The organism is Hominiventricola sp., from assembly GCF_057604405.1.
The window spans coordinates 1-115343 of the sequence record NZ_DBLYVB010000004.1 but is presented as its reverse complement, the minus strand read 5'-3'; the positions used below and the strand labels follow the sequence as shown (position 1 = coordinate 115343).

The window sequence follows — 115343 nt, the reverse complement described above, 5'->3', positions numbered from 1 at the left end:
CTCCGTATTATACGGCAGGTATCTGGGTAGGATATGATAACAACGGATACAAGCATGAGCTGAGCAGTAAGGCCGGTGAGACAAGCTTTCATAAAAAGCTCTGGTCCAAGGTTATGAGCCGGGTTCATCAGGGACTGGAGAATAAAGATTTTACAAAACCTTCCGGTATTGTGCAAGCAACCATCTGTACAAAATCCGGTAAGCTGGCAATTCCGGGTGTCTGCGACAGTGACGGTCGTTCCGGTATTGTAGTGAATGAATATTTTGCAGAGGGTACACAGCCTACAGAGACCTGTGATAAACATGTACTGGTTAACATCTGTGCAGATACAGGACTTTTAGCAACCAGCATGTGCCCGAACCAGATTGTACAGTCCAAGGTATTGCTCCCGGCGATGCAGGATGGTGTGTCGGAGGCGGTGACACTGGATACTGCCTATGGAATCAGTGCAAACCTGCAGGCAGCGACCTGCACGGTTCATTCAGGAGGCGTCTATGTGCCGAGCCTTTATGAGCAGGCGGGGGCAGCGGCAGGTGCAGTAACGCCGACTGATCCCAATGCAGTGACGGATCCGGCAGCAGACCCGAATGCAGCGGCTGCAGCGGACCCGGCAGCTGGTGACGGAACAGCAGGTTCCGCAGGCGCAGGAGAATAAAAGGATATAAAAAGATCCCCGGTATGGGAAGCTGAATATTGGATCAGCCCTATGCCGGGGATTTTTGTATGTTTGGAATCCGCTTAATCATTCAGGGCTTTGGAGGTCAGTCCCTGATGAAGTTCGGTCATATAAGTGTTCCAGATCGCCAGCGGATAGGAAGCTCCGGAAAGAGCCTTGGCGCTTCTGGGAGAGTCAAATCCGACCCAGACACCGGTGGTATAATATCCAGTATAACCGACAAACCATCCGTCCAGATTATCGTTGGTGGTGCCGGTCTTTCCTGCACAGGGCATGCCGGGAATGGCATTTCCGTGGGCGGTACCGCGTGTCAGAACCCCTTCCAGAATATTGGTCATCTCATGAGCTGCGGATGACTGATAGATCTGTTTTTCTTCCTGTTCCGGCATAACGACGATATTGCCGTCCATGTCGGTGATCATGGTGATGCAGGTGGGCTGCCGGTAGACACCTTCATTTTCCAGAGTGGCATAGGCTGCGGTCATTTCCAGGGAGCTGGCTCCGGTAGTCAGTCCACCCAGGGCAGCAGCCGGTGTATAATCCGTATCTTTAATGGAAGAGAAATTCATATCCAGCAGATAGGAAAGCCCGACTTCCGGAGTGAGCTCTTTGAACAGCTTGTAAGCAACTGTGTTCTTGGACTGCTCCACAGCCGTGCGCAGAGAGATGGCACCGGCATACCGGTTGCCCGAGTTGGACGGTCCGTCCACCTCTTTGGAATCGATAACCGTACTGGAAGCAGAATAGCCGCGTTCCAGGGCGGGAGTATAGACAATCAGTGGCTTGATGGAACTTCCGGGCTGCCGGAAACTTAGATAGGCCCGGTTGTAATCCTGGGAAATATCATCCTGGGACCGCCCGCCTACGATGGCAGTAACCAGTCCGGTTTCATTGTCAATCGTTACAGCGGATGCCTGCAGGGCGTAGGTCCCGTTACTGTTCATGGTATTGTAGGCTTCCAGCTCCGTGTCTATCGTGCTCTGCAGCAGTTTCTGTGCATTCATGTCAATAGAGGTATAGACCCGGTAACCGCCGGTATAGAGCTTTTCGTGGCAGGTGTCATAATCTTCTCCAGTGGCCTGCATCAGCGCTCTGGTGGCGCATTCATAGATGTAGGTGTGAGCCCAGGTACGGGTAAACTGGGGAGAAGAATTATCCAGAGTGATCTCTTCACTGACAGCCTGGGTATAGTCATTGTCAGAGATGATGCCGTCCTTTAACATATTTTCCAGAATCAGGTCCCGCCGTTTTATCGTGTTTTCCTTGTGAGTCAGCGGGTCATAGAGGCTTGGACTGTTGGGAATGGCACAGAGAAATGCAGCCTGTGACAGGCTTAAGTCCGAAGCATCTTTGTTAAAATATCCCTGGCTTGCCGCTTGAATCCCATAATAGCCGTTGGAAAAATAAATATTGTTGATGTAGAATTCCAACAATTCCTCTTTAGAATATTTTTTTTCCAGCGCCATGGCGATGAAGATCTCTTCCACTTTACGTTCCCAGCGGACCGTATGGGTCAGGTAAATATTCCGGGCCAGCTGCTGGGTGATGGTACTTCCGCCCTGGGTAATGCTCTCGTTGGAGATGATGGATTTCGCCGCGCGGATGATTGCCAGCGGATCGAATCCATGGTGCTTGTAGAACCGTTTGTCCTCAATACTGACAAATGCCTCTTTTACCGTGTCCGGAATTTCATCTGAAGTAAGATAAATCAGGTTGCGGTCATTTTTCAGAAGGGCAATGAGGGTGCCGTCCTTATCATAGACTTCTCCCTGTTGGTCGGTCTGAAAATCGGCGGCCGTGGAGGTCTTCATAATCTGTTGGGCTTCCTGATGAAGCTGAAAGATCTTCTGAATATATCCGGTTTGGAAAATCACAAAACAGACACCGATGAAGATGCAGAGCATAGTCAGTTGGGTCAGGTTGAAGAAAAAGCTTCCCATGTCTTTTTTGCGTTTTTTCTTTCTGCGCTTTTTCTTTTTTACAGGTTCTTCTTTTTCCATATCATGAAACTCCTTTTGCATTTTTATAGATCACATGAGCTTTCCGGCTATTTATCCAAGAAACAGGCACCAGAGAGGAACGGTGATCATGGACAACAATGTAGAAAATACTACGCATTTGGTTGCAAATATTTCATCTGTCTGGTATTTGGCGGCCATGACGGCAGCGGTGCTGGCAGCCGGCATTCCGGAAAGTACGACACAGACACCAGTCACCAGAGACTCTGCATGACCGATCCGGCATCCAATGAGGACCAGAAGAGGAATGACAAAGAGCCGGATCAGGGAATAATAACAGGTATCTTTGGAAACCAGATCTTTTAACCGTACATCAGCCAGAATCGTTCCGACCAGAATCATCGCCAAAAAAGTGTTGGAATTGCCGATAGTCCGGATGGTGGAATTCAGAGGTTCTGGCGGCGTGATCTGAAAAATCATCAGGAATAGTCCGATAACCACAGCCAGAATACAGGGGTGTGTAGTAATCTTTTTCAACAGCGTCTTTTTGTCAGGTGCTTCCGTAAAATAGGTAAGGCCGACCGTCCACATGAAAATTCGCTGAGGAATGCAGTAGATGGCAGCATAGAGAAGTCCAAGGCTGCCAAATATGCCTTCTGCAATAGGGTTTCCAAGAATTCCTGCATTGGAACAGATGGTACAGTATTTTAACACCTTTTTGCGATTGCCCTGAAATCCAGGATACAGGAAGGAACTCAAAGCTGCCGTGCCTGCCTGAATCAGAAAAGCGGCAATACAGATGGCCATGCAGCTGATCAGAATTTCTTTATTAAATTCAATTTCAAAGGATTTGATGATGCTGGCGGGCAGTGTCACATCGATGACCAGGTTGCTTAACATGGTTTTGCCGCCGTCATTGATGATTCTTTTCTTTCGGAGGAACATGCCCAGCAGCATGATCAGAAATAACGTACCCTGCATTTCAAACAGGCCTGAAAAATCCATCATCAGGATGTCTCCTTTTTGAGTGATTTACAATATCTCTATTATACAGGCATTGCAGAAAGGGGACAAGCACAGAACAGACATTCGATTTTACTGTACTTTTTGAGACGAGAATGATATACTGATTTGGTAACATACTAAGAACGAAGTGATAACAATCAGGAGAAATCATGGATCATTTTAAGTTAGTATCTGAATATCAACCAACCGGAGACCAGCCCCAGGCAATCAAAGAGCTGGTGGAAGGTTTTAAAGAAGGCAACCAGTTCGAGACACTTCTTGGTGTTACCGGATCCGGCAAGACCTTTACCATGGCCAATGTGATTCAGCAGCTTAATAAGCCGACGCTGATCATTGCCCATAATAAAACGCTGGCCGCACAGCTTTACGGGGAGATGAAGGAATTCTTTCCGGAGAATGCAGTGGAATATTTTGTTTCCTATTATGACTATTACCAGCCAGAGGCTTATGTGCCCTCCAGTGATACTTATATTGCCAAAGATTCTGCGGTCAATGACGAGATTGATAAGCTGCGCCTGTCGGCAACGGCGGCCCTCATTGAGCGGCGGGACGTGATTATCGTCTCCAGTGTGTCCTGTATCTATGGTCTGGGTGAGCCGGAGAATTTTGAGAAAATGATGGTCTCTCTGCGTCCGGGTATGGAGAAGGACCGGGACGAGGTCATCCGGCAGCTCATCGACATCCAGTATGACCGGAACGAGATGGATTTTAAACGAGGTACCTTCCGGGTGCGCGGAGATGTGGTGGAGATTATTCCGGCCAATGAATCCGATACCGCTGTGCGGGTGGAATTTTTCGGAGATGAGATCGACCGGATTACCCAGATCGACGTGCTCACAGGAGAGATCAAGGGAGAGCTGGAGCATGTGGCTATTTTCCCGGCTTCTCACTATGTAGTACCTGCTGAGCAGATTAAGAAGGCAACAGCGGCGATTGAGCAGGAACTGGAAGAGCGGGTGCGCTATTTTAAAGGAGAAGACAAGCTTCTGGAAGCCCAGCGCATTGAGGAACGGACGAATTTTGATATCGAGATGCTCAAAGAAACGGGATTTTGCTCAGGAATCGAAAACTATTCGAGACATCTGGCAGGATTAAAGCCGGGGCAGCCTCCCCATACGCTGATGGATTATTTCCCGGATGATTCCCTGATTATTATCGATGAGTCCCATAAGACCGTACCCCAGATCCGGGGCATGTTCTTCGGCGATCAGAGCAGAAAAACCACGTTGGTGGATTATGGGTTCCGTCTTCCATCGGCAAAGGATAACCGGCCATTAAACTTTGAGGAGTTTGAAAGCAAGATCAATCAGCTGTTGTTTGTATCGGCGACACCGGGGGACTATGAAGCAGAACACGAGCTTCTAAGAGCGGAGCAGATTATCCGTCCTACCGGACTTTTGGATCCTGAGGTAGTGGTGCGTCCGGTGGAAGGGCAGATCGATGACCTGATCGGTGAGATTAATAAAGAAGTGGCAGCCCACCATAAGGTACTGATCACCACCCTGACCAAGCGTATGGCGGAAGATCTGACCAACTATATGAAGGAACTGGGTATCCGGGTCCGTTACCTGCATTCCGATGTGGATACGCTGGAGCGGACAGAGATTATCCGGGATATGCGTCTGGATGTATTCGACGTACTGGTGGGTATCAACCTGCTGCGAGAGGGACTGGATATTCCGGAGATTACGCTGGTGGCAATTCTGGATGCGGATAAGGAAGGATTCCTGAGATCCGAGACATCCCTCATTCAGACCATTGGCCGTGCTGCGCGAAACAGCGAAGGCCATGTCATCATGTATGCGGACAATATGACGGATTCCATGCGTCTGGCCATTGAAGAGACAGAGCGAAGACGTGAGATCCAGAAAGCATACAATGAGGAGCATGGAATCACCCCGCAGACCATCAAAAAGGCTGTGAGGGATTTGATCAGTATTTCCAAAGAAGTGGCTCAGAAAGATCTGCAGTTTGAGAAAGATCCGGAGTCTATGAGCGCAAAAGAACTGGAAAAGCTCATTGGAGAAGTACAGAAGAAAATGAAGAAGGCGGCAGCGGAGCTGGATTTCGAGACGGCGGCAATGCTGCGTGATCAGATGATCGGACTGAAGAAGCAGTTACAGGAGATTTCATAGAAGATGGCAGAAGAAAGAAGAAAATTTATTAAGATCAGAGGTGCCAATGAGCACAATCTGAAAAATATCAGTCTGGAGATTCCGAGAAATGAGCTGGTAGTGCTCACCGGACTTTCCGGATCAGGAAAAAGTTCCCTGGCATTTGATACAATCTATGCAGAGGGACAGAGACGCTATATGGAGTCCTTATCTTCCTATGCAAGACAGTTTTTGGGCCAGATGGAAAAGCCTGATGTGGAGAGCATAGAAGGCCTGTCCCCGGCTATTTCCATCGATCAGAAATCCACCAACCGGAATCCCAGATCCACTGTGGGTACGGTAACAGAGATTTATGACTATTTCCGCTTGCTCTATGCGAGAATCGGGATTCCCCACTGTCCCAAATGCGGCAGGGAAATTAAAAAGCAGAGCGTAGACCAGATGGTGGATCAGATTATGACATTGCCGGAGCGGACGAAGATTCAGCTGCTGGCACCGGTGGTAAAGGGACGGAAGGGCGAACATGTAAAGGTACTGGAGAAAGCCAGAAAGAGCGGTTTTGTCCGGGTGAAGATCGACGGCCATCTCTATGATCTGTCCGAGGAGATTAAGCTGGAGAAGAATAATAAGCATCTGATCGAGATTGTGGTAGACCGTCTGGTGGTGAAGCCGGGTATCGAGAAGCGTCTGACAGACTCGATTGAAACGGTCCTTGGATTATCCGACGGACTTCTGGTGGTGGAAGTGATTGATGGTGAGATCATGACCTTCAGCTCCAGTTATGCCTGCCCGGACTGCGGCATCAGCATCGAGGAAGTGGAACCGAGAAGCTTTTCCTTTAATAATCCCTTCGGTGCCTGCCCGGAGTGTTCCGGACTTGGCTATAAGATGGAGTTTGACGAGGATCTGATGATTCCAGACAAATCTCTGTCCATCGCAGAGGGTGCGATTCAGGTGATGGGATGGCAGTCCTGTACGGATCCGTCCAGCTTCACCTATGCGATCTTAAGAGCACTTTCTGAAGCTTATAGCTTTGATCTGAATACACCGTATCAGGATTTACCGGAAAATGTTCGCCATATGCTGATCCATGGCACCGATGGCATGGAAGTGATGGTGCATTACAAAGGACAGCGTGGGGAAGGTATCTATCCGGTAGCCTTTGAAGGCCTTATTAAGAACAGTGAGCGCCGTTACCGGGAGACTGGTTCCGATACGATGAAACAGGAATACGAATCTTTCATGCGGATTACCCCGTGCCGTGCCTGCCATGGACAGCGACTGAAAGCTACTTCTCTGGCAGTGACCATTTGCGATAAGAATATATATGATATGACAAATCAGTCCGTTCGTGATCTTCACTCATTCCTGGGGCAGATGACGCTGACAAAGCAGCAGCTTCTGATTGGCGATCAGATTTTAAAAGAGATTAAAGCGAGAATCCGTTTCCTGATGGATGTGGGACTCGACTATCTGTCCCTGACCCGTGCAACGGGAACCCTGTCCGGCGGCGAGGCACAGCGTATCCGTCTGGCAACCCAGATCGGTTCCGGACTGGTAGGTGTGGCCTATATTCTGGATGAACCAAGTATCGGACTTCATCAGAGGGACAACGATAAATTGCTGGCAACCTTATGTAAACTGCGTGATCTGGGCAATTCTGTGATCGTGGTGGAACATGATGAGGATACCATGCTGGCGGCGGATTATATTGTGGATATCGGTCCGGGAGCCGGAGAGCACGGTGGACAGGTGGTGGCCACCGGTACGGCAAAGGAACTGATGGAGAATCCTAATTCCATTACGGGAGCCTACTTAAGCGGCCGCATGAAGATTCCGGTACCGGAGACAAGACGGACACCCACCGGCTGGATGACGGTGAAAGGTGCCCAGGAAAATAACCTGAAAAATATCGATGTGAAATTTCCACTGGGAGTGCTTACCTGTGTGACAGGGGTATCGGGATCAGGAAAGAGTTCTTTGGTCAATGAGATTCTGTATAAAAGCCTGGCAAAGCAGCTGAACAGGGCAAGAACCATTCCGGGCAAACATAAATGCATCGAAGGAATGGAGCAGCTGGATAAGGTGATCTGCATCGACCAGTCTCCGATTGGAAGAACCCCCCGTTCCAATCCGGCTACCTACACAGGCGTGTTCGATATGATCCGTGATCTGTTTGCGGCAACCTCCGACGCCAAAGCAAAAGGTTATAAAAAAGGACGCTTCAGCTTTAACGTCAAAGGCGGACGCTGTGAGGCCTGCTCCGGTGACGGTATCTTGAAGATCGAGATGCATTTCCTGCCGGATGTGTATGTTCCCTGTGAGGTTTGTCAGGGAAAACGGTATAATCGGGAGACACTGGAAGTAAAATATAAAGGAAAGAGCATCTATGACGTGCTGGAAATGACGGTGGAGGAGGCACTGACATTTTTTGAAAATGTGCCCTTTGTACGCAGAAAGATTCAGGCCCTCTATGATGTAGGACTTTCCTATATCAAGCTGGGACAGCCATCTACGACCCTGTCTGGCGGCGAGGCACAGCGTATCAAGCTGGCAACGGAGCTGTCTCGCAGAAGTACGGGAAGGACTGTCTATATCCTGGATGAGCCAACTACCGGACTTCATTTTGCAGATGTGCATAAGCTGACAGAGATTCTTCAGCGCCTGGCAGAGGGCGGCAATACGGTCATCGTCATTGAACATAATCTGGATGTGATTAAGACCGCTGACTATATCATTGATATGGGACCGGAAGGCGGAGATGGCGGCGGAACCATGGTTGCCTGCGGTACCCCGGAGGAAATCGCGGAAGTACCGGAATCTTACACCGGATATTATGTGAAAAAGTATTTGAAGAAATAGGAAGATGACTTTTCAAAAACAGGAAAGTGTTGTATGATAAATATTTAGAGTTATGAGTAATCAGAGCAGGAGAAAAAAGATGCTGGAACAATTGCGAAAGCTGGTGGGCGAAGATCACGTATGGATCAATGAACCCATGAAAAATCATACGACATTCCGGACAGGAGGCTGTGCTGACTATCTGGTTGAGCCGGAGTCTGTGGATGCAGTCCGGGAAATTGTCCGTCTGTGCTGCCAGGAGAATATGCCCTATTATGTAGTTGGGAACGGAAGCAACCTTCTGGTCAGTGATAAAGGTTATCACGGAGTCATTCTCCATTTATATAAAAATATGTCTGATTTTGAGATCAGTGGAAATCACCTGAAAGCCAAGGCAGGAGCGCTGCTGGTTCGTGTGGCGAAGATGGCTGCAAAGGAAGGACTTTCCGGTCTGGAATTTGCATCGGGGATTCCGGGAACCATCGGAGGCGCCATGGTTATGAATGCAGGTGCCTACGGTGGAGAGATAAAGGATGTAGTCACAAAAGTCCGTGTACTTTTGCCGGATGGGACCATCCGGGATTATACGGGAGAAGAGATGGCATTTGGCTATCGGAGAAGCCGTGTGATCGAAGAACAGGGAATTGTTCTGGAAGCAGAGCTAGAGCTGAAGGCAGATGATCCGGAAACAATTGCTGCCAGAATGGAAGCATTAAGAGAAAAACGAGTGGCGAAACAGCCGCTGGAGTATGCCAGTGCGGGGAGCACTTTCAAACGTCCGGAAGGTTATTTCGCGGGAAAACTCATAGAGGATGCAGGATTGCGGGGATTTTCGGTGGGGGATGCACAGGTGTCAGAAAAGCACTGTGGTTTTGTGATCAACCGTGGAAATGCCACGGCATCCGAGATTATGGAATTGATACAGGAAGTACAGAAGCGGGTGTACGAACAGTCCGGTGTCCGTCTGGAACCGGAGGTAAAGCTTCTGGGTTTTTAAGGTAGAGAGGGAGATACAACATGAGACTGGTGATCGTGACTGGAATGTCCGGCGCGGGCAGAACGACGGCCTTGAAGGTACTGGAAGATGCGGGTTATTTTTGTGTGGATAATCTGCCGGTTCCTTTTATCGATAAATTTGCAGAGCTGACAGCGTCAGGAAACAGTGAGATCACAAAAGTAGCCATCGGAATCGATATCCGGAGCGGTAAATCACTGGGACAGCTGGAACAGGTGCTGGAACATATGACGATGGAAGGGATTTCCCATGAGATTCTCTTTCTGGATGCGTCAGATGAAGTCCTGGTGAAGCGTTATAAAGAGACCAGAAGAATGCATCCCCTCGCAGAGTCCGGCAGAGTGGAGCAGGGAATCACCCTGGAGCGGGAACGTCTGACATTTTTGAAAAAGCAGGCAGACTACATCATTGATACAAGCCAGCTTTTGACCCGGGAACTAAAACAGGAGCTGGATAAGATCTTTATCCAGAACCGGGAGTTTAAGAACCTGATGATCACGGTTCTGTCCTTCGGGTTCAAGTACGGAATCCCCAGTGATGCGGATCTGGTATTTGATGTACGATTCCTTCCGAATCCTTATTATTATGAGAATTTAAGAAAACTGACCGGAAACGATCAGGAGATTCAGGACTTTGTCATGGGTTATGATATGGCCCACGTATTTCTGGACAAACTGGAGGACATGTTGCTGTTCCTGGTGCCGAACTATGTGCTGGAAGGAAAGAATCAGCTGGTAGTAGCCATTGGCTGTACCGGAGGAAAGCACCGTTCCGTAACTCTGGCCAATAAGTTATATGAGCGGCTTCAGAAGCAGTCGGATTACGGCGTGCGTCTGGAACATCGGGATATCGGTAAAGACGCGGCCAGAGGAAAGTGAGGTTGAAATGTCTTTTTCCGGGGCAATTAAGGAAGAACTTTCGACACTGGTTCCGGCGGCTCATCACTGTCGTATTGCAGAAACTGCGGCAATTTTGCTGTTTTGCGGAAAAATTATTCTGACGGAGACCGATTCCTGCTGTGTAAAAATACAGACGGAAAACCTTCCGGTGGCAAGAAAGTACTTTACATTACTGAGAAAAACATTTAATATGAGAGCTGAGGTTTCTGTCCGAAAAAGCCGGGAAATAAGGTATTATTCCATAGTAATCCGGTGTGATAAGGATGCGAGAAGGCTTCTTGTCGGTACGCATCTGATGAGTCCGGATGGAAACATTGACGGAGATATCCGTCAGATACATAACAGTCTTCTGAAACAGAATTGCTGCAGGAGGGCTTTTATACGGGGAGCGTTTCTGGCAGCAGGATCTGTGAGTGATCCGGAGAAATCCTACCACTTTGAGATTGTCTGTAATGGGCAGGAAAAAGCAGAGGAACTCCGGAGTCTTTTGACTGCATATGAGATTGATGCAAAGATTGTTATGCGGAAAAAGCATTATGTGGTCTATGTAAAAGAAGGATCTCAGATTGTGGAACTGCTGGGACTGACTGGAGCACATGTATCGCTGATGCAGTTGGAAAATGTACGAATTGTGAAAGAAATGCGGAACTCAGTGAACCGTAAGGTGAACTGTGAGACTGCAAATCTGAACAAGACGGTTTCCGCAGCGGTTCGACAGGTGGAAGATATTCGTTTCATCCAACGGACAACAGGACTGCAGGACCTAAGCGAGAGTCTTGGAGAGATGGCCAGGCTCAGACTGGAGCATCCGGATGCCAGCTTAAAAGAGTTGGGAAATATGCTGGTTCCGCCAGTAGGAAAATCCGGGGTAAATCATCGCCTTCGCAAACTGAGCTTAATTGCTGAAAAATTGCGTGGGGGCAAAGAGGAGTATAAGGAGGAGTAAGCATGATTAGAAAACCAATGACTGTTCAGTTGGCAAGTGGATTAGAGGCCAGACCAGTAGCAGTACTGGTACAGGTAGCAAGTCAGTATGAGAGTAAGATTTATGTAGAGATCGATAATAAAAAAGTAAATGCAAAAAGTATTATGGGAATGATGACTCTCGGTCTGAGCACAGGGGAATCTGTAGTGGTAAGTGCGGAAGGAACCGATGAGGAAGCTGCCATTGAAAATATCGAAAAGTATCTGAGCAGTCATAACTAAGCGCGGATCATATAAAGAAAAAGGGGCTGTTTGCAGAACCACGGTTCGCAGCAGCCCTTTTGTCATCATATGGGAATTCCTGAAAAGGGATTTTTTGTTGGATAAAAAGCAGGAGAGAAAGAGCCTATGGAAGCATACACGGGATTTGCAGAAGTCTATGATCTGTTCATGGACAATATCCCCTATGAAGAATGGGGGGAATATGTAAAAGGACTGTTGAAAGAGTATGGAGTGGATGAAGGACTGGTGCTGGAATTAGGCTGCGGCACAGGTACCATGACGGAGATTCTGGCATCGGCAGGCTACGATATGATCGGTATTGACCAGTCAGAGGAGATGCTGGAGGAAGCATTGGAGAAAAAGCAGGAGTCGGGTCATGAGATTTTGTATCTTTGTCAGGACATGCGGGAATTTGAGCTTTATGGAACGGTGCGGGCAATTATCTGTATCTGCGATTCTATGAATTACATCCTGGAAGAGGAAGAGATACTTGGTATTTTAACCTCCGCAGCACATAATTATCTGGATTATGGTGGACTGTTTATTTTTGACCTGAACACGGAATACAAGTACCGGGAGCTTCTGGGTGAACAGACCATTGCAGAGAACCGGGAAGAAGGAAGCTTCATCTGGGAAAACTATTATGATGAAGAATCCATGATCAATGAATATGACCTGACCCTTTTTGTGAAGGAACCGTCAGGACTTTATAGAAAAGAAGAAGAAAATCATTTCCAGAGAGCTTATTCTCTGGGAACGATCCGGGAGCTGGTGAAGAGGTCAGGGCTTAACCTTCTTCATATTTATGACGCATTTACCCATGAACCGGCAAGAGAAGATTCGGAGCGGGTTTATGTGATCTGTCAGCGTCCAGAAGAAAAATGACGAAGAAAAAGGAGAAGAGACAGATGAAAGATTATATTGTAAGAGCAACAGCAGCAGAAGGCCAGATCCGTGCATTTGCCATTACTTCCAGAGAACTGGTGGAGACTGCGAGACAGGACCATAATACCAGTCCGGTGGCAACTGCAGCACTGGGGCGTCTCCTGAGTGCGGGGGCCATGATGGGCGTTATGATGAAAGGAGAAAAAGATGTGCTGACCCTGCAGATCCACTGCAATGGACCCATCGGAGGACTGACAGTCACCGCAGATGCCCACGGAAATGTAAAAGGATTTGTGGAGAATCCGGATGTGATGCTGCCTCCCAATGCCAAAGGAAAACTGGATGTGGGCGGAGCATTGGATCTTGGATTTTTAAGCGTCATCAAAGACCTTGGGCTCAAGGAACCCTATGTGGGACAGACAGAACTGAAAACAGGTGAGATTGCAGAAGATTTAACCTATTACTTTGCCAATTCTGAGCAGGTACCCTCTTCTGTAGGACTGGGTGTCCTCATGGAGAAGGATAACACCGTCCGTCAGGCAGGTGGATTCATCATTCAGCTGATGCCCTTCGTGGAGGACAGTGTGGTAGACCGTCTGGAGAAGAAACTGTCTTCCGTAGATTCTGTCACTTCTTATCTGGATAGAGGATTTACACCGGAGCAGCTGCTGGATGAATTTCTGGGAGAATTTGGTCTGGAGATTCTGGATAAACTGGACACCCGGTTCCGCTGCGACTGCAGCAGAGAAAAAGTAGAAAAAGCGTTGATCAGCGTTGGCAAAAAAGAGCTGAATGACATGGTACAGGAAGGAAAGCCGGTTGAGGTGAAATGCCATTTCTGCAATACCCCTTATGTGTTTAATGTGGAAGAACTGAAAAACCTGATCAGAAGGAGCAAATAAGATGAAATATGGATTTGTGAAGACAGCAGCGGTCTCTCCGAAGATCCGCGTGGCTGATACAGAGTACAATGCACAGGAAACCATCCGCCTGATGAGGGAAGCCTGGGAGAAGGGTGCCAGGATCATTGTATTTCCGGAGCTGGGCATTACCGGTTACACCTGCTCCGACCTGTTCCGCCAGGATATTCTGTTAAATGGTGCGAAAAAAGCGTTGCAGGAGATCGTAGCAGCAAGTAAAGGCATGGATGGTCTTTTCTTTGCAGGTCTTCCACTGGAAATAAACGGAAAACTCTACAATGTGGCAGCTGCTTATTCTGACGGATATTTGCTGGGACTGGTGCCGAAGACATATATTCCCAATTACAGTGAGTTCTATGAGGCGCGTCATTTTACGGCAGCACCGGTTGGATGCACTTCTGTTACATGGCAGGAGGGGACAACTGTTCCCTTTGGAACAGATCTTCTGTTTACGTGTAAAACCATGCCGGGCCTGAAGGTGGCAGCGGAGATCTGCGAAGATCTGTGGACGCCCAATCCGCCCAGCGTCTGCCACGCCATGCACGGTGCGACTGTGATCGTCAATTTGTCTGCCAGTGATGAGGTTACCGGCAAGGATTCCTATCGCCGGGATTTGGTGAAGATTCAGTCCGGCCGTCTGGTATGCGGCTATATCTACGCCAGCGCAGGCGAAGGAGAGTCCTCCACGGATCTGGTATTCGGTGGGCATCATCTGATCGCAGAGAACGGTTCCGTGCTGGCAGAGTCTGAGAGATTCACCAACGAGACTATCTATGGAGACCTGGATATTGAGCGTCTGGTGGGAGAGAGAAGACATTATACGACCTATGATGTAACTGCAGATGCAGACGGTTATATTGAAGTGGAATATGAGATGGCTTCAGCTGATGCGGCCTTTGACCGTTATGTGGATAAGGCGCCCTTTGTACCGGGACGGAAGGAGGAGCGCGAGAAACGCTGTGAGGAGATTCTTGCCATCCAGTCCATGGGTCTGAAGAAACGTATGGAGCATACTCATTGTAAGAGTGTAGTCATCGGTATTTCCGGAGGTCTTGATTCCACGCTGGCACTTCTGGTGGCAGCAAGAGCGGTGGATCGCCTGAACCTGCCGAGAACCTGTATTACCGCAGTGACCATGCCATGTTTTGGAACCACGGACCGTACTTACAATAATGCCTGTGAGCTGACCAGACGTCTTGGGGCACAGCTTCGGGAAGTGGATATTAAGGAAGCGGTCAACATTCATTTCCGTGATATCGGGCATGACAGCAGTGTCCATGATGTGACCTATGAGAATTCCCAGGCCAGAGAGCGTACCCAGATCCTGATGGATGTGGCAAATCAGACCTGCGGTATGGTCATCGGAACCGGAGACATGTCCGAGCTTGCCCTTGGCTGGGCGACCTATAACGGTGATCATATGTCCATGTACGGTGTCAATGTATCCGTGCCAAAGACCCTGGTGCGCCATCTGGTACGCTACTATGCGGATACCTGCGGGGATGAAGAGCTTTCTGCAATTCTGCTGGATATCCTTGATACACCGGTGAGTCCGGAACTTCTGCCACCGGAAAATGGAACCATCTCCCAGAAGACGGAAGATCTGGTAGGGCCTTATGAGCTTCATGATTTTTATCTTTATTATATGCTCCGCTTCGGTTTTGCACCGGATAAGATTTTCTATCTGGCAAAGCAGGCCTTTGCAGGGGAGTACGATGATGAGACCATTCTCAAATGGCTTAAAACCTTTATGCGCCGGTTCTTTGCACAGCAGTTCAAGCGTTCCTGTCTGCCGGATGGTCCGAAGGTCGGTACGGTAGCCGTGTCTCCGAGAGGAGATCTGCGTATGCCGAGTGACGCCTGCGCGAAGCTCTGGATGGACAGTCTGGAAAACCTTTAGACAAAACTGATGAACAGAGGATTCTTCTTTTGTGAAAAATGCACAAAGGAAAAAGAAGAATTTTTAAGAAAGACAGAAGAATATTCTATGTTTTTTTCATGGTTGTCCTGTTATATTGTCATTAGTAACAGAGAGTTACACGTGAACCAAAAAATGGGAGGTAGAAACAACATGAAAAGAAAAGTAGTAAGCGTAGTTCTGGCGCTGACAATGGTAGCTGGTATGGCAGTGGGATGCGGTAGCAGCAAACCGGCAGAGACCACCACAACGGATGATGCAGCAGCAGAGGAAACCACAGATGCAGCAGAGGAAACTGATGCAGCTGATACCGCAGATGCAGCAGCAGAAGCAGTAGACGGTGATCTGGCAGACAAAAAAGTCGGCGTTTGTATTTATCAGTTCTCCGACAACTTCATGACTCTGTTCCGTACCGAGCTTCAGTCTTATCTGGAGAGCAAAGGATTCAAAGCAGAGAACATTAAGATCGTAGATGGTGCAAATGATCAGGCTACCCAGTCCGGACAGATCGACAACTTCATCACTGAGGGCGTTGACGTTCTGATTGTCAACCCGGTTAACTCTTCTTCCGCAGCTACCATTACTGATAAAGTAGTAGATGCTGGAATTCCGCTGGTATACATCAACCGTGAGCCGGATGAGGCAGAGGAGCAGAGATGGGAAGACAATAACTGGGATGTTACCTATGTAGGCTGTGATGCTCGTCAGTCCGGTACTTTCCAGGGCGAGATCATTTCTGATCTTGGACTTGATGCACTTGACTTCAACGGAAACGGAAAAGTTGATTACATCATGGTAGAGGGTGACCCGGAGAACGTAGATGCTCAGTATCGTACCGAGTTCTCTGTAAAAGCTCTTGAGGATGCAGGTCTTGAGGTTAACTGCCTGACGGATCAGGTTGGTAACTGGCAGCAGGATCAGGCACAGCAGATCGTTGCTAATGCACTTGGACAGTTTGGAAACGATGTAGAAGTTGTATTCTGTAACAACGATGCAATGGCAATGGGTGCTCTGCAGGCAATCCAGTCCGCAGGACGTACCGTTGGAACTGACATTTATCTGGTAGGTGTAGACGCTCTGTCTGAGGCTCTTGAGTCTGTAATTGCAGGAACCATGACCGGTACTGTATTTAATGATCACTTCTCACAGTCTCACAGCGCTGCTGATGCTGCAATCAACTACCTGACCGGAGCTGGAAATGAGCACTACATTGGTTGTGACTACGTAAAAGTTACTCAGGATAATGCTCAGGAAGTTCTTGACATGGTAAAATAATTAATTCTGAACATGGTGCGGGCGTTGGACAACGGCGTCCGCATTTTTTAAGCTGATTGAAGAAGGAGAGCAAAATGGCTGAGTATAAACTGGAGTTGAAGGGCATCTGCAAGTCCTTTCCCGGCGTTAAGGCGCTTGACAATGTGCAGTTGTCAGTTCGTCCCGGCACAGTCCATGCGCTGATGGGAGAAAATGGTGCAGGTAAGTCCACTCTGATGAAATGTCTGTTTGGTATCTACAAGATGGATGCCGGAGAGATTTATCTGGATGGTGAAAAGATTGAAGTTAAGGATCCGGATGATGCCATGAACAAAGGTATTGCCATGGTACATCAGGAGCTGCAGCCGGTTCTGGCAAGAAGCGTAGGTGAGAACCTGTTCCTGGGAAGATTTCCTACGAAGAATTATGGTCCACTGAAAGTGATCGACCATAAAAAAATGTATGAAGATACGAAGATGTGGCTGGATGAGGTTGGTATGGATTTCGATCCGAAAGCCCAGCTTGGTTCCTTGTCCATCGGTCAGATGCAGTCTGTTGAGATTGCCAAGGCAGTTTCCCACCAGGCGAAAGTCGTGATCTTTGACGAGCCGACTTCCTCTCTGTCTGATAAAGAAGTAGATGCCCTGTTCCGGATCATGAACGATCTGAGAGATAAGGGTGTAGCTATGATTTACATCTCTCATAAGATGGATGAGATCAAACGAATCGCAGACGATATCACAGTCATGCGTGATGGCGGTTATGTAGGCACTTGGCCTGCAGCCGAGATGACAACAGATCAGATCATTGCCAAAATGGTTGGCCGTGAGCTGACAAATGTATATCCGCCGAAGAAAAATGAGATCGGTGATGTCATTCTGGAAGTAAAAGACCTGTGCTCTATCCATGAGAAATCATTCCAGCATATAAGCTTCAAGCTTCGTAAAGGAGAGATTCTTGGATTCGGAGGACTGGTAGGAGCCCAGAGAACCGAGCTGATGGAAGGTATCTTCGGAATCCGTGGAGTAGCATCTGGTGAGATCTATATTCACGGTAAGAAAGTGAATATTAAGCACCCAATTGATGCCATGAATGCGGGTATCGGACTGATTACCGAGGACCGTCGTGGAAATGGTATCTTCGGCTGCCTGTCCATCAAGGACAACGTAGGCGTGTCGGTGTATAACAAATATCTGAAAGCAGGATTTGTTCTGAACCACAAAGAAATTAATAAAGTTGTGGATGAGAGCATTGAGAAACTGAGAATTAAGACTCCCAGCATGAAAGAACATATCGCCAACCTGTCCGGTGGTAACCAGCAGAAAGTTATCGTATCCAGATGGCTGGCAAACGACCCGGATGTGCTGATCATGGATGAGCCGACCCGTGGTATCGACGTTGGAGCCAAGCATGAGATTTATGAAATTATGGCAGACCTGGCAAAACAGGGCAAGGCAATTATCATGATTTCCTCAGAGATGGCTGAGCTGCTTGGAATGTCTGACAGAGTATGTGTCATGTGTAACGGACGCCTGACCGGTGAGATCACGGAGAAGGATGAGATGACTCAGGCAAACGTTATGCAGTTTGCAACACGATTCTGATGCTGAAGGAGGAAAAATAAGAATGGAAAAGACAAAGCAGAAACAGATTACAGATTTTCTGATTAATAATGGTGTTATTATTGTTATGTTCATTCTGGTTATTGTAGCCGGAGTGACTACCCAGAACTTTTTTACACTGAATAACTTAACGAACCTGTTAAACAACATGAGTTTCCGTCTGGTAATCGCACTTGGTATTGCGGGCTGCGTTATTACCGCAGGATGTGACCTTTCCGCAGGACGTCTGATCGGTCTTGGCGGATGTATCTCCGGTGTACTGCTGCAGAGAATGGATTATTCCGGTAAATTTTTCCCGGATATGCAGCCGCTGAATGTGTTCCTCGCAGCACTGATCGCTATGGTGATCTGTGCAATTTTCGGTACGATTACCGGTTTCTTCATTGCTTACTTAAGTGTACCTCCGTTCATTGCAACGCTGGCAACCATGGAGATTGTATATGGTCTGAACATGCTGTTTACCAACGCAACTCCCCTTGGTGGCTTTACGACAGAGTACACCAACGTAGGAAGTGGTAAATTCCTGGGTCTTAGCTATCTGGTATGGATTGCTCTTGTAATAGCAGCAATTACCTGGTTTATTTTCAATATGACCCGTCATGGAAAATATATGTATGCAATCGGTGGAAACCCGCAGGCAGCAGAGGTTGCCGGTGTTCCGGTAAAACTGACTCTGATTCTCATCTACATGAAAGCAGCAGCTATGTATGGCCTGGCAGGTTTCATGCTGGGTGCAAAATCCGGTGGAGCATCTGTACAGCTTGGTTATGGTTACGAGATGGAGGCAATCGCTGCATGTACCATCGGTGGTGTATCCGTTACCGGTGGACGTGGTAAAGTATCTTCCGCATTTGTCGGTGTTGCAGTATTTGAGCTCTTGAAGATCGCTCTGCAGTACATGGGCGTTAATGCAAATGCACAGTACATTGCAATCGGTATCGTTATCTTCGTAGCAATCTCTCTGGATATCAGAAAGTATGTAGCAAAGAAATAAACAATATAGTATAATAAATAGCGGCAGGGTCGGTTCTGACCCCGCCGCCATTTTTTTATCATACAGGAAATTTTAAGAGGAATTATTTATGGACAACAGCGGAAATCGTTATTCAGTATTACTGGTGGATGATGAGGAAGACGTTATCCGGATTATCATGAAAAAACTGGACTGGGAAAGCATGGGACTCGTCATTATCGGACATGCAGCTAATGGAGTGGAGGCTCTGGAGATGGCAGAGGAACTGTCACCGGACATTGTGATGACGGATATTAAAATGCCTTATATGGATGGACTCACTTTATGCAAAAAGCTGAAAGAACTGTCCCGTACCATCCGGGTCATTATCTTTTCCGGATTCGATGAATTTGAATATGCCAAAGAAGCTATCAAAATGGAGGCGGCGGAATATCTTCTGAAGCCGGTGAATGCGGTGGAATTAAAAGAAGTATTTGAGCGGGTAAAAAATGATCTGGACCGGGAACTGGATGAAAAGCGTAATACAGATAAATTAAGAGCCTATTACATGGAAAGCCTGCCGGTTCTTCAGGAAAGTTTCTATATGGCGCTATTGGAAGGCAGAATTGCGCCGGAACAGATCGGACGTTATATGGATAGCTATCAGGTGCAGCTGCAGGGACCGTATTATGTGGTTGCTGTGCTGCACATCAGCCAGCAGTCTTTGGAAGAAGAGTCCCGGATGGATCCGTTCCTGCAGGCAGTTTCAGTCAGAAAGTTCGCAGAGGAACAGGTGGAAGACCGATGGAGAAGCCGTGTTGTCATTTATCTGGGGGACATTATTATGATTTCCCAGATGCACAGCAGAGAAGAAATGCTGGAATACACCAATGAGATGGACCGGCTCTGCCGGATGGCGAAGAAAGTATGCAATGCCAGAATTACAGCGGGCATTGGCTATCTTTGTGATAATCTGGAACAGCTGCCCTTATCCTATCAGGGAGCCAAGCAGGCAGTTTCCTACCGGGTGCTTTATGGAAATACCAGAGCTATCAGTATTTCCGAAGTGGAGCCTGCAGAACATGTGGAATTAAACTGGGAGGATGTATACAGCACTTATATACAGCAGATCATGAAGAAAGTGCGGGTCGGAGAGCAGGACGGACTGGAAAAAGCGATTTCTCAGTTCACAGAATGGCTTTCCGGGGAACAGATTTCGATGCAGAAATACCGGATTGTGATGATGGAGCTAGTAGCGGAGCTGTTTCGTTTTACTGCCTCCCATAACCTGAATCCGGAGAATGTATTTGGAGGAAACGGGGATGTTTACAGTCAGGTGCTGCAGATGGAATCGGCTGAGGTATTGGATCGGTGGCTTCGGAGAGTTTGTACCAATCTGCAGAATGCTGTGATGAATGAGCGTCAGGACAGCACCAAGTTTTTTGTGAAAAATGCAGAAGAATATGTAAAAGAGCATTTTGCAGATCAGGATCTGGGTGTGGATGAAGTCTGCCGGAAACTGAATGTGAGTGCAGCTTATTTCTCAACGATTTTCAAGAAAGAGACAGGAAAAACCTTTGTGCGTTATCTGACCGATTACCGGATGGAAAAAGCAGTGAACATGCTTATGACAGGAAATGAAAAGACCTACGTCATTGCAGAAAAAGTTGGATATGCAGAACCTAACTATTTCAGCTATGTATTTAAGAAACAGTTTGGAATGTCTCCGTCCAAATATAAGGCAGAAAGACTGGAGCAGAAGTGAAAAGAATCTCAGAATATGTGAAGAAAAAGACGCTGTCGGTGCAGGTGGGACTGGCGCTTTCTTTTACCGTTGTTTCGCTGTTCGCCATGGGCGTGTTCGGCATTACCATGTATCATCTGTTTGTGAACCGTATGGAAAGCATGATGTCGGAGAGCGCGGAGCAGTTGCTGGATCAGACAGCCATGAATTTGGAAAGTTATCTGAAAAGCATGCGGCGGATTTCCGATACCATGTACTACAGTGTCATTAAAGATAAAGATCTGGAAGAAGATACGATGGCTCCGGAGCTGGGGCTGCTCTATGAGGCAAATAAGGAGAATCTGGTTAGTATTGCCTGTTTTACGGGAGAGGGTGATCTGGTGGATGCGGCACCGGTATCCAAAAAAAAGACGAATCTTGATGTGACAAAAAAGGAATGGTTTACGGAGGCGGTCGGACAGATGGAAAACTTTCATTTTTCCACGCCCCATGTGCAGAATTTGTTTGATGACAGCAGCTATCAGTATTATTGGGTTATTTCTTTGAGCAGGGCAGTGGAGCTGACCACCAATGGAAGTTCCAGGCTGGGAGTGCTGCTGGTGGATATGAACTATTCCAGTATTGAGCAGCTGTTGGAAAAGGCTAACAAAGGAACTGTTTCGGAATATCTATACCTGATGGATGGAGATGGAGAGATCATCTATCATCCCAAGCAGAAGATGATTTATGCCAATCTCTATCAGGAAAACAATAGTGAGACAGCCGGATGGGAGGATGGAAGCCACAAGGATTACTATCAGGGGGAGAATCGTCTGGTGACAGTGAAAACCATCAGCTACACCGGATGGAAAATTGTCAGTGTGATTCCAATGAGTGCTTTTAATATGGGCATGTATGAGACCCGGCTGTTCTTTGTACTGTTGTTGATTCTGTCCATGCTTATGATTATTTTCCTGAATCAGATGGTATCTTCCAGTATTGCGAAACCACTGGAAAAACTGAATGATTCCGTGAAAGAATGGGAAGCAGGAAACATGCAGCCTGATATTTACATTGGCGGATTTACCGAGGTGGAACATCTGGGAAGAACGCTGAAGTCGACAGTAGAACAGATCCGGCGTCTGATGGATGATGTGCTGCTGGAACAGGAGGAGAAACGGAAGAGTGAGCTGGATGCACTGCAGTCCCAGATTAATCCGCATTTTCTTTATAATACGCTGGAATCCATTACCTGGATGATTGAAGGAGAGCGATATGATGATGCGGTCTTTATGATTTCCCAGTTGGCCAGTCTGTTCCGGATCAGTTTAAGCAAAGGCAAGACGATTATCCGGGTAGAAGATGAGATCAAGCATGCACAGAACTATATGAATATTCAGAAAATCCGTTACAAGAACCGGTTCCAGGTGGATTTTCAGATTGCAGATGAGATTAAGGACTGCTGCACCGTGAAGCTGATTGTGCAGCCCCTTCTGGAAAATGCCATTTACTATGGAGTTGAGGGCATGGATGACGAGGGGGAGATCCATGTGGTCGGCTACAGAGATGGGGACGACGTCTGTATTGAAGTGCGGGATAATGGTCTTGGCATGCCGGAAGAGATGATGGAGAAACTGCTCACGGAAAATGAACATGTGCCGAAACATGGTTCCGGCGTGGGCGTGATTAATGTACATAAGCGAATCCGGATTCGCTTTGGCGAGCAGTACGGACTGGAAATTGAGAGCGAACCGGATGAGGGAACCACCGTGCGGATCCGGATTCCCTATATTCCTTATACGCCGGATATGCAGGAATACCTGGATGGAAAACGTATGAAACCGCTGAAGGGAGAGACGGAAAATGGCAAAAAATAGAAAAATTTTTATGTTTTCCGTAGTGGCGCTCCTGATCTTGAGTGTTGCCATGGCATTTTCTATTCTGGATCAGGGAAATAGAGAGCGGAATTATACCGTATCTGTTATTGTAGATAACAGTAACAGCAGCCGATGGACCTCCTTAAAAGAAGGTCTGGATGCGGCAGCAAAAGACTATGGGATCCGGTTGAACTATGTATCAACCAGTGTTTTTTGGAGTAAAACCCAGGAACTTGATATAGTGGAGCGGGAACTGGAATCCGGAGCGGACGGAATTATCCTGCAGCTGTATGCCAGTGAAGGGGTCCATGAGCGTCTGGAGCAGATGGTGAGCAGGGACCGATGTGTGCTGCTGGAAACAGACATGACGCCGGAAGAATATTATCAGACAGTAGGACCGGATAACCGGAAGCTGGGAGGTGTGTTGGCAGGTGAATTGAAAGCGGATTTCGGAGAACGGCTGCGGGGGAAGAGGATCGGTATCCTGTGTGGAAATACAGGTCAGCTGGCGATCAGACAGCGGCTGGAAGGACTGAAAGAAGGATTAAAAAATACAGGGGCGGTAATTCAATGGAGGCTTGCAGAGATGGGAAGAACCCAGAATATGGATGCGGTCCGGTCCTGCTGGGCAAAGCAGGCAGATATTGTGATTGCCCTTGACAATACCGAGATGGAGCGGGCAGTCGATTATATGGAAGAAAATGGATTAAAAAGACGGGATTGCGCTCTTTATGGGATAGGAAATTCGGAAAAAGTAGTGTATTATTTAGACAGAGGACTGATCCAGACGCTGGTAGTGCCCAATGAATTTCATATGGGATATCAGAGCATGGAAGAGATCGCGTACAAACTGGGATATCAGGCATCCGGACGACTCAATGTACAGACCGGGTATTTGGTTGTTGATCAGACGAACTTGTATGATGAAACGAACCAGAAGATTTTATTTCCAATCGTTCAATAGGAGGGGAGAATGAGAAGAAAGAAATACATAGCTCTGCTGCTCTGTTGTTCCATGGCAGGCGGTATATTGACCGGATGTGGGGAAAGTAAAAAGAGTAGGAATGTGAATGAGGTAAAGATTGGTGTTACCGTGTACGACCAGTATGATACCTTTATTTCACGGTTGATGGATCAGTTTAACCAGTATGCTGCCAGAACCATGGAAGAGGCAGATTCTGATTTGTCCATTCAGATCGAAGTCTATAATGCAGGAAAGAGCCAGACTACCCAGAACAGTCAGGTGGAAAATATGATTGCCCAGGGCTGTGACGTGATCTGTGTTAATCTGGTAGACCGGACAGAGCCTGTTACGATTATTGATATGGCGGAGAAAGAAAAAATTCCCATTATCTTCTTTAACCGGGAATTGGTAGAGCAGGATCTGGAGCGTTGGGATCAGCTGTACTATGTAGGGGCTCCTGCACTGGAATCCGGAATTATGCAGGGAGAGATGGCGGCAGATCTGTTTCGAAAGAACCCGTCTGTGGATAAAAACGGAGATGGCATCTTCCAGTATGTGATTCTGGAAGGAGAGATGGATCATCAGGATGCGATCGTCCGCACGGAATATGCGGTGAGCACAATGATGGAAAAAGGTGTGGAAGCGGAAAAGCTTGGCTATGCCATTGCAAACTGGAATCGGGCGCAGGCCCAGACAAAGATGACGCAGCTGCTTAGTCAGTACGGAGATCAGATCGAACTGGTGCTGGCGAATAATGATGATATGGCACTGGGAGCTGTGGATGCCCTGAAAGAAGCGGAAATCCCGCAGGAGGAATGGCCCGCCATTTTTGGAATTGATGGAACTGATGTGGGGCAGACAGCACTCAGCAAGGGAGAGTTAAAGGGAACCGTCTACAATGATAAAGAAGGGCAGGCCCAGGCAATGTTAAGCCTGGCCATGCAGCTGGCAGCGGGAGGCTCCCTTGAGGATTTGAATTTACAGGATGGAAAATATATTCGGCTTCCCTATAAAAAGATGGAGAAGATCGAAGGAAAATAGGAGACGACGATATGGATGACAATACAAGAGAAAAACTAAGACCGGTGCTGTACATTGCAGCGGGAGCCTATCTCATTTATCTGGCAGTGCATATGCTGCAGGACCTGGGAGCAATGACGGGAACCGAACACACGATGATGCTGGCAGCATCCATCCTCTTCGGTATTGGTGGTGTTGCGATTCTGATTTTTGGACTGATCTGTGGAAAGAAGATTTTTCTGGATGCTCCGGCAGCGGATGTATCCGTGGATCCTGACAAAGAGAAGAAAGAAACATCGGAAGAGCAGGAATAAAACCGGAATTTCAGGAATCTATACAAGCCTCGTTCATATATTATAGAAAGCGGAGACGACATGAAATGCCTTCCGCAGTTATTCTATAGGAAACGAGGTTTTTTTATGCCGGAAAATGAAATGGAACCAACAAGAAGAGCACCGGTGTCTGCGGGAGAACTGAAAGTGTGGTTGGTGGAAGAGCGGACGCGCAAACCTATTCAGGGGGCACAGGTGCAGATTACTTATGAGGGGGATCCTCAGAGTGAAGTGAGAAATCTGACGACAGATGAGTCGGGAATGACGGAGCTTACAGCGCTTCCTGCGCCGGATCCGGCATACAGCCTGACTTTCTCGGAAGAACAGCCCTATGCGGAGTACACGGTACAGGTACGGGCAAATGGATATGAGAATGTGGAAGTAGCCGGAACGGAAATACTGCCGGGAGAAACAGCAGTGCAGGAAATCCGGATGAAGAGAGCGGTATCCCAGGAGCAATTTCAGCGGATTGTGATAATGCCACACACCCTGTTTGGTTCTTATCCGCCTAAAATTGCGGAAGCGGAGATTAAACCGGTAACTGAGACCGGAGAAATTGTATTGAGCAGAGTGGTGATTCCGGAGTATGTGATTGTCCATGATGGTGTGCCAACGGACAGCAGTGCAAAAAATTACTGGGTGCGTTACCGGGATTATATTAAAAATGTGGCATCAAGCGAAATCTATGCAACCTGGAGTGATGCAGCCATTCGTGCCAATGTACTGGCAATTATGTCCTTCACACTGAATCGGGTATATACGGAATGGTACCGGAATAAGGGATATGACTTTACCATCACTTCCTCCACCGCTTTTGATCAGAAGTGGATATATGGCAGAAATATTTTTCAGAATATTTCAGATGTGGTGGATGAGATGTTTGGAAATTATCTGTCCAGGCCTAATGTGAAGCAGCCGATCCTTACCCAGTATTGTGATGGACGGCAGGTATCCTGTCCCAACTGGATGACCCAGTGGGGATCCCAGAGTCTTGGGCAGCAGGGGTATTCCACCATTGAAATTCTGCGTTATTATTATGGAGAGAGTATCTATATAAATACCGCAGTGGAAATTGCAGGAGTACCCTCTTCGTGGCCGGGATATGAGCTGGTGGAGGGCTCCCGGGGAACAAAGGTGCGACAAATGCAGGAACAGCTGAATGTGATTGCGGGGTCCTATCCGGCGATTCCCACGATAACGGTAGATGGCGTTTACGGACCGGCCACGAAAGCAGCCGTGGAGAAATTTCAGTCCATCTTTGGACTTCCGGTAACAGGGATTGTAGATTACCGGACCTGGTACAAGATATCGGAAATCTATGTGGGTGTATCGAGAATTGCAGAGCTTTAGAAAATTATAAGAAATTCTGAAAAAGAAAGTCTTTGCTTTTTTGCTAAAGTTGGGTATAATGTAAGGTGCTAGCTTTGCGTAGACAAAGCCAGCACCTTAACAAGGAAAGTGCACAGCACTTTTTGAGCCTAAGGTCGTACAAGACAGGGGAAATAGGTCCCCTTGACAACAGAATGTATTCGATGCATCATTTGAAATAGAGGAAGGAACGAAAGGAGAACTTTTATGGCAGGAACAGACGTTGGAATTGATTTGGGAACAGCCAGCATCCTTGTGTATATTAAAGGTAAGGGAGTTGTATTAAAAGAGCCGTCCGTTGTGGCGTTTGACAGAGATACAAACAAGATTAAGGCAATTGGTGAGGAAGCAAGACTGATGCTTGGACGTACGCCGGGAAATATCGTGGCAGTCCGCCCGCTTCGTCAGGGTGTTATTTCTGACTTTACCGTTACGGAGAAGATGCTGGAGCATTTTATCCGCAAGGCAGTCGGAAAGAAAACCTTCCGGAAACCGAAGATTGCAGTCTGTGTACCCAGCGGTGTTACTGAGGTAGAGAAGAAAGCAGTAGAGGATGCTACTTATCAGGCAGGTGCAAGAGAAGTATTCATTATTGAGGAGCCGATCGCAGCAGCTATCGGTGCAGGTATTGATATCTCCAGACCTTGCGGAAACATGATCGTAGATATCGGTGGAGGTACGACAGATATTGCTGTTATCTCTCTTGGCGGAACAGTTGTCAGTACATCCATTAAGATTGCAGGAGATGATTTCGATGAGGCTATTGTACGTTTCATGAGAAAGAAGCATAATCTGCTCATCGGAGAGAGAACTGCAGAGGATATTAAGATCAAGGTAGGAAGCTGCTATCCAAGATCAGAGGTAGACAGCATTGATGTTCGTGGACGTAACCTGGTAACCGGTCTTCCGAAGACTGTTACCGTTACTTCTGAGGAGACCGAGGAAGCGCTGAAAGAGACCACTTCCCAGATCGTGGAAGCTGTTCACAGTGTACTGGAGCGCACACCACCAGAGCTGACTGCAGATATTGCAGAGCGGGGAATTGTACTGACCGGAGGCGGAGCATTGCTTCGTGGACTGGAAGAACTGCTGGAATCCAAGACGGGTATCAATACCATGACTGCTGAGGATCCGATGAAGTGTGTTGCAATCGGAACCGGTAAATTTGTAGAGTTCCTGTCCGGACATCGCGACGAGGAATAAAAAAAGAAAAAGAAGCGTGGGGCTGTTGTAAAAAAGGTGGGGAACCAGTCTTTTTTATGGCAGCCTTTTTATCGCATTTTGGCAATGGACAGAAAGGGGAAAAGCCGTGGAAATATGGAAAGGATATGTGGAACATATTGTATTTCGGAATACGGAAAATGGATATACGGTTTTTCAAATGGTGACAGATGAGGAAGAACTGACCTGCGTGGGAGTCTTTTCTGGCCTATCAGAAGGAGAACTGATTCAGGCGGCAGGAACCAGAAAGGAACATCCGCTGTACGGGGAACAGCTTCAGGTGGAACAGTACGAGATTCTGGCGCCGGAGGATGAGATGGCCATGGAACGTTACCTGGGAAGCGGAGCCATTAAGGGAATTGGTGCAGCCATGGCTGCGCGGATTGTGAGGCGTTTCAAAGGGGATACATTCCGGATCATCGAGGAGGAGCCGGAGCGACTGGCAGAAGTAAAAGGCATCAGCGAACGGAAAGCAATGGAAATCTCTGAGCAGATGATGGAGAAAAAGGAACTGCGTCAGGCTATGATGTTCCTCACCCAGTATGGGATTTCCATGCAGCTGGCAGTGAAGATTTATCAGGAATACGGCCCGAAAACCTATCAGGTGGTGCAGGAAAATCCCTACCGGATGGCAGATGACATCACTGGTGTGGGATTTAAGATGGCAGACGAGATTGCCAGCCGGGTTGGAATACACACGGGTTCTGATTACCGGATTCGAAGTGGACTTCTTTATATACTGCAGCAGGCTGCAGGAGAAGGGCATACGTGTCTTCCAAAAGAATTGCTGCTTCAACGGACCGCAGATCTTCTCCGGGTGGAGGAATCCGACATCGAAGTGCAGATGATGAATCTCTGCATGGACCGGAAACTGATTATAAAAGAAACAAAGGAACAGACACTGGTTTTTTATAGCCAGTATTATTATATGGAACTGAATGTTGCCAGAATGCTTCATGACCTGAATCTGGTATGCTCTATGGAGGAAGAGCAGATCTTAAAGAAGATTAGCCGGATTGAAGAGCAGGAGCAGATAGAACTGGATAAGATGCAGCGACAGGCCGTGGTGGAATCCGTGAAAAATGGTCTGCTCATTATTACCGGTGGTCCCGGTACGGGAAAAACGACCACCATTAATACCATTATCCACTATTTTGAGACGGAGGAAATGGAGATTCTGCTGGCAGCTCCTACGGGCCGTGCAGCAAAAAGGATGACGGAAGCAACCGGTTATGAGGCTGTGACCATTCATCGGCTTTTGGAACTGTCAGGTGCTCCGTCCGAAGAGCGGGGGCAGGCATCCTTTGAACGAAATGAAGAAAATCCGCTGGAGGCAGATGTGATTATCATTGATGAAATGTCCATGGTGGATATCTTTCTTATGCATGCGCTGCTCCGGGCGGTGAGTCCTGGAACCCGCCTGATTCTGGTAGGAGATATTAATCAGCTGCCAAGCGTGGGACCTGGATGCGTCCTGAAAGATATGATCCGGTCGGAGGCATTTCATGTGGTGATGCTGACCAAAATTTTCCGGCAGGCAAGCCAGAGTGATATTATCGTTAATGCCCATAAGATCAACCGCGGGGAGCAGGTTATTGTGGATAATAAGAGCAGGGATTTCTTCTTTCTGGAGCGGCAGGATCCCAATATCATTCTAAGGGTAGTGCTGGCGCTGGTGCAGGAAAAGATGCCCCGGTATGTGAATGCCCGGCCCTATGATATTCAGGTACTGACACCTATGCGTAAGGGGGTATTGGGAGTAGAGCATCTGAATGAAGTGCTGCAGAAATATCTGAATCCTGAATCTCCGGAGAAAGAGGAACATCAGACTGCCAGAGGTCTGTTCCGCGAAGGAGACAAGGTCATGCAGATCAAAAACAACTATCAGATTGAATGGGAAGCAAGAAATAAATATGGGATTGCCATCGACAAAGGAACCGGTGTATTTAACGGTGACATGGGAATGGTTACCAGAATTGACCCCCAGGCAGAGATTATGGAGGTGTTGTTTGATGACTATCGGACAGTATCCTACAGTTTTGAGAATCTGGAAGAACTGGAGCTGGCTTACGCCGTGACCATCCATAAATCCCAGGGAAGTGAGTATCCGGCGGTGGTCATTCCTCTGCTCACGGGTCCCCGTATGCTCATGAACCGGAATCTTCTCTATACGGCGGTTACCCGTGCCAGATCCTGCGTGACACTGGTGGGAAGTAAGGATACCTTTTCTATGATGATTGCCAATGTGAGGGAGCAGACCCGGTACAGCGGCCTGGAGGAGCGGATCCGGGAGGTGTTGCCGTGAAAATAGACTTTCCAGGACTTTTGTTTCCACGGCGCTGTCCCGTCTGCCACGAGATTGTGGAGGATCCGGGAGAACTGGCCTGTGATATCTGCAGGACCAGACTTCACCGGGTGCGTACGCCTTGGTGCCAGCGCTGCGGAAAACCTTTGGTTGCTCATGAGCAGGAGTATTGCGGAGACTGTAGCCGGAAGCAGCATGAATTTCACAAAGGTCGGGCAGCCTTTGTCTATGATGAAACCATGCGCCGGTCCATTGCAAAATTCAAATATGAAGGCAGACAGGAGTATGCCGCTTTTTATGCAGATGAGATTCTTAAGACCTGTGCCAGGGAGGTAATTGGCTGGAATGCAGAAGCATTCGTTCCCATTCCGCTTCATTCGGCAAGAAGGCGGAAAAGAGGATATAATCAGGCAGAGCTGCTGGCCCGGGAGCTCTCAGGAAGAAGCGGGATTCCTGTGGATAAGAGTCTTCTGATCAGAACAAAAAATACCCGTGCTCAGAAAGAATTAAGTGATCAGGAGCGCAAAGCAAATCTGAAACATGCTTTTTCTGTTCGGGAAAAGCGAATCCCTTATAAAAAAATAATTCTGGTGGATGATATCTACACAACTGGAAGTACCATGGATGAAGCAGCTGCAGTTCTGAAGGCCTGCGGGGCGGAAATGATATATTTTTTATGCATTTCTGTTGGAAGAGGCTCTTGAGTGTGTTATACTATGTAGTATTGAGGTGGAGACTGCTTATATGATAAATGAAGAAAAAGTAATCCTGATGACTCAGGCATCCCTTTATGAAAATAAGGAAAAGAAAAGAAATCTGAAAATTACCAGGTATTTCCGGCATGACTATATCAGCGTACAGCTCCTGGCAGGCTGGTTTTTCGTAACCTTATGTTTTCTGCTGGCTGCAGTGTTGTGGGGCGCATGCCACATGGAATATTTGATGGAGAATCTCCATAAAATGGATATACAGGGTTTTGGACTGCTTGTGTTGGCATTTTATGTGGTAACAGTGGTGGTTTATTTAAGTGTTTTATACGGGGTATCTTCCTACCGCTACAGCCGCGCTAAACGCAGTGTGAGTGAGTATATGCAGACATTGCAGAAGATTTCCGATATTTACGAAAAAGAGGATTCTGGCGAGACAACAGAGGATACGGACGGAGGAAAAGAATCATGACAGCACTATTGGAATTAAAACAGCGCATGAAAATGATTTATGCAAAATATGATATTTATCTGATTCCTGCAGCAAAATTTATCATTGCGCTGGCGGCGTTTCTGATGATAAACAGCCAGATTGGATTTATGGAAAAACTTGCAAGTCCGGTGGTAGCCATTCTGCTGGCGCTGCTCTGCTCGTTCCTTCCAGTGAATATGATTGTCCTGTTCGGTGCCCTTATGGTGTGTGTCCATGCATTTGCACTCTCTATGGAAGTGTTTGCTGTGGCAGCAGGTATCTTTTTTGTGATGTATGCAGTGTATTTCCGCGTGTGTCCGGGGCAGGGGTATGTACTGGTGCTGACTCCGCTTGCATTTGCTATGGGAATTCCCTATGCTATACCCTTGGTACTCGGGCTGGTGGGCGGACCGGTCTGCGCAGTTCCCATGGCTTTTGGAACCATTATTTATTATCTTATGTATTATATGAAAAATAATGAGACCATGATTACCAATTCCGAGACAGAGACTATGGCAACGAGAATGACGTTTCTGGTGGAAAATGTGCTGAATAATAAAGCAGTGATTATGACCATTCTGATTCTGGCTATCGTACTGATGGTGGTATATGCCATCCGGAGAATGAGTGCGGATTATGCCTGGTATATGGCCATCGGCTCCGGGGCGGTTTTGAATATTGTACTGTTTCTGACCGGCGGATTGGTCATGGAAGTACGGATTTCCGTCATTGGACTGGTGCTTGGAACGGCGGTTTCCTTTCTGCTTGCCATGATTGTGGAGTTTTTCATGTTCAGTGTGGATTACTCCCGAACAGAATATACGCAGTTTGAAGATGATGAATATTATTATTATGTAAAAGCAGTACCGAAAATGTCAATTTCCATTCCGGATAAGAAAGTAAAGAAGATTAATACCAGACGCAGGAACAGCCGGAAGAAACATTAGTGTGGAAATATAAAGGAGAAGGAAGTGAAGAATATGAATCTTGGACAGCTGTATCAGTATCTGTCGATTGATGCGCTGCATGTGACGTGGACAGACGTGGCAGAGATTATCATATTGTCAGTGATCATTTATCAGATCCTGATGTGGATTAAGTCCACCAGAGCATGGGCATTACTGAAAGGTTTTGCCGTGATTCTGGCGCTTCTTGTGGTGGCAGCATTTTTCCATATGAACACCATTTTATGGATTGCCAAAAACTTTTTCAGTCTTGGAATTATGGCGGTCATCGTGGTGTTTCAGCCGGAGATGCGGCGCGCGCTGGAACAGCTGGGTGAGAATAATATTTTGACTACCATCGTACCTTTTGACGCATCCAGAAAAGAGGAAACCAGTATTTCTGACCGAACGATTACGGAACTGGTGAAGGCAAGCTTTGAGATGGGAAAAGCCAGAACGGGAGCGTTGATGGTGTTGGAACAGACGGTCAGCCTGAAAGAATATGAGCGGACCGGAATCGAGATTGATTCCCAGGTATCCAGTCAGCTGATTTTAAATATTTTTGAAAAGAACACACCGCTTCATGATGGTGCGGTGATTCTGTCCGGTGACAGAATTCGTTCTGCTACCTGCTATCTTCCGTTGTCAGACAATATGACACTTAGTAAAGCGTTGGGAACAAGACATCGGGCAGCGGTAGGTGTCAGTGAGGTGACTGATTCCCTGACCATCGTGGTATCAGAAGAGACCGGTTCTGTATCAGTGGCGAAGAACGGACGCCTGCTCCGCAATCTGAATCAGGATCAGTTGAGAGAACAGCTGCAGACGCTGCAGGTAAAATCCGCGGAGAGAAACAAGAAGATCAGACTGTGGAGAGGACGTGGCCATAATGAAGACAAAACTGCTGAATAATCTGATGTGGAAAATCCTTTCCGTGCTGGCGGCTATTATGCTATGGCTGGTTGTGGTGAATATTGATGACACCATTGAATCAGAGTCTTTGAAAAACCTGCAGGTCAGTCTTCTGAATGCAGACGTGATTACTTCCCAGGATCAGACCTATCGGATTGATCCAGGAACAGATAAAGTAAATCTGACCGTTTATGCCAGGAGAACAGAGCTTGCGAAGGTGAAACCCTCTGATTTTGTGATTACGGCAGATATGAAAAAAGATCTGCGCTATGACAGTATGGTGAAAATAGAAGTAACTTATACCGGTAATGCCAAAATCGACAACATTGAACAGAGCCGGGAAAATGTTTTGGTCAGCATTGAGGAGAAGGTGACGGAACAGTTCAAGGTAACGGTAGATACCAACGGAACGCCAAGCGATGGACTGGAAAAAGGAACCGCCATTCCGGAGAAATCCATGATCGAGATCAGCGGACCAAAATCTGTGGTAGAACAGATCAAGAAAGTGGTGGCGAAGGTAAATATTACCGGAATTACCGGTACGGCAGCTCTGACTACCCGCCTGGAGCTGGTAGATGGAAATGGCGAAGACGTGGATGATTCCCAGCTGGAGTATCTGGGAAAAGATGCAGATTTCAATGTGACCGTAACTACGTTAAATACAAAGAAAGCAGGTATCAGCTTTGATATCAGCGAAGCGGCACCGGAAGGTTACAGTCTGTCCACCATTACGTATAAGCCGGAGACGGTAACCATTGCAGGTGCACTGTCTGATATTCGTTCGATTTATAATCTGAATATTCCGGCAGAGGCTTTGAATCCCGAGAGAAAGACTGGAAGAGTAGAACAGACGGTAGATATCAGTCAGTATCTTCCTGAGAATGTTATCATTCCGGAGGAGGATGAGCATGATATTGTAGTAACCATGGAAATTGTAGCCAATGAGACGGTGAATTACAGCTTTACACCGGATCAGATTGAATATGAGAATACCGCGGATGGCCTGCAGGTAGACCGTTCCAACAGCGAGACCGTCATTATGCCGGTCAGCGGACTGGCTTCTGCGCTGTCAGACCTCACGGCAGACTCCATTACAGTGACAGCAGACATGTCAGGAGTGAGCAAAACAGGAACCTATACGGTACCGGTGACGGTGACGCTTCCGGCTGGCTTCAGCTGCCCGCAGGATCTGGGAATGACCGTTCATGTGGTATCCTCGAAAGAGGAATAAGGAAATAAAGGAAAGACAGACCTGCGGGTCTGCCTTTCTGCGTCAGGAACAAATCTAAAATGCATGAAAGGGATACTCTGCATGAAGAATAGAAACAAATATCTGGTGGTCTGGGCGGTGATCTGCCTGCTGGTCGTCATAATCGGGATTGCGCTTCCGGTGACGAGAAACTGTTCGCTTGGACTGGAAGGTGCCAATCAGGCGAACTTACGAAAAGCAACAGAAGAACTGACCGAAGGAACCATACTGGAATTTACGGTAAATCCGCCGAAGCCAACGGCAAATCAGATCGGATTCTTTTTCACGGTAAATAAACATGAATTTGAAGAAGGTATTTTGCGGATTGCCGCATTTGACGGAGAAGAACTTATCGGCGGACAGGATTTTCCGCTGGAGGATTTGGATGAAGACCGTTTTCTGTTCATTTCGCTGGATCATTCACCGGAGGAACTGACCGTACGGATGACCTGTGATGCCAGAAGAAAGGGACCTTCTGTCTGGCTGAACGAAACAACCATAACACCCGGACATGCTTCCGTGAATGGCGTTCCACTGGAAAAAAGCCTGGTTTACAATCTGACTTATACGGAACAGACCCATCAGACAGGTCGGCCGATTCTGCTGGGCTTGATTTTATTTCTGGGAGGGTTGGGCGTCTGGCTGACAGGTGGTCTTCAGAAAGAAAAGCAGCAGAAACAGGCGGCACTGCCTATTGGCAGAGAGATGCCGGACAGACGGCAGCTTCTGGGTTTGGGCCTTGCCCTTGTCTGCGGAGCACTGTTGTTCTTCTATCTTTATGATACCAGAATCCGGATCGCACAGAATACGACGGAGAAAGTTGCAATTTTTCAGACTGACGGAAAGTCAATCCCAGTGACGAAAGAAAATGCCTCCTTGAGTCAGGTTGTGAAGCCTCTGCAGGATCAGATGACCGGATTTGGCGTGCGGTTCTGGCTGGAAGAAGGGGCAGTGCTTCATGAGGGAGCCATGCATGCAACAGTTACGGATCTTACATTGTCGGAAATACTCTGCGAGACGGATATCCAGGCAGGACAATTTATTTCCGGCGAGTATGTAGGGCTGCTTTTTGAAAATTCTCAGGTGGGAGTGAGGGACCACACCTATCGGATTGATCTGACATTTTCCCCGGAGCTCTGGAACAGTGGCCTGGAAGTACTGACCAGCGGGGATAATCTTTGTATAAATGCTTATTTATATTATAATATTTTTCTGAAGAAGTTTTTCTTCTTCATGTTTCTGGGTATGGAAGCATTTATTACCCTGTTCTGGTATCTGGTTTTTGTGAGAAAGACAAGAATCGAGACGGTTTTTCTGGTGACGGTACTGGGATTGGGATTGTTCTATAACGTGCTTCTCACACCCCAGATGGTACCTGATGAGGCAAAACATATTGATATGGCATACCGGTACAGCAATGAGCTGCTGGGGTATGAATCCTTGGGAGATACCAGCTGTCTTATGAGAGCAGACGATGTGGAGACCGAATTTACATCGTCACCGTCTTTTAGAAATTACCGCAATATATATTATGGACTGTTTTCACGGGTACAGGATGACCGGATGGTGGAAGCAGAGGTGAACAGCAATATTGAAGGAAGTCTTCTGTTCTATGCACCGGCTGTGCTTGGTATGAGCCTGGCGAGGATATTACATCTGGGAACAGTTCCTATGCTGCTCTTTGCCAGATATCTGAATCTGATCGCCTTTGCGCTGCTTACCTGGTTTGGCATGAAGCGCCTGCCCTTTGGGAAATTGACATTATTTTTAATCGCTGTTTTACCGATTAATTTGCAGCAGTGTACGTCTTTTTCCCATGATGCCATGGTGCATGGCATTTTATTCCTGTTCTGTTGTCTCTGCCTGAAAGCCATTTATGGAAAAAAGGAACTGACCGGATGGCAGATGCTCCTTTTGGAGCTTCTTGGAGTCATGGCTGTTTACTGTAAGAGCGGAAGCTATCTGCCGCTGATGCTGCTGATTCTTTTGATTCCGGTGGCTTCCTATGGAAGTCCGAAGAAGAAATGGGCGGCAACGGCATCTGTCTTTGGTATGCTGCTGCTGGTATTTGCGGCGAAAAATATGTCGATGGTGACCGGCATCGCCGCCACTACGGATGCCACCAGTGTGGTAAGCACCGGAGATGGGACGGCTTATGCCACCGGATATACTCTTAGCTATTTCCTTCATGATCCGCTGCAGCTCATTTATATGATTGTAAATACCATTCTCGATAAAGGTGGATTTTATGTGGAGTCTTTGATCGGATATAAGTTGGGATGGGTGGAGATTGAGACATCCACTATGATTGTGGTACTGTTCTTGTTCCTGCTGTTTTTGTCCAATTGCCAGACCAGGGAGGAATCTATATTTGTGACAGCCGGACAGCGTACGGTGATGATCTTTTCCTGCCTTGGCTGCACAGGGCTTATTGTACTTGGAATGCTGCTTTCCTGGACTCCTATGGGATATGTATCTGTAGAAGGTGTGCAAGGGCGTTATTTTCTGCCGTTTTTGCTAATTCTTCTGACTGCATGCAGAAATCGGATGATTTTCCTGCGTCAGAAGATGGATCGGGGCATTATGGCAGCGGCGGTGACAGGGCAGCTTCTGACGATTGTCTATGTGATTAAACAAGTAATGGCTGTGTAGGACAGCCTGGAGAGGAACGATTTTATGGATAAAAAAAGACTGGCCGTCAATATGGCGGCACAGCTTCTTGCATTTGCCGTCAATATGGGGATCAGTTTTCTCCTGGCACCGATTATCGAAGCCAAGATGGAAAATACCTATGGATTTGTCACGTTGGCCAACCAGTTTGTATTGTATGCCCAGATTGTTGTGTCTGCGTTAAATACAATGGCCAGCCGTTTCATCACAATCCACATCCACAGAGGGGAAGACCAGACGGCCAGTGAATATTTTTCATCGGTATTCTTTGGCAATGTGATGATGGCGGGGATATTTCTGCTGCCGGCGCTCGTCATTGTCATTTTCATGGGGAGTATGCCGTTTTTGAATGTACCGGCGGATGTGCTTCATGACGTGCAGCTTCTGTGGGCTTTTGTATTTGTAAACTTTTTCTTAAGTATTATTACGTCTGTATACGGAATTTCCACCTATGCGACGAACCGTCTGGACTTAACATCCATCCGTACTATGTACGGAGATATTATCCGGATTGTATTTTTATTTGGAACGTTTCTGATCTTTAAACCGACACTGTGGTTTATCGGAGCGGCATCCCTTTTAAGCACGGCGTATACAGCCTTCTGGAATCGCAGATTTACCCGGCAGCTTCTGCCCCAGGTGCAGATGAAGATATCCAATTTCCGTTGGAAAAAGGTGTGGGAGCTGGTGTCTCTGGGAGCCTGGAATTCCCTGACCCGTCTGGGACAGCAGCTGCTGGATGGTGTGGATATTCTGCTGTCAGGCGCACTGATTCTGGATGGAAATGCTTCTATGACCATGCTGTCCCTGGCAAAAATGGTGCCGACAGCGATTTCCAGTCTTATGGGAACGGTGGTAGGCGTGTTCAATCCACAGATCACCATTGCCTATGCAGAGGATAACACGGAAAATCTCGTGAAGATTATTAAGAGCTGCAACCGGATTCTCATTTTTATCATGAGTATCCCCATTGCATTTCTGACCGCTTACGGAAGAGATTTCTATGCCATGTGGCAGCCCACCAAGGATGCGGACATGCTGCAGAGACTGTCTCTGCTGGCGGTAGGGGTGCTCTATGTGAGCATGAGCATTCAGGTGCTCTATCATGTATTTATTATTACGAAAAAAGTAAAATGGAATTCTTTAGTTATCCTTGGTTCCGGAGTACTGTCTTCCTGTCTGTCACTGCTTTTGTTGAAGACAACGGATCTGGGAGTCATGGTATTTCCGCTGTCCAGTATGCTGACCGGACTTCTGCGAAATCTTATTTTTACTCCGATCTATGCGGCCAGATGCCTGAAGATCCGCTGGAACCGGTTCTATGGAGATATTCTGCTGGGTTGGATTTCTATTGGCAGTATTGTGATTCTGGGAAATCTGTCCCGGATGGTATTCCCGGTAGATTCCTGGATAAAACTGATTCTGACAGGCGTGGTCATGGGACCGCTGGCATTGGCCTTAAATTTCCTGATTATTCTTAGAAAAGAGGAGCGGGAAATGGTGATTGGCATGTTGAAGTCCAGGCTGAAAGGAGCAAAATAGAAAGATGTTCAGTATCGTCATTCCGGTCTATAATGCGAAAACGTCACTGGAGCGCTGTGTGGATTCCTGGCTTTGCCAGACGAGAAAGGATCTGGAAATCATTCTGGTGGATGATGGTTCTTCCGATGGAAGCAAAGAGCTTTGCGACGAGTTGGCTAAGAATCATTCTGGCACCTGTCTCCGGGTGATTCATCAGGCTAACAGCGGTGTATCCGCGGCACGAAATGCGGGAATCCGGGCAGCAGAAGGAGAATTCCTTCTTTTCACGGACAGTGATGACTATGTGGAGCCGGACTATCTGGAAAAGATGGCAGCTCTGCAGGAAAACAGTGATGCAGATCTGGTACTCTGCGGGTATCATCATCTCTATGATGGTGCAGATATTGTAAAAGTACCGGGAGAGACCCATGTGAGTACCATGGCAGAGTTCCAGCAGGAATTTCTGGAGCTCTATAAAAAGAGTGATCTTAATATGCCATGGAATAAACTATATCGGAAAGCATTGGTTGGTGTATTTGATACGTCTTTGAGCCTGGGGGAAGATCTCCTGTTTAATCTCGAATATTTATCAAAATGCCGGAGGGTTGCTGTTCTGGGAGAACCGCTGTGCTGGTATGTTCAGGACATGGGAAAGACGACCTTGTCTTCCGAAAAACGTCAGAACCGGATGGAACTGGCAGAACGCATCTGCAGGGAGACGGAAAATTTCTATGAGAAGACCTGGGGAAATCCTTGTAAGGACGGCAGTATTTTTCTTCGTTATATGAACGAAGTCATGGATGAATGTGAGAAACTTCCGGATGACAGAACGCTGGCTTATCGGGAAAAATTAGAAATTCTGCACGGCTATGCGAAAGATCCGCTGGTGAAAAATCGTGGATCCGAGGTGCGGTTTACGTATCCGGATTACCGGATTTTATGGATTTTTTTGAAGAGGGATATGGTACGGACGGTCTATGGTCTGTGCGTGGTACGCAGCCTTCTGGTGAAAGTGCTGCATGAAATACGGAGGAGCCGAAGATGACAACCCCATTAATCAGTGTAATTGTACCGGTATACCGGGTAGAAAAGTATCTGGAACGATGTGTGAAAAGTATTCTTTCCCAGACTTATAAAAACCTGGAGGTGATTCTGGTGGACGATGGGTCTCCGGATCAGTGCCCGGCCATCTGCGATGCCTGTGCAGAAAAAGATGCCAGGGTGAAAGTGATTCATCAGGAAAACAAAGGTCTTTCCGGGGCGAGAAATGCAGGGATCGATGCAGCCTCCGGAGAATATCTGGCATTTGTGGACAGTGATGATTATGTGAGTCCGCATTTTATCGAGGAACTGTATCAGCTTCTGCAGGACACCGGCTGCGCCATCGGACAGTGCCGTTTTTCCTATGTGAAAGGGGACGGGCTGGTGGAAGAAGGCGATTCTGCGTTCTGCATTTACCGGGGAGAGAGTCTGATGGAACAGCTCTATGGACCGGAGGAAAAAGCCACCTGTTTTGTAGTGGCCTGGAACAAGCTGTACCGGGCGGAACTTTTTAAAGAGACAGGAATCCGGTATCCGGAAGGGCGGATTCACGAGGATGAGGCGACCACGTATCGGTTGTTTCATGAGGCGAAGAAGCTGGCATTTCTTGACCGGGTGTTGTATGGATATTACACAGAAAATGGAGGCAGCATTACATCTGTTTTCTCTGCAAAGCGGCTGCAGTGGCTGACGGCTCATGAGGAACGGATTGCATTTTTTAAGAAAAATGGTTATGAGAAGCTTCTCCCGGCAGCTTACCGGAAGCTCTGTGATGCCTGCATTACTTTCTATTTCCGCTGCACGGAGCAGGTGAAAGATGCAGAAGAACTTAAGAAAGAGCTGCGGAAGCGGCTGGAAACTTACCGGGCAAACGGGGCTGCCTGGATCGCAGCGCTGCCTTTAAAAACCCGCATGGGATATGAATTATTTTCCATGAGTCCGGGACTTTATGCTAAAATGCTTCAGAAAATGCAGGAGACATCATGAACGAGAAAATCAGTGTCATAGTACCAATCTATAAAGTGGAACAGGTGCTGAAACGTTGTGTGGACAGCATCCTTTCCCAGACCTATGAGAATCTGGAGATCATCCTGGTGGATGACGGGTCACCGGATCAGTGTCCGGCCATCTGCGATGCTTATGCCAGGCAGGATGCCCGCATCAAAGTGGTACATAAGAAAAATGGCGGCCTTACTTCGGCATGGAAAGAGGGAGTCCGGCATGCTGAGGGCGAATGGCTTGGCTTTGTGGACAGCGACGACTGGATTGAGCCGGATATGTATGAGCGGCTGTATGAGCCGCTGAAAGCACAGCAGGCGGATATGTCCATGGCAGGTCTGGTCTTTGATTACGAAGATCCCAATTATCCGCCACGAAAAGAAGGCAACCGGCTGACGAAGGAATATTACAGTGCGAAAGAATGGCAGGAATTGTTCCCGGTACTGATCAATGATGGAAGCTTTATAGGAAGAACCATTCAGCCATCCCGGGTGACCAAACTGTTCCGGAGGGAACTGGTGGAGCAAAATCTTGACCTGTGGGACGACCGGGTGACAGTGGGAGAAGATCTGCAGATGGTCTTTGCGGCTGCAATAGATGCGAAGGGAGTCTGCATAGTGCCAGATTATTATCCCTATCATTACTGGTATAATACGGCGTCTATGACCGGACAGTATGATGCCCGCTATCTTGAAAAAATTAAATTGCTGCGGGAACGGATGGAGGCAATTTCGGACGCCAAAAAGGGATATGACTTCCGACCGCAGATACGAAATGATTTCCTGAGTCTTGCCATTATGGCAGTGAAAAATGAGATCTGGAGAAATCATCAGGATTCCTTCTTCACGGTACTTCAGAAAACAAAAGAAATGTGCCGGGACAAGGCAGTGCAGGAAGCGCTGAATAACCATACCATGGATCGTCTGGGACTGTCTGTGAAAGTTTATATTTTCATGATGAAACATGGGCTGGCATTTCCCTGTTATATAGTAACCAAGTTATTTTTTACCTTATATTATGGAGTTTTTTCACATGTACAATAAAAAAAGAAAAGCCATCTTCTTTGACATAGATGGAACTTTACTGGCCTCGGGGGAGGGAATTCATGAGAGCGTAAGGGAGGCGCTTAAGAAAGTAAGAAATCATGGGCATCAGATATTTATTGCTACCGGGCGTGCCTGGTGCTGTCTGCCGGAAGAACTGCAGGATGTGGAACTGGACGGGCTTATTGCCAGTGCAGGAAGTGATATCTGGTTTCACGGACAGAATGTGTACCGTCAGTCTCTTTCACCGGAACTGATTGAACATACTTGTCAGATCTTAAAAGAGATGGATGCAGTCTATCTGCTGGAAGGATTTGACCGGATCTATGTGTCCGAGAAAGCGCAGCGGATTCTTCTTGGGAAAGAGGTGCTGCCAAATGACAATCCGGAGCTGGTTCGCTGGAAAAAGTATTTTCGGCAGAAGCCAAACCTGTATCCGATCGAGGAATGGACACCGGATGGGGAGAAGGTGCCGAAGATTACCTTTATGTTATTTCAGAAGGAGCAGGTGGAGAAAGTAAAAGAGATCATGTCAGAACATTTTCATGTGGTCTTTTTCCCGGCGGCTTACGATGACTTCTGGAATGGTGAATTGATTTCCCGAAGGGCGGATAAGGGGACTGCCATTCAGAAAGCGGCAGAACTTCTTCATATAGGGATTGAGGACACCATCGCGTTCGGGGACAGCATGAATGATTATGAGATGATCGAGAAGGCTGGCTGCGGTGTGGTGATGGCAAACGGGGATGAATACCTGAAGACAATTGCAGACCGGATCTGTGAGTCCGTACAGGAAGACGGCGTGGTTCGGGAACTGGAACGGATGCATCTGATCTAGGGGTATAATCATCAAAAGACAGAAGGAAGCCGGGAGTTATGTTGCTGTCCCGGCTTCCTTTTTCGATTATAACAAACGCTATCTTTCCTCCACCACCTGGAAGATAAAAAACTTAAGATAATAACTTTCATCCGCGGCCCACAGGATCGGATGATCCGGAGCCTGAGTACGGAACTCTACCTGACGAAGTCGTTTGTGAGTAGCTTTGGCAGCTTCCTTTACGGTCTTTGCCAGCAGTTCCTGTGTCATAAAGTGAGAGCAGGAACAGGTGGCAAAATAACCACCGTCTTTTACCAGCTTCAGACCTTTCATATTGATTTCACGATAGCCCTTAATAGCATTTTTAGTGGCTTCTCTGGATTTTGTAAAAGCAGGCGGGTCAAGGATAACCACATCGTACTTTTCGCCGGCAGCAGCAAGCTTCGGTAATTCATCCAGTACATTGGCACAGCGGAAGTGAACGGTATTCTGCAGTCCGTTAAGGCGTGCGTTGGCTTCAGCCTGAGAGACTGCATATTCAGAGATATCAAGTCCGGTCACATCACTGGCACCTGCAATACCGGCATTCAGTGCGAAGGTTCCCATATGAGTAAAACAGTCCAGCACTTTTTTGCCTTTGCAGATGCGCTGCATGGCAAGTCGGTTATACTTCTGATCCAGGAAAAATCCAGTCTTCTGACCGTTTGCCACATCTACCAGATAGTGTACTCCGTTTTCAACGATTTCTACAGTGGTGTCAAATTCCTCTCCGATAAAGCCTTTTACTTTCGGCAGCCCTTCCTTGGTGCGCTCGTTGGCGTCGCTTCGCTCATAGACGCCGCGGACGGTGATGCCGTCTTTGGCCAGCAGTTCTCTTAAGATCATTACGATCTCTTCTTTGAAAGCTTCCATTCCGAGGGCTAGGCATTCCACAACCAGCACATCCTCATATTTATCGATGACCAGTCCGGGCAGAAAATCTGCCTCACCGAAAATAATCCGGCAGGAGGAAGTATCCACGGTAGTTTTTCGATAGTCCCATGCATTTTTCACCCGCATGGTAAGAAATGCGTGGTCGATTTCCTGATCGGCTTTTCTTGTCATCATACGGATGCGGATTTTTGAATTCTGGTTAATAAATCCGCTTCCCATAGGGTAGCCGTCAAAATCATGGACAGTTACTAAATCACCATTCTTGAATCGTCCGGTAATGGTATCTATCTCGTTATCAAAAATCCAGGCTCCACCGGACTTGATCGTGCGGCCCTCGCCTTTTTTCAATGTTACAATCGTATGATACATAGAATCCTCTTTCTGAGCTGTTTTCTTACAGCTTTTGTATTTATAACCTGTTTTTAGTTTAGCGGTTGAAAAAAGCAGTGTCAAGAGGTATAAGGCGTGGGAAACGGGCCATACTCTTTTTAAGTTATAGTTTCCTGAATCCAGCCGGGCGGAAGTGACACCCTGTGAAGAGGAACCGCTTGCGCTAAGTCCTCGATCCAGCGGTACTAACATTCGAACCTCGCTGAATGCTCGTTCTCATGAAGTACCGGGACTGCGGACGTTCCCTTCACAGGGTGTCACTTCCGCCCGGCTGGTAATCAGTGAATTATAATTAAAAACTAGCTGTTACAACGAAGGAGTAGCAGAAAGGAGTATCTATGGATTTTAACCAGTTAGAGGAAAGCGACCGGATGAAATATGAAATTGCAGAAGAACTGGGATTGTTGGAAAAGGTGCAGAAGGGTGGCTGGAAATCGTTATCGTCCAGAGAAACCGGAAAAATCGGTGGAATTTTAAGCACCAGACGAAGAGCACAGGCGAAAAAAGAAAAACCGGAGCAGGTGTAATACCTGCTCCGGCAGAAATTCAATAGAAATCCCCTTTGATCAGATGCGGATAGGAGACTGATAATCAGCGCCCAGCATCTGTTTTTTCTTTTCCTGAAATTCCCAAAAATAATTTTCTTCCACATCGGACCAGGAATGGGTAGCCCGGTCGTAAACCTGAAGAAATCCTTCCAGTTCCGGATGCTGGCGGACGGTATTATTTAAGTATTCTTCACCGGTCAGGGGATTGATCTCACCTGCCGGACGGACACGGCGGAATGCTTCTGGAATCTGGAAGGTGATGCGGTCCCCGTTCTCCAGGGTACGGTCAATCATGTCATCCGCACCAGATGAAGAATCCTGATCGGTATTCTTTTCAGAAAGCTTCGGGGATGGAGTCTGGGACATTGGAGGTACTGCAATACCAGTTTCATTCTCCATATCCGGAAGGGAAGAAGGCTGTGCCATATGAGGCGGCAGTTCTCTGGCGGCCTGCGGCCATGCATATTCGGACGCGATGCGGTCGGCAGGCTCCAGCCGTATGGAAACCCGGTATCCAAGAAGGCCGGCAATCGTGTACATATCCTGCTCCGGGAAATTATCCCGTTTTAGTCGCTGGGTCAGATTCTGTCGGGACATGGGCTGTCCGGTAGACTGGGTATAGAGATCTGCCAGATCTTTGATGGTCATATGTTTTCTGTTCAGCAGTATTTTGATCTGTTCGCCAAATGATAATTCCATAAGAGCCTCCTTCTTTCGGGTGTATATTCTGTAGATCTGATTATAATACAAATATCTTGTCATGTAAATTACAAAGTTTCTTATGATCTTTTATAAATGGGAGAATATAATAAAAGAAAAAGAATGGAACTATGAATAGTCAGAAAACAGGAAGTGATCTGAACCTGGCATTGGATGCCACGGAAGAGGAGCGGGAACGATCCTTGAATCTGAACGTGGGATACGACAGGGAAAATCGAATATGGGAATTGATTGTCAAATATTCCGGCAGCCTGGAGCGGATTGCTTCGGATGCCGTACAGGTGACAGAATTAACCAATGAATATGCAATTTTAAAAGTACGGGAGCCGCTGGTGGAAACACTGGCGGCTCTTCCTGAAATTGAATATATAGAGAAACCGCATCGCTTGTATTTTCAAAGGGAAAATGGAAAGAGAGTGTCCTGTGTGAATCCGGTGCAGAGAGCGCCCTTGTCACTAACAGGAAAAGGAGTGCTGGTGGCAGTGCTGGATTCCGGTGTGGATTATACCCATTCGGAATTTCGGAATGCGGACGGAACCACCCGGATTCTGGCATACTGGGACCAGACAGGGAGTGGAACATCACCGGAGGGATCGGTGCAGGCAGCAGGGGGGCCGCCCGTGGGATTTCATCAGGGCGTGGAATATACCAGGGCGCAGATGAATGAGGTGCTGACATCTGGAAACAGACTTCCTATTAGTGATGGCAGTGGACACGGGACAGGTGTGGCAGCCATCGCTGCAGGAAATGGAGGCGTTGCACCGGACAGCGAACTCCTGGTGGTAGAGCTTGGCATTCCCGGAGAGACCGGATTTCCTAGAACCACGGAACTCATGGAAGGGCTGGATTATGTGCTTCGTAAGGCGCTGGAATATCGGATGCCGGTGGCGGTGAATATCAGCTTTGGAAATACCTATGGATCTCACAGGGGGACCAGTCTTCTGGAAACTTATCTTGACGATATGAGCAGCCGCTGGAAAAATGTGATTTGTGTAGGCAGCGGAAATGAAGGAAACAGAGCCGGACACACGGCGGGAAATTTAACCGGGGTGAGGGAACAGCTGGTGGAACTGACAGTGGCTTCCTACGAACCGGCATTGAGCATACAAATATGGAAGAATTATGTGGATCGATTTCGGATCTATCTGACAGCACCGGATGGGACGACAGTCGGTCCTTTTTATGAACGGCCGCCAGCCCAGCGCTATCTGGCAGGCAGAACGGAACTTCTGGTTTATTATGGGGAACCGGGCCCCTATAGTGTTGACCAGGAAATTTTTATTGAGATGATCCCACTTAGTGGATATATAGATGCGGGAGTGTGGACGATCCGGCTGGTTTCGGAAAAAATTGTGGATGGAATCTGGCAGATGTGGCTTCCGGGAAGTGTGGTTCTGGGAACCGATACCCGTTTCTTACGTCCGGTAGAAGAGACAACGCTTACCATTCCCTCTACCGCATCCAAAGTGTTGACCGTGGGGGCTTATGATGCGCTGACCAACGCCTATGCAGACTTCTCTGGTCGGGGCGGCAGAAACGGAATCCAGAAGCCGGATCTTGTGGCACCAGGGGTAGAGATCCTGACTGCCGCGCCCGGCGGCGGATACCTCCGCAAGAACGGTACCTCCTTTGCTGTTCCCTTCGTCACCGGTGCTGCCGCACTTCTGATGCAATATGGAATTACGGATGGAAATGATCCCTATCTCTATGGAGAAAAAGTGAAGGCATATCTCCGCCGCGGTGCTGCTCCGCTGCCGGGGATTCGGGAGTATCCTGATGAACGGGTGGGGTATGGGGGCTTATGTGTAAATGATAGTTTACCTTCAAATTAAAAACAGATAACTTCTTACCAGTGCTGTTGACGGAGGATATATTAAAGTAATGGATCCGGATACTGCAACAAGATATAAAAAATATATTCCATATTGGGCATAATTTAAGTTTCGCTAAGTTTCACGAGCTTTCCGGCACACGCAGAAATGGCAGACACTTCCTTCACCGTCTTCTCTCATAGGACAGAAGTATAGCGTAGTATTGTCCTTTTGTATTGTCGTATAATGCACGGCTTCCTGGGGATGCAGCGGCAGCTGGCAGACAAAGCAGAGATAGATGCAGGGAAGGATAATCCATTTCCAGCTTTCCGGGTGATCGGTCATATAGGTTCCCAGATAGGCTTCCAGCGTATTTTTAAGTGCAGCGACCTGATCGGAATGAACTTCTCCTTCCAGGATATCGGTTCGGCCTATGATTTCCAACGTGGTGCGGCGGTTGTACTGGCTGATATGAGTAATGGTGTTATTTGTCAGGTTTTCATATTCTTCTGCGGTAATGGCAGCTTTTAACTGCTCTAATAAAGTGGATGTTTTCATAAATAATTCCTTGATATTCTATATAGTAAAGAAAATTATAGGTCTGCTGAGACTGACTGTAAAGCAGAGATTTAAGCTGTGGCTTCGATGTCAGGAATGCGTGGGTCTATAGTTCGTTAAACCCTGTGCCAGTTCCTGTTTCCACACATTTTAACAAGTTTTTTCAAGTGGAATGGGTCAGAATACCGGGGAGAGGAGAAAAAATTCCTTCCATTTTGAAAAGGGCAGGAATTTTTGAAAGCAAGTTGGGTGTGGAGACCCAGGTCCCGGTGTGATTATGCGAAAGTCAATGATCATCATGATCTGGTGGAGAGAATGCAGCTGTATTCTCTCTTTTTTTGCGCGTATTTTTATGTTACACTGACTGCAGAAGAAAATGCGGGAGTAGAAAAAGATGGCAAAGAAGAATCTGAAAAAAACAAAGAGTAAAATTGTGTCTGCGGCCTGGAAATTGTTTTATGAGCAGGGGTATGAGGATACGACCATCGAGGAAATTATTGAGGAATCCGGAACATCAAAGGGATCCTTTTATCATTATTTTGAAGGGAAGGATGCCCTTCTTAGTTCTCTGGCTTATATGATGGATGAAAAATATGAGGAGTTGGAGCCCGGGATCGGAGAAAATGAGAATAGTTATGAAGTGCTGCTGTACCTGAACCGGGAGCTTTTGACTATGATTGAAGAAACGATTAATATAGAGCTTCTTGCAAGGTTGTATTCTACCCAGCTGACGACTCACGGAGACCGGCCGCTTCTGGATCATGGAAGAACTTATTATAAACTTCTTCGGAAAATTATTTCCAGAGGACGTGAACGGAGAGAATTAAGACAGGATATGAGTGTCAGCGAGATGGTTCGCTATTATGCCATGTGCGAGCGGGCGCTGCTCTATGAATGGTGTTTGCGTAAAGGAGAATATTCCCTGTCAGAAGAAGCGGAACGCAAGTTTCCCATGATGATTCAAAGCTTAAAATAGACGAAATACTAGAATAGATTCTATACTAAACTCTGTATTGTATCCCATTCCTGATTGTGGTAGAATGCATGGAAAGTGTGAAAAATAAAGGTTTTTTCACAGACTAAAACCAGAACGAGAGGGAGAATGAAAAATGAATACAGTACAGATCCTCATGCTGGTGACCATTCTGGTCTATCTGGCAGCAATGATATGGATTGGTGCGATCCTGTCAGGAAAGAACCGGACCACTGATGATTTCTATCTGGGAGGCCGTAAATTAGGTCCATTTGTAACGGCTATGAGTGCAGAAGCATCTGACATGAGCAGTTGGCTCCTCATGGGACTTCCGGGCGTTGCTTATCTGACCGGAACAGCAGATGCGGCATGGACAGCCATCGGTCTAGCCATCGGAACCTATGTAAACTGGCTGGTAGTGGCACAGAGACTTCGCCATTATACCCATATTTGTGGAAATTCTACCACACTGCCCCTGTTCTTTTCCAACCGTTATCGTGACGAAAAGAGAATTCTTTCCGTTATTGCAGCTGTACTGATCATTATTTTCTTTGTGCCGTATACTGCATCCGGATTTGCAGCCTGTGGAAAACTGTTTTCCAACCTGTTTGGTGTCAGCTACCTTCCGGCTATGATTATCAGTGCGATTGTCATTGTGGCATATACTACCCTTGGTGGATTCCTCGCAGCAAGTACCACGGACTTTGTACAGAGTATCGTAATGACCTTAGCTATTGTTGTGGTGTTTGGATTCGGAATTGGCAAAGTAGGAAGCTTCGATGCTGTTATGGAAAATGCAAAATCCATGGCAGGTTACTTCAGCCTGACCCAGATTTATGATCCGGCAACCAATTCTGCAGCGCCTTATGGATTGTTAACGATTTTCTCCATGCTGGCATGGGGACTTGGTTACTTCGGAATGCCCCATGTACTGCTTCGCTTTATGGCGATTGAGGATGCGAAGAAACTGAAGCTTTCCAGAAAAGTAGCAACCATTTGGGTTGTCATTTCCATGGTAATTGCTGTATTTATTGGTGTCGTAGGAAATGCCATGTCAAAGGCAGGTGTGATTCCGGTACTGGATGATCCGGAGACCATTATTCTGGTAGTGGCAGATCTGATTTCCAGACATGGATTCCTGGCAGCCATTGTGGCAGGTCTGATTCTGGCAGGTATTCTGGCGGCAACCATGTCCACCGCAGATTCCCAGCTTCTGGCAGCATCCTCCAGTGCTTCCCAGAATATCCTGAAGGAAGTATTTGTAAAAGACATGAGCGAGAAGACCGGAATGGTGGTAGCACGTGTGACCGTACTGATCATTGCAGTCATTGCCATGTTTATTGCAAGAGATTCCAATAGTTCTGTATTCCAGATTGTATCCTTTGCATGGGCAGGCTTTGGTGCTTCCTTCGGACCGTTGGTATTGCTGGCATTGTTCTGGAAGCGTTCTACGTTGCAGGGAGCTTTAAGTGGAATGGTGTGTGGCGGCGCCATGGTATTTATCTGGAAATTCCTGGTTCGTCCCATGGGCGGCGTACTTGGCATCTATGAGCTTCTTCCGGCATTTGCTGTTGGTCTGGCAGTGAATGTGATTGTCAGCCTGCTGACACCGGAACCTTCCAAGGAAATTCAGGATGAGTTCGACAAAGTTGCAGCAATCAAATAAAAATCAATCTGTACACAAAGTAGAAAAAGGGAAGAGCCCGGATTCGCATGAATCCGGGCTCTTCCCGTATCTGGAAGTGATATCAGACAATATGGAATTTGGCAATGTATACTGGATAGGTATCTGTACCCTTCATTTCCTTTCCGGCTGTCACAATGACATTTTTGTCAGCAATCAGATACTCGATATCAGCACCTGCTTCCACAACGGTATCCTGCATGAGAATACAGTTTTTTACTTTAGCACCTTTGGCAATTTTAACGCCTCTGGAGAGAATACTGTTCTCTACTTCGCCCTCGATAAGGCAGCCGTCAGCAACCATTACATTGCGTACGGTAGCTCCTTCTACATAACGGGTCGGTGTATCATCACGCACCTTGGTGTAAATGGGAGACGGGGAGAAGAGGGCATTCAGATTGTAATCATCCAGAAGCTTCATATTCTCGTCAAAATAAGTTTTGATATTGGAAATGCATGCTACATAACCATCGTACTTATACCCGCGGATATTCAGCTTGTTCAGCTGCGGAATCAGCACGTCGCGCTCCAGCCACTCTTTGCCCAGAAGAGATGCCTCGGTAATCAGATCAATCAGAAGTTCTCTTTCCAACACGATGATATTGAGTGAGAAATTCTGGATTCCTTCCTCTTTGGAGTTTATATAAATTTTGGTGACTTTGTCGTCATCCAATCCGAGGGTGTAGTAATATCCCTTCGAATCATCGCGGACTTTGCGGAATCCTTCCGGAATCTCCTGCTCGCGATACACCATGGTAATGTCAGCACCGCTTTCGATATGGGAATTAACCAGTTTGTTAAAATCAAAGTTTGCTGCAATATGGCAGTCTGCCAGAATTACATATTTTTTCTTCTGGTCGTTTAAAAATCCCAGAATGTTGGCGAGTGCACCTGCACGTCCGCGGTATGGTTTGGAAGATTTATCCGCATAAGGGGGGAAAATCTTCAGTCCACCGTTTTTACGAACCAGATCCCAGGAACGGCCAGATCCCAGATGATCGATAACAGACTGATAATTGTTATTTACGATAGCGGCTACCGTATCAATACCACAGTTTGACATACTGGACAGCATAAAATCGATCATACGGTATCTGCTGGCAAAAGGAATGGAGCCCATCAGGCGGACATTTACCAAATCCGGGACAAAGGTATCATAGCTGTTTGGAAAGATAATTCCCAGAGTATTTAAATTAGCATTTACCATTCTTCTGCACCACCTTCTACATTTTTGCTTACCATAGCTTTCGGTCCAATCACGGCTCCTTCACCGATGGTTACACCGGAACCGATGGTGGCAACTCCCTTTTCATCACCTTCCGGCATAGCGCCGACAACGGCATTTTCACCGATGGTAACATTTTCTGCCACAATACAATGACGAACGACTGCACCGCTTGCGATGGTTGTGCCGCCCATAATCACGGCATCCTCCACAACAGCACCTTCGGCTACTTTTACACCGGAGAACAGAACAGAATGTTTTACTGTACCTTTGATACGGCATCCGTCGGTGATCATGGAATCATGCACATTGGCAGTAGCGCTGATCTTGTGACCGGTCATACCACTGTTTCGGCTATAAATCTTCCAGTTGTCATCAAAAAGGTTGATACCGCTGTGTTCCGGATCCAGAACTTCCATGTTAGCTTCCCATAGGGAAGAAATGGTTCCTACGTCTTTCCAGTAGCCGCTGAAATGATAAGCGTACATCTTGCGGTTATCTCTGAGTAGATTCGGGATAATATTGTTTCCAAAGTCATTTTCAGAGTTAGGATCCTGCTCGTCTTCTTCCAGATATTTGCGAAGAACATCCCAGTTGAAAATGTAGATACCCATGGAAGCCAGATTGGACTTCGGATTCTTCGGTTTCTCCTGGAATTCCAGAATACGGTCATCCTCATCGGCAACCATCAGACCGAAACGGGAAGCATCCTCCCATGGCACTTCCATAACAGCGACACTGAACTCAGCGCCCTTTTCTTTATGGAAGCGGAGAAAATCACTGTAGTCCTGCTTGCAGATCTGATCACCGGAAAGAATGATCACATACTGTGGATCATAAGACTCAATAAATGAAATATTCTGGTAAATAGCATTGGCTGTGCCCTTGTACCAGTCTGATCCGGATGCTTTCTGATAAGGCGGCAGTACATGTACGCCTCCGTAAAGTCTGTCCAGATCCCACGGCTGTCCGTTGCCGATGTATTCATTTAGTACCAATGGCTGATACTGGGTAAGGATACCAACAGTATCGATACCGGAATTGATACAGTTAGAAAGCGGAAAATCTATGATACGGTATTTCCCACCGAATGGAACCGCTGGTTTTGCAAGCTTCTGGGTCAGCGCATACAGTCTGGAACCCTGACCTCCAGCCAGAAGCATTGCAATCATTTCTTTTGCCATAACATTCCCTCCTGAAGAATTCTATATGATATATAATTTTACTATATTTTTTGCAAAAATGATAGGGTTTTTGTGCAAAATATTTGTAATATTTCTACAAAAACTCGACAAACAGGTGTTAATAACAGGTTAAGAAAAAGAGCAGTCGGTTAACAGAAGGTTAAGATCCGGTAAAAGCCATAGATACATCGGCAGGATTATGTTATGATGCCGACAAAATTAAATGAAAAAGAAAAGAGGATGGCATCATGCAAAATTTATTTAGTATGCTTCTTGTTGCATTTATGGTGGTACTGGGAGGAATTCCTTCTTTGTATATCCTGATCAGTCTTCCGGTGATTCTGGTGCAGAAGATTTACCGGAAAGCAAGATATGGAACATCCATATGGAATTAGACACTGGAGAAGGACTTTGGAAACAAAGTCCTTTTTTTGTATAGGAAACTTCATTGACACTTTCAGGGGGCTGGGCTATGATAACAACAGGACGAAAGAAAAATGGAATGGAGCGATGGAACGCTGTGTGGAAGAACATTTCGATTACGGCAGGAATTCTGGCGGCAGCCTCCGGATTTACCCTGCTGCTTAACTCATTTGTCAATTCTGACAGTCATGTGCCGCTGTTGTTTGTACTGGCAATTTTGTTTATTTCCCGTTTTACGGAAGGATATATTTACGGAATCGTGGCAGCGATTGCAGCGGTCATTGAGGTGAATTATATTTTCACCTATCCTTATTTTGAATTTAATTTCACCATTACCGGTTATCCGCTGACTTTTGTGGCGATGCTGGCAGTGTCTTTGAGCGTCAGTGCCCTGACCACTCAGATCAAGCAGCAGGAACAGATCCGGTTGGAAGTGGAAAAAGAGAAGATGCGGGCAAATCTCATGCGGGCGGTTTCCCATGATATTCGTACACCCCTCACTTCTATTATGGGATCTGCTTCCGGGATTATTGAAAATCATAAAGCGCTTTCGGAAGAAAAACAGCTGGAGCTCCTGTATGATATCAGGGAAGAAGCTCAATGGTTGATCCGGATTGTGGAAAACCTCCTGTCTGTTACCCGGATGAGTGGGGAAAATACAAAGCTGAACACGGAAGAAGAAGTAGCGGAGGAGGTTATCAGCAGTGCGGTGATGAAATTCCGCAAGCGTTTTCCGGATGAAAAAGTGGAAGTAAAGATGCCGGAGGAAATGCTGCTGGTTTCTATGGACGGTGTGCTGATTGAGCAGGTGTTGGTGAATCTTCTGGAAAATTCCGTGCTCCACGGGAAAACGGTGTCACTGATTCAAATTATTGTGACTCATGAACCGGGAAAAATGATCGTATCTGTGGAAGACGACGGACAGGGCATTAAGGAAAGTGTGCTTCCGGTCATGTTTGAAGGAAAGCTTTCCTCTGCAGATGGAGAAGAATATGATTCCAAGCGGAATATGGGAATAGGACTTTCCGTATGTAAAAGTATAGTGAGCGCCCATAAAGGTGAAATGAAGGCGGAAAACAGAAAAGAAGGTGGTGCCAGAGTCATGTTCTGGCTGCCAATGGAGGATGAAGTGGATGGATATTAAAGATCGTGTCCTGATTGTAGAAGATGATAAAAGTATTCGGAATTTTCTGAGGACAGTTCTGGAAGCTAATAATTTCGATGTGATTACAGCAGTAACAGGGGCTGAGGCCTACAGTATGGCTACGTCTCAGTGCCCGGACCTGGTGATTCTGGATCTGGGTCTGCCAGATATGGACGGCATGAAAATTCTGAAAGGGATCAGGGAATGGTCTGCTATGCCGATTCTTGTGGTCTCTGCCAGAAGTCATGAGCGGGATAAAGTGGAGGCTTTAGACGCAGGGGCAGACGATTACATCACAAAGCCCTTTGGAACATCGGAGCTGCTGGCCAGGGTACGTATGGCTATCCGGCATGCGAGAGCGGCTTTCCTGATGCCGGATGGCGGGAAGACTGGAATTTTTCGTTCCGGAGATCTGACGATAGATTATGACAAACACCGGGTTTATATCCGTGAGCAGGATGCCGGGCTTACCCAGAATGAATTCCGGATTGTAAGTCTTCTTGGGAAATATGCAGGAAAAGTGTTGACCTATGATTTCATAATTAAAGAGATCTGGGGACCGAATATGAAAAATGATAATCGGATTCTTCGGGTGAATATGGCAAATATTCGTCGGAAAATCGAAACCAATCCGGCGCAGCCTCAGTATATCTTTACAGAAGTAGGCGTGGGATACCGGATGGCAGATGCGGATTAAACAGGAGAAAGTATGGACGAACAGAAGAAAAAAGAACTGGCGCTGGAAATTATTGAGCGCCTACGAAAGGAATACCCGGATGCGGACTGCACGCTGGACTATGACGATGCCTGGAAGCTGCTGGTCAGCGTCCGGCTGGCTGCCCAGTGTACGGACGCCAGAGTGAACGTGGTAGTGGAAGATTTATATAAGAAATTTCCCGATGTGGATGCATTGGCAGCAGCGGAGGTGGACGAAATTGAAGAGATCGTCCGTCCTTGTGGGCTGGGAAAAAGTAAGGCAAGGGATATCAGTGCCTGCATGAAAATGCTGAAAGAAGTCTATGGCGGCAAGGTGCCGGATGATTTTAACAAACTGCTGGCACTTCCTGGAGTTGGAAGAAAGAGTGCAAATCTCATTATGGGAGATGTTTTTCACAAGCCGGCCATAGTTACGGATACCCACTGTATCCGGCTGGTGAATCGCATGGGATTGGTGGATGGCATTAAGGATCCGAAGAAAGTGGAGATGGCATTATGGAAACTGATCCCACCGGAAGAGGGCAGTGATTTCTGCCACCGTCTGGTCAATCATGGACGGGATGTCTGTACGGCAAGAACCAAACCTCATTGTGAAAAGTGCTGTCTTAACGACATTTGCGCGAAGGCAGGAGTGGAAAATTAGAGAAAATGAAGGGTCAGGCATTTAAAATGCTTGACCTTTTTTGTTTTTCGCGGCAGTATAGAAAGAAAAAATAGTTTGAGGAGCAAAATAATATGTTCGTATTGAGAAAAATATACTGTCGTGCATTTCAGCTGGCATTTCGTGCCGCGTTGCCATTTTTACCCTATCGGAATCCGGAAATTATTTCTTCTGATGCGGAGATTCCGGCGGTATTGAGAAAGCATGAACTTCAGAAAGTGATGATTGTGACGGATGCAGGTATCCGAAAGCTGGGACTTACTTCTTTTCTGGAGAAAACCTTGGCAGAAGAAGGAATTGGATACTGTATCTATGACCGGACGGTAGCAAATCCTACGATCTGGAATGTAGAAGAGGCAAAAGACCTGTATCTGAAGGAAGGGGCCCAGGCATTGATTGCATTTGGCGGCGGTTCTTCTATGGATTGCGCCAAGGCTGCAGGAGCCAGAATTGTAAAACCGCGCCAGAGCATCCGGCAGATGAAAGGCCTTCTGAAAGTACATAAAAAACTGCCTCTGCTCATTGCAATTCCCACCACAGCGGGGACCGGAAGTGAAACTACGCTGGCAGCGGTCATTACCGACAGCGAAAAGCATTATAAATATCCCATCAATGATTTTAGCCTGATTCCACGGTACGCGGTACTGGATTATCATGAAACAGTTGGCTTGCCAAAGAGCATTACCGCCACTACCGGAATGGATGCGCTGACCCATGCGGTGGAAGCTTATATTGGCGGCTCGACTACAAGAGAGACCCGGAAGATGGCAGAAAGAGCGGTTTATCTGGTGCATCAGTATCTGAAACGTGCCTATGATAATGGTCATGATAAGGAAGCAAGAAAAGGAATGCTGAAGGCAGCATACTATGCAGGGGTGGCATTTACGAAGTCCTATGTGGGATATGTCCATGCGGTGGCCCACTCTCTGGGAGGTCAGTATGGAACACCTCATGGTCTGGCCAATGCAGTGATTCTTCCGGTTGTGCTCCGTATGTACGGGGCGACCTGTGAGAAACGATTGGGCCGTCTGGCCCGGAGAACGGGAGTAGTAGAGAAGCATCTTAGCGACCATGAAGCTTCCCGGCAGTTTATCGACTGGATACAGGAAATGAATGATGCCATGGAGATTCCGCGGACATTGACGGAGATCCGGGAGCAGGATATCCCGGTTATGGCAAAGCATGCAGATAAAGAAGGAAATCCGCTGTATCCGGTTCCCATGCTCATGAATCGGAAAGAACTGGAAAATATTTATAAGAAGGTAAAAGGTCAGGAGACGTAAAATTAATGGAGAAGAACAATATTTATATAGAAGAAATAGTAAAAAAGCAGCGGATGTATTTTGCAGAAGGCAGAACTCTGGCGGTCGGGCAGAGAATGGAGGCATTAAAAAAACTTGAGCAGGGAATTTTAAACTGTGAGCAGGAGCTATATGCAGCACTGAAAAAGGATCTGGGAAAATCCAGAGCCGAAAGCTACATGTGCGAGGTGGGACTGACGCTCTCTGAACTTCGTTTTGCGAAAAAGCATGTGCAGAAATGGAGCCGGGAGAAACGGGTTCCTACCCCACTGGCACAGTTTCATGCCAGGAGCTTTACTGTACAGGAACCTTATGGCGTGGTGCTCGTCATGTCACCGTGGAATTATCCGGTGCTTCTTACGCTGGAACCTCTCATCGGTGCGCTGGCAGCAGGAAACTGCTGTGTACTGAAGCCGTCTGCTTACTCACCGGCAACATCTGCGGTGATGAAAAAGATGATTGCAGACGTATTTCCCGAGGAGTATGTAACGGTTATAGAAGGTGGTCGCGAGGAAAACCAGAACCTTCTTTCTCAGAAATTTGATTATATTTTCTTCACTGGCGGTGTGCAGGTGGGAAAGATGGTCATGGAAAAAGCAGCTGCAAATTTGACTCCTGTTACCCTGGAGCTGGGAGGAAAGAGTCCCTGTATCATTGATAAAAGCGCCAATCTGAAACTGACGGCGAAAAGGCTTGCTTTTGGAAAATATCTGAATTGCGGACAGACCTGTGTGGCACCGGATTATGTGCTGGTGCACGAAGCGGTGAAGGAGGAGTTCTTAAAGCTCCTGAAATCGGAAATCCGTGCCATGTACGGGGAAGATCCTCTGAAGAATCCGGACTATGGAAAGATGATCAACCGGAAACATTTTGACCGGGTATTGGGACTTATGAAAGAAGAAAAACTGATTCTGGGCGGAGAAAATGATACGGCGTCATTACGGATTGCCCCTGCTGTTATGGATCAGGTGACAGAGGATGACGCAGTCATGCAGGAAGAAATCTTTGGACCTCTTCTGCCGGTACTGACTGTTGGATCCATGGAAGAAGCTATTGCTTTTGTAAATCGCAGACCGAAACCGCTGGCACTGTATCTCTTTACAGAAAATCGGGAAACAGAGAAAAATGTACTGGAATATACTTCCTTTGGAGGCGGCTGCATCAATGATACCATTATTCATCTGGCTACATCCCAAATGGGATTTGGCGGCGTCGGAAACAGTGGAATGGGCTCTTATCATGGAAAGAAAAGTTTTGAGACCTTCAGCCATGAGAAAAGCATCGTGAAAAAATACACATGGATGGACCTGCCTATGCGTTATCAGCCTTATACCGGATGGAAAGAAAAACTGGTGCGGATGTTTGTGAAATAGAGGCTGCCATTGACAGACTGCCCCGACTGAGGGTATGATAAAAAAAGAGAAACTGGCACTGGGGGCGCCAACAGAAGGGGGATAAAAAATGCAGGTAACGATCAAAAAAGGAGTTCCGGAAAGACTGGAAGATTATGTGGATGTGATGCGTGACAGTGCGCTCTGGGATCATTATTATGTCCCGGATGAGAGCCTTTTGAGAGATACGCTGGCAGAAGGACTGAGAGATGGAACGGTATTTATTGCAGAGACCTCTTCCGGAGAGGCGGCAGGTCTGATGATTTGTGAATGGAAGGGAATGTTTGGACTGTGGCCCTATCTGGCACTTCTTGGCGTGAAGAAGAATTATCGGGGAATGGGCATCGGACATCAGTTCCTGGATACATTTGAAGCAATCGGAAGGGCAATGGGAGTCAGAAATCTCTTTATTTGTGTCAGTGGATTTAACCCAAGAGCCAAGGCTCTTTATATGTCAAAAGGTTATAAAAAGGTGGCTTTGATCTCAGATCTTTATAAAGATGGCGTAAATGAAAATGTGCTGATGAAAAAGATTGGCTCATCATAAATAATTCTTGACCTTTCGTTGAGAATAGGGCAGAATTGTAAAAGTATTTTAAGAGACTGGACATAAACGAAAGATAGGCTCTGCCCGGGGATAAATGCGGACAGAGCTTTTCAATGTCCGGCAAAGGAGATGATGGAATCAATGTTGAATCAGTTTTCAAGAACAGAACTTTTACTTGGAAAAGAGAATATGGAACGCCTGGCAGATGCCAGAGTAGCTGTTTTCGGTATCGGCGGCGTGGGTGGATATACCGTGGAGGCGCTGGCAAGAAGCGGTGTGGGCACCTTGGACCTTGTTGATGATGATAAAGTGTGTCTGACCAATATTAACCGCCAGATTATTGCAACCCGCAGTACCGTTGGAAAATACAAGGTGGATGTGGCAAAAGATCGCATTCTGGATATTAATCCCCATGCGGTGGTTCATACTTACAAGACGTTTTACATGCCGAACACGGCAGATCAGTTTGATTTCAGCCAGTATGATTATGTGGTGGATGCCATTGATACGGTGACTGGTAAAATTCAGCTGGTGGAGCAGGCGAATGCCTGCGGCGTACCGATTATCAGTTCCATGGGAGCCGGCAATAAGCTGGATCCGTCTGCTTTTGAGGTGGCTGACATTTACAAGACTTCTGTCTGCCCGCTGGCAAAGGTGATGCGCCGGGAGCTGAAGAAGAGAAGAATCCGCCACCTGAAAGTGGTATATTCCAAAGAACAGCCCTTAGAGCCCATCGACGATATGGCGATCAGCTGCCGAGAACATTGCATCTGCCCGCCGGGTGCTGTGAGAAAATGTACGGAGCGACGGGCAATTCCGGGAAGTACGGCATTTGTTCCGTCTGTCGTAGGTCTTATCATCGCCGGTGAAGTCGTCAAAGATCTGACCGTGAACCGGAAGGAAAAAGCACTAAAACAGCCGGAGGCCACGGTAACAGGAGGTCAGGAATGAAAGTAATTACCATAGAAGAGCTGGAAAAGCTGGCTCCCGGAGAGGCAACCATCGTGGATGTGCGTCCCGAAGAGGAATTCCGGAGAGGTACTTTTGAAGGAGCCATCAACATTCCCATGAAAGAATTTTCAGACCGGATGGATGAGATTCCAAAAGATAAACCGGTCTGGTTACTTTGTCATACCGGAGAGCGTAGTGTGGAATATGTGGAGCTTCTCTGCCTGTCTGGCTATGATGCAGGAAATGTGGAAGGGGGGTACCGTGCATTCTTGCGCCTTCAGCTGGGAAGATTTATTTCCGAAGAAGACATCATGAAGGAGAAAACCAAAGAAATCGAGCGGAGCCTCATTAAAAAGTTCAGAAAATCCATCTGGAGAGCTTTTACCAAAGCAGTACAGAAATACGATCTCATCCAGCCGGGGGACAAGATCGCAGTCTGCATTTCCGGCGGTAAGGATTCTATGCTTATGGCAAAGCTTTTACAGGAACTGCAGCGTCATGGAAAATATCCTTTTGAACTGGTATTTCTGGTCATGAATCCGGGATACAATGCGGATAACTGGAAGATTATTCAGGATAATGCGAAGGTTCTGGGCATTCCGCTGACTGTTTTTGAAAGTGATATTTTTAACATTGTAGCAGAAGTGGATAAAAATCCCTGCTATTTGTGCGCCAGAATGAGAAGAGGCTATCTTTATTCCCATGCGAAAGAACTGGGCTGCAACAAGATTGCTCTGGGACATCATTTTGACGACGTGATTGAAACCGTACTTATGGGGATGCTCTATAGCGGAAAAGTCGAGACGATGATGCCGAAGCTTCACAGTAAGAATTTTGAAGGTATGGAGCTGATCCGGCCTATGTATATGGTAAAAGAGGCGGATATCAAGGCATGGCGCGATTATCACCAGCTGCATTTCATTCAGTGTGCATGCCGTTTTACTGAGAACTGCGCCACCTGTGGAGGAGCAAAGGGCTCCAAACGGGATGAAATGAAAGAGTTGGTTGCAAAATTCCGTGAAACCAGTGACGTGATTGAGTATAATATTTTCAACAGTGTGCATAATGTCAACCTGCGGACCATTATCGGTTATCACAAGGATGACATGGAATATAATTTCCTGGATGACTATGACGATTGGGGGAAGACAGGTCATGGAGAAAATAGCACAGAAGTTTCTGGAGAATCAGAATCTTAATAAAGAAGAGTTCGTAAAGCTGATCCGGTGTGCCCATGATCCGGAGGTAAGAGAGCTTCTGGCAGAGCGTGCACTGGAGCTCCGAAAGAAATATTATGGGGATAAGGTCTATACCAGAGGTCTCATTGAGTTTACCAATTACTGTAAAAATGACTGCTATTACTGCGGTATTCGCAGGGGCAACCGGAATGCGAAACGCTACCGGCTGACAGAAGAGGAGATCCTTGCCTGCTGTGAAAATGGATATGAGCTGGGATTCCGGACCTTTGTACTGCAGGGAGGGGAAGATCCGTATTACAGCGACGAACGGATGGAACACATTATCCGAAGGATAAAAGAAAAATATCCGGAGTGTGCTGTGACCTTGTCCATAGGGGAACGTTCTATGGAGAGTTACCAAAGATTCCGTAAGGCCGGGGCAGACCGGTATCTTCTGCGTCATGAGACAGCGGATGAAACCCATTACCGGACGCTCCATCCGGAAGAAATGAGCCTTCAGAACCGTATGGAATGTCTTAAAAATCTGAAAATTCTTGGGTATCAGGTGGGGGCAGGATTTATGGTGGGTTCACCTAACCAGACCGAAGAATGTCTGGCAGAGGATCTTCTGTTTCTTAAGGAACTGGAGCCTCAGATGGTGGGCATTGGTCCCTTCATTCCTCACCACGATACAGCATTTGCAAAGGAACCGGCAGGGAGCGTGGAACTGACATTGTATCTTTTGTCTGTCATCCGGATTTTGCTGCCGAAGGTACTTCTTCCGGCAACGACGGCCCTTGGCACCATGGATCCTCGAGGAAGAGAAAAAGGGCTTGCCGTGGGAGCCAACGTGGTAATGCCGAATCTGTCTCCGGTGAAAAACCGGAAGCAGTATGAACTCTATGACAATAAAATCTGCACCGGGGAGGAAGCGGCAGAATGCCGCGGCTGCCTTTCCAGAAGAGTGGAAAGTGTAGGTCTTCATCTGGTCAGCGACCGCGGAGACGCAGTGGAATAACGATTCGCGTAAGCAGCGAAGCGAAAGGAGAATGCAATATGAAATTCACATATCCGGCAGTGATTGGAAAAGAAGAAAATGGTTCCTGGAAAGCAGTACTTCCGGATCTGGCCTGCTGTGAGGCGGAGGCAGAAACTCTGGAGGAAGTGATTGAGAAAGCCAATGCAGCCCTTTATGACTGGATTGAACTGGAACTTTCCGAGGATGAGGTGAATCTTCCCCCGATTTCGGATCCAAGAGATCTGGAACAGCATCTGAAGGAGGGGCAGCAGATCAGACAGATCTGCGTAAATATCCGTTTGTTTGATGGATGGGATGAGTAAAAATTATGAGACTATTGGTAGCGGAAGACGAACGGGATTTAAATGAGATTATCCTGCAGAAGCTAAAATCAGAGGGATACAGTGTGGATGCCTGCTATGACGGGGCAGAAGCCATGGATATTCTCTCTTATACAGAGTATGATGCAGTACTTCTGGATATTATGATGCCGAAAGCGGATGGATATCAGGTACTGGCGGCTCTGCGCGCGTCAGGAAAAGAGACTCCGGTTTTGTTTCTGACGGCGAGAGATGCCATTGAAGACCGGGTAAGAGGGTTGGACAGCGGAGCCTGCGATTATCTGGTAAAACCATTTTCACTGGAAGAACTGGCGGCAAGAGTCCGGGCGGCACTCCGCATTTCTCATGGAAAATCCACCAATCTGTTGACAATTGATGATCTGACGGTGGATTGTGGAGCCCATCGTGTGACCCGTGGTGGAAAACTCATCGAACTTTCCGCAAAAGAGTATGCACTTCTGGAATATCTCATGCTGAATCAGGGCATCGTGTTATCCAGAGAAAAGATAGAAAACCATATCTGGAATTTTGACTATGAAGGCGGAACCAATGTGGTAGACGTTTATATCAGCTATCTGAGAAAGAAAATCGATGGTGGACATGAAAAACGTCTGATTCACACCGTACGTGGCCGCGGCTACGTGCTCAGGGAGGAAGCATAGTGAAAAAATGGTCCATCCGTATGAAGATCACATTATGGTTTGCAGGGGCACTGGTTTTGATGGTGGCTCTGACTTATGGTGTTCTTTTATCGGTCAGTCATCAGGTGATTCAGAAGACCGTCAGGGACGGACTGATCGAGACGGTGGAAAATAATGTAGATGAAATTGAATTTTATGAGACTCTGGATGAAATGAATCTTGCCGGCGATGTAGATCAGTTTATGGCCTGGAAGGACGGATATCTGGAAGTAGATGACGACTTTCTGGATCAGGTGAACGGGATCTATACGGCATTGTATGACAGCAGCCAGAGTCTTCTTTATGGAGAAAATCCGATTGCCATGGAAAGTCTGGAAATACCGTTGGAAAATGCAGTAATCCGGAAATTGAAAGTGGAAGGTGTGCTGTATTATATCTTTGACCGGGAGCTTGAAGGAGAAGGTCTTGGCGGTCTCTGGCTCAGAGGCGTAGTATCCGAAGAGCAGACCCGTGCGGAAATGTCTTCAATTACCCGGCTTTCCCTGGTGCTTATGCCGCTTTTGCTGATATTGGCGGTCATTGGAGGCTACATAATTGCAGGAAGAATGCTGTGGCCCGTCCGGAAAATATCGGAGACTGCGGAAGAAATCTGCAATGGAAACGACCTGAAAAAGAGGATTGATGTGGGAGAAGGGCAGGATGAACTGCATCAGCTGGCAGCAGGATTCAATGGTATGTTTGAGCGGCTTGACCAGGCCTTTGAGATGGAAAAGCAGTTTACCTCAGATGCTTCCCATGAGCTCCGTACACCGGTGGCAGTGATACTTGCCCAGTGTGAACTGATGATGGGAGAAGAAAGAAGTCAGGAAGAATATCAGCACGCTTTGAACGTTATTGAGAGGCAGAGCCGGAAAATGTCAAAACTGATTCAGGATCTGCTCATGTATACCAGACTGGAACTGAAGACAGATAAATACAAAAAAGAACAGGTATCTCTATCAGAAATTGCAGAATCCGTATGCGAAGATATGGCGCTGATCCGTAAAAAGGGGATTACTCTTACCAGGCAGGTGCAGGAAGAAATTACCTGTTCCGGAAATCAGATGTTATTGACGCGGCTGCTTGTGAACCTTATTTCCAATGCCTATCGTTATGGAAAAGAAAATGGTCATATTTTGGTAAAGCTTGAAAAAAACATGGATGAGATCAGACTTTCCGTGGAAGATGACGGAATTGGAATTGCACCGGAAGAGCAGGAAAGAATTTTCAGAAGGTTTTATCAAACCGACAGTTCCAGAACCGGCGAAGGAACAGGTCTTGGACTTTCCATGGTGCGGCAGATTGCTGAATTTCATGGCGGAACGGTTCAGGTGGAAAGTGTTCCGGGAAAAGGAAGCATTTTTACGTTTCTAATGTTTCTCTAATCTTTGTATTGTATGCTGTACCCATAACAAAGAACAACTGTCAGGAAAGGGGATTACAGTATGAAGAAGAGAACCATTATGACTACCGCCTGTGCAGCTGCAGCATTGGCGCTGCTTGGAACAGGAACCGTATTTGCAGCGGGAAGTATTGCAGAAAAGTCATCCATAGGAGCGGGAAATGCCATTAATTTCGCATTTGCGGATGCCGGAATTGATCCGGTAAGCGCCACAGATGTGGAAGCAGACTTTGATTATGAGCAGGGACAGTTCATTTATGATGTAGAATTTACTGCCAATAACACAGAATATGATTATTGGATCAAAGCGTCCAGCGGTGCAGTGGTAAAGAAGGATGTAAAACTGCTTCCGGGAGCCCAGACTACGGCAAAGGAAGAGAAAAAAGAAGAGGCAAAACAGGAAACCGGCAGCAATGCAGTAAAAGCAGAGACAAAGCAGATTACGCTGGAAGAGGCGAAAAATAAAGCACTTGCAGATGCAGGACTGAAAGCAGCGGAAGTGACATTTACAAAAGAAAAGGCTGACACAGAAGACGGTGTGCCGGTTTATGAAGTAGAATTTCTTAAAGACAATACGGAATACGAATATGAAATTGACGCAGTGAGCGGCAGCATCAGAAGCAAGAGCAAAGAGACCGAGACAGTCGTGCAGAGCCAGCCACAGCAGTCCAGTCAGTCCAAGCAGGAAACGAAGACGGAAGTAAAGCAACAGCCAAAGCAGGAAACGAAGACGGAAGTAAAGCAACAGCCAAAGCAGGAAACAAAGACAGAAGTAAAAACGGCGGCTCAGCCGGCGGCATCGAGCACCATCAGCGTTGATAAAGCAAAAGAAACCGCTACCGGGCATGCAGGATTGAAAGTGGCAGACGTGACGTTCTCCAAGGCAAAGCTTGATAATGATGATGGAAGGCTGGAATATGAGATTGAGTTCTTCCGGGATGGAGTAGAGTACGATTACACCATTGATGCAGTGAACGGTTCTATTCTGGAATGTGATTCGGAATACCAGGATGCAGATGATGTCAATGATGATTTTGATGATGATGACCATGATGACGACTGGGACGATGATGATGATCATGACGATGATGATGATGACGATGATGATGACGATGATGATCACGACGATGATTGATAAAACAGAATATCAGAATGGAGAGGGCAGCCGGAATTTCCGGCTGCTTTTTTTAAAAAATGTAATAAAACATAGTTGACAAATAGGAAATATAGGGATATAATTGCATCATCAAATAAAACATAGTATGTGAATAGGAATTATAGGAGGAATAGAAAATGGCAAACATCTACAAGGGAACACTTGGACTGATTGGAAACACACCGCTGGTAGAAGTCGTAAATGTGGAAAAAGAGCTTGGCCTGGAAGCAAAGATTCTGGTAAAGCTTGAGTATTTTAATCCGGCCGGAAGCGTAAAGGACCGTATTGCGAAGGCCATGATCGAGGATGCTGAGGAGAAAGGAATTCTGAAAGAAGGCTCTGTCATCATCGAACCGACCTCCGGAAATACAGGTATCGGACTTGCATCCATCGCAGCAGCCAAAGGATACAGAATCATTCTTACCATGCCGGAAACCATGAGCGTGGAGAGAAGAAACATCCTGAAAGCTTACGGCGCTGAGCTGGTTCTGACCGAAGGAGCCAAAGGAATGAAGGGAGCCATTGCGAAAGCAGAAGAGCTTTCCAAAGAGATTCCCAACAGCTTCATCCCGGGACAGTTTGTAAACCCGGCTAACCCGGCAGCACACAAGAAGACAACCGGTCCGGAGATCTGGAACGATACCGACGGAAATGTAGACATCTTTGTAGCAGGTGTAGGCACCGGCGGAACACTTACCGGAGTTGGCGAGTATCTGAAATCCCAGAAATCGGATATAAAGATCGTGGCAGTTGAACCGGCAACTTCTCCGGTTCTCTCTGAAGGAAAGAGCGGTCCCCACAAGATTCAGGGTATCGGTGCAGGATTTGTGCCGGATGTACTGAACACCAAAGTATATGATGAAATTATTCCGATTGAGAATGATGACGCATTCGCAGGCGGAAAGCTCCTTGCAAAACATGAAGGCGTGCTGGTAGGTATTTCTTCCGGAGCAGCTCTTCAGGCAGCTATCCAGCTGGCGAAGAGACCGGAGAATAAAGGAAAGACCATCGTAGCACTGCTTCCGGACAACGGTGACAGATATTACTCCACTCCGCTGTTCGCAGAATAATTTACGAAATCCCATACGAACATAGAAAAGAAAGGTAATAAAACCAATGGCAGAGAAACTCAAAAGAGCAGATAGAAAGTTCAAATTTGAAACCTTACAGCTTCACGTAGGACAGGAAGCTCCCGATCCGGTAACTGACGCACGTGCAGTACCGATTTATCAGACTTCTTCTTATGTATTCCGCAACTGCGATCACGCAGCAGCAAGATTTGGTCTGGCAGATGCAGGTAATATTTACGGACGTCTGACCAACCCGACAGAGGATGTTTTCGAGCAGAGAATCGCAGCCCTGGAAGGTGGTGTTGCAGCCCTGGCAGTCGCATCTGGAGCAGCAGCAGTTACCTACACCATCGAGAACCTGGCACAGAGCGGTGACCATATCGTATCTGCAAAGAACATTTATGGTGGAACTTTCAATCTCCTGGAGCATACCCTTCCTGCATATGGTGTTGAGACTACTTTCGTAAATATTTTCGATCTGGATGAGGTAGAGGCAGCAATCAGAGAGAATACCAAGGCAGTTTACATCGAGACTCTTGGAAATCCGAACTCTGATGTCGTTGATATTGAAGCAATCGCAAAGATTGCTCATGCACATAAGATCCCACTGGTAGTAGACAGCACCTTCGCTACTCCATATCTGGTTCGTCCGATTGAGTATGGTGCAGATATTGTTGTTCATTCCGCAACCAAATTCATCGGCGGACATGGAACCACCATCGGCGGCGTGATCGTAGACAGTGGTAAATTTGACTGGGAGGCATCCGGAAAATTCCCGTCACTGACAGAGCCGAACCCGAGCTATCATGGCATCAGCTTTACCAAAGCAGTAGGACCGGCTGCATTCGTAACCAAGATCCGTGCCATCCTTCTGCGTGATACCGGAGCTACCATTTCTCCGATTCATTCCTGGATTTTCCTGCAGGGACTTGAGACTCTGTCTCTTCGTGTAGAGCGTCATGTGCAGAACGCACTGAAGGTGGTAGAGTATCTGAATAATCATCCGCAGGTAGAGGCGGTTCATCATCCGTCAGTATCCAAGGACCCGCAGCAGCAGGCTCTTTATAAGAAATATTTCCCGAACGGAGGCGGTTCTATCTTCACCTTCGAAATCAAGGGAGATGCACAGAAAGCAAAAGACTTCATCGATAACCTGGAGCTGTTCTCTCTGCTCGCTAACGTAGCAGATGTGAAATCTCTGGTCATCCACCCGGCGACCACCACACACAGCCAGTGTACAGAAGAAGAACTTCTGGATCAGGGAATCAAACCGAATACCATCCGTCTTTCCATTGGTACCGAGAATATCGACGATATTATTCAGGACCTGGATGAGGCATTCAAGGCAGTACAGTAAGGAATGAAATTTTCCAAAAAAAGCAGATACGGAGTGGCGGCTCTCATTGATCTGGCAGTCAATTCGAAAAATGGTCATGTGGCACTCGGAAGTATTGCTGAGAGAAATGAGATCTCTCCCCAGTATCTGGAGCAGGTGTTTGCCAGCCTGCGCCGGGCAGGGATTGTGAAGAGCGTCAAAGGCTCCCAGGGTGGATATCTGCTGAAATATCCGTCTTCCAGTATTACAGTGGCCTCCATCATACAGGCACTGGAAGGAACCTATTATCTGGATGACGAAGAGACAAAGACAGAAGAAAGCGCAGCCGGGATTGCGGAGACCATACAGGAAGACATTGTGGATAGAGTCAATCACGGGCTGGATCAGATTCTTCAAAACCTGACGCTGGCTGATCTGGAGGAAAGTTTTCAGGAGCGGCAGTCCGGCGGACAGGAAATGTATTATATTTAACCTATTCAGAACCATGCAAATGCCCACAAATATGTGACTCATGCTTGCATGAAGGAACATATTTTGGAGCATTTATATGGCGAGAAGCCATAAATGAGCAAAAGGAAAGCCTCGTAGAGGCGGTTTTGCGAATTGGTTCTGAATAGGCATAGAATATACAAGGCGGAGAGAATGCGCATGAAAAAACATGCCATAATCTCCGCCTCATTTTTTATAAAATCAGGAGGAAAGACAAATGAGCACAACGAAGAAAACAGTTCTGATTACAGGAGGAGCCAGCGGCATCAGCGTCTGATCAGATTGACAGGGGTATCGGAGTAGTCTTCTGTCAGGGCAAAATGATCTGCAAGTCCTTCTGTGATATAGACTTCTCCGGTATCTGTGACAAATACTGCTTCAAAATCATCGCTCTGTGCCCACAGCTCCGCTGCTTTTTCAAGTCCCATGACGAAGAGGGAAGTGGACAGACCGTCACAGGTCAGACCGTCATCCCCGATAATGGAGACAGACCGCAGGCCACTGTCAGCCGGATAGCCGGTGGTCGGATCCATGATATGCCAGTAGGTCCGGCCGTCCTGTTCAAAATAGCGTTCATACCCGCCGGAAGTGACGACTGCCTGATCATTAACAGAGACAACCATCATGGGTACATTTTCTTTCGGATCGCGGATCGCGATTTCCCAGAGGCTGCCGTCTGGTTTCGTGCCAATGGTCTGCACATTGCCGCCAAGATTCAGAAGGGCAGATGTGACACCCTTTTCCCGCAGGAGAGCAGCCACCTGCTGTCCGGCAAAGCCTTTTCCGGTACTTCCAAGATCTATTTCCATCCCGGCAGGAAGGGTGACTATGCCGGTTGTTACATCATATTGTACCTGGTTATAGTCTACATGGGATAGCAGATCCGTAATCGTGGATTCCTCCGGTACCTGATAATTTCCGGTGGTGAATCCCCAGGCGCGGACGATGGGATAAATGGATAAGTCCAGAGCTCCATCGGTTCGCTGACAAAGGGAAAGGGTATCTTCCATCAGCTCGGCGGCGCGACCGATCAGAACTCCGGAACCATCCCGGTTAATTGCATAAAGTTCACTGTCGGGATTGGTTACGGAGGCTTTGTCTTCAATATCTGCAATCACATCCTGTGCGTCTTTTAGCAGGGCGTCATCACCATAGACAGTAAATTGCATCACCGTATCCATGGCAAAAAAACTTTCTTCAGAAGCATGGGTTCGGTCCGAGTTACAGCCTGTCAGTGCCAGAAGCCCAAGTAAGAGCGGAAAAATCAACATTCTTTTCATAAAAAATCTCCCTGTAAATGATAATGATAAAAAAACTCAAAACAGAAGTAAACTATTTTTAAATACTGAGTTGACAGAAAAAACCAATTTTGATATAGTACCCACTGTGGTTAATTAAGTCTAACTTAAAATTAGCTGTCATTAATTTGACAGTTAATTTTTTGTAATGACATTAGTTAAAACTAACAACGGTATCGATTATAGCATGAGTACAAAAGGCTAGTCAATGACCGAAAGGAGTAAAAGTAACTGACAACAGAACTAAAGGGAGAAAAGCTGATGAATTACAAAAAACTGAAGCGAGTATTTGCGCTTGGCATGGCTGTGCTGCTTTCCGTGTCCACATCTGTCTATGGTGGCACAATGGAAGTGCGTGCAGCAGAAGCAATTAGTGATGACTTACTGGAAAACGAAGTTATGGATAACTCATCATTAGAAGAGAATACAGAGAAAAAGGGAGACGTCCAGGGAGATACTCAGGGTGCAGGGCAGGGCGATAGCCAGGATAATGCCCAGGATGCAGGGCAGGACGATGGTCAGGACAACGCCCAGAATGCAGGACAGGGCGATAGCAATGACAACGTCCAGAATGCAGAACATGGAGATGTGCAGGGCGATACCAATGGCAATGTTCAGAATGTAGAGCAGGGCGACACCCCGAATGCTGAGCAGGCCAACACCCAGAGTACAGAACAGGAAAAGATCCAGGTAAATATTCAGGGAGATACGCAGGATGCTGGTCAGGATGCAGTTGTGCTGACAGAGCAGGATGAAAAACCGGCTGCGCTTGCTACAACTATGGCTGCACCGACGAAAGTGAAAGATGTTTCATATAGTACCCTTTTTGAAAATGTATATTTATGTTTTGAAAATAGCGAGGACGATTGGCGGAAAAATGTTAATAAAGTGTCAGTAAATGGTGCAGAGTATAATAAAGCTGACAGTGCATATATGTGGGAGGGTAAACTGTGGTATGCAGATTATTATAACAGTGAACCGGCAGTTATTATTTCTCTAGACAGTGATGCAACGTATCCGTCAACTGTTGTGATTTCAGCAACTGGATATAAAGATCTGGAATTAAAGTTAAACAGAACTGGATCCAGTTCTTATAGTTATGTCTTTACCGCAGAGGTAATCTCTGACACCACCCCGGACACTCCGGCTGCTCAGACCTACACAGTCACCACATCTGATTGTAGCAACGGTACCCTTACTGTTGCCCCAAATACAGCGGAAGCAGGAACAGAAGTTAAAGTAACCGCTACACCGAATGAGGAATATGAAGTAGAGTCTGTGACAGCAAGTCAGGAAAATAGTACAGCAGTGGATCTGACAGCAGGCACAGAGAGCGGTGTTTATACCTTCACCATGCCGGCTTCCAATGTGACAGTTTCTGCCACCTTCAAAGAAGCTGTACCAGCAGAAGCTGGAAAGATCGTGTTAAACCAGCTGAAATTAGAAAAAGAATGGATGGGCAGTAACTGGAATCTTAAATTTACAAATGCTGATGGTTATGTTTCCAAAGTGACAGCAATCAAGGTGAACGATAAAGCGTGGGAAGAGACTTCTTACGGGCCTTATTATGGAGGTTCTTATAAGAAGAATACTGATAAAAACTATCTTATTTTTGCAGGAAATGACAACTCTGGCAGCCAGGATAAACCGGTCCTGAAAAGTGGTGATGTGATCACCATCACAGCCACAGGCTATGAGGATCTGACCTTTAAACTGGTCATTGATCCGAATGGAAATGCTTCTCTGACAGAAGTTGACAATCAGGGTGATCCATATAAACTTCATGTAAAGATTGAAGGTTCTTTTGAAGCCGCCATTGTAGGACAGAAAGATTATGATGGAGTATCCAGTGCGAGCACAGGGGGTGCGTCCAGCAATAAAAACAGTGCGGTAACTGTATATGGAGCTTTGGTTCGGAAAGATACTGATCCGGCAGACAGTGACTGGAAAGCACTGGACCATCTGTCAAAGATCCAGCTGGAAGGAAGCAAGTGCAGCGTATCTATCGTACCGGATACTGCCGGTGGTACCGCTGCGAGCAGCGACAGTGGAATGAATGGAAGGTGTCTATATGACGCTGAGCAGTGATCTGACGCTGAAGGGAACACCAAAGGACCCGGGCACCTATCTGATCTCTGTTTCTATTGAAGACAATCAGGGACGGAAAGCAACCAGTAATACCCTGCCGTTCCGGATTTACAAAGGTGAGGAGACCCTTGCAGATCAGATCAAAATAGAGAATCTGAAGCAGTATGCAAGCGGACTGTATGCATGGGATATTATGGAACCCTGGGCGATTAAGAAATTTGGAAGCAATGTAGATGGACAGGAGGAAAGCGTTCGGGTACCGGAGAAGCTGGAAGTATGGTTTGGCTCCCATGAGAGTGGAACCTATGGTTTTCTTGGCTATGATATTCCCTGGGCAGATGTAAAAGCAGGTAAGATTCCCCAGACACTGTATATCCCGGCTGGCTGCAATCTGACACTGACCAATATGAAAATCTTAAGCAGTGTTCGGATTGTCGTGGAAAATGGCGGCAAACTGACGCTGTCAGATTCAACCGTGCAGGGAATTATCGACGTACAAAACGGCGGTACCTTTTCCATGAATTATGATGCCTATAGCAAGAAATTTACCACAGGCGCATCCTTATGTGGACAGCTTCGCCTGGGAGATGGCGCAATTCTGGAAAATGCAGCTATTTACTCCCATACCAATTATCTTGCTAATGGGGATCTGACCGACCGCTCCAATGATGATGCAGTCGTGGCAGTTACCGGAAATGTAACATTAAAAGGGCAGGTATTTATCAGTGGTGACGAAGCCGGAAGCACAGGAAAAGGACAGACAGCTCTTCAGGTGAAAAATGGCACCTTAAACCTTGAAGCTGGTGCGACCCTTGCCACCTACGGAGGCGGTGGAAATACAACGATTTATTCCAACGGAGGAGGAGCAATCCAGCTGGAAAATGGTACGATAACCGGAGATGGAAAAGTGATTGCTATTGGAGGCAGTGTAACATTTGGACCGGGGGGAAATGCAGTTTCCGGAAATGGCGCAATTCATACTTCAGAAGTGTTCCTACAGGGAGCCACATCCTATACAGCAAAAAATGCGGCACCTGGAAAAGCACTGGAAGGAGATATCACACTCACCAGCGCAAAACGTCATGTGGCAGATGGTACACAGGTTGAGAGTGGACAAAATGATCCTCTGGCAGATTTGTACTGGAAGACCGGAATAGATTCAACGCCGTCGATGGATCAATTTGTAACTGCGGATACCAAGAGCTTTACGGTTTCTGATATTCCAAGTCAGGTTTATACAGGAAATGAGTTACAGCCACAGATTACGGTAATGGATGGAGGAACCCTTCTGACAGAAGGAACCCATTATTTGGTTACCTGTAAGCAAGCTATGAGCAGAGCCGCCGCAGCTTCGATGATGGATGCCGGTACTTATACCGTGGTAGTAAGCGGAACCGGTGTTTATGGCGGAAGTGTTGAAAAAGCATTTGTCATTGAACCGAAGAAGACGATATTTGCAGTGACGGAAGACGCATCTTCCGCCGTTTATGACGGACAGAATAAGCGTCCGACTGTAACGGTCAAAGATGGCGACACGGTTCTGGCAGAAGGAATTGATTACGAAATTACCGTCTCTGTTGATGGAAAAGAGTATACCGCTGCAGAGTTTGTGGCAGCAGGTGTATATGAGATGACCATTACAGGAATCGGAAACTATGAAGGCTCCACTGGAAAGGTAAGCTTCACTATCAGTGAGAAATCATCCGATCAGAATAATAATGACACCGGTAACAATACCAACAACAGCAATACCAATACCGGCAGCAATAGCAACACCGGTAATAGTGCAGTCAATAACAGCAAGAAGAAAAAGAAACATTCTTCACATGGCAATTCTTCGGAAGAAACCACAGCACAGGCTGCAGCAGAGAGCTCCGCAGTGGCGGATATCAGTGCAGTTCCGGCTACCGGAGATATGGCTCAAACCGGGCAGTGGGTGCTGCTTGGTGCAGCAAGCTTAGCTGCAATTGGAATCTCTCTCGAGACCAGACGGAAAAAGAGAAAATAAGAAATAAGAAATAAGAAGAGGGGGCGTTACAAAAGCATCTGTTTTGCAGCGACCCTTCTTGTTTATTTACTCTCTTTTCGGAAAAATGTTTCAGAAGTCTATTGATTCTATTTTGGATTTAGTAGTATTTTTGTTTTGAAATCAATAATAACCCTTAGTATCTATCAATAAGATTTGATGGTTTAGGTTGAGGATTGTAATGCGTGACATTGTGATTCGGAGATCCATACTTGCATGGTCTGTCGTAATATCAAATCAGTTGTTTTGCAGTAATCCATTTTTTGCTTTGGAATTCCTGTTTTCTGATTTTCTGAATTCCTGTTTCCTGAATTAGCATGTATGGGTCTATATTTAATTTCATTCTCTTTTGTTCCTGCCATTTTGTGAAAAAGAGGAACTGAGTTTCAGGCATTTTAATATAGACCCATATCAGCTATTTTTTCTGTATAAACTGTAAGCTGAACAGGAACTTTTTTGATATTTTTTCATTCCAGACCCATGGCGGGCCGGTAGAGGAGATTTCAGACTCAGGACGGAGTCAACAGAAGCCACATCAGCCCCACGGCTGCCCTTCGCTTGCTTAAATGATGGAAAACCATGTTGACATCTCCACTTCAAAAAGATATAATCCTATTAAATATATAGGAATTATATAGTCTATAAATATAGACAAATGAGGAGGCATACATACAATGGCATACGGAATTGAGACGCGATGTATTCATGGAGAAGATGGAATTACGAGAGAGCATGCATATGGTTCCATGGGAACGCCGATATATCAGACAGCGACCTTTGCCCATCCAGGTGTGGGGCAGTCCACTGGATTTGATTATACAAGAGAGAGTAACCCTACCAGAAGTGAACTGGAGCGGATTGTGAGTTCCCTGGAAAAAGCTTATGATACGGTGGCATGTGCCAGTGGTATGGCAGCCCTTTCTATCTTACTGGAGCTGTTTGAAAATGGAGCACATTTTGTATGTTCAGAGGATTTGTATGGAGGTTCTGTCCGGATCTTCAGTACCATCGGAGCAAACAGAGGCCTGACATTTTCCTATGTCAACACGGCAGATGCAGAACTGGTGGAGAAAGCCATTAAAAAAGAGACAAAAGCCCTCTATATTGAGACCCCAAGCAACCCGACCATGCAGGTAACAGATCTGCGTGCTATGAAGGCGCTGGCAGAGAAATATGGTCTCCTGCTCATTGTGGACAATACGTTTCTCTCTCCTTATTTCCAGAATCCCATTGATCTTGGAGCAGACCTGGTGGTACACAGCGGAACCAAGTATCTGGGCGGCCACAATGATGCACTTGCAGGCTTTTTATGCTCAGCGAGCAAGGATCTGGCTGACAAGATCCGGTATATCTACAAGACCACCGGTGGCTGCCTGTCACCTTTTGAAAGCTTTCTGCTCATCCGCGGCATCAAGACCCTGTCAGTCCGCATGGAGCGGCAGCAGGAAAATGCCTTGAAGATTGCCAACTGGCTGAAGGAACAGGAAGAGATCAAGGGGGTTTATTACGTAGGGCTTCCGGAACATCCCGGGTATGAGATTAATAAAAGCCAGGCAAGAGGATTTGGCGGTATGATTTCATTCCACACGGATACGGCAGAGACGGCAAAGCGGATTCTGGAGCGGGTGAAAGTCATTTCTTATGCAGAGAGTCTGGGAGGTGTGGAATCCCTGATTACGTATCCTATGCTGCAGACCCACGGAGATGTACCGGCAGAGATCCGGGAGCGTCTTGGCATCACTGATAATTTCCTGAGAATGTCTGTAGGTATTGAAAATGGTGACGACCTCATCGAAGATCTTGCGCAGGCGCTGAAAGGAGAATAGGCAATATGGCTTATGAATTTGATAAAATAATTGACAGAAAAGGCACCAACTGCCTGAAATATGATTTTGCAAGAGAACGCGGACACAGCGAGGAGGAGCTGCCTCTCTGGGTAGCAGATATGGATTTTCAGACGGCGCCGGAGATTGTGGAGCGCCTGCAAAGATCTGTGGCTCACGGTATTTTCGGATATAGCGAAGGAAAGGACAGCTATTTTCAGGCACTGGCAGGCTGGTATGAGAAGCATTTCGGATGGACGGTAAAACGGGAGTGGCTGGTAAAAACGCCGGGTGTGGTATTCGCCATTGCAGCTGCTGTCCGTGCATTCACCAAAGAGGGAGACGCAGTGCTCCTGCAGCAGCCAGTTTATTATCCGTTCAGCGAGGCCATTAAGGACAACGGAAGAGAGCTGGTGAACAGCCCGTTGAAGCTGGTGAATGGTCATTACGAGATGGACTTTGAGGATCTGGAGCAGAAAATAGTGGAGCATCAGGTAAAATTATTCCTGCTCTGCAGTCCTCATAACCCGGTAGGCCGTGTCTGGACAGAGGAAGAACTTCGAAGAGTGGGAGATCTATGTGTGAAACACAATGTGCTGGTAGTCAGCGATGAGATCCACAGCGATTTCACCTGGCCGGGGCATGAGCATCATGTATTTGCAAACCTGGATCCGAAATATGCGGAGATTTCCATTACCTGTACGGCACCCAGCAAGACCTTCAATCTAGCAGGACTTCAGACCTCCAATATTTTCATTCCGAACAGGACTCTTCGGAAGACCTTCAAAAAAGCCATTGATCAGGCTGGTTACAGCCAATTAAATACGCTGGGACTGGTGGCATGCCAGGCGGCTTATGAAGAAGGGGAGCCCTGGCTTACAGAATTAAAGAAATATTTACTTGAAAATCTGGATTTTTCGAGAGATTATATAGAAAGAAATCTGCCGGGCGTTCATCTGATCGAGCCGGAGGGTACTTATCTGATCTGGCTTGATTTCCGGGATCTTCGATTGCCGGAGGAAAAACTGGAACATCTGATTACGAAGGAGGCAAAGCTGTGGCTTGACAGCGGTGCTATTTTTGGATCAGATGGGGAAGGATTTGAGCGAATCAATATTGCGTGCCCGAGAACGACGCTGAAGGAGGCCTTTGACCGGCTGGCGAAAGCCTTGAAATCTCTGGGATAACAGGAAGGAAGAACACTTATGAAAAATCCGCTGCACTATCAGCTTTCTGAATACGACTGCGGTCCCACCGCTATGCTGGATGCCATCAGCTATCTCTTTGACCGGGAGGAAATCTTACCGGAAATTATCAGAAATGTCATGCTTTATTGTCTGGACTGTTATGGCTCGGAAGGGATTCCGGGAAAAAGCGGAACTTCGCGAGCAGCCATGATGTTTCTGAGCAACTGGCTCAATGGCTTTGGTGAGATCCGGAACCTGCCGGTGAGCAGCCAGTATCTGTCGGGAAAAAGTGTTTATCTGGGCAGTGAGAGTCTTATTAATGATGCCCTGCACAGAGGTGGCGCTGTGGTGGTTCGGCTTTATCTTGATGAACCTCATTATGTGCTGCTCACAGGTGAGCATGATGGTGTGGTGGAAATGTTTGACCCTTATTATCGGGCAGAACCTTTTAACGAACAGGATATTTTACTGGTGACAGACCGTGAGACCAGCTGCAACCGGCTGGTGCCGGAGCAGTATTTCAATCAGGAAGGGGAGACCATCTATGCCCTGGGACCTTTTGAGGGCCGGGAAGCGGTGATTCTCTTCAATGGCCGGACGAAGCTGGAACCGGAGAAGACGATCGAATACTTTATCTAACACAGGTGAAAGATGATGATTAAAAAAGACAGAATTTTAAAAGAGTTTGAAGAACTGATTTCCATTGATTCCCTTAGTTTTGCAGAAAGGGACATGGCGGATCGGCTGAAGGAGAAACTGGCCGCCCTTGGATTTGAAGTCCGCGAGGACAATGCCGGAGCCCAGGAAGATGGAACAGCCGGAAATGTATATGGCTATCTCAAAGGAACCCTGCCGGGAGACCCCATTTTGTTCTCCGCACACATGGATACGGTGCGTCCGGGAATTGGTAAGAAGATGTTCCTTAATGAAGCAACCGGCAAGATCGAGAGCGGCAAGGATACCATTCTTGGTGCGGATGATGTGACCGGGCTGGTGGAAATTCTGGAAGCGGTGCGTCATTTACAGGAAGAGAAGATTCCCTATCGGGATATCGAAGTGATCTTCCCCATTGCCGAGGAGTTGTATATTAAGGGTACGGATGCATTTGATTTCAGCCAGGTGAAGGCAAAAGAAGCCTATGTACTCGACATGGGCGGAGCACCGGGAGCAGCAGCCCTTCGGGCACCATCCCTCATTTCCTTTACCGTAAAGATGCATGGAAAAGCATCTCATGCCGGATTTGCGCCTGAGCAGGGCATTCATGCCATCCGAGCAGTCAGCCTTGCCATCAGCCGGATCGAGCAGGGACAGGTGGATGAAGACTCGACGCTGAATATCGGAAAGATTTCCGGTGGCGAGGGAACTAACATTATCCCGGAACTGTGTACCTGCGAAGGCGAGATCCGCAGTTACAGCCATGAAAAAGCACTGGCGCTGATGGATCAGCTTACCAGGACTTTTGAGAAGGCAGCAGAAGAAGTGGGTGCAGCTGTAGAGGTAACACCGGATATCCGCCTTATTGCTTATGACATCCCAAAGGATGCTCCAGTAGTTACGCATTTTAAAGAGGCATGTGAAAAACTGGGACTTGCCGGAACCCTGACCGAGACCTTCGGCGGAAGCGATAATAATAACTTTGTCCTTCATGGCATCCAGGGCATCGTCCTGTCCAGCGGTATGTATGAGGCACATTCTGTCAAGGAATATACCTATGTACAGGATATGATCAGCGGGGCAGAACTGGTAGCAGAACTGCTTGCTTAGAGATATAAGTAACAAGACGCTCAGAAGTGACAGCCTGTCACTTCTGCCCGTTTTATTACTTTTAAGCCGCGATTCTTGCAAAAAAGAATAAGTTTAGACTAACCAAAACGAGATTTTTGTGTTATACTATTGCCAAAGAACGACACCCGGGGTGGGTGTCCGGAGAACTGCTGAAAACAGAAAATGCAGCTGGAAAAGAATTTCACAGAAAAGAGGGATACAGTTATGGTAAAGATGATTTTAGATGTAGACGGCATGGCATGCGGCATGTGCGAGGCACATGTGAATGATGCGGTCAGAAAAGTATTTCAGGTAAAGAAAGTAACCTCTTCCCACAGCAAAGGAACCACGGAAATCATTGCCGAGGAACCGCTGGATGAGGAGAAACTGAAAAGCGCCATTGAGGCAACTGGCTACACCGTGCTGGGTATAAAAACAGAGCCATATGAGAAGAAAAAATTCTCTCTGTTTCATAGAGGATAAATAAGGGCCGGACCGCGGATGCGGACACTTAGCTGAGCACCTGGGTCCCCGACTCACCTGCTTAGTTGGGTGCCTGGCTCACCTGACCTCGAAAAAGTTCCTGCGATTTCTGATTTCGCAGGAACTTTTTTGCGTGCGATCTCAATTGAGACCCATGGAGGCTCTTTTTACCGCGTAATCTGACTTGACGCGGGAACTTTTTCCAACAGAATTTCAGATAGACCCGCGAACAAGCTCAGGAACACTGCCCGGAGTTGTTTGCTTTCAGGTTGCCAGTACTGGTTCTGGAGACAACAGGTTTTACCTTCATTTTACAAAAACTTCATAGCTATATGATAGAAGCGCCTCCGCGACAGGGATTATACTAATACCTTGTCAGGAGGAGAAAAATTTGACTTATAAAGAAATTAGAAAAAATGAAGAAGTACGTGCCTATCTAAAAAAAGGAAATGAAAATCTCGGAGTTCTCGGTTATACGGATCACTCAGAAGTACATTGTGTGTTGGTTGCAGAACGCTCCGCTTATATTTTAAAGAAGCTGGACTATACAGAACATGATATAGAACTGGCAAAGATTGCCGGGATGATGCATGATATTGGAAATGCCATTAACCGGAAGCAGCATGCAGAATATGGAGCTTTGCTGGCAGGTGAGATTCTGAAGAAGACGGATATGAGTCTGGAAGACCGGATAACAGTCATGTCTGCCATCGGACATCATGATGAATCTGCAGGTGGAGCAACCGATGTAATCAGTGCCGCACTGATCATTGCGGACAAGACGGATGTACGGCGCAACCGGGTTCGTGACAAAGAACCGGCTGCCTTTGATATCCACGACCGGGTCAATTATGCAGTCACAGAGGCAAAATTGAAAGTGAATAAAGAAAAAATGACCATCGCACTGAATCTGCAGATTGATGAAAATATCTGTACTATGTTTGAGTATTTTGATATTTTTCTTGGAAGAATGATGATGTGCCGGGGCGCGGCGGAGATTCTCGGAGCAAGATTCAAGCTGACTGCAAATGGCAGTAAAGTATTATAAAAATAGTTTACTTTTTCTTGTCTGTATGTTTTAATAAGACTATCAATTCTGTTATTTTCTAAAACATCAGGAGGTGGTCTTATTTCCTATTATTATCAGATGCTGGCAGAACAGCAGCGAATCCAGAAAGAAAAAGAACGAATTCAGAAACAAATTTTCAAGTTACCTGCGGGGACGATTTTTTGTTTCCAAAATGGCACTCATGTCAAATGGTATGAAAAAGACGGAAAGAGGCGTCAGTACTTACCAAAAGACCAGCGAAAATATGCGGAGAAGCTGGCAATGAAGAAATATCTGCTGTTGCGGATGAAGGAGTTGATACAGGAAGAGCGGGCGGTAGGCAGCTACATTTCTCACCATCGGGAATCTGTGTCGGAGCAGATGCTGGCACCGGACAGCCCATACTCTGAACTTCTTGCACCGTATTTTCAACCAGAATCCAGTGACCTTCAGTCCTGGATGGAATCCCCTTATGAACAGAACAAAAAATATCCAGAGCAGAAGATTTACGGTACAAGTGCCGGAATTCATGTCCGGTCAAAATCCGAGTCTATGATTGTCTATCTTCTTCATGATTACAAAATTCCGTTCCGATATGAAAGTGAACTGGAACTGGGACAAGTGACAGTTTATCCAGATTTTACAATCAGGCATCCGAAAACAGGAAAGCTGTTTCTTTGGGAGCATCTGGGAATGGTGGATGAGACTGCATACCGTAGAAATGCCTTGTTAAAACTGCAGTTATATATGGAGCATGGCTGGATTCCATCCGCGAATCTGATATTAACTTTTGAGACAAAGGAATATCCACTGGATATGGCTTATGTGGAGGGATTGATAAAGGATTATTTTGTGGTGACCGACTGCCAGAGGGACATCTCCCTCACGGGGCAATGTCAGTAAACTTGTTCGCGGGTCTATATGAAATTTTGAAGTCAAAAGTTCCCGCGTCAAGCCAGGTTGCGCAGTGAAAAGAGTCTCTGTGGGTCTCGATTGGCTTTGCGTGAAAAAAAGTTCCTGCGAATTCAAAAAACGCAGGAACTTTTTCGAGGTAAACCGAGACAGAGACCCAGGTGCCTGCCCAAGTGTTCGCAACCGAGCCGAAAGCTCAGGTCTCACACCATCCCGCGTTCTTTCCATTTCCCGGTCCGGTATCTTGCATAAGAGATCAAAAAGTTAGCGGTCCAGCCGATGGGAACGGCGCACCAGACCATGGCAATTCCAAAACGGGGAGCGCAGGTCATGGCGACGATAACGCGGATGGACAGGTTGACCAGGTTGGCGACGGTGAACATGACCATATCACCGGAACCGCGCAGGAGACCGTCTACGGACATTTTAAAACCGATCATACAGAAGAACCATCCCATGAAAGTGAGGTAACCTTCTCCGGTCAGAAAGGCTTCTGTGGCACCGTCGGTACCAAGGAAAAGAGCAATCAGTGAATGATGAAAGCATTCCATACTGATGCACAGGATGACAGCACAGAAGATGACCATCCGGACAGCAGCATGATAGCCTTTTACAACACGGTCCGTCTTTCCGGCACCCAGATTCTGTGCAGTGTAGGAAGAGACCGCATTTCCAATGCCTGACATGGGAACTACACAGATGCTTTCAATACGCATGGCAGCAGAGAATCCGGCCAGTGCGGCGGATCCGAAGCTGTTGACCACAGACTGTACCAGCATCATACCGATAGAAACGGTGGATTGCTGCAGGATGGAGGGAATGGCAATGCGGGTCATGGAAACCAGCTCTTTTCCGTCGAAGACAGAGTGGCTCTCTGAAAATGCTGTCATTGCTCCGACACTACAAGAAGAGTCATCTATGGAAGATACTGGTGATGATATTTTTTTCAGAATCTTCAGCAGTACAAGCATGGACAGAACTGCTGAAATTCCCTGCGCGATCAGCGTTGCCCACGCTACCCCGGAGACACCCATGTGGGCACCGGCTACCAGAAGATAGTCAAGAACAATATTAAAGAGTGAGGAAAAAATGAGAAATCCGAGAGGAATTCTTGATTTTCCAAGGGCATTGAACATGGCGGAAAACACGTTGTACATGAACAGAAACGGCAACCCAAGAAAATAAATCCGCAGATATTCCGAAGCCATGGAAAGACAATCCGCGGGTGTGTTCAGAAGAACCATGATTTCCCGGCTGCAAAATAATCCGAAGATGCCAAGCAGCAGACTTAAGCCAAGAAAAGCCAGAGATGCCGTGTAGATGGCAGTCTTCATGCGGTCATATTTCTGTGCGCCGAAATACTGGCTGACGATGACAGAAGCACCCATGCCTCCGCCAATGGCCACGCAGATAAAAATATTGGTCAGTGAATAGGAGGCTCCCACTGCAGCCAGCGCCTGCTCACTGACAAAGCGGCCCACGATGGCAGAATCCGCCATGGTGTAAGTCTGCTGAAATAAATTGCCGATAATGATTGGCAGTGCAAATATAAAAAGTGCCTGAAACGGCGGTTTCTTAATTAAATAATCCTGTTCCAACGGTTTGTCCCTCCACACAATCAATTCTTTCCCTATCATACGTCAAAAAACTGAAAATGTCACATGAAAGTTATTTATTGAAAAAGCAGGTGAGATAGCGTAATATAAAAACAGAGAATGTGCATATGTGTATGTACAGGTAAGAGGGATTAAAGGAGGACATCATATGCTGTATATTGGAGTGGATCTTGGAACATCCGCAGTCAAACTGCTTCTCATGGACGGGGCAGGACACATTGAAAAAATTGTATCAAAAGAGTATCCGATTTATTTCCCACATCCGGGCTGGTCGGAACAGAATCCGGAGGACTGGTTTGCGCAGACCATGGACGGATTGAAAGAACTGCTTTCTGAATGTGATAAGAGTCAGGTGGCAGGTATCAGTTTCGGTGGTCAGATGCATGGTCTTGTCATTCTGGATGAGAAGGATCAGGTGATCCGTCCGGCGCTGCTATGGAACGATGGCCGTACTTATGAGGAATGCGATTATCTGAATAACGTGATCGGAAAAGAAAAGCTTTCCGAGTATACGGCAAATATTTCCTTCACCGGATTTACGGCACCGAAGATTCTGTGGGTGAAGAATAAGGAACCGGAGAATTTTGCAAAGATCAAAAAGATCATGCTGCCGAAGGATTACATTGCATACAAATTATCCGGTGTACACTGCACGGACGTATCCGATGCATCCGGCATGTTGATCTTTGATGTAAAGAACCGCTGCTGGTCCAAGGAAATGATGGAGATCTGCGGTATTAACGAAGAGCAGCTGGCAAAAGTATATGAGTCCTATGAGGCAGTAGGAAATGTGCTTCCGGAGATCGCAAAAGAACTTGGTATTCCAAAGACCGTTAAAGTCGTAGCAGGAGCAGGTGACAATGCGGCAGCTGCTGTGGGAACCGGAACAGTAGGAGACGGAAGATGCAATATTTCTCTGGGAACAAGCGGAACTATCTTCATTTCTTCTGAAAAATTTGGTGTAGATAAGTACAATGCTCTTCATGCATTTGCTCATGCAGATGGCCATTATCATCTGATGGGCTGCATGCTCAGTGCTGCTTCCTGCAATAAATGGTGGATGGATGAGATTATTGGAACTAAAGATTATGCAGCTGAGCAGAAAGCCATTGAGAAGCTGGGCGAGAATCATGTATTTTTCCTGCCGTATCTCATGGGAGAACGTTCTCCCCATAATAACCCGAATGCAAGAGGAACCTTCATCGGTATGACCATGGACACCACCAGAGCGGACATGACCCAGGCGGTACTGGAAGGTGTAGCATTTGCCCTGAGAGATTCTCTGGAAGTAGCAAAATCCCTTGGCATCCACATTGAGAGAACCAAGATCTGCGGCGGCGGAGCTAAGAGCCCACTCTGGAGAAAGATGATTGCCAATATCATGAACCTAAAGGTGGACATGATCGAGAGCGAGGAAGGCCCGGCCCTTGGTGGAGCTATGCTGGCAGCCGTAGCCTGCGGTGAATATAAAAATGTAGAAGAAGCAGCGGAGAAACTGGTGAAAGTTACTGGTACCGTAGAACCGGATCCAGAGTTGGCAGCAAAATACGAAGAGAAATATCAGCAGTTCAAACAGATTTATCCGGCATGCAAACCGCTGTTTGAGATCATTAAATAGGACGATAAAAAATTTTCAACAGTTTCACTGAAAATTGTGCAAAAAAGATATTGCAAAACAGAAAAATTTATTGTACAGTAGAGAAAATTAAATGATGTACATGAATGGGCATGGAAAGAGGAATTCTTTTCCATGCCTTTTTTTATTTCAGGAAGGAGCACACCGTTATGGATAGCATGGATCGCAGTATTTTAAAATGCCTCAGTGAAAACTCAAGAAGATCAGCAACTGATATCAGTCAGGCAGTCCATCTGTCAGTGGCAGCTGTTATCGAAAGAATCCGGAAGATGGAGAGGAAGGGAATTATTCAGCAGTATACAATTGTGGCAGATCAGCACAAACTGGGAAATGATGTGACGGCTCTGATGGAAGTTTCTCTGGAGCATCCAAAATATTATGAAGAATTTACAAAAGTGATGGCTGATAACGAAAATATTGTGGCCTGTGATTACCTGACGGGAGATTATGATTTTATGCTGAAAATCCAGACTCAGTCTTCTGAGACTCTGGAGCATCTTCACAGAATTATCAAAAGTATCCGCGGTGTATCTGCAACGAAAACTTATTTCGTATTGAAAGAGATCAAATGCGGACAGACCGCAGTCAGCGGAGTATAGTCTTCTTCACGCTGGATATACTAGGTGCAAAAGGAGGTAAACTTTGATGAACAGAGGTTTGGACTGTTTTGCACTGACAGTAGTTATTATTGGAGCCATCAACTGGGGACTCATCGGATTCTTTCAGTTGGATCTGGTAGCGTGGATCTTCGGAAATTTAAGCTGGCTTTCCAGAATCATTTATGCACTGGTAGGAATATGTGGTTTGTATATGCTTTCCTTCTACGGTCATTTGTCCGGTGAGTAAAAACATTTATAGGTTGCCATTTCTTCATGGATGTGCTATACTCTGAAAGACATTGGGGAAAAGGCAACGGGTGGATAGCGAATGGCGGTCAATATGACAAAAGAGATCAATTGCATGCTTTTAAAGAGCGGTTTGCCGTTGTATGAGAGGGCAGTTATGGTTGCTGCTGCTGCACATAGTGGAATGACAAGAAAGGGAACCGGAATTCCTTATCTGTCTCATCCGGTGGAAGCGGCGTCAATTATAGCGGAAATGACAGACGATCAAGAACTGATCGCAGCTGCCGTGCTGCATGATGTGGTAGAAGACACCGAGGTCACAGCACAGGAACTGGAAGAGATGTTTGGATCTAGAGTGGCCCATTATGTGGCATGTGAGACCGAGAATAAGCGCAGGGATTTGCCGCCGGAATCGACCTGGAAGCTGCGAAAGCAGGAAACCATTACATTTCTTAAGAAAAAGGCAGATCGGAATGCCAGAATGCTGGCACTTGCAGACAAGCTTTCCAATCTGCGTTCTATTGAGAGGGATCTGAACAGCATCGGAGACCGTATCTGGCAGCGTTTTAACCAGAAGGATAAAGCAATGCATGGATGGTTTTATCGCCAGACAGCGGAAGCACTCCGGGAACTGGAATTGTACCCGGCATGGCAGGAGTATGACCGTCTGATCAGAAAAGTATTTGAACAAGGGTAATTTAGGGGGGCTGTAATCATATAAGATGCAGACCCCTTATTTATAGAAATGAGGAGGACCTAAGATGACACCGTATAGTGAACTTGGAAAAGAAGAATTGCTGGCACTGAAAAAAGAACTGGAGCTTCAATATGAAGATGCAAAGGGCAAGGGACTGAAGCTGGATATGTCCAGAGGAAAGCCAGCTCCGGCACAGCTTGACATGACCATGCCGATGATGGATATTTTCACCAGCCATGCCGATATGAAGGACGAGCAGGGTGTGGATACGAGAAACTATGGCTGCCTGGAAGGAATTTACGGAGCACGCCGTCTGTTGGGCGAGATGCTGGGTGTGGATCCGGAGCATGTCATTGTATTTGGTACAGCAAGCTTAAATGTCATGTATGACAGCATTTCCAGATCTTACACGCATGGTGTCATGGGAAGTACTCCCTGGTGCAAACTTGATAAAGTAAAATTCTTATGTCCGGCTCCTGGATATGACCGTCATTTTGGTATTACCGAGCATTTCGGTATCGAGATGATTACGATTCCCATGACTTTGGAAGGTCCGGATATGGATCTGGTAGAAGAGTATGTAAAGGATCCGGCTGTGAAAGGTATCTGGTGTGTACCGATGTATACGAATCCTCTGGGAATTACTTATTCTGAAAATGTCTGCAAGCGGATGGCAGACTTAAGTCCGGCTGCGGAAGATTTCCGTATCTACTGGGATAATGCCTACTGTGTTCACCATCTGTATGATGAGGAGGAGAAACAGGATCATCTGCCGGAGATGCTTTCTATGTGCAAGGCAAATGGCAAAGAAAATATGATTCTTGAGTTCGCTTCCACATCCAAGATCAGTTTTGCAGGAGCAGGTATCAGCTGTATCGCCGCATCCAAGGACAATCTGGACTGGGTAAAGAAATCCATGACCGTACAGATCATCAGCCATGACAAGATCAACCAGCTGCGTCATGTACGTTTCTTCAAGGACCTGAACGGTATCAAAGAGCATATGAAGAAACATGCAGCTATTATGCGTCCGAAATTTGAACTCGTGCTGGATGTGCTGGAGAAAGAGCTGGGCGGTCTGGGCATCGGTACCTGGACAAAACCGCTGGGAGGATACTTCATTTCTTTCGATACGATGGAAGGCTGTGCAAAGGCTGTATACCAGAAATGTAAAGATGCAGGCGTTACTCTGACCACTGTCGGAGCCACCTATCCATATAAGAAAGATCCCCATGATACCAATATCCGAATTGCACCGTCCTTCCCGTCCATGGAAGAACTGAAACAGTGTGCAGAGCTGTTTGCACTGTGTGTAAAACTGGCAAGTGTGGAAAAATTACTGGAAAAATAAAGAATGAAAAAAGAACTGCAAGGATGGATAAAAAAATTCAGGGAAACTTACTTCAGTCCGGAGATTGATCTTTCGGCCAGAGTATTTTTTGTGCTGGTCATTGCCAGTATGTTGTTTTGCCTGATCATCACAGCAGTCAATTTTGCAGCGGGTGTCGGGACTGTCGGCGTAGTGGTCGATCTGGCATCCGCTGCTTTTTGTGCATTGATTCTGTGGTACGCAAGGACAAGCAGGCGTATCCGGCAATGTCAGCTGATCACGATTGTCTGTGTATTTTTCGGGCTGTTTCCCTATCTGTATTTACGGATGGGAGGATATCATGGAGGCTTTACCGCGTTCCTGATTTTTGCGGTGGTTTACACGGTCTTTATGCTGGAAGGATGGCTTGCTTTTGGTATTACTGTGCTGGAACTGCTTTTTTATACAGGACTGTATGTCGTTTCCTACCGGTATCCCTTCCTGGTATCAGGTTTTCCGGCAGAGAAAGATTATCTTCGCAGCAATATTATGGACTTTCTGATCGTCGGGGCGACGCTTTGCGTGACGATGTATGTGCAGGTACGGCTGTACCGGAAACAGCAGCAGCGGCTGCACCAGCAGAATCAGCTGCTGGCACAGGCCAGTCTGTCGAAGACAGAATTTCTTGCCAATGCTTCCCATGAGATGAAGACGCCTCTTACAGTGGCCTCCGTCAACATTCAGACGGTCATGCGGATGCTGAATCATATGGGGGAGAGCAATCCGGAGACGACAGAACTTTTAGCAGACGCGCAGGAGGAAATCATGGGGCTTGCACGGATGGTCAGCGGCATGCTTTCCATGGCTTCCCTGTCAGAGAGCACAGAAAAGAAACGGTGCAGTCTGACTGCGATTCTGAAAAACAGCACGGATATGCTGAGACTTCTGTTCCGGAAGAAAGAAAATGAACTGGAAGTTTCCGTGGAGGAAGGGATGGAAGTGTTTGCAGATGCCGACCTGATCTCCCAGGTGCTGGTGAATCTTCTGCAGAATGCCAATACCCATACACAGGGGGGCAGGATTGAAGTCCGGGCTTTCTTAAAAGATGGAAAATATCAGGTGGAGATTACGGATAATGGGAGCGGCATCGCGCCGGAGCTTCTGCCCCATGTGTTTGAGCGGGGTGTTTCCGACGGAGGCACCGGATTTGGACTGTTTTTAAGTAAAAGTGTGGTGGAATCCCACCATGGAAAGATCTGGATTGAGAGCAGGCAGGGAGAAGGAACGAAAGTATCCTTTGTCCTGCCGGTATATGAAGGACAAAGGGGATAGATGAAAGGAAAAAGACTGCTTCTTGTAGAAGACAATGAAAAGATTCTGAGAGGAAACCAGCGTCTGCTGGAATGGGAAGGGTATGAGGTGGACGCGGCCAGGACGCTGGAACAGGCAGAACAGTGCTTTGAAGCCAGGAGACCGGATGCCGTGATCCTGGATATTATGCTGCCGGATGGAAACGGACTGGAATACATGAAAGCACTGCGGCAGGGAAGGGAAGGCGATGTGCCGATCTTACTGCTCACCGGGCTCACCAGCCAGGAAGATGTAATACAGGGATTGGCAGCAGGCGGAGATGATTATCTGACAAAGCCCTATGATTTTCCGATTCTGCTGGCACGTATTGAGGCACTTCTGAGGAGGGCAGACCGGATTCCGAAGACACTGCAGGCAGGAAAGCTTGTGCTGGATATCACCTCCTGTACGGCGAGTATGGAAGGGCGGGATCTTCTGCTGACCCAGAAGGAATTTGCACTGTTATCACTGTTTGTACAGAACCAGGGACAGGTGATAAGCGGAGAATATCTCTATGAAAAAGTTTGGAAGACTTCTACGGCGGGAGACACCCAGGCACTCAAGACGGCTGTGGCGAGACTGCGGAACAAGATCAGGGAGAGTGGTTTCTGCATCGTGTCGGCGAGAGGAGAAGGCTACTGCCTGGAACAGGAATAAGGACTCGTAAGCAGGGTGAAGGTTACAAAATTGCAACCTTCGCCCTGCTTTTTTTGTAATTCGATATAATGAAGACAGGTAATGATCGTGTTATGAAACAAACGGGGAGGAGACCGATGAAGAAAAAGATAATCAGTATTCTGTTGGTGGCAAGTCTGATGGCGGGAAATATGGGAGACCTGTCAGGAATGCAGGTGAAGGCCGCACCGGCATATACCTATGAACCTGTGACCGGACTTTATATGGCATATGAGAGCGGCAATCATCCGGCGACCGGGGATAGCCAGATCGCACTGATGGATCAGTCCATGAGCATGGCTGCATCTGACGGTACATTTTTGACGACTTATAAGGACTATGACAGTCAGCGCGCATATCTGGAGCGGAATCATTATCTCTTGAATTCGTATTTTACACTGGAGTCGGACGGTGGGGGTTCCACGTTTCGTTATCAGGGGGATCAGATTCTTGGAAGTTCTGTGAAGGGGACGAAAAAGGGAACCTATGCAGCCGGGTACGCAGCGGGAAACGGTATGACCGGCATGGTAAGAGAGGGAAGCCGTGTACATACATTTGATCCGTCCAGAGAATGGTATTATGCTACTTTGAAAAGAAACGGAATCTCTGTGGGGGCAAAAGAGTATGATAAGGATACGATCTGGAATGGGAATACCGTCAATATGGTAGCCAAAGGAGATGTGGAATACTCTTATGCGCTGGAAGGCTATTCTGATGAAATAACGAAGATGGACGGATTTGCCGGACTGTATGGGCACAAATATGTGTTCCGGGGACTGATCAATGCGCTGGGACACGGCTTAGATGTGGACAGTATGGGCCGGTTTAAGCCATTTAACCTGAAAAATGACAGGAGCCTTCAGTTTTCTTCTCTCTCTGATTACTGGACAAGCGCGCAGAAGCTTCAGAACGGCGGTATGTGGTTTAAGGGATATGGAAATGACAGTACCGTCAGTCCGGTTCGTTTTCAGAAGATCACGGTATATGGAAAAGATACACAGGGACCGAAGATTGCGTATGCGGCAGTCTATGACCGAAATCCGGTCTATCAGAAAGAAGATACCATTCCGGAGGGCAAGGCAGAAGGGTTTATGAACTGGGAGCTTGCCCCGGTCACTGGTGTAAGTGAGGCGGGGAAGGAACTTTATGTTGCACTGGTATTTGACGAACCGGTCGTTTTCAAAGAGGGCACCGTTCTTTCTGATCTGAAGCTGGATGTGAAAGCCATGGGAATCAGCGGTTCCGATGCCAATCCGGCGGCCGCTTCCTTTTACAGTTACGCACCGCATGAGAAGACCGGTCTTCCGGTCATGGTATTCAAATATACGGTTCCCAAAGACAGCAGTGTAAGAGGGGACTACTACCGTCTGACCAAGGTGGTATTTAATGACAAGGACAATGCGGCTCTCTTCCAGAATATTACGGACCTGTCCGGAAATGCCATGGGCCTGAACCAGTCCGGCATGCAGGATGGATTTGAGAAAAACCTGGTAAATACGGTCATTGATCTTAGAAAACTGGCAGTGAAAAGTGTCAGCATGGATGCGGGAGATGCCGCAAATGTACCGGAAGGCGGCAAATTGTCAGTTACGGTCAATCTGACCAAAGAGATCAGCAACCGGAAAGAGCTGGAAAAAGCAGAGGAAAACCTGCCGGTGCTGACGCTGAACGTGAAAGACCAGGATGGAAACTATGTGACCATCGGCGGCACACGCAGTGTGGTAAATAGTAAAAGTGAGAGCTTTTTAAATTATGAAATAACCGATACGTCAGACACGGCCAACAGTGCCAGCTGTCTCGCCCTGCGGTTTACCACGCAGACGGAAAAAGGATGGCAGTTGGAGGAAGGCGCAGACCGTATCCGTGTGAAGAGCCTGCATCTGAATGGGCTGGAGATCAAGGACGAGGTCGGAAATGTGCTTTCCGGAGAGATCATTCAGAATGGAAAGACCCAGGACGGCACAGATCTCACACCGGACAGAAGCTACCAGCTTGACTATCAGCCGATGAAACTGACACTGGAAGCTGGAAGCTTTGATGATACGACAAATATTTATAAAGTGCCGTATCAGGTAAATGACAACGCATCCTTAAAGGGCTGCACCGGAAAATTATCATTCTATCTGACGCCTTCTTATTATGGAGAAGAGAAGCTTCAGTATGCGCTACTGGATACGGATACCGTTGCGGACAATGAGTGGAAAGGGGCATCTGACGGCACCGGTGCGGAGACACTGATTTTTTCCGATGCAAAGGAACAGAAGGGATATTTCTTCCTGAAGCTTCCGGACAAATGTGAGGCAGGAGACCTGAACCTGAAGCTGGAAGGAAGCGACGGCGCCGGAAATGAGGCGCAGAGTATTCAGGTGGTCAAGATCGGTATTGACAGGGCAGAACCGCGGGTGAAGATGGAATGGGTGGATGAACGCACCATCCGTGTTGCGATTACCGATCTGTCAGATGTATCGTGGAGCTATGACTGGAAGTTCACGAAAAAGAGCGGCAATTTGGAAGATCAGGAGACGCATCAGACAGGGAAAGGAACCGACAAGGTCATTACCCTGAAAAATGATGAGATTGGAACCGATCAGGTGCTTTATGAATCTGTGTTTATATTGACTGTGACAGCTAACGGACAGACGGTGACGATGCCGGAACTGACCGGAAGTTATGACAATACCGTTGCCAGCATCGAATTGAGCAGTGATGTTCCGACAGATACATTTGTCAGCGGGTCACCCTGGGTGAAAGTGGCCTATAAGGATGTGGCAAAGCTGGAATATTTCTGGATGGCAAGATCTGTCGATGCCCCCGCAGGAAACTATTCGAAATGGAGCTATACAGAGATTGATTTGAGCAGCACAGATACCAGTATCCAGTCACTGGATGAGATACAGGACGAAGAGGCAGTCACGGAAGAACCGGTGCAGGAGGAACTGATCGAGGAAGAAAAGACTGCCGGGGAAGAAGTGATCAAAGAGAACCCGTCCGACAGTGAACCGGTCGAGGAAGAACCTTCGGAAGAGAAGCCGACGAAAGAAGAAACGTCGGAAGAGAAACCTTCGGAAGAAGAAACCGCAGAAGAGAACCCGTCTGACAGCGAACAGACCGGAGAATCAGCCGAAGAACCGGATGGAGAGTCGGTAGAAAAGAAGTCGACGACGGAAGAACCGGCAGAAGAGGCTCCGGCCGAGGAAGAGCAGGCAGAAGAACCTGTCGAAGCGGTACCGGAAACAGGTGGCCAGTTTATGACCATGTCCGCCAGACATGCGGTGAAAACGGAGCAAAGCACCGGTGGACAGTTTCGGCTGATGACTGCGAACGAGAGTCTCTCGGTGCCGACTGTGAATCATGAGGAGCGGCCAGACAGTGAAGATACTGCGAGTAACAATGACATACCAGACAATGATACAGCAACTAACAGTGAAGATGAAGCAATAACATTGCATACAGGCAGTGTCACACTGAATGCAGCGGATGCAGCAGAGCTGTGGCTGCAGGGAAATGTACAGAAAGAGGTGTCTGAGATCTACCGGCCGCTGGAACTGTTTGTAAAAGCAACGGATGCTTCCGGTAAATCTACCTATAAGAGCATTTCCTTCCGGCTGTTGAACCGGTTGAACACAAGTGGTAAGGAGCTGGGATTCGGCAACAGTTACACATTTATTGATTCTAATTTCCGGGTATGGGATGTGGACGTGACAGGGCTGGATGGAGAATCCAAGTGGATGCAGCCATATACGAAAGGGGAAGATCTTCTCGTAACCGGTAAGATCATTGTGGGAAAAGCCTATGACGGCGCTGAGATTGATTATGCAAATTCGTATGTGCAAGTAACAGATGATGAGACTGGCGAGGAACTCTGGCGGGAAACCATTGATGAAAGCACGCTTGTGAAGGACAATTTTGATAGTGAGCTGCAATGGTTTGAAGGCCTGCAGACAGAGACAGGGATGCTCAAGCGTTGCACTCACTACCGTTACACGACGGTAATCCCGGCATCCGTATTTGACAAGGTAGAGAACAGACAGAGATGGTTTACGGTGACGATGGAACTGGTTCCGTATACACCGACTGCAATTGGAGATGCAGATCAGATTTCTTTTGATGAAGGAGGAAGGGTGGAAAGGCATTATTTCTCTGTTGTGCCGAAGCTTCCCATCACCGGAGGAATTGCGGGAATCAAGACATGGCAGGGGACAAGCGAAGAGGAAAGTGGAGAATACGGAGAATACAAAGTTACCAGAGATCTTCATTTTGCCGGAACACAGGCACAGCTTTCTGTGGATGAAAATGGAACGATAGAGGATCACACCACAGAGCAGGTGGTGGAACTTGCCACACTGGCAGATCTCACAGGTAGACAGGGAATTCCGCCGCAGCTGGTCTTCTATGCACAGGATGGCGGTGTGAATGAAAACTCAGAAGATACCGAAAGAAGATATGAGGGCAGAACCGCGCAGGTGATTACAGGCAGCAGGAGTGCCTTGAAGCTGGATACGGAGAGCGGAACATTTGTGATAAATACAGATGACGTTACCAAATCTTCCGGAGAGCTGATAAACAGTTACGATGATCCCTATAGGAATGGCACCTGGCCGGAACAGGCGACGGAAGATCATGCCGGTTATGAGAATGCACTGCTGGGTGAGAGCTACGGACTTCAGCTTCAGTCCGGCTTAAATGAGATTTATTACCAGTTTATCTCGGCAAGCGGGGACTATTCCCCGGTCTACAAGCTGAGCCTTCAGCTTAAAAAGCCACAGGTGACTTCTGAGATGAACCCGCCTGCACCGACGGATGATAGCAAGGTGAGCCAGGAAGTCACGGTGAATATTCACATCAGTGAGGAAGAAGACCTTGCAAACGTGGATGTGACAGCGGCTTATGAAGACGGTGAAGCGGTGCCGCAGCTGTCTGGAAGTGCCGAAGGAACCCACAGTTTCCTTTTTGTCCGCAATGGTAACGTAACCGTAACGCTTACAGACAAGGAAGGAAATACATCCAGTGAGACCATCCCGGTGACACACATTTCCGAAGCACCGGTATTGGAAGATGTGACAAGCAACAGTACGACGCAGATTGATGTGACCGGTAAGACCGGAACTAACGCAGTGCGTGTGGGATTCCGTTTCGATGAAGCCTATGAGAAGTGGATCGATGCAGACGGAACCGATGACGGACAGTGGCATGATGTGAAGGAAGGCACCTTCCCGGGCAGACTGGACGGCACAACGTTCAATGACGATGGAACCTTCCGAATCCTTGCGGAAGCCAAATCAACAGAAAACGGAGAAGGGGTGAACCCGACTTCCATTACCATCCGGGCGGAAGACCGGTATGGACATGTGACGGAGCAGACGCTGGCGCTGAGTGTGACCGGAAGCCGGGCAAAAGCAGTGACCACTTCGTATACATGCGGAGAGAGCTTTGGCTTTAATCAGCCGGTCTATCTGGCAGAGCCGGATACCGGAGTGGACAAATGGACCTATAAAGCGTCGTATGATTTCCTGCCGGTTTATGAGAGTGGAACTTTTACCATCACCTATTATGATCTGTTTGCCAGACAATGGACGGAAGAGATCACGACTGTATTGGATGATGCATTCCGCCACAGTGTGGTGCAGTCCATTACGACATCTACACAGGAGGATGTAACTGTCACAATCTCAGCACTTGCAGATTATCTGTATGTGAAATGCGATGGCGATGTGAAAGCTGACGGTGATACGGTCTCTATCGGTGAAAGTACATATGGTAAGACCGGGAAACTTACCTATACAGAGAGTGGCATAAAAGCATACACACTTGCAGTCCTGAGTGAAGACCCTACGGCGGAAGAGCGCACGATGACATTCCAATACCGGGTTGGAAATATTGACCGGACAGCGCCGACGGCGGTCTTGGAACGGGTCGTCAATGGAAATGAAGTAGTGGTGCTTCAGGAAGACGGTTCTGTGAAGCGTACCGTATATGGAAGTGTGACGTACCAGATTCTTGGATTTGACGAAGAAAATGTCCGGATTACGGACAGCTCCAATGGAGTCATCCGCTTTACCGCGCCCGGAAAAGAAGTGTTCCATTTTCAGGATGAAGCCGGTAACCGTGGCACACTGGAAGTCAGTGAACAGGATACAGATTTCATAAGCACCGAAGCAGGAACGATCAAAGAAGTCCTCATTTCCTGGTATCTGGGCGATACATTGGCAGGTACTTATGTAAATCCGGACGGACAGGAGGTGGATTTTCCGAAGACCACGAAAAATATGCGGGCTGTGCTCACTGCACTGAATGAGAAAGGGGAGACTGTAGATACAGAACTGTCTCTCGCAGAGGGAACAGAGGTAGATTTTGCAAGGATCAATCAGACGAATGGAAGCGTGGTATTCTCCGGAAACGGAAAGTTGACGCTGACACTGAAGGCAGCCAATGAAGTACAGATACCGCTGACTATCAGCAATATTGACAAGAGGGTACCTACAGGAAGGCTGATCTACGGACAGCCGGAAAACGGAAAGGTAAAAGTCTATGTGGAGCATGATGCGGACAGCTGGATCGAGGAACCGCAAAACGTGCAGAAGGATGCGGAAGGAGAATATATCGAGTTTACCAGCAACGGAATGATTCAGATTACGCTGAAAAATGATGTGGGAAATACCACCACACTGATTGCAGAAGTCTATGTACTGGACACAGAACCGCCGGTGATCACATCCAGCCGGTGGCTGACACAGACCGGTGATCTTACAAAAGTGACCAACGGAGCTGTCCGCCTCTACATGGAATTTAATGAGCAGATTTCCAGAGCAGAGCTTACCATATCAGACAGGGAAGGCAATCCGGTGGATGCTGCTCAGAAGGATGCCTATGCGAAGGCGACGATTCTGGGCAACACACTGACCGTAGATTTTGAGCAGAACTGTCAGATCGGACTGAAGGCGTATGACATGTCAGGAAATGCACCGCAGACTCCGTGGACCTATCCGGCAGATGCCCCACTTACCATCATTGACAGAACAGCACCGACCATGACGCTTACCAAAACCTATGATGAGGATGCGAATACCGTTCATCTTGCGTCAGATTTTAATGAACCGGTGACGGGCACCTTTGAAGCAGGAACCGGTACGGATGGTACGCCTGTTTATGAGAATCATTTTGAAAAGACGGTGGATAAAAACGGTACCTATCAGCTGAGCTTCGCAGATGAAGCCGGCAATCCGGTATCCCAGGTGGTACAGGTGACAGAGATCGATACGACAGCTCCGAAGCTCACATTTACGTTCTGTGAGCAGGACGGCACAAAACTGGAACTGAAGAAGGACGAACAGGGAAACCTCTTTGCACCGGTCCGGAAGGACAGTTTTTACCTGAAAGTAACGACCGATGAGGACAACACATCTGTGAGAATCCGGAATACCAGCACACGGGGCATGGAACAGAAGCTTCCCATTACCGGCAAAGATCAGTATGCAGATTATCTGGTGGAGGAAAACGGTATCTATCAGTTGATCGCGGAAGACCGGTATGGAAATACCGGAGTCAGCACAGTGACCATTGATTTTCTGGACAAAACGCCGCCTGCCCTGACATTTCCGTCCGGCGCGGTGGAAGTACTGGCAGGTACTCAAGCTGCAGTGGCAAAAGCAGCGCTTCGTTCCGGCGTTACCGCAGATGAAGCGTGTGCTATGGAAGTATTGCTGGATGAAAGTATACTTCGCATGGCAGGTTCCTACGTGGTTCCTATCCAGGCGGTGGACAAAGTCGGAAATGAGACCAGAAAGACAAGAAGGCTGAAAGTGCTCCCGGCAGATGGCCATTACTTTATGGTCAATGGAAAGAACGTACAGGCAGGCAGCGTGAGCACGGTGACGGGAACAACCGTGACGGTAAAGGCACCGGAGGAATATACAGAAGAACTGTCGGCAGGCGGAGAGGCAGCCCTCTACTGGAGCAAAGGCTATCAGACGAGAGCCCAGATGAAGGATGCAAAGAAATTTACCGATTCCTTTGAAGTATCAGAAAGTGGCTACTACACCGTGATGCTTGGTACGCCGAACAGAGATGCCTATCTGATCTATCTTTATGTACAATAACGGGGAGGGACGAAGGAGATGAAAAATAAGAGCAGAATTGGAAAACGGATTGTCTCAGCTCTTCTGGCTGTTTTTCTGATGGCCGAGAGTGTTCCTCTTGAGGTATTTGCATGGAAATCAGAGAGCGGGACACTCAGTGTGGAAAATGACTATATCAAAGTCACTGTGAATCAGAAAAACGGTGGATACAGCATCACGACAAAGGAAGGTGATGTGACCAAAGAAACGGATAATGACAAAGCACTCCTGCACAGCGGGGAGGAGTATGACAGTTCCTTTGCCAGTTTCCAGGTCGGCGGCGAGAACGGGAAGGGATATATTTTCGGTAATCACTACCTGTTCTCAGAACCGCTGGTGACCACATCCGATGCCAATGGCATTACCAGTACCTATCGCGTCGGGGATCTGAGCATCACCCAGAGAATTGAACTGGTCAACAATGCGTCGTCCGAGCAGCTGGGAACGGCACAGATCCTTTATACGGTGGAAAATAAATCCGACCAGGAAAAGGCGGTTCGGAGCAGACTTCTGATGGATACCATGCTGGGGGATCAGGATTACGCCCTTTACGAAGCGGGAAATAACATTCTCGGTGACGGGTTTCAGGGTTATGTAAAAGAGACGGTACTGGATTCCTCGGACGGGAAAACGGTGATTCCGGCAGATTATTTTGCAAGAAACCGTCTGTCAGAATCGACCATAGCGGCATTCGGAGTGAACAGTACGCTGAAGACAGAAAAACCCTATAAGATGATCTTTGCCCACTGGGCGAACCTGGCTTCCAGTATCTTTGATTATACACCGGATACGACGCTGAATTTTACGAATAATCTGAATGAGTGGAAGACAGCGGATTCTGCGGTGGCACTGTATTTTGATCTGGGAACGCTGGGAGGCGGAGAGAAGAAAACATTCTCCACATACTATGGAGTCACGGCAAATGTTAAGAATAAGGGAAATCAGGTCCGGGTAAATACGACAGCCCCTTCTGTACTCCGGTTCAATGACGCAAGGACGGATTTTATCGGAAGCTCCGGCGAGGCAGACAATCTGGTCCGGGTGAGCACGACGGTCAATAATCCGTCAAAACAGACAGACGGACAGGAGGGAACCACATGGAGCCATCTGCGGGTAGCGGTCTACGCAGTGGGACTGACCACACAGAGACAGTCGGATGACGGCTCCTGGACGACGTATGACAATACGAACCCACTGGTGACAGAGATCGAAGATTTCAAGCCGGGGAGATCACTTCCGACCTATTTTGATTTTCAGTTTACCCCGCAGGAAGAGCCGCAGCTTGGAAGCTTTGTGACCAAAGTGTATAATTTTGACCCGGCGGTCAACGAGCTGGGTGTCTATGCGGAGGATTTCTGCATCGCGACTACAGAGAACAGTATCTTTATTCCGGGAAAAGATCCGGATATGCCGGTGGTATCCGTACTTGGCGTGCAGCCGGAGATTCTCTACAATGAAGGCGGAAGATATCTCACGATTGCCGGAAAAGGCATGAGTTTTCTGAAGCATGCCGGTTTCCGGGGACTGGAACTGGTGAAAGAAGAGGACGAAACGGTCCGCTATGCAGTTGCCACGGATGCCTGCAGTGTCAGCGAGGACGGAAACAGTGCGGTCTTTTATCTGGAAGAATATATGGAAACGGGACGCTATCAGGTACATATGAAGTGGGACAGCGCGGAGGCAAACCGCCCGGAAGGGGTGCCGGAGGATATTACCGGAGACGGCATGAAGGTTCTGATGACCGATGACGAAAGCTACCGGAATGATTTTTATGCAGTACTGGCAGTTGTGAGAAAACCGGAGAACAAGTATAGTCTGACTGCTTTTCGAAGTGAAGCAGAATTGTCCCGGTATGAAGAACAGCTGAGTGTAGACGGAAAGGGGAAAGACCTGCTGCTCACACTCCGAGGCGATCTGGTGAAGGAAGAAGACGGCCGGTACCGGATGGCAGGACAGGACAAAGCGGTGACGATCAACAATACGCTGAAATATACAGGAAGCTCCTTTGAGGTACAGGAGACGGGTGGAAGTGTACGGATTTCCATGAACGGTTCCCTGACGACACTGGGTGCCAATACCAGTGTGCGAAACGGCCGGTCGAGCATTAACATGGAAAGCGGTAAGGAGATTGTCGTTCCGGTCTATAACCAGAGCGGCGTGATTCTGTCCGGAAATGACCTTACCGTCGGACAGGAATATATGGAAGTGAGCTGGGACAGCTCCTACAGTTTTCTGCAGAGCGTGGGAGGCTTTCTGATTGATCTTCGGTATGGTGTCTTCGGAAAGATGAATGACACAGAAGAAGACCAGGAAGATGTGACGGCAGACTATTATGATATCGTATCCTTCGGCGGCGGCCTTGATCTGTCTTTCATGACACCAGGCGGCGCACAAAAGGCGAGGGAAAACCAGTCCAAGAGCAGTTCCTGGACGTATACGAAGATGGACAGCACCAGTGGGCTTGACCCTTACGGATTTGGGAGCTTCGTCGCGGAGGACGCACCGGAACAGGAGGATGTGACGGCACTTGCGGGCGGCGCGCAGATTACGGATGTGTTGTTCGGCAGCAACGGGAAGAAGGATGGCTACATCGGCATCAACATGGATGCATGGATGACCATGCCGCAGATCGTCAGTTTCCTGCCGGGTTCCATGAGCGGTCAGCTTTCTGTCAATACGATAGGCGGATACGAAGTCGGCGTGGAAGGAGAGGCGGAAGCGGCAAACTTTGAGATGCAGTTTGCACTGGTCGTAAAGGGAAATCCTTCCGGGGCACCCATACCGGATAAACTCTACTTTACACTGGGCGGCTTTGAACCGGGTGCCAACGTGGACGGTCTTGGTATCTTCTGGCTGACCGGCGGAGGCGGTGGATATGACAAGCTTTATGATACAATCTACGGAACCGACGGACTGCCTCCTCTGACATTATTGCTGAATGTACAGTTTGACATTTTCAAGGTCATGACAGGTACGGCAGATTTGAAACTGTCCCTGCGGGCAATCGCGGTATCCCTGTCGGATGTGAGCCTGAAATTTGTCAGAAATGCGAGATTTCTGGATGGCGGAAGCGTCGGCGTGGCCTGGTACCCCAACATGGAAATTTCCCTGGAGGGCAGTGTAAACTTTATGCAGCTGTTCAAAGGCAGCTTCTATGTGATCGGGACACAGGATCTTTTTGAAATGATGATGAGAGTGGCGATTTCCCTGCCGCAGTACATTCCGGTCATCGGAGGCATGGAGATCGCTTCCGCAGAACTTGGCGGCGGAACGGTGAAGATGTGGGGTTCGGTTACGGTGCTTGGCATCATTCATCTTGGATTTGTATACTACTGGGATAACGGAGAAGTGAAGTTCACTACCTCCCGGATGGCAAATGCCAGACAGGTCTACCGGAGGCTTTCGGAACCGATACCGGTACAGTATAACGCGAAGACAGATGAAACGCAGATGATGTACCTTGGTACCAATCTCAATTTTGTGGAGAGCAATACGACGATCTATCAACACCGGCTGAAACTGGACAGTGGAAAAACCTATCTCATTACCGTAAATGCGGTGGAAAACGGGGAGACGCTGAAAGCGGATGACCTGACATTGACGCAGAATGGTTCCGGAAATCTGCTGAAGTTCTATGAACCGACAGGAGATGTGGAGAAGGATCAGGAGCTGACGCAGAGTTCCAATGCCAATCTGGTCAATGGAGTAGCCTACATTGCAGTGAAAGGATCAGATCAGTCTTATCTTCTGAGCGCAGGAACGGACGCGCATCCGATTGCCACCAGCGTGGGCGTGATCGAGGTGGAAGAGCTGCCGACGGTTGAAAATGTAGAAGCAGAGACACTTTCCGGCGGTTCAATGATAACGGTAAAATGGAAAGCATCCCATATTACAGATGATACAAAGCTTCATTTTTCCCTTTCTGAAAAGCAGGATCTGGAAAGCACCCTTGCTTCCGGAAATGTACTGCTGAATCAAACGATTACGAGCAAGAGCGCAATCGAGGCGGGATTTACGAATGTATCCATTCCGGATGATATTCCTTCCGGCAATTACTATGTGAATGTCACCGTCGAAGAGGAAGGAAAGACCTATGAGCGGGTACAGTCTTCAGAAAAGGTGATGATTACAAATCCAAAGGCACCTGAGGCACCGGATGCAGTGACACTGAAAAATCAGGGAAATTATAAGCTGACCGTCGATATCCAGGATAATTTTCAGGATCCAATGCTTGACGGATACTATATCGATGTGTATGAAACAGCGGAAGACGGAACGAGAACATTAAAAGAAAGCGGACTTTATTTTACAAAAGAGCAGGCAAAAAATGACGAAGTCTTTATAGGCGGACGCTATGAGATGCCTGGTTACGCAAAAGGAGAAGACGGTACTTTGGTACCGGACGGAACGACAACAGAGATCGGGTATACGCCGGGCTGCACCTATGATGTGGATGTCCGTGCAGGAAGAACGGATGTGGATGCTGCGTCGGGCGAAGAGACCCTTTACTGCAGCAGCAGGAAGGCAAGTCAGGCGGCCGTGCTGAACATACCGAAGATGGCAAAACTGACGATTGCGGTCAATGGAAGTACAGTATCGGAAGAGAGTGAAGCAGATGGAGTAAGCGGCATTCTTAGCAGCCAGACGTCCAACACGGTACGCATCACCAGTACGATTCCGGTAAAAGGAACGCTGACGGTGGATGGCGCGGAAGGAGAAAGCTATCCATTTACGACGCTGGCGACAGAGTTCAGTCGGCAGATCAGTCTTTCAGATGGAGTACATACACTGGAATTTGCCTGTGAAAATGAGCAGGGGGATCAGAAGATCCTGACACAGAATGTGATCGTGGATACGACACCGCCATTGCTCTTGCTGGAAAGTCCGACGACAGGAGAGACACCGGAGGGCAGTAAGCTTCAGATCCGGGCAGCCGCAGAGAAAGGCAGCAGATATACCTTCCTGATTGATGGGGAGCAAATTGGAAAATCGGACCAGAATCTGGACAGTCACCTTAGTCAGGGACAGTTACGTGTGGAACTTATCCTGCCGGAGAACCAGACACTGTGGAACCGGACATTGACCATCCTGGCAAAAGACCATGTCGGAAATGAGACGAAAAAAGAGGTTTCGTTCCAGAATGGAGCATTGCTTGAACGGCTGGCCGATCTCAAATATGTGGAACTCCTGGCAGATGGCAGTCCGGTGAAGGACGGTGTGATCGATCTGACAGAGAAAGACCATGCAGAATTAAAACTGACAGGTGTCCTTTCGGATGGCAGCACGCTTGACCTGACCGGATATGAGCAGACCTCCGTGGATGTACGGTGGGGAGACAGTGTGAAAGTGGAAACGTCCGGAGAAACACTTGTGAAGAAGACCGGAAACGAAGGAGACAGCCAGATTATGGCCGTGTTCCGCCCGTTGAAGAGCAGTGACCTTGCATATGTGACGGCAGTTAGTATCCGTACCACTGCACAGGAAAGCCCGGAGGATCCGTCGAATCCGGATACACCGACGACCCCGGATACACCGACGACCCCGGATGCGCCGACGACCCCGGATACGCCGACCACGCCGGAAAAACCGTCTGGATCCAGAAAAACCTCTGGTTCCGGTTCAAAACTTGCATCAGGAAGCGAGACATCACCTGCAAGTCCGATTGGTGATCTTGCGCTGGGTGAGATTCCAACCGGTAAGATGTCAGAGCCAGGTAAAGATCTGGCGGAGATTGATCTTGGAGATGACACAGGAGAAGTCAATACACCAGTTGAAGAAATCCAGGAGAAAGAAGATAAAGATGGTATTCCGAAGCCGGATCAGGAAGAAGATGCGGTGGATGCAGGCAGCCAGTCTGTGGAGAACGGACATCTTTCATGGATTCTTCTGATACTCCTGATTGTGACAGCAGGAATCGGATTCCTTCTGATCTTACTTGGCCGAAGAAAGAGAGAAGAAGAATAATATTACAAAGGCTCTGAAAGGTCCAAACTCTCCAGCGTATGCACCTGATCTTCCAACCCGAGCACACAAAAAGGGCTGCCCGTCATCGGGCAGCCCTTTTATGCACATAAGAACATTAGTCGGCAGCAGGAGCCATGCCTGCCATATAGTTGATAAACTGCTGGGCAGTTCTTCCGGAGATGCCGCCGTGGCTTAATTCCCACTTATTGGCCTCTGCACACAGCTCCTCATCGGTCAGGGTAATGGACGGATAACGTTTCCGCAGTTCCTTGACGATGGTGAAATATTCTTTCTGGGACGGCTTTCCGTAGTAGATGGTCACACCGAAGCGTGCTACCAGAGAAAGCTTCTCCTGCATGGTATCGGAGCGGTGCATTCCGTTGTCTGTTTCCATATCGTCGCGGTCACTCCAGCTTTCTTTGATCAGGTGACGGCGGTTGGAGGTGGCATAGATCAGTACGTTATCCGGGCGGGTCTCCATGCCGCCTTCGATGACCGCCTTCAGAAATTTGTACTCAATCTCGAAATCCTCAAAGGAAAGGTCATCCATGTAAATGATAAAGCGGTAGTTCCGGTTTTTTACCTGTGCAATGATGGAGGAGAGATCCTGGAACTGGTGCTTGTAAATTTCGATCATACGAAGCCCCTGACCATAATATTCATTGAGCAGTGCTTTAATACTGGTGGATTTTCCGGTTCCGGCATCTCCGCAGAGAAGCACGTTATTGGCTGGGAGTCCTTTGACGAAGGCTTCGGTATTGTCCACCAGTTTCTTTTTCTGGATCTCATAACCAATCAGGTCATTTAACATGACGCGGTCCGTATTATTGATAGGAAGGAACTCTACACCTTCTTCCAGATGACGAATACGGAAAGCGCGGTTCAGACCGAACATACCAACGCCGTATGCTTTGTAGAAATTCGTAATGATGGTGAAAACCTCATCGGCATCTTTGGCCTCCTCGATTTTCTCGCTGACTTCCTGCACACGTTCACTGACATTGCGGTTGTACATCCGTTCTTTCTTAGGAATGGAGTGGTAATTGCAGACAGTTGTGAAACAGTCAATGCCAAGCTCTTCCTCAATAGGTTTGAAATCAAAGTCAAACAGTTTTTTGAATACAGCGAAATCTGCTTTTGCAAAATGATTGACGGTACCGTCATTGGCACCTACCTTCTCACTGGTCATGCTGAAAGAGTTTTCGTTGGTCAGCAGGATGAAGGTCAGATAATTGTGCCACAGATTTTTGTCGAAGCCATACTGGGTAGATAGATCCAGAAGTGCTTTCATCTGCTCATAGATGCGGCTGGTCAGTTCTTCTTTTTCAGCCAGACCCAGCTCAAAATCACGGAAGATACCGGACAGCTTTAAGAGGATACTGTTCTCACCCAGATCACGGTATAAAATGAGTTTTGCGATTTCTTTGTACATTTTTCTTTCTCCCTTATGTATGATTATCCCAGGAACAGGAAGTAACCCAGGACAAGAATACCGAGTACAATACGATAGTATCCAAATGGTTTGAAATCATTTTTCTTAATGTAGTTCATCAAAAATTTGATGGCCAGAATGGATACGATAAATGCGGTCAGCATGCCAACGATCAGGATGGCAAGCTCATAACCGGTAAAGTGGAAACCAAATTTTACCAGTTTTAAAAGGCTGGCTCCGAACATAACCGGAATGGACAGGAAGAAACTGAACTCGGCTGCCACATAGCGGGAAGCTCCCAGAAGGATACCGCCAAGGATGGTGGAACCAGAACGGGAGGTACCCGGAATCAGTGCAAGAATCTGGAAGATACCGATCAGAAGAGCGGTGGACCAGGTAAGCTTCTCCAGAGATCGGATGCGGGGACGGCGGTTTTTGTTATAATTCTCTACAACAATAAAAAGTACACCATACAGAATCAGGGTGACTGCTACGGTCTGATAATTGTAGAATAGTTTATCCAACAGATCATCAAAAGGAAGCCCAATGATGGCAGCCGGGAGGGCGGCTACAATCACCTTAAACCAAAGAATCCAGGTATCTTTTTTGATCCAGCCGTTTTTCGGGGAACAGAATGGCCACAGTTTTGGAAAATACAAAACGACGACAGCCAGAATGGCACCCAGCTGAATTACTACCAAGAACATTTCCATAAAATCGTGAGTGACGTTCAGCTTGATAAATTCATCAACCAGAATCATGTGTCCGGTACTTGAAATAGGAAGCCATTCTGTGATTCCCTCGACGATGCCAAGGAAAATGACTTTTAAAAATTCTAACATAGTACATACTCCTTATAAAAGACTTTTTCTCTCATTGTAACTACACTGAGGGTAAAAGTCAACGTAACAAAATCTTAACAAAAACGATAGATTATGCTATGATACATATAATATATGTCGAATTTGGTCGATTATGGGAGAGAAAAGTTTATGAAACAGCGGCTGATTGATAAATTCGGGGAAATCTATGGAGTTGGCGGGGACGTCAGAGCCTATTTTGCACCGGGTCGGGTAAATCTGATCGGAGACCATACCGATTACAATGGCGGACATGTGTTTGCATGCGCCATTGCCATCGGAACTTATGCGGTGGCGAGAAAACGGGAGGACAACCGTTTTCGTTTTTATTCTTTGAATTATCCGGAGCAGGGAGTGCTGGAAATGTCATCCAGTGAACTCTATTACAGAGAGGAAGACGGCTGGGGCAATTATGCCAAAGGTGTGGTTCGTACTTTTATTAAGAAAGGCTGTAAGGTGAAAGGCGGACTGGATATTTTATATTATGGAGAGATTCCAAAAGGATTGGGAATCGGTTCTTCTTCTTCGCTGACGGTAGTAACCGGACTGATTCTGAGAGATCTTCTGGAAATACCGGATATGAATATGGTGGATATTGCATTGTTCAGCCAGTTGACGGAGAATGAGTATCTGAAGACTGGAGGCGGCATTATGGATCCCTTTACCATAGCCATGGGAAAGAAGGATTATGCCATTCTACTGGACACGAGTGATCTTTCCTATGCCTATGCACCACTTTTGCTTCCTCATAAGAAAATTATTATTACGAACAGTGGCAAACCAAGGGATGGCGTGGAAGACTATGTCAGACAGCGCAGGAAAGAATGTGCGGAGGCGCTGAAGGACTTGCAGACGGTGATTGCCATCCGCCATTTAAGTGAGCTGACGGCAGATGTCTTTGAAGAAGTACAGGAGATGATTAAAGATCCGGTTTGTTTAAAGAGAGCCCGCCATGCAGTGACGGAAAACCAACGGACCATGGAAGCGGTGAAAGCATTGGAAGCAGGCAATATTATAGAATTCGGACAGCTTATGAATGCATCCCATATTTCCCTGAAGGAAGATTATGAAGTATCCTGTCGGGAGCTTGACATTCTGGTAGAGGAAGCCTGGAAACTGGAAGGGGTGCTGGGATCCCGTATGATGGGAGCCGGATTTGGCGGCTGTACCGTCAGCATTGTGGAAAATAGTGCAGTCAACGATTTTATCAGTCAGGTTGGAACGAATTATCAAAAAGAGACAGGATTGAAACCAGATTTTTATGTGGTAGAGACTGGCAACGGGGCTACAGCTTTGTAGTCCTGTTTTCTTTTCTTAAAAAGTCTTAATTATGCCCCATGGGTCTTTCTTTACCCAGGATGGACATGTTACACTTGCATTAGAAATTTTCCAATAAGGGGAAGAATGTAGAAAAGAAGGGCGGTGAACCCATGGCAGAAAAACAGACCATACTGGTAGCAGATGATGAACCGGAAATCCGGGATGTACTCAGGATGATGCTGGGAGGAGAAGGCTATCGGATACTGGAAGCGAGTAATGCCAGGGAAGCGGTAGAGCAGGCAGAAAAGGCAGATCTTGTGATTCTGGATATTATGATGCCGGGAGAGTCAGGTGTATGGGCTTGCGAGCAGATTCGGGAGAAGACTACGGTTCCCGTTTTATTCCTGACGGCAAAATCAGGAGAACATGATAAAGTACAGGGATTTTCCGCAGGTGGGGATGATTATCTGGTGAAGCCATTTTCTTATATGGAATTATTGTCGCGGGTAAAGGCTTTGATTCGGCGTTACAAGGTCTACCAGGGAAGTGCAGAGACATCAGAGGAGCTGGTGTGCTACCGTGATATTACGATTGACCAGAATCTGCAGACGGTGCAGGCGGGAGGAGAGAAAATCTCCCTGACAGAAATGGAGTACCAGATTTTATTGCTGCTCATTTCTAATCCGCGGAAGGTATTTTCCGTAAAAGAAATCTATGAGACAGTCTGGAAGGAAGCATTTTTTCCCAATTCCGGTAACACGGTGATGGTTCATATCCGAAATATTAGAAGAAAACTGGAAAAGGGCGGACAGTCCTATATTCAGAATATCTGGGGAAGAGGTTATTGTGTCAATTAGGAAAAACAGATGGTGGAGCAGACTGACAATGGAGCTGATCGCGCTGAGCGGAATTGCACTGCTGACTGCCATTTTGGTATCCAGAGCAGTAGGAACAGCGACCATTCAGTGGGCAGTCACAGAAGCATACTCCGGCACAAAATATGAAGACAAAACCGAAGAAGTGCTGAAGGATCTGGATCAGTTTATTGAAAAACATAAGGTTACGGAACAGAATATAGAATTATTGGTTGCCTGGGTACAAAGGCAGAGAGATGTGTATGTGACGTTTTATCGGAATATTGATCCTATTCTTGGGCCGTATATGGCTCCTGATTCGCCGGAAACAGATTCCTGGGAGGATGATGATACATTATATACGGACGGGGAAGGAGAAAATCCGGATGAGGTGGATTCAACTGAACTATACCCGGCCAGTAACTATCATGACGTGATGCTTTATGACGGAACTGTGATTAAAGTGGATCTGGAGGTTTATCTGGATGTAGATAATCTTTATTGGGTTGATATTGCAGAGTATGGATCAGGAGCAATTGTATTCATTTTACTTCTCTTTGCATTGATTCACCGGAAAATCCGGTATGTCAATCAGCTGGAGCAGGATCTGAAAGTGCTGGGGGGAGGAAATCTGGAATATCCTATTACGATCAAAGGAAGAGATGAACTGACCAGCCTTGCAATCGGAATTGAATCACTGAAGAATGGCATTCTGGAAGAGCAGCAGATGAAGGCGGAGGCGGAAAAAGCCAACATGGAGCTGGTAACAGCCATGTCCCATGATCTGCGGACACCGCTGACTTCGCTGATCGGCTATCTGGAGCTTCTCAATATGCATCGGTATGAAGACGAGGAGCAGTTGAAAAAATATCTGGAATATTGCCGGAAGAAGGCATTTCAGATGAAAAAGGTATCAGACCGGCTGTTTGAATATTTTCTGGTTTATGGTCGGGAAGAAAATGGGCTGCAGCTGCAGAAGATTCCGAGTGTGGAGCTGGCGGAAGATTTCTGTAACGGTCAGTTCTTTGACTGGCAGGATCATGGTGGTACCATTGAATGCCAGATTAAAGAGCTGAAAGGAATCGTACAGGTGGACAGCGAATATATGCAGCGCGTCATGGATAATCTTATCTCCAATCTGAAAAAGTATGGAGATCCGGTGTACCCGCTGCGGATCGAGGCTTCGGAGCAGCCGGATATGCTGTATATCCAGGTCACGAACCATATTCGTGACCGGAAAGACCATCCTGAGAGTATGCAGATTGGTCTGAAAACCTGTCGAAAAATTATGGAAAATCATGGGGGAAACTTTACCTGGAAGCAGGAAAATGATGAATTTATGATCACAATCACCCTTCCCCTTGTGAAAGCATAAAGATACCGCCCATCCTGCAGAAAGGAATGTTTCTACAGGGCGGGCGGTATTTTCGTGTCCTGCTTTACAGGAACTGATTGAATTCGACTTTTTCTTTGTTGGCACCCTCGATGGTGAAGAATTTTACACCGTTTTCAAAGAACGGAAGAGAATGGATGATATCATTTGTGTTGTTCAGACCTGCTTCATTGACAAAACGGAAAGCTTCCTCGATGTCTTTAACGTTGATGGCGATGTGATCAACAGCACCTGGAGCCTTTGCAGGGTCTGTTACTTCATAAGTCTCGATCACAAGATCTCCTAATTTGAAGAAATTTACTCGTCCGCCAGCTTCTGCGTTGACGGTTTCAAAAATAGTTTCGAATCCCAGTGCATGATAAAAATGGATGGTTGCGTCCATATCTCCTGTGGGAACACCGATGTGCTGTAAACCTGTTGCAATTTCTTTCATAGTCATGAATATACCCTCCTTGCGGATACACCGCATATATTTATAATTAGTGTAGCCTTTGTCGGACAGTTTTTCAATAGATTTATGAGAGAAATGAGGGAAGAGTACTTGCAATCATTATAAAAGCCAATATAATAGGTATAGATTACAGGTTTTAGAACTACAGGAGAAAAGACATGTTAAGAACAGAAGAGTTAGTTGTGAAGGTAGATGATGAAGGTGGAAAGAAATGTCTGCTGGATCATATTTCGTTTGAAGTAAAAGACGGAGAAATGCTGGTAATTACCGGCCCGAATGGAGGCGGTAAATCGACACTGGCAAAGACACTGATCGGCATTAACAAACCTGAGAGCGGAAAAATATATTTGGACGATGTAGATATCACTGATTATGATATCAATCATCGTGCAAATGCAGGAATCGGTTATGCATTCCAGCAGCCGCCAAGATTCAAGGGAATGCCGGTTTCGAGACTTTTATCACTGGCAGCAGGAAAAGAACTCACAGAGCCGGAATGCTGCAGAATGCTTTCTGAAGTCGGACTTTGTGCAGAGGAGTATGTGAACCGGCAGGTTGATGGAACGTTATCAGGCGGTGAGATGAAACGAATTGAAATTGCCACTGTGCTTGCAAAAGAACATAAGTTGTGTGTATTTGACGAGCCGGAAGCAGGAATTGATTTGTGGAGCTTTTCGATGCTGATCCAGAAATTTGAAGAGATCCACAGACAGAAAAAACAGAGCCTGATTGTCATCTCTCATCAGGAGAAGATTATAGAGATGGCAGACCAGATTATGATAGTTGATGACGGTATCATAAAGAGAATGGGAAGTAAAGAGGAAGTGCTTCCTTATCTTAACGGCGTTAAGAAATGTCATGAATGCGCAGACCGGATGGAGGGGAAATTTTAATGGTAAAGCTTGATAATGTTACGGAAAATGTGCTGGATGTGATCAATGATCACAAATTTGAGCAGAAAGGTGCCTATAATCTCCGCCAGAATGGAACGTCCATCTGTCATGGTGACAGTGAGCATATTAAAATTAAGAGAAAAACAGATAAGCCGGGAATTGATATTTACATTGATGGAGAGACCAAAGGAGAAGCTGTCTATATTCCGGTCGTAGTAAGTGTGTCAGGAATGACGGATGTGGTCTATAATGATTTCTATGTGGCAGACGGAGCAGATGTTTCGATTATTGCCGGCTGCGGTATTCACAACAGTGGATGCAATGAGAGCCGTCATGACGGCATTCATACGTTTCATGTAGGAAAAAATGCCAACGTGCGTTATGAAGAGAAGCATTATGGGGAAGGCAATGGAACCGGCGGAAAAGTATTAAATCCTGTGACCAATATTTATGTGGGAGAAAATTCGGTATTTACACTGGATACAGCACAGATCAAAGGAGTGGATTCCACTCTCCGTGAAACAAATGTAGAGCTTGCAAAAAATGCAAAATTATTTGTGACGGAACGACTGATGACAGATGGAAAGCAGCAGGCAGAGTCCAATATTGAAGTACAGTTAAACGGTGAAGACAGCTCTGCGCAAATCATTTCCAGATCAGTAGGAAAAGGGGAGTCTGTGCAGACCTTCCATCCGAATGCAATCGGAAACAGCAAATGTCAGGCGCATATCCAGTGTGATTCCATTATCATGGACCATGCAGAGGTGGGTTCTATTCCGGAAATCCGTGCTAAAAATGTGGATGCAGCAATCATCCACGAGGCAGCGATCGGAAGAATCAACGATGAACAGCTTCTGAAGCTGCGCACGCTTGGCCTGACAGAAGAAGAGGCAGAAAATGTTATTATCCAGAATTTCCTGAATTAAAAAAGAAGTGCCACTCAATCATTTCCCTGACTGAGTGGCACTTCTATATTTTTATTCGTTTACTTCAGAAAACTGGTCTTTTCCTACATTACATAACGGACATTCGAAATCTTCCGGAACATCTTCCCATTTGGTGCCCGGTGCAATGCCGCCCTCCGGATAACCCTGCTCTTCATCATATTCCCATCCGCATACATCACATACATATTTCATAAAATTTTCTCCTTTCTAAAACAGTAATGATTATTGTTATTATTTTTTAGATAATATACCTGTCATATGAAAATGTCAAGGTAATTATAAAGAATGAAGTGAAAAATATGAGTTAAATAGGATCATGTCCAAGTTGTAGTACAATAGACTCCTGTTCAAGTGCCTTAATACAGTCCTGCGATGATGTCTACGCACTTATCGATGCCAAGCACGCCGCTGTCCAGTGTCAGATGGTAGTTCTGTGCGTATCCCCACTTCATGTTAGTGTAGAAGCGGTGATAGGCCGCCCGGCGCTTATCTTTATCCTTCAGACGTTCCTCAGGGGACTGCTCCCGTTCACCATAGACCTCCACAATGCGTTTGGCGCGGAAAGCCATGTCTGCATGGATAAAGACCTTCAGGCAGTCTGCTTTATTCTGCAAAATGTAGTCGGCACAGCGGCCCACGATAATACAGGGACCTTTTTCGGCCAACTCCGTGATAACCTTGTACTGATGCGCCCACAGAATATCCTCATTGGTAGGGCCCATTATCCGGTTGGAAAAGGCTGCGGATAGGAAACTGTCGGGAACATACTCTCCCGCCTCTTTTACATAGTCCGGTGCAAAGCCAGTTTCCTTCGACATTTCCAGTATGATTTCCGCGTCATAGCACGGAATCCCCAGTTTTTCCGCCGCTTTTTTTCCGATGGTGCGTCCGCCGCTGCCAAACTCGCGGCTGATGGTGATAACTCTGTTCTTCATATGCTTTAAACTCCTTTTTCATTCAATTCCCGATAAGTTTTCGCAATAATAATTGCCGAAATGAGAAAGGTCATGATATCCGATACCGGCATGGAATACAGTACACCGTCCAGACCGAAGAACACTGGCAAAAGCAGGGCGAAGCCCACGCCGAATACCACCTCACGGAACATGGACAGGAGCGTGGACGAGAGTGCCTTACCTACTGCCTGCAAGAAGATGAAGCATGCCTTGTTGACGCAGGCGAGGATCATCATACAGAGATAAGTACGGAAGGCTTTGATGGCGAAATCGGTGTAGTAGCTGCTCTCATTGGCGGCACCGAAAATATCGATGAGCTGACGGGGAAAACCTTCAGCCAGTATAAGTGCCAACGCACCCACCAGAGCCTCAGTGAGCAGCAGCCTGGTGAACAGCTCCCGGACACGGAGCTCCTTTTTCGCACCCATGTTGTAGCCCACAATGGGAATGCAGCCTGCCGCCATACCCACCACGATGGAAATGACAATCTGGAAGAATTTCATTACAATACCCACGACTGCCATAGGGATCTGTGCATATTGCTCCTGCCCGAATACAGCGTCCAGTGCACCATATTTACGGAGCATATTGTTGATGGCTGCCATTGCCGCTACCAAACTGATCTGGGAAAGAAAACTGGTGATGCCAAGCGTCAGCATCCGTCCGCAGATGCTCCTATGCAGGGCATAATCACCGGAAGCAGGCTTGATAATTTTCATATTCATCAGATACCATACTGCAAGGATCGCTGTGAGCACCTGACCGATAACCGTTGCAATAGCTGCACCCATCATGCCCCACTTAAAACAGAAGATGAAAATAGGGTCAAGGATGATGTTGATAACAGCACCGGAAAGCGTCGAGATCATGGCAAACTTGGGGTTGCCGTCGGCACGGATGATGGGGTTCATGGATTGTCCGAACATATAGAACGGAATACCCAGCGTAATATAGAAGAAGTATTCCTGCGAGTGGTGAAAGGTTTCTTCATTGACTGTGCCGCCGAACATAGCAATAATGCTGTTCGCAAAAATGAAATATACCGCCATTAAAACAAGGCTGGTGGCAACAGATAATACGACGGCGTTGCCAACGCTGCGTTTGGCTTTCTCCAGTTCATTTCTTCCAAGAGCCATACTGACAAAAGCACAGCAGCCGTCACCGATCATGACGGCGATGGCCAGTGCCACCACGGTCAGAGGGAAAACAACGGTGTTGGCCGCGTTGCCATAAGAGCCGAGATAGCTTGCATTTGCAATAAAAATTTGATCAACAATGTTATAAAGTGCACCTACTAACAGTGAGATGATGCAGGGGATGGCGTACTGCTTCATGAGCTTGCTGACACGCTCTGTCCCTAAAAACTGATTTCCAGTATCCATAAAAATTCACCTTTCTTTCAAAAAATAAGAAATGCGTAAATCCAAAAACATCCGGACTTACGCATTTCAGCTACACGAGTTGCCTATCAAGTTTTTTTTCATTTTTCCATTTTTCACCTCGATTCCATAAAAAAGCGTGTGGCGTTTTTGCAACTGGATTTACGCAAAAACGCCACACGCTGTAGGTCCATTATAGCAGTGACGAATGAAGATTTCAAATATTTTTTTATTCACTACAGTAGGTGAGGCAGATAGTCAGAATGAATCCACCCATTGACTTCTGCATAGAATAGAGGTATGATAATTATCGACATATGACGGAAATGAAGGCGAGGAAGTACAATGGCAAGACCAACAAGATGCAGAAGAATCTGCGTAGAGCCGGCTTATGACAGCTTCAGGCCAGAAGGAATACTGACTGGCGAACGGATACATATGACCGTGGATGAATATGAGGCGATTCGTCTGATTGATCTGGAAAAGCGGACCCATGAGCAGTGTGCAGAGCAGATGGGGATATCCCGGACGACAGTCACAGAGATCTATGAGACTGCCCGGTATAAACTTGCGGATTGCCTGATAAATGGAAAGACGCTGCATATTTCAGGCGGTAATTATCGGCTTTGCGATGGTATGGATGTGTTTTGTTGCGGAAAGCGTTGTAGAAGACCGGAAGTTTCTGGCAGACAATTATCAATCAGGGGAAAAGGAGAAGGACAGATGAGAATTGGCGTAACTTATGAAAATGGAGAGATTTTTCAGCATTTCGGACATACGGAGACGTTTAAACTGTATGATGTGGAGAACGGACAGATTAAAAACACACAGGTGGTAGATACCAATGGACAGGGACATGGTGCATTAGCTTCATTTCTGACCAATGCAGGTGTGGATGTCCTGATCTGCGGCGGAATCGGCGGCGGTGCACAGATGGCACTGGCAGAAGCAGGAATTAAGCTGTATGGCGGTGTCAGCGGAAATGCGGACGAAGCAGTGCTTGCTTATGTCGGCGGTAAACTGGATTATAATCCGAATGTCCAGTGCTCCCACCATGCCCATGAGCATTCCTGTGGCGAGCATCATTGCGGTGAAGAGAAACATGGCTGCCATGGTAATAATGTCTAAAACGAAAGGCAGATTTTTAGTAAAAACCCCTTTTGAAATAGAAATGGATTGATTTTATAATAATACGTATTACTTATTAAAAAAATCAATTTCAGGAGGAACACTACATGCATGAGTATGAAATCTTTGTTGAGGAAATAAATCCGTGCGGAGGAGAAAAACACAGCAAAAAGACTTTGATCGAGGCAGAAGCGGATAGTCCGGAAGCTTACGTAAAAGAGAATGGAAGATTTCCGATTTTGGAATCCATACTCAATGAAAATGGAGATGTTGTAATAGTGACAGGTGATAACCACGGCTCTATTGTGCGTTACACGTTTACAGAATAACTTGTTTTATAGTATGTGAAATCAATAAAGGGACTGTTGCAGAATAGATGGAGTTATCTGTTCTGTATCAGTCCTTTTTGCGTGATTTTAATAGTCATTTTCTATTTTGTGGGCAGATAGAAAATAAAAGTAATTTTTTGCCCAATCAGACAGTGCAGAAAATTAGGAAAATTTGGGCAAAAGATGCATAAGAATCTCTATATGTCCAATTTGTTTTATTTCTGAAGTGGTAAGCTAAAAGTAGACACTATCCAAAAAATTGTAAACAAGTGGTATACTTTGATCAACAAGTATATTTCTTGTTACACAGGAGGTGTATCTAT

Annotated in this window: 94 protein-coding genes (1 of these 94 running past the window's edge); 79 read left to right on the top strand and 15 right to left on the bottom strand. The window is 47.0% G+C overall.

The window, feature by feature from the left end:
* A protein-coding gene (locus ACZMB2_RS04475) for a transglycosylase domain-containing protein (protein ID WP_487595710.1) crosses the window boundary here: on the top strand, window positions 1–656 show its 3' portion. It extends 2080 nt beyond the left edge of the window; the window shows 656 of its 2736 coding nt (coding positions 2081–2736); its start codon lies off the left edge, out of view; it ends in the stop codon at window positions 654–656.
* Between the two features lie 83 nt (window positions 657–739).
* Here the strand turns inward: ACZMB2_RS04475 and ACZMB2_RS04470 are convergent, their stop codons facing one another.
* Both ACZMB2_RS04470 and ACZMB2_RS04465 read right to left on the bottom strand, forming a co-directional pair.
* Window positions 740–2677: a transglycosylase domain-containing protein gene (locus tag ACZMB2_RS04470; RefSeq protein WP_487595709.1), complete on the bottom strand. Its 1938-nt coding sequence runs from the start codon at window positions 2675–2677 to the stop codon at window positions 740–742.
* A gap of 51 nt (window positions 2678–2728) precedes the next feature.
* Window positions 2729–3643 carry an AEC family transporter gene (locus ACZMB2_RS04465; RefSeq protein ID WP_487595708.1) on the bottom strand — a complete coding sequence of 305 codons (915 nt, stop codon included), beginning with the start codon at window positions 3641–3643 and terminating at the stop codon, window positions 2729–2731.
* Window positions 3644–3810: 167 nt separating this feature from the next.
* Between ACZMB2_RS04465 and uvrB the strand changes: the two genes are divergently transcribed.
* The 31 genes from uvrB (at window position 3811) to ACZMB2_RS04310 (ending at window position 42493) form a co-directional block, all read left to right on the top strand.
* Window positions 3811–5796, top strand: a complete 1986-nt coding sequence (gene uvrB, locus ACZMB2_RS04460) for an excinuclease ABC subunit UvrB (protein ID WP_308459368.1) — start codon at window positions 3811–3813, stop codon at window positions 5794–5796.
* 3 nt (window positions 5797–5799) lie between these two features.
* A complete protein-coding gene (gene uvrA / locus ACZMB2_RS04455; protein WP_487595707.1) occupies window positions 5800–8637 on the top strand; it encodes an excinuclease ABC subunit UvrA in 2838 nt (945 codons plus the stop codon).
* Between the two features lie 79 nt (window positions 8638–8716).
* On the top strand, window positions 8717–9613 hold the full coding sequence (murB, locus tag ACZMB2_RS04450) for a UDP-N-acetylmuramate dehydrogenase (RefSeq protein WP_487595706.1): 897 nt from the start codon (window positions 8717–8719) through the stop codon (window positions 9611–9613).
* A gap of 20 nt (window positions 9614–9633) precedes the next feature.
* Window positions 9634–10509, top strand: coding sequence for an RNase adapter RapZ (gene rapZ, locus ACZMB2_RS04445; RefSeq protein WP_487595705.1), 876 nt, complete (start codon window positions 9634–9636; stop codon window positions 10507–10509).
* Between the two features lie 7 nt (window positions 10510–10516).
* A complete protein-coding gene (whiA, locus tag ACZMB2_RS04440; protein ID WP_487595704.1) occupies window positions 10517–11476 on the top strand; it encodes a DNA-binding protein WhiA in 960 nt (319 codons plus the stop codon).
* A gap of 2 nt (window positions 11477–11478) precedes the next feature.
* Complete coding sequence (locus tag ACZMB2_RS04435; protein ID WP_487595703.1) at window positions 11479–11736, top strand: HPr family phosphocarrier protein; 258 nt, start codon at window positions 11479–11481, stop codon at window positions 11734–11736.
* Between the two features lie 126 nt (window positions 11737–11862).
* Window positions 11863–12621: a class I SAM-dependent DNA methyltransferase gene (locus ACZMB2_RS04430; RefSeq protein ID WP_487595702.1), complete on the top strand. Its 759-nt coding sequence runs from the start codon at window positions 11863–11865 to the stop codon at window positions 12619–12621.
* A gap of 23 nt (window positions 12622–12644) precedes the next feature.
* Complete coding sequence (hslO, locus tag ACZMB2_RS04425; RefSeq protein ID WP_487595701.1) at window positions 12645–13523, top strand: Hsp33 family molecular chaperone HslO; 879 nt, start codon at window positions 12645–12647, stop codon at window positions 13521–13523.
* A gap of 1 nt (window position 13524) precedes the next feature.
* On the top strand, window positions 13525–15441 hold the full coding sequence (locus ACZMB2_RS04420; protein ID WP_487595700.1) for an NAD(+) synthase: 1917 nt from the start codon (window positions 13525–13527) through the stop codon (window positions 15439–15441).
* Between the two features lie 171 nt (window positions 15442–15612).
* Window positions 15613–16734 carry a galactose ABC transporter substrate-binding protein gene (locus ACZMB2_RS04415; protein ID WP_487595699.1) on the top strand — a complete coding sequence of 374 codons (1122 nt, stop codon included), beginning with the start codon at window positions 15613–15615 and terminating at the stop codon, window positions 16732–16734.
* Window positions 16735–16808: 74 nt separating this feature from the next.
* On the top strand, window positions 16809–18317 hold the full coding sequence (locus tag ACZMB2_RS04410; RefSeq protein WP_487595698.1) for a sugar ABC transporter ATP-binding protein: 1509 nt from the start codon (window positions 16809–16811) through the stop codon (window positions 18315–18317).
* A 22-nt stretch (window positions 18318–18339) separates the two neighbouring features.
* A complete protein-coding gene (locus tag ACZMB2_RS04405) occupies window positions 18340–19329 on the top strand; it encodes a galactose/methyl galactoside ABC transporter permease MglC (protein ID WP_487595697.1) in 990 nt (329 codons plus the stop codon).
* Between the two features lie 88 nt (window positions 19330–19417).
* A complete protein-coding gene (locus ACZMB2_RS04400) occupies window positions 19418–21052 on the top strand; it encodes a response regulator (RefSeq protein ID WP_487595696.1) in 1635 nt (544 codons plus the stop codon).
* Window positions 21049–22887: a sensor histidine kinase gene (locus ACZMB2_RS04395; protein WP_487595695.1), complete on the top strand. Its 1839-nt coding sequence runs from the start codon at window positions 21049–21051 to the stop codon at window positions 22885–22887. The genes ACZMB2_RS04400 and ACZMB2_RS04395 overlap by 4 nt, the downstream gene beginning before the upstream one ends.
* A complete protein-coding gene (locus tag ACZMB2_RS04390) occupies window positions 22874–23851 on the top strand; it encodes a sugar ABC transporter substrate-binding protein (RefSeq protein WP_487595694.1) in 978 nt (325 codons plus the stop codon). Before ACZMB2_RS04395 ends, ACZMB2_RS04390 begins: the two co-directional genes overlap by 14 nt.
* Window positions 23852–23860: 9 nt before the next feature.
* Window positions 23861–24892, top strand: coding sequence for a galactose ABC transporter substrate-binding protein (locus ACZMB2_RS04385; RefSeq protein ID WP_487595693.1), 1032 nt, complete (start codon window positions 23861–23863; stop codon window positions 24890–24892).
* Between the two features lie 11 nt (window positions 24893–24903).
* Window positions 24904–25185 (top strand): hypothetical protein, encoded by a 282-nt coding sequence (locus ACZMB2_RS04380; protein ID WP_487595692.1) that lies wholly within the window; start codon window positions 24904–24906, stop codon window positions 25183–25185.
* Window positions 25186–25290: 105 nt separating this feature from the next.
* Window positions 25291–26553, top strand: a complete 1263-nt coding sequence (locus ACZMB2_RS04375; protein WP_487595691.1) for a peptidoglycan-binding protein — start codon at window positions 25291–25293, stop codon at window positions 26551–26553.
* Between the two features lie 225 nt (window positions 26554–26778).
* Window positions 26779–27774, top strand: coding sequence for a rod shape-determining protein (locus tag ACZMB2_RS04370; protein ID WP_487595690.1), 996 nt, complete (start codon window positions 26779–26781; stop codon window positions 27772–27774).
* 106 nt (window positions 27775–27880) lie between these two features.
* A complete protein-coding gene (gene recD2 / locus ACZMB2_RS04365) occupies window positions 27881–30097 on the top strand; it encodes an SF1B family DNA helicase RecD2 (RefSeq protein ID WP_487595689.1) in 2217 nt (738 codons plus the stop codon).
* A complete protein-coding gene (locus ACZMB2_RS04360) occupies window positions 30094–30801 on the top strand; it encodes a ComF family protein (protein WP_487595688.1) in 708 nt (235 codons plus the stop codon). The genes recD2 and ACZMB2_RS04360 overlap by 4 nt, the downstream gene beginning before the upstream one ends.
* A gap of 40 nt (window positions 30802–30841) precedes the next feature.
* Entirely contained in the window at window positions 30842–31276 is a 435-nt protein-coding gene (locus tag ACZMB2_RS04355; RefSeq protein ID WP_487595687.1) for a hypothetical protein, read from the top strand.
* A complete protein-coding gene (locus ACZMB2_RS04350; protein ID WP_487595686.1) occupies window positions 31273–32223 on the top strand; it encodes a hypothetical protein in 951 nt (316 codons plus the stop codon). Before ACZMB2_RS04355 ends, ACZMB2_RS04350 begins: the two co-directional genes overlap by 4 nt.
* Before the next feature lie 33 nt (window positions 32224–32256).
* Complete coding sequence (cdaA, locus tag ACZMB2_RS04345) at window positions 32257–33132, top strand: diadenylate cyclase CdaA (RefSeq protein ID WP_487595769.1); 876 nt, start codon at window positions 32257–32259, stop codon at window positions 33130–33132.
* Window positions 33110–34363: a CdaR family protein gene (locus ACZMB2_RS04340; RefSeq protein ID WP_487595685.1), complete on the top strand. Its 1254-nt coding sequence runs from the start codon at window positions 33110–33112 to the stop codon at window positions 34361–34363. The genes cdaA and ACZMB2_RS04340 overlap by 23 nt, the downstream gene beginning before the upstream one ends.
* Before the next feature lie 81 nt (window positions 34364–34444).
* The gene (locus tag ACZMB2_RS04335; protein WP_487595684.1) at window positions 34445–37033 is read left to right on the top strand and encodes a DUF2142 domain-containing protein; all 2589 of its coding nucleotides are present in this window, start codon (window positions 34445–34447) and stop codon (window positions 37031–37033) included.
* 24 nt (window positions 37034–37057) lie between these two features.
* A complete protein-coding gene (locus tag ACZMB2_RS04330; RefSeq protein ID WP_487595683.1) occupies window positions 37058–38593 on the top strand; it encodes a lipopolysaccharide biosynthesis protein in 1536 nt (511 codons plus the stop codon).
* A gap of 4 nt (window positions 38594–38597) precedes the next feature.
* A complete protein-coding gene (locus ACZMB2_RS04325) occupies window positions 38598–39617 on the top strand; it encodes a glycosyltransferase family 2 protein (RefSeq protein WP_487595682.1) in 1020 nt (339 codons plus the stop codon).
* The gene (locus ACZMB2_RS04320) at window positions 39614–40600 is read left to right on the top strand and encodes a glycosyltransferase family 2 protein (protein ID WP_487595681.1); all 987 of its coding nucleotides are present in this window, start codon (window positions 39614–39616) and stop codon (window positions 40598–40600) included. Before ACZMB2_RS04325 ends, ACZMB2_RS04320 begins: the two co-directional genes overlap by 4 nt.
* Window positions 40597–41655, top strand: coding sequence for a glycosyltransferase family 2 protein (locus ACZMB2_RS04315; protein WP_487595680.1), 1059 nt, complete (start codon window positions 40597–40599; stop codon window positions 41653–41655). Before ACZMB2_RS04320 ends, ACZMB2_RS04315 begins: the two co-directional genes overlap by 4 nt.
* A complete protein-coding gene (locus ACZMB2_RS04310) occupies window positions 41645–42493 on the top strand; it encodes an HAD family hydrolase (protein WP_487595679.1) in 849 nt (282 codons plus the stop codon). Before ACZMB2_RS04315 ends, ACZMB2_RS04310 begins: the two co-directional genes overlap by 11 nt.
* 78 nt (window positions 42494–42571) lie before the next feature.
* Here ACZMB2_RS04310 and ACZMB2_RS04305 read toward each other — a convergent pair whose 3' ends face one another.
* On the bottom strand, window positions 42572–43774 hold the full coding sequence (locus tag ACZMB2_RS04305; RefSeq protein ID WP_487595678.1) for a class I SAM-dependent rRNA methyltransferase: 1203 nt from the start codon (window positions 43772–43774) through the stop codon (window positions 42572–42574).
* A 392-nt stretch (window positions 43775–44166) separates the two neighbouring features.
* On the opposite strand from ACZMB2_RS04305, the gene ACZMB2_RS04300 reads away from it, so the two are divergent.
* Window positions 44167–44322 carry an alpha/beta-type small acid-soluble spore protein gene (locus ACZMB2_RS04300; protein ID WP_487595677.1) on the top strand — a complete coding sequence of 52 codons (156 nt, stop codon included), beginning with the start codon at window positions 44167–44169 and terminating at the stop codon, window positions 44320–44322.
* Window positions 44323–44361: 39 nt separating this feature from the next.
* Here the strand turns inward: ACZMB2_RS04300 and ACZMB2_RS04295 are convergent, their stop codons facing one another.
* A complete protein-coding gene (locus ACZMB2_RS04295; RefSeq protein WP_487595676.1) occupies window positions 44362–45042 on the bottom strand; it encodes a hypothetical protein in 681 nt (226 codons plus the stop codon).
* A 131-nt stretch (window positions 45043–45173) separates the two neighbouring features.
* Between ACZMB2_RS04295 and ACZMB2_RS04290 the strand changes: the two genes are divergently transcribed.
* Window positions 45174–46895: a S8 family peptidase gene (locus tag ACZMB2_RS04290; protein WP_487595675.1), complete on the top strand. Its 1722-nt coding sequence runs from the start codon at window positions 45174–45176 to the stop codon at window positions 46893–46895.
* A gap of 114 nt (window positions 46896–47009) precedes the next feature.
* Here the strand turns inward: ACZMB2_RS04290 and ACZMB2_RS04285 are convergent, their stop codons facing one another.
* Window positions 47010–47432 carry a DUF2115 family protein gene (locus tag ACZMB2_RS04285; protein ID WP_487595674.1) on the bottom strand — a complete coding sequence of 141 codons (423 nt, stop codon included), beginning with the start codon at window positions 47430–47432 and terminating at the stop codon, window positions 47010–47012.
* Window positions 47433–47666: 234 nt separating this feature from the next.
* Here ACZMB2_RS04285 and ACZMB2_RS04280 point away from each other — a divergent pair, with 234 nt between their 5' ends.
* The 3 genes from ACZMB2_RS04280 (at window position 47667) to ACZMB2_RS04270 (ending at window position 50071) form a co-directional block, all read left to right on the top strand.
* A complete protein-coding gene (locus ACZMB2_RS04280) occupies window positions 47667–47861 on the top strand; it encodes a hypothetical protein (protein ID WP_487595673.1) in 195 nt (64 codons plus the stop codon).
* Window positions 47827–48408 (top strand): TetR/AcrR family transcriptional regulator, encoded by a 582-nt coding sequence (locus tag ACZMB2_RS04275; protein WP_487595672.1) that lies wholly within the window; start codon window positions 47827–47829, stop codon window positions 48406–48408. The genes ACZMB2_RS04280 and ACZMB2_RS04275 overlap by 35 nt, the downstream gene beginning before the upstream one ends.
* Window positions 48409–48541: 133 nt before the next feature.
* On the top strand, window positions 48542–50071 hold the full coding sequence (locus tag ACZMB2_RS04270; RefSeq protein ID WP_487595671.1) for a sodium/proline symporter: 1530 nt from the start codon (window positions 48542–48544) through the stop codon (window positions 50069–50071).
* Between the two features lie 82 nt (window positions 50072–50153).
* Here ACZMB2_RS04270 and glgD read toward each other — a convergent pair whose 3' ends face one another.
* On the bottom strand, window positions 50154–51296 hold the full coding sequence (glgD, locus tag ACZMB2_RS04265) for a glucose-1-phosphate adenylyltransferase subunit GlgD (RefSeq protein ID WP_487595670.1): 1143 nt from the start codon (window positions 51294–51296) through the stop codon (window positions 50154–50156).
* Window positions 51290–52498 carry a glucose-1-phosphate adenylyltransferase gene (locus ACZMB2_RS04260; protein ID WP_487595669.1) on the bottom strand — a complete coding sequence of 403 codons (1209 nt, stop codon included), beginning with the start codon at window positions 52496–52498 and terminating at the stop codon, window positions 51290–51292. The genes glgD and ACZMB2_RS04260 overlap by 7 nt, the downstream gene beginning before the upstream one ends.
* Before the next feature lie 248 nt (window positions 52499–52746).
* Between ACZMB2_RS04260 and ACZMB2_RS04255 the strand changes: the two genes are divergently transcribed.
* From ACZMB2_RS04255 to ACZMB2_RS04175, 17 genes are all read left to right on the top strand, one after another.
* Window positions 52747–52893 (top strand): hypothetical protein, encoded by a 147-nt coding sequence (locus ACZMB2_RS04255; protein ID WP_487595668.1) that lies wholly within the window; start codon window positions 52747–52749, stop codon window positions 52891–52893.
* 77 nt (window positions 52894–52970) lie between these two features.
* The gene (locus ACZMB2_RS04250) at window positions 52971–54065 is read left to right on the top strand and encodes a sensor histidine kinase (protein ID WP_487595667.1); all 1095 of its coding nucleotides are present in this window, start codon (window positions 52971–52973) and stop codon (window positions 54063–54065) included.
* Complete coding sequence (locus ACZMB2_RS04245; protein WP_487595666.1) at window positions 54055–54762, top strand: response regulator; 708 nt, start codon at window positions 54055–54057, stop codon at window positions 54760–54762. The genes ACZMB2_RS04250 and ACZMB2_RS04245 overlap by 11 nt, the downstream gene beginning before the upstream one ends.
* Window positions 54763–54774: 12 nt before the next feature.
* A complete protein-coding gene (locus ACZMB2_RS04240; protein ID WP_487595665.1) occupies window positions 54775–55425 on the top strand; it encodes an endonuclease III domain-containing protein in 651 nt (216 codons plus the stop codon).
* Between the two features lie 92 nt (window positions 55426–55517).
* On the top strand, window positions 55518–56726 hold the full coding sequence (locus tag ACZMB2_RS04235; protein ID WP_487595664.1) for an iron-containing alcohol dehydrogenase: 1209 nt from the start codon (window positions 55518–55520) through the stop codon (window positions 56724–56726).
* A 5-nt stretch (window positions 56727–56731) separates the two neighbouring features.
* Window positions 56732–58117 carry an aldehyde dehydrogenase gene (locus ACZMB2_RS04230; RefSeq protein ID WP_487595663.1) on the top strand — a complete coding sequence of 462 codons (1386 nt, stop codon included), beginning with the start codon at window positions 56732–56734 and terminating at the stop codon, window positions 58115–58117.
* Between the two features lie 88 nt (window positions 58118–58205).
* Window positions 58206–58682, top strand: a complete 477-nt coding sequence (locus tag ACZMB2_RS04225; RefSeq protein WP_118771561.1) for a GNAT family N-acetyltransferase — start codon at window positions 58206–58208, stop codon at window positions 58680–58682.
* 141 nt (window positions 58683–58823) lie between these two features.
* The gene (locus ACZMB2_RS04220; RefSeq protein WP_487595662.1) at window positions 58824–59633 is read left to right on the top strand and encodes a tRNA threonylcarbamoyladenosine dehydratase; all 810 of its coding nucleotides are present in this window, start codon (window positions 58824–58826) and stop codon (window positions 59631–59633) included.
* A complete protein-coding gene (locus ACZMB2_RS04215; protein ID WP_118771559.1) occupies window positions 59630–60832 on the top strand; it encodes a PP-loop family protein in 1203 nt (400 codons plus the stop codon). The genes ACZMB2_RS04220 and ACZMB2_RS04215 overlap by 4 nt, the downstream gene beginning before the upstream one ends.
* On the top strand, window positions 60789–61829 hold the full coding sequence (hydE, locus tag ACZMB2_RS04210) for a [FeFe] hydrogenase H-cluster radical SAM maturase HydE (protein ID WP_118771558.1): 1041 nt from the start codon (window positions 60789–60791) through the stop codon (window positions 61827–61829). Before ACZMB2_RS04215 ends, hydE begins: the two co-directional genes overlap by 44 nt.
* Window positions 61830–61867: 38 nt before the next feature.
* Window positions 61868–62152 (top strand): type II toxin-antitoxin system HicB family antitoxin, encoded by a 285-nt coding sequence (locus ACZMB2_RS04205; protein ID WP_487595661.1) that lies wholly within the window; start codon window positions 61868–61870, stop codon window positions 62150–62152.
* Window positions 62153–62157: 5 nt separating this feature from the next.
* Window positions 62158–62832, top strand: coding sequence for a response regulator transcription factor (locus tag ACZMB2_RS04200; protein WP_487595660.1), 675 nt, complete (start codon window positions 62158–62160; stop codon window positions 62830–62832).
* Window positions 62832–64235, top strand: a complete 1404-nt coding sequence (locus ACZMB2_RS04195; protein ID WP_487595659.1) for a sensor histidine kinase — start codon at window positions 62832–62834, stop codon at window positions 64233–64235. Before ACZMB2_RS04200 ends, ACZMB2_RS04195 begins: the two co-directional genes overlap by 1 nt.
* A 60-nt stretch (window positions 64236–64295) precedes the next feature.
* On the top strand, window positions 64296–65387 hold the full coding sequence (locus tag ACZMB2_RS04190; RefSeq protein ID WP_487595658.1) for a PepSY domain-containing protein: 1092 nt from the start codon (window positions 64296–64298) through the stop codon (window positions 65385–65387).
* Between the two features lie 158 nt (window positions 65388–65545).
* Entirely contained in the window at window positions 65546–66478 is a 933-nt protein-coding gene (gene cysK, locus ACZMB2_RS04185; RefSeq protein ID WP_487595657.1) for a cysteine synthase A, read from the top strand.
* Between the two features lie 46 nt (window positions 66479–66524).
* Window positions 66525–67835: an O-acetylhomoserine aminocarboxypropyltransferase/cysteine synthase family protein gene (locus tag ACZMB2_RS04180; RefSeq protein ID WP_487595656.1), complete on the top strand. Its 1311-nt coding sequence runs from the start codon at window positions 66525–66527 to the stop codon at window positions 67833–67835.
* A gap of 3 nt (window positions 67836–67838) precedes the next feature.
* Window positions 67839–68285: an RrF2 family transcriptional regulator gene (locus ACZMB2_RS04175; RefSeq protein ID WP_308458485.1), complete on the top strand. Its 447-nt coding sequence runs from the start codon at window positions 67839–67841 to the stop codon at window positions 68283–68285.
* A gap of 284 nt (window positions 68286–68569) precedes the next feature.
* Here ACZMB2_RS04175 and ACZMB2_RS04170 read toward each other — a convergent pair whose 3' ends face one another.
* Entirely contained in the window at window positions 68570–69583 is a 1014-nt protein-coding gene (locus ACZMB2_RS04170) for an FAD:protein FMN transferase (protein WP_487595655.1), read from the bottom strand.
* 279 nt (window positions 69584–69862) lie between these two features.
* Between ACZMB2_RS04170 and ACZMB2_RS04165 the strand changes: the two genes are divergently transcribed.
* From ACZMB2_RS04165 to ACZMB2_RS04125, 9 genes are all read left to right on the top strand, one after another.
* On the top strand, window positions 69863–71689 hold the full coding sequence (locus ACZMB2_RS04165; RefSeq protein WP_487595654.1) for an InlB B-repeat-containing protein: 1827 nt from the start codon (window positions 69863–69865) through the stop codon (window positions 71687–71689).
* Entirely contained in the window at window positions 71673–73697 is a 2025-nt protein-coding gene (locus ACZMB2_RS04160) for a hypothetical protein (RefSeq protein WP_487595653.1), read from the top strand. Before ACZMB2_RS04165 ends, ACZMB2_RS04160 begins: the two co-directional genes overlap by 17 nt.
* Before the next feature lie 692 nt (window positions 73698–74389).
* Window positions 74390–75541: a trans-sulfuration enzyme family protein gene (locus tag ACZMB2_RS04155; protein ID WP_487595652.1), complete on the top strand. Its 1152-nt coding sequence runs from the start codon at window positions 74390–74392 to the stop codon at window positions 75539–75541.
* A 5-nt stretch (window positions 75542–75546) separates the two neighbouring features.
* A complete protein-coding gene (locus ACZMB2_RS04150) occupies window positions 75547–76725 on the top strand; it encodes a MalY/PatB family protein (protein WP_487595651.1) in 1179 nt (392 codons plus the stop codon).
* Between the two features lie 18 nt (window positions 76726–76743).
* A complete protein-coding gene (locus ACZMB2_RS04145) occupies window positions 76744–77364 on the top strand; it encodes a peptidase C39 (protein WP_308458480.1) in 621 nt (206 codons plus the stop codon).
* Between the two features lie 12 nt (window positions 77365–77376).
* Complete coding sequence (locus ACZMB2_RS04140) at window positions 77377–78489, top strand: M20/M25/M40 family metallo-hydrolase (RefSeq protein ID WP_308458479.1); 1113 nt, start codon at window positions 77377–77379, stop codon at window positions 78487–78489.
* 225 nt (window positions 78490–78714) lie between these two features.
* Window positions 78715–78972, top strand: a complete 258-nt coding sequence (locus tag ACZMB2_RS04135; protein WP_487595650.1) for a heavy-metal-associated domain-containing protein — start codon at window positions 78715–78717, stop codon at window positions 78970–78972.
* Window positions 78973–79363: 391 nt separating this feature from the next.
* Window positions 79364–80020 (top strand): HD domain-containing protein, encoded by a 657-nt coding sequence (locus ACZMB2_RS04130; protein ID WP_487595649.1) that lies wholly within the window; start codon window positions 79364–79366, stop codon window positions 80018–80020.
* Window positions 80021–80119: 99 nt separating this feature from the next.
* Window positions 80120–80923, top strand: a complete 804-nt coding sequence (locus ACZMB2_RS04125) for an ATPase (protein ID WP_487595648.1) — start codon at window positions 80120–80122, stop codon at window positions 80921–80923.
* A 212-nt stretch (window positions 80924–81135) separates the two neighbouring features.
* Here ACZMB2_RS04125 and ACZMB2_RS04120 read toward each other — a convergent pair whose 3' ends face one another.
* Window positions 81136–82569: an MATE family efflux transporter gene (locus ACZMB2_RS04120; protein ID WP_487595647.1), complete on the bottom strand. Its 1434-nt coding sequence runs from the start codon at window positions 82567–82569 to the stop codon at window positions 81136–81138.
* A gap of 127 nt (window positions 82570–82696) precedes the next feature.
* Between ACZMB2_RS04120 and xylB the strand changes: the two genes are divergently transcribed.
* The 9 genes from xylB (at window position 82697) to ACZMB2_RS04075 (ending at window position 103138) form a co-directional block, all read left to right on the top strand.
* Window positions 82697–84166 carry a xylulokinase gene (gene xylB, locus ACZMB2_RS04115; RefSeq protein ID WP_487595646.1) on the top strand — a complete coding sequence of 490 codons (1470 nt, stop codon included), beginning with the start codon at window positions 82697–82699 and terminating at the stop codon, window positions 84164–84166.
* Window positions 84167–84333: 167 nt separating this feature from the next.
* On the top strand, window positions 84334–84783 hold the full coding sequence (locus tag ACZMB2_RS04110; RefSeq protein ID WP_487595645.1) for an Lrp/AsnC family transcriptional regulator: 450 nt from the start codon (window positions 84334–84336) through the stop codon (window positions 84781–84783).
* Between the two features lie 43 nt (window positions 84784–84826).
* Window positions 84827–85030 (top strand): DUF378 domain-containing protein, encoded by a 204-nt coding sequence (locus ACZMB2_RS04105; protein ID WP_487595644.1) that lies wholly within the window; start codon window positions 84827–84829, stop codon window positions 85028–85030.
* A gap of 81 nt (window positions 85031–85111) precedes the next feature.
* Window positions 85112–85726, top strand: coding sequence for an HD domain-containing protein (locus ACZMB2_RS04100; protein WP_487595643.1), 615 nt, complete (start codon window positions 85112–85114; stop codon window positions 85724–85726).
* Between the two features lie 64 nt (window positions 85727–85790).
* Window positions 85791–87077, top strand: a complete 1287-nt coding sequence (locus ACZMB2_RS04095; protein ID WP_487595642.1) for an aspartate aminotransferase type Ic — start codon at window positions 85791–85793, stop codon at window positions 87075–87077.
* 3 nt (window positions 87078–87080) lie between these two features.
* A complete protein-coding gene (locus tag ACZMB2_RS04090) occupies window positions 87081–88367 on the top strand; it encodes a sensor histidine kinase (protein ID WP_487595641.1) in 1287 nt (428 codons plus the stop codon).
* On the top strand, window positions 88368–89042 hold the full coding sequence (locus ACZMB2_RS04085; RefSeq protein ID WP_487595640.1) for a response regulator transcription factor: 675 nt from the start codon (window positions 88368–88370) through the stop codon (window positions 89040–89042). It abuts the gene before it with no gap.
* A gap of 116 nt (window positions 89043–89158) precedes the next feature.
* Window positions 89159–97156, top strand: a complete 7998-nt coding sequence (locus tag ACZMB2_RS04080; RefSeq protein ID WP_487595639.1) for an ICP22 family protein — start codon at window positions 89159–89161, stop codon at window positions 97154–97156.
* Between the two features lie 18 nt (window positions 97157–97174).
* Window positions 97175–103138 (top strand): hypothetical protein, encoded by a 5964-nt coding sequence (locus tag ACZMB2_RS04075; protein ID WP_487595638.1) that lies wholly within the window; start codon window positions 97175–97177, stop codon window positions 103136–103138.
* 115 nt (window positions 103139–103253) lie between these two features.
* Here ACZMB2_RS04075 and ACZMB2_RS04070 read toward each other — a convergent pair whose 3' ends face one another.
* Window positions 103254–104570: an ATP-binding protein gene (locus tag ACZMB2_RS04070; RefSeq protein ID WP_487595637.1), complete on the bottom strand. Its 1317-nt coding sequence runs from the start codon at window positions 104568–104570 to the stop codon at window positions 103254–103256.
* 23 nt (window positions 104571–104593) lie between these two features.
* Complete coding sequence (locus ACZMB2_RS04065) at window positions 104594–105412, bottom strand: undecaprenyl-diphosphate phosphatase (protein ID WP_487595636.1); 819 nt, start codon at window positions 105410–105412, stop codon at window positions 104594–104596.
* A 150-nt stretch (window positions 105413–105562) separates the two neighbouring features.
* Here ACZMB2_RS04065 and ACZMB2_RS04060 point away from each other — a divergent pair, with 150 nt between their 5' ends.
* The 3 genes from ACZMB2_RS04060 to ACZMB2_RS04050 all read left to right on the top strand — a co-directional run bounded on the left by ACZMB2_RS04060 (window position 105563) and on the right by ACZMB2_RS04050 (window position 108919).
* Window positions 105563–106729: a galactokinase gene (locus ACZMB2_RS04060; RefSeq protein ID WP_487595635.1), complete on the top strand. Its 1167-nt coding sequence runs from the start codon at window positions 105563–105565 to the stop codon at window positions 106727–106729.
* A 131-nt stretch (window positions 106730–106860) separates the two neighbouring features.
* Window positions 106861–107547, top strand: a complete 687-nt coding sequence (locus ACZMB2_RS04055) for a response regulator transcription factor (protein WP_487595634.1) — start codon at window positions 106861–106863, stop codon at window positions 107545–107547.
* Window positions 107537–108919, top strand: coding sequence for a HAMP domain-containing sensor histidine kinase (locus ACZMB2_RS04050; RefSeq protein ID WP_487595633.1), 1383 nt, complete (start codon window positions 107537–107539; stop codon window positions 108917–108919). The genes ACZMB2_RS04055 and ACZMB2_RS04050 overlap by 11 nt, the downstream gene beginning before the upstream one ends.
* A gap of 64 nt (window positions 108920–108983) precedes the next feature.
* Here ACZMB2_RS04050 and ACZMB2_RS04045 read toward each other — a convergent pair whose 3' ends face one another.
* Window positions 108984–109376, bottom strand: coding sequence for a VOC family protein (locus tag ACZMB2_RS04045; protein ID WP_487595632.1), 393 nt, complete (start codon window positions 109374–109376; stop codon window positions 108984–108986).
* A gap of 170 nt (window positions 109377–109546) precedes the next feature.
* Here ACZMB2_RS04045 and ACZMB2_RS04040 point away from each other — a divergent pair, with 170 nt between their 5' ends.
* The gene (locus ACZMB2_RS04040) at window positions 109547–110281 is read left to right on the top strand and encodes an ABC transporter ATP-binding protein (RefSeq protein ID WP_487595631.1); all 735 of its coding nucleotides are present in this window, start codon (window positions 109547–109549) and stop codon (window positions 110279–110281) included.
* A complete protein-coding gene (locus ACZMB2_RS04035; protein ID WP_118770539.1) occupies window positions 110281–111207 on the top strand; it encodes a SufB/SufD family protein in 927 nt (308 codons plus the stop codon). The genes ACZMB2_RS04040 and ACZMB2_RS04035 overlap by 1 nt, the downstream gene beginning before the upstream one ends.
* Window positions 111208–111258: 51 nt before the next feature.
* Here the strand turns inward: ACZMB2_RS04035 and ACZMB2_RS04030 are convergent, their stop codons facing one another.
* The 3 genes from ACZMB2_RS04030 to ACZMB2_RS04020 all read right to left on the bottom strand — a co-directional run bounded on the left by ACZMB2_RS04030 (window position 111259) and on the right by ACZMB2_RS04020 (window position 113566).
* The gene (locus ACZMB2_RS04030; protein ID WP_118770538.1) at window positions 111259–111420 is read right to left on the bottom strand and encodes a rubredoxin; all 162 of its coding nucleotides are present in this window, start codon (window positions 111418–111420) and stop codon (window positions 111259–111261) included.
* 164 nt (window positions 111421–111584) lie between these two features.
* Window positions 111585–112163 (bottom strand): cytidylate kinase-like family protein, encoded by a 579-nt coding sequence (locus ACZMB2_RS04025; protein WP_487595630.1) that lies wholly within the window; start codon window positions 112161–112163, stop codon window positions 111585–111587.
* Between the two features lie 5 nt (window positions 112164–112168).
* Window positions 112169–113566 (bottom strand): MATE family efflux transporter, encoded by a 1398-nt coding sequence (locus tag ACZMB2_RS04020; protein WP_487595629.1) that lies wholly within the window; start codon window positions 113564–113566, stop codon window positions 112169–112171.
* 342 nt (window positions 113567–113908) lie between these two features.
* Between ACZMB2_RS04020 and ACZMB2_RS04015 the strand changes: the two genes are divergently transcribed.
* Both ACZMB2_RS04015 and ACZMB2_RS04010 read left to right on the top strand, forming a co-directional pair.
* Window positions 113909–114691 carry a DUF134 domain-containing protein gene (locus ACZMB2_RS04015; RefSeq protein ID WP_487595628.1) on the top strand — a complete coding sequence of 261 codons (783 nt, stop codon included), beginning with the start codon at window positions 113909–113911 and terminating at the stop codon, window positions 114689–114691.
* Between the two features lie 107 nt (window positions 114692–114798).
* Window positions 114799–115020 carry a hypothetical protein gene (locus ACZMB2_RS04010; protein WP_118770534.1) on the top strand — a complete coding sequence of 74 codons (222 nt, stop codon included), beginning with the start codon at window positions 114799–114801 and terminating at the stop codon, window positions 115018–115020.
* Window positions 115021–115343 lie beyond the last annotated feature (323 nt).

Excerpts from the sequence above, each read along its gene's own strand:
- ACZMB2_RS04470 (WP_487595709.1), bottom strand. The coding sequence starts at position 2,677 with ATGGAAAAAGAAGAACCTGTAAAAAAGAAAAAGCGCAGAAAGAAAAAA.
- ACZMB2_RS04465 (WP_487595708.1), bottom strand. The coding sequence starts at position 3,643 with ATGATGGATTTTTCAGGCCTGTTTGAAATGCAGGGTACGTTATTTCTG.
- uvrB (WP_308459368.1), top strand. The coding sequence starts at position 3,811 with ATGGATCATTTTAAGTTAGTATCTGAATATCAACCAACCGGAGACCAG.
- uvrA (WP_487595707.1), top strand. The coding sequence starts at position 5,800 with ATGGCAGAAGAAAGAAGAAAATTTATTAAGATCAGAGGTGCCAATGAG.
- murB (WP_487595706.1), top strand. The coding sequence starts at position 8,717 with ATGCTGGAACAATTGCGAAAGCTGGTGGGCGAAGATCACGTATGGATC.
- rapZ (WP_487595705.1), top strand. The coding sequence starts at position 9,634 with ATGAGACTGGTGATCGTGACTGGAATGTCCGGCGCGGGCAGAACGACG.
- whiA (WP_487595704.1), top strand. The coding sequence starts at position 10,517 with ATGTCTTTTTCCGGGGCAATTAAGGAAGAACTTTCGACACTGGTTCCG.
- ACZMB2_RS04435 (WP_487595703.1), top strand. The coding sequence starts at position 11,479 with ATGATTAGAAAACCAATGACTGTTCAGTTGGCAAGTGGATTAGAGGCC.
- ACZMB2_RS04430 (WP_487595702.1), top strand. The coding sequence starts at position 11,863 with ATGGAAGCATACACGGGATTTGCAGAAGTCTATGATCTGTTCATGGAC.
- hslO (WP_487595701.1), top strand. The coding sequence starts at position 12,645 with ATGAAAGATTATATTGTAAGAGCAACAGCAGCAGAAGGCCAGATCCGT.
- ACZMB2_RS04420 (WP_487595700.1), top strand. The coding sequence starts at position 13,525 with ATGAAATATGGATTTGTGAAGACAGCAGCGGTCTCTCCGAAGATCCGC.
- ACZMB2_RS04415 (WP_487595699.1), top strand. The coding sequence starts at position 15,613 with ATGAAAAGAAAAGTAGTAAGCGTAGTTCTGGCGCTGACAATGGTAGCT.
- ACZMB2_RS04410 (WP_487595698.1), top strand. The coding sequence starts at position 16,809 with ATGGCTGAGTATAAACTGGAGTTGAAGGGCATCTGCAAGTCCTTTCCC.
- ACZMB2_RS04405 (WP_487595697.1), top strand. The coding sequence starts at position 18,340 with ATGGAAAAGACAAAGCAGAAACAGATTACAGATTTTCTGATTAATAAT.
- ACZMB2_RS04400 (WP_487595696.1), top strand. The coding sequence starts at position 19,418 with ATGGACAACAGCGGAAATCGTTATTCAGTATTACTGGTGGATGATGAG.
- ACZMB2_RS04390 (WP_487595694.1), top strand. The coding sequence starts at position 22,874 with ATGGCAAAAAATAGAAAAATTTTTATGTTTTCCGTAGTGGCGCTCCTG.
- ACZMB2_RS04385 (WP_487595693.1), top strand. The coding sequence starts at position 23,861 with ATGAGAAGAAAGAAATACATAGCTCTGCTGCTCTGTTGTTCCATGGCA.
- ACZMB2_RS04380 (WP_487595692.1), top strand. The coding sequence starts at position 24,904 with ATGGATGACAATACAAGAGAAAAACTAAGACCGGTGCTGTACATTGCA.
- ACZMB2_RS04375 (WP_487595691.1), top strand. The coding sequence starts at position 25,291 with ATGCCGGAAAATGAAATGGAACCAACAAGAAGAGCACCGGTGTCTGCG.
- ACZMB2_RS04370 (WP_487595690.1), top strand. The coding sequence starts at position 26,779 with ATGGCAGGAACAGACGTTGGAATTGATTTGGGAACAGCCAGCATCCTT.
- ACZMB2_RS04355 (WP_487595687.1), top strand. The coding sequence starts at position 30,842 with ATGATAAATGAAGAAAAAGTAATCCTGATGACTCAGGCATCCCTTTAT.
- ACZMB2_RS04350 (WP_487595686.1), top strand. The coding sequence starts at position 31,273 with ATGACAGCACTATTGGAATTAAAACAGCGCATGAAAATGATTTATGCA.
- cdaA (WP_487595769.1), top strand. The coding sequence starts at position 32,257 with ATGAATCTTGGACAGCTGTATCAGTATCTGTCGATTGATGCGCTGCAT.
- ACZMB2_RS04340 (WP_487595685.1), top strand. The coding sequence starts at position 33,110 with ATGAAGACAAAACTGCTGAATAATCTGATGTGGAAAATCCTTTCCGTG.
- ACZMB2_RS04335 (WP_487595684.1), top strand. The coding sequence starts at position 34,445 with ATGAAGAATAGAAACAAATATCTGGTGGTCTGGGCGGTGATCTGCCTG.
- ACZMB2_RS04330 (WP_487595683.1), top strand. The coding sequence starts at position 37,058 with ATGGATAAAAAAAGACTGGCCGTCAATATGGCGGCACAGCTTCTTGCA.
- ACZMB2_RS04325 (WP_487595682.1), top strand. The coding sequence starts at position 38,598 with ATGTTCAGTATCGTCATTCCGGTCTATAATGCGAAAACGTCACTGGAG.
- ACZMB2_RS04320 (WP_487595681.1), top strand. The coding sequence starts at position 39,614 with ATGACAACCCCATTAATCAGTGTAATTGTACCGGTATACCGGGTAGAA.
- ACZMB2_RS04315 (WP_487595680.1), top strand. The coding sequence starts at position 40,597 with ATGAACGAGAAAATCAGTGTCATAGTACCAATCTATAAAGTGGAACAG.
- ACZMB2_RS04310 (WP_487595679.1), top strand. The coding sequence starts at position 41,645 with ATGTACAATAAAAAAAGAAAAGCCATCTTCTTTGACATAGATGGAACT.
- ACZMB2_RS04305 (WP_487595678.1), bottom strand. The coding sequence starts at position 43,774 with ATGTATCATACGATTGTAACATTGAAAAAAGGCGAGGGCCGCACGATC.
- ACZMB2_RS04300 (WP_487595677.1), top strand. The coding sequence starts at position 44,167 with ATGAAATATGAAATTGCAGAAGAACTGGGATTGTTGGAAAAGGTGCAG.
- ACZMB2_RS04295 (WP_487595676.1), bottom strand. The coding sequence starts at position 45,042 with ATGGAATTATCATTTGGCGAACAGATCAAAATACTGCTGAACAGAAAA.
- ACZMB2_RS04290 (WP_487595675.1), top strand. The coding sequence starts at position 45,174 with ATGAATAGTCAGAAAACAGGAAGTGATCTGAACCTGGCATTGGATGCC.
- ACZMB2_RS04285 (WP_487595674.1), bottom strand. The coding sequence starts at position 47,432 with ATGAAAACATCCACTTTATTAGAGCAGTTAAAAGCTGCCATTACCGCA.
- ACZMB2_RS04275 (WP_487595672.1), top strand. The coding sequence starts at position 47,827 with ATGGCAAAGAAGAATCTGAAAAAAACAAAGAGTAAAATTGTGTCTGCG.
- ACZMB2_RS04270 (WP_487595671.1), top strand. The coding sequence starts at position 48,542 with ATGAATACAGTACAGATCCTCATGCTGGTGACCATTCTGGTCTATCTG.
- glgD (WP_487595670.1), bottom strand. The coding sequence starts at position 51,296 with ATGGTAAATGCTAATTTAAATACTCTGGGAATTATCTTTCCAAACAGC.
- ACZMB2_RS04260 (WP_487595669.1), bottom strand. The coding sequence starts at position 52,498 with ATGGCAAAAGAAATGATTGCAATGCTTCTGGCTGGAGGTCAGGGTTCC.
- ACZMB2_RS04255 (WP_487595668.1), top strand. The coding sequence starts at position 52,747 with ATGCAAAATTTATTTAGTATGCTTCTTGTTGCATTTATGGTGGTACTG.
- ACZMB2_RS04250 (WP_487595667.1), top strand. The coding sequence starts at position 52,971 with ATGATAACAACAGGACGAAAGAAAAATGGAATGGAGCGATGGAACGCT.
- ACZMB2_RS04245 (WP_487595666.1), top strand. The coding sequence starts at position 54,055 with ATGGATATTAAAGATCGTGTCCTGATTGTAGAAGATGATAAAAGTATT.
- ACZMB2_RS04240 (WP_487595665.1), top strand. The coding sequence starts at position 54,775 with ATGGACGAACAGAAGAAAAAAGAACTGGCGCTGGAAATTATTGAGCGC.
- ACZMB2_RS04235 (WP_487595664.1), top strand. The coding sequence starts at position 55,518 with ATGTTCGTATTGAGAAAAATATACTGTCGTGCATTTCAGCTGGCATTT.
- ACZMB2_RS04230 (WP_487595663.1), top strand. The coding sequence starts at position 56,732 with ATGGAGAAGAACAATATTTATATAGAAGAAATAGTAAAAAAGCAGCGG.
- ACZMB2_RS04225 (WP_118771561.1), top strand. The coding sequence starts at position 58,206 with ATGCAGGTAACGATCAAAAAAGGAGTTCCGGAAAGACTGGAAGATTAT.
- ACZMB2_RS04220 (WP_487595662.1), top strand. The coding sequence starts at position 58,824 with ATGTTGAATCAGTTTTCAAGAACAGAACTTTTACTTGGAAAAGAGAAT.
- ACZMB2_RS04215 (WP_118771559.1), top strand. The coding sequence starts at position 59,630 with ATGAAAGTAATTACCATAGAAGAGCTGGAAAAGCTGGCTCCCGGAGAG.
- hydE (WP_118771558.1), top strand. The coding sequence starts at position 60,789 with ATGGAGAAAATAGCACAGAAGTTTCTGGAGAATCAGAATCTTAATAAA.
- ACZMB2_RS04205 (WP_487595661.1), top strand. The coding sequence starts at position 61,868 with ATGAAATTCACATATCCGGCAGTGATTGGAAAAGAAGAAAATGGTTCC.
- ACZMB2_RS04200 (WP_487595660.1), top strand. The coding sequence starts at position 62,158 with ATGAGACTATTGGTAGCGGAAGACGAACGGGATTTAAATGAGATTATC.
- ACZMB2_RS04190 (WP_487595658.1), top strand. The coding sequence starts at position 64,296 with ATGAAGAAGAGAACCATTATGACTACCGCCTGTGCAGCTGCAGCATTG.
- cysK (WP_487595657.1), top strand. The coding sequence starts at position 65,546 with ATGGCAAACATCTACAAGGGAACACTTGGACTGATTGGAAACACACCG.
- ACZMB2_RS04180 (WP_487595656.1), top strand. The coding sequence starts at position 66,525 with ATGGCAGAGAAACTCAAAAGAGCAGATAGAAAGTTCAAATTTGAAACC.
- ACZMB2_RS04175 (WP_308458485.1), top strand. The coding sequence starts at position 67,839 with ATGAAATTTTCCAAAAAAAGCAGATACGGAGTGGCGGCTCTCATTGAT.
- ACZMB2_RS04170 (WP_487595655.1), bottom strand. The coding sequence starts at position 69,583 with ATGAAAAGAATGTTGATTTTTCCGCTCTTACTTGGGCTTCTGGCACTG.
- ACZMB2_RS04165 (WP_487595654.1), top strand. The coding sequence starts at position 69,863 with ATGAATTACAAAAAACTGAAGCGAGTATTTGCGCTTGGCATGGCTGTG.
- ACZMB2_RS04160 (WP_487595653.1), top strand. The coding sequence starts at position 71,673 with ATGACGCTGAGCAGTGATCTGACGCTGAAGGGAACACCAAAGGACCCG.
- ACZMB2_RS04155 (WP_487595652.1), top strand. The coding sequence starts at position 74,390 with ATGGCATACGGAATTGAGACGCGATGTATTCATGGAGAAGATGGAATT.
- ACZMB2_RS04150 (WP_487595651.1), top strand. The coding sequence starts at position 75,547 with ATGGCTTATGAATTTGATAAAATAATTGACAGAAAAGGCACCAACTGC.
- ACZMB2_RS04145 (WP_308458480.1), top strand. The coding sequence starts at position 76,744 with ATGAAAAATCCGCTGCACTATCAGCTTTCTGAATACGACTGCGGTCCC.
- ACZMB2_RS04140 (WP_308458479.1), top strand. The coding sequence starts at position 77,377 with ATGATGATTAAAAAAGACAGAATTTTAAAAGAGTTTGAAGAACTGATT.
- ACZMB2_RS04135 (WP_487595650.1), top strand. The coding sequence starts at position 78,715 with ATGGTAAAGATGATTTTAGATGTAGACGGCATGGCATGCGGCATGTGC.
- ACZMB2_RS04125 (WP_487595648.1), top strand. The coding sequence starts at position 80,120 with ATGCTGGCAGAACAGCAGCGAATCCAGAAAGAAAAAGAACGAATTCAG.
- ACZMB2_RS04120 (WP_487595647.1), bottom strand. The coding sequence starts at position 82,569 with ATGATAGGGAAAGAATTGATTGTGTGGAGGGACAAACCGTTGGAACAG.
- xylB (WP_487595646.1), top strand. The coding sequence starts at position 82,697 with ATGCTGTATATTGGAGTGGATCTTGGAACATCCGCAGTCAAACTGCTT.
- ACZMB2_RS04110 (WP_487595645.1), top strand. The coding sequence starts at position 84,334 with ATGGATAGCATGGATCGCAGTATTTTAAAATGCCTCAGTGAAAACTCA.
- ACZMB2_RS04100 (WP_487595643.1), top strand. The coding sequence starts at position 85,112 with ATGGCGGTCAATATGACAAAAGAGATCAATTGCATGCTTTTAAAGAGC.
- ACZMB2_RS04095 (WP_487595642.1), top strand. The coding sequence starts at position 85,791 with ATGACACCGTATAGTGAACTTGGAAAAGAAGAATTGCTGGCACTGAAA.
- ACZMB2_RS04090 (WP_487595641.1), top strand. The coding sequence starts at position 87,081 with ATGAAAAAAGAACTGCAAGGATGGATAAAAAAATTCAGGGAAACTTAC.
- ACZMB2_RS04085 (WP_487595640.1), top strand. The coding sequence starts at position 88,368 with ATGAAAGGAAAAAGACTGCTTCTTGTAGAAGACAATGAAAAGATTCTG.
- ACZMB2_RS04080 (WP_487595639.1), top strand. The coding sequence starts at position 89,159 with ATGAAGAAAAAGATAATCAGTATTCTGTTGGTGGCAAGTCTGATGGCG.
- ACZMB2_RS04075 (WP_487595638.1), top strand. The coding sequence starts at position 97,175 with ATGAAAAATAAGAGCAGAATTGGAAAACGGATTGTCTCAGCTCTTCTG.
- ACZMB2_RS04070 (WP_487595637.1), bottom strand. The coding sequence starts at position 104,570 with ATGTACAAAGAAATCGCAAAACTCATTTTATACCGTGATCTGGGTGAG.
- ACZMB2_RS04065 (WP_487595636.1), bottom strand. The coding sequence starts at position 105,412 with ATGTTAGAATTTTTAAAAGTCATTTTCCTTGGCATCGTCGAGGGAATC.
- ACZMB2_RS04060 (WP_487595635.1), top strand. The coding sequence starts at position 105,563 with ATGAAACAGCGGCTGATTGATAAATTCGGGGAAATCTATGGAGTTGGC.
- ACZMB2_RS04055 (WP_487595634.1), top strand. The coding sequence starts at position 106,861 with ATGGCAGAAAAACAGACCATACTGGTAGCAGATGATGAACCGGAAATC.
- ACZMB2_RS04045 (WP_487595632.1), bottom strand. The coding sequence starts at position 109,376 with ATGACTATGAAAGAAATTGCAACAGGTTTACAGCACATCGGTGTTCCC.
- ACZMB2_RS04040 (WP_487595631.1), top strand. The coding sequence starts at position 109,547 with ATGTTAAGAACAGAAGAGTTAGTTGTGAAGGTAGATGATGAAGGTGGA.
- ACZMB2_RS04035 (WP_118770539.1), top strand. The coding sequence starts at position 110,281 with ATGGTAAAGCTTGATAATGTTACGGAAAATGTGCTGGATGTGATCAAT.
- ACZMB2_RS04030 (WP_118770538.1), bottom strand. The coding sequence starts at position 111,420 with ATGAAATATGTATGTGATGTATGCGGATGGGAATATGATGAAGAGCAG.
- ACZMB2_RS04025 (WP_487595630.1), bottom strand. The coding sequence starts at position 112,163 with ATGAAGAACAGAGTTATCACCATCAGCCGCGAGTTTGGCAGCGGCGGA.
- ACZMB2_RS04020 (WP_487595629.1), bottom strand. The coding sequence starts at position 113,566 with ATGGATACTGGAAATCAGTTTTTAGGGACAGAGCGTGTCAGCAAGCTC.
- ACZMB2_RS04015 (WP_487595628.1), top strand. The coding sequence starts at position 113,909 with ATGGCAAGACCAACAAGATGCAGAAGAATCTGCGTAGAGCCGGCTTAT.
- ACZMB2_RS04010 (WP_118770534.1), top strand. The coding sequence starts at position 114,799 with ATGCATGAGTATGAAATCTTTGTTGAGGAAATAAATCCGTGCGGAGGA.